Source organism: Nocardia sp. CWNU-33 (assembly GCF_046764895.1).
Classification (GTDB): domain Bacteria; phylum Actinomycetota; class Actinomycetes; order Mycobacteriales; family Mycobacteriaceae; genus Nocardia.
In genome coordinates this window covers 1-115038 of sequence record NZ_JBKOQN010000010.1, presented here as the reverse complement: position 1 = coordinate 115038, position 115038 = coordinate 1, and the positions used below count along the sequence as shown (strand labels likewise).

Sequence of the window (115038 nt, the reverse complement as noted above, 5' to 3'; positions counted from 1 at the left end):
GGGCCGCCCTTGATCCAGTCGGTCACGTGATGGGTGGCGCACAGGCTGGCGGGGGCATCGCAGCCGGGGCGGGTGCAGCCGCGCACCGATGCGATCAATGCCATCCGCTGTGCCGCGGTGGCGAGTCGTTTGGCGCGCCCGAAATGTAGTGGCAGTCCGTTGTGGTCGAACACTGCAAGGAAAGGCTGTGACTGTTCGGCGAGCTGCAACGCTTCAGTGAGGGGGACGGTGCCGCCCGTTGCGGTGGTCGCGACTCCGGCCGCGCGTTCGACGTCGGCGATGCTCATCGTCAGGATGGTGGAGACCGGCAGCCCGCGATGTGCGCCGAGCTTGTCGGCCGACATCCCGGGTTGCAGCAGCGCTACCAGGGCATCGTGATTGCGCTGCGCGGCGGTGCGGGTGTCGCGTGCGGCTGCGGCAACCATCGCTTCGCGGTCCACGTATTCGCAATCGCCGGAAGGGCTTTCCGGATCGTCGGGGTTGTTCATGCCGGGCCGGGCCAACTTGGCGACCACGGGATCCAGCAAGGCGCGCAGAGTGGGGGTGAGCTCGCCGCGGAGGGGGGACATGCCATCGGCGCGCTGGCGTCCGATCATGATCCCGCGCATCCGCTTGCGATCCTGGTCGTCGGTGAGCTTTCCGTACGGGTCCAGGTAGGCGAGGATCGCATCGCCGACCTTGGCGATATCGTCGGGTGAACCGGTGCGGGCGTGCTCGGCCAGAACCTCTTCGGCCGCTTCGAATTCCGGGTCCGCGGTCGAACCGGGGACTCGCTTCAATATCGCAGCGATCCGGTTGGCATGGTCGGCGGAGATGTCCCCATCTGCCAGGGCGGCAGCGGTCCGAGGGTGTCGTGGCTCATGCGTTTCCCCCGACATGTCGCGCCAGGTGCCGAGGCAGTGCGCTGCGGCGATACGGCGGCCCGCTTCCTGACTGGACAGGCGCAGGGTTTCCATCAGGAATCCCTTCGGTCCGTGTGCGCCTGCTCGGGCGGGAATGTGGCGTTCGACTACCTCGACGGTCAACCGATTGGTGAGGGCGGCCAGCATTCGGCCGCTGCGTTCGACATCGCGCAGCAGTTGGGTGACTTTGTCGTCGGATAGACCGGTGAGAGGTTGTTCGAGCAGGTCGGTGACGGCGCTGAGCAACGGGTCGGCGACCCGTTGCTCAGCGCCGTCACCGTTCGAACTCATGTTCTAATGATATCGAGCAGGACTGGCTTTTGCACTAGAAAACGCCATCTGATCTGCGCCTTTTCATAATATGGTCGTGATCCGGGCAGAGGAGACGTCGCCGGGAAGTGGTGCTGCGTGCTACGTGGTGTCTCACGGGCCATCTGGGCATAGGCCCGTTTGTTCGGCTACCCGACCGCCTGACACAGTGAGGGCATGTTTCGGCTGACACGTAACTATCGGGTAGTCATCGCCGCCGCGCTCGCGCTTCCACTGCTCGCCGCCTGCGGCACCGATTCGCAAGCGGCGCAAGAGCTTCCGAGCACGGCCGCGCCGGTGCGGGCCGCCGCACGGATCGCGGACCTGGAGATGCGATACGAATCCCAAATCGGTTTGTTCGCCGTGGACACCGCCACCGACAAAACCGTATCGAACAGCGCCAACCAGCGTTTCCCGTTGTTGTCCACGTTCAAGACCCTTGCCGTGGCGGCCTTGCTGAAGGCGCATCCGCTCGACACCGGATATTTCGACCGCGTCATCCAGTTCACCGAGGCCGACCTCGTCGCGAACTCACCCGTCACCAGCACGAAAGTCGCCACCGGAATGTCGGTCGCCGAGCTGTCCGAAGCGGCGATCACCCGCAGCGACAACACCGCCGCCAACCTGCTGCTGCGCGAACTCGGCGGCCCCGCGGAAGTGACGGCGTTCCTGCGCACACTCGGCGACCAGGTGAGCAGGCTGGACCGCTGGGAACCCGAACTCAACTCCACCGTCCCCGGCGATCCACAGGACACCACCACCCCCGCCGCGCTCGCTGCCGACTATCGCGCCTTGGTCCTCGGCGACGCGCTCGGCAGCCCGGAGCGTGACCGATTGATCTCCTGGTTGAAGGCAAATACCACCGGCAACAAGCGAATTCGCGCCGGCGTCCCCGCCAACTGGACAACCGGCGACAAGACCGGCACCGGAGCCTACGGCTGCCTGAACGACGTGGCGATCACCTGGCCCGACGGCGGCCGAGCCCCGATCGTCATCGCGGTACTCACCCGCAAAGGCACCGCGGACGCCACGGGAGATGACGTGGTAATCGCCGACGCCACCAAGCTCGCGACCGAATCCCTGCGCTGATCCTCGACAGCTCACCCTCGTCCTCGCGACCGGAACCAAGGTTGCTGTTCGAAATTGGAAACGGTCGATTTCGAGCGAGTCCGGTTCCCCGAGCAACCCGTGCGACGTAGCTTGACCCAGTGGCTGCCGACGACGACACCTCATCGCCGAACACTAGCCAGGAGCCTGTCGGTCCGCCCGAACCGCCGGCTCCGGAGGTGTCGTCGTCGGACCTGGCAGCCCTCCAGCGCCAACTGGAACTCGCGAAGCGCAGCGGGCGGTACGCGCTGATCACCGCGATTGTCTCGGCTGTGATCTCGGCCAGCGCGTCGGCGTGGTCGTCTATCCACGTGAGCAGCACGGCCATGGACCGGCAGCAGCGATTCGCGGCAGCGCAGGCCGTCCGGTCGAATCGCGAATCCGTCTACGTGGATTTCGTTACTGCTTACAGTGGCCTCGTAGGGCAGCTGGGTCGTCTGCGCGCCGCCTTGCAGCTCCATCCACCGGATTTCGTGTACCTGTCATCGGAATTCAACAAGCTCTTCGAACCGATGCAAATCCTGCTACGTGCCGAAACCGCAGTCCGTATCGTGGGCAGCGAGATGGGCTCAGCCCTCGCCCGCTGGGATAGGACACTGCGGGCACTCACCGTGGGCCCCGAGTCCTTGGAGGTTGTCCGGGACCATCTCGATCAATACCGGGGTCGGTTTACAGACGACGACCAATGGCGTCGAATCTCGACCGTGGGAATATCGGCGATCGAGAGATTCTCGACGGACACCGCCGTGGATGAGATCGCCGAGCGCGCCCGCGATGACCTGGGCTCCGGATGATCACATCGACGAAACCGGTCGCCGAAGCACGGGCTGATCAGTTCGGCGAGGTATCGCGGCCAGGGTTCGAACCGGCATCCGTCGACGCGGCCTGCGGTCCTCGCGGCCGCCGCGCTGTCGCTGGTGCGTGAACGCAAGTCCGATGCTGTGGACCTCGACCACACCGAGGCGGAGTTCGCCGAATCCATCGACTGACAGCCGCGCCGTAAACCGCTCCGCCCCTGACCGTTCCGGTCAAGGGCGGGCGGTTTCGATCGCTTGTCACAGGCTGCGGCTACACCGCACTACAGCAGGCCCCACCAATACAGCAGGGTAGCCAGTATCCACACGACCACGGTTTCCATCGCCGCTCCAATCTCCTTGGCGCCCTCATCTCCATCATCCGCCGATTCGGGCTCACATGGTGGTAACTCGACCGGTTCCCGCCGATATCGAGGGCTCTACCTGCGGTCTTGTGCCTACAAGATCTTCTTAAGGGCGTGCCAAGCTCCGGGCTGCATTGTTTGTGTCAACACCGGAACACACCGGAAAACAAACACCGGACCCGACAAGGACAGACGATGATCGGCAAGCTGACCACCGCCCTCGCTCTCACGACCACCGCAGGCGCTCTGGTGTTCGGCGCGGGCACCGCGATCGCGGACACCACCGGCCACCCTGGCGCCGCGCTCACCGGCCAGGCCATCTGCACTCACAAGAGCGATCGCATCGAGATCGAGATCGCCGCCCCCATCGTTTACGCGCAGGCAGGCTACCGGCCCGGCGAACACCAGTTGATCCGGTACCGCACCGTCGTCTACGACGCGGCCAAGGGCACCCTGGCCGTCGCGAGCGAGTGGGAGAAGGGCAAAGCCACCGACACCAAGGCTGCCGACATGGACGGCGCGGAGCTGAAGGTGCTTCGCAACGACCCGAACGCCTACAAGGTCATCCAGCAGGTCGAGTGGCTGGCGCCGGACGGGGAGAACCCCGTCGCCAGCACAGATCTCTACGCCACCGGCTACCAGATCAAGGACGGCCGCACCGTCCTCGGCACCTTCGAGCACTGCCAGTAGGCAGCGCCAGGGGAAACAAGCCACCACCGGGGGGTGGGAACCGGGCACGACCTGTCTTCGAGGGGTTGACAGGTCGCGCCCAGGGAAAAGGCCAGCCGGGCCGGTCCACGAGGGGTGACCGGTCCGGCCGGCTTTCGTTAGAGCGCAGACACTTTCGGATGGCTCTTCCAGGAGCTGACCGGCAACCGCCACTGCCGAAGGTAACCATTCGATGCACGCCGACGATCCCACCCAGGTATGGGTCGGGCCGGTTCACGAGGGGTGACCGGCCCGGCCGCTTTTCCACCGAACGTGGTCGGTGTCACCGGCTGTTCGTTTGCCGGACCTGATCAGGGGCTGACAGTCTGGAAAGGTGTCTCAGCCCGAAGCGTCCGACCCGACCGAAAGCTCAGCCACTCCGACCCCGTACCGTCTGCTGTCGCTCGATCATCAGACCGCCCTGGACAACGCCGAGTTCCGGCTGCGCGAAGAGTTCGCGACCATGTTCGATCAGGAGACGATCCACCGCTTCCTGTACGGCTCATACGAGGGTTTCGCCGCCCGCGCCACGGTGACGATCTACCTGCCACTGCTCGCCGAAAGATTCGGCAGGCAGCGTCTGCAGGCCCTGGCCAAGGTGGAAGGTAAGGTCCCGCAACCCCGTCCGACCGTGCTGTTCTTGTGCACGCACAACGCGGGCCGCTCCCAGATCGCCCTCGGCTACTTCACCCACCTCGCCAAGGGCCGCGCCGTCGCCTGGTCCGGCGGCTCGGACCCGAGTGGCGCCCTCAACCCGGCCGCGATCGAGTCCATGGCCGAGATCGGCATCGACATCGCCGACGAATACCCCAAGCCGTGGACCGACGAAATCATTCGCGCTGCCGATGTCATCGTCACCATGGGCTGCGGCGACACCTGCCCGCTCGTGCCCGGTCCCCGCTACGAGGATTGGATCATCGAAGACCCGGCCGGTCTCGACATCGAGCAGGTCCGCCCTATCCGCGACGACATCGGCTCTCGCATCGAGAAGTTGCTCGCCGAACTCGGCGTGTAGTTGTGACGTTGCGACCCAAGTCGCCGCCGATCGGCCAGGCGGTCACGGAATTACTTGCCCCGGTGTCCGTTTCGGAACCTGATCGCCGAACATTGTGCCGTGGCCGAATACGCATCAGCCCCCCGTTCTCCATGCCGCGAACACCGATGTCTCCGAGTGTGCGCCAACCCCGGTGAGCAGAGCAGCTGATCGGCGCCCGCCGGGACGCGGAAAGAGGCTAGCGCGCATGCTCGTCTTCTCGACCTCCGACAAGGGCGGCGCCGGCCGATCGGTGACCAGCTGCAACCTCGCCTACCGACTGTGCCTGAGCGGCAAGGACGCCGCATATCTCGACTTCACGTTCGGCTCGCCGACGGCGGGAGCATTGTTCGAGATCGACGACGTCGCACGTGGCGCGACTTCCGGCGGACTGCACTCGTATCTGCTCGGCGGTGTCGGATTCCCCGCCGGAGTCGATGTCCCTGCGATGACCGACCGGGCTGCCTTGCGCAGTTCGGCTTCTCGCTCGGCCAAGCTGGTGTTGTTTCCCGGCGACGAGGGCGGTGCCGAACTCCTGACCGTAAACGACGACATGGTGCATCGGTGCGCGGATCTGCTTTCGCAATTGGAGCGCACATTCGAGGTGGTTGTTGTCGACCTCAGTGCGGGGCGTTCGGCCGCATTGGAGTTGGCGCTGAGAGCCACTGCACTGCCGCAACTTCGAGCGCATACCGTGCGCTGGCTGGTGTTCCATCGTTGGAGCAGGCAGCACATTCTGGCGGCGGCCGGGCTGGTGCACGGCCCGAACGGGTTGCTGCGGGTCGGGCGGGAATGGGGGCACGATGCGGGTTGCCTGCTCGAATCGGTTCGGTATGTCCGAACGGCAGTCCCGTCGGTCGCCGCGCTGAGCATGATGAGCCACCCTGCTCAGGCGGCATGGTTGGCCGAGCAAGACGCAGTGCTCGAACGGCTCGCCTCGAGCAATCGGCTGGGCGCGAGCACACTGCTGGGCACAACACCGGTGGAGCCCGTGCTGCAATGGCGTGAACAGGTCATTCTCGATGTGGATGTCGACGCGCACATTGCCAACCCGGCGACAGCCGACGCGTTCGTCGAGCTGGCGCATCGGCTCCTCGACGATCGGACATGGGAATCGTTCTGACGCGGAGCACCAGATTCAGGACCTCCGGGACACGGTAGACAAAATGTTGAATCTGTCTTACCGTCACTACATGTTGCTCCAAGAGTATCGTGATGCTCCGAGGTTTGAACTGCGGTCGGGTGCGACGTGGAAGTCGCCGTGGGGGATGTATGCCGCGCTGCGCGAGCAGGATCCGGTGCATCATGTGGTGCCGGAGGGGCGGCCTGAGCGCGACTATTGGGTGCTCACTCGGCACGCGGATGTGTATGCGGCAGTGCGGGATACGGAGACGTTCTCCTCCAGCGAAGGGCTGACGGTGGAGTACGGGGAGCTCGAGCAGATCGGGCTGACCGACAATCCGCCGCTGGTGATGCAGGATCCGCCGGCGCACACCGAATTTCGGCGACTGGTTGCGCGCGGGTTTACGCCGCGGCAGGTCGTCGACGTCGAGCCGGTGGTGCGTGGCTTCGCCAGGCAACGCCTGGATCAGCTGACCGAGCAGGGTGGGGGCGACATCGTCGAGCAACTGTTCAAGCCGCTGCCGAGTATGGTTGTCGCGCACTATCTCGGGGTGCCGCCGGAGGATCGCGGGCGCTTCGACGGATGGACCGATGCGGTGGTTGCGGGGAGTATCGACGCGCGCAACACCCATGCGCAGCAGGCTTCGATGGAGATGCTCGGCTACTTCGCCGAACTGATCAAACGGCGTCGCACCGACCCGGGCGACGACACCGTGTCGCTATTGGTGCAGGCGGGCCTGGCCGCGGACGACGACGATGTGCGCGGCCTCGTCCAGATCCTTGCCTACACTTGGACGATGGTTGCGGGCGGCAATGACACGACAACCGGATTGCTCGGTGGCGCAGTGCAATTGCTGCAGCAGCACCCGGAGCAGCGCGCGGAGCTCGTGGCCGACAAGGACCGCATCGAGATCGCGATCGAGGAACTCGCCCGGCTGACCTCGCCTGTGCAGGGACTGGCCCGGACAACGACCCGAGAGGTCGAATTGCACGGCACGACGGTGCCCGCGGGACGCAAGGTGCTGCTGGTCTACGGCGCGGCCAACCGTGACGACCGGGCCTACGGTGCCGACGCCGAGGAACTGGACATCGACCGGAATCCCCAGCAGATCCTGACCTTCGGCCACGGCCCGCATCACTGTCTCGGTGCGGCGGCAGCGCGGATGCAGGCCCGAGTTGCCTTGGTAGAGTTGCTGGATCGCTTTCCCGACTACGTCGTCGACATCGATGCGGTCCAGTACGCATCGGGCCCGTACGTGCGCAGGCCGACCACGATCCCGTTCCGGTGCACGGCATGAACGGTGACTGGTTGGCCGACGGCCGGGCCGAACTGGCCTCCGAACGCATCCTCGACGCGGTGCGCACGCTGTTCTTGGAGAAGGGTGTCAGCGGGGTCGGTATGGCCGAAGTCGCCGATGCTGCAGGGTGTTCCAGGGCGACGCTCTACCGCTACTTCGACAATCGCCAGGCGCTGTATGTGGCCTTCGCGGGTCGCGAGGCACGGCAATTGGTCGAGCGGGTGTGGCGCGATCGGCCCGACGTTGCGAGCGCCGACCGTGCCGAGCAGCTGCTCGACGGCGTTGCCGCGGTGCTCGCCGAGGTGCGCAAGACGCCGCACCTCGCGGTGTGGTTCGAGCCTGCCAACTCCGGAATCGTTGCCCAGCTGTCGAATTCGTCGCACGCGATCGATGCGATCGGCACCGGTTTCGTCGCGGGCTATCGTCCCCGATTGTCCGCGGCCGCGGCGCGGATGCTCGGGCAGTGGGTGGTGCGGGTGGTCGTTTCTTTGCTGACGCTGCCCGGCGCGGGGGCGGACGAGGAGCGAGCGATGCTGCGAAACTTCCTGCTGCCCTTCCTGCTCGACGAGCGGACCGTCATCGAATGACCATGACCGGCGCCGTGGTGGACGGCGCCGGTCATGGTTGGTTCCTACGGCGGGCAATTACCCGACGGTCTGGGCCGAGTAGTCGGGCAGGTCGTAGGCGTCGGTCCCGCTGAGCATCTTCATCATCAGCGGCTTCATGATCTTGGCGGTCATCAGCTTGCTGACCATATGACCCGCGCGAATCCCGAAGCGGGTCTTCGGGGTCATCGCCTTCAGGCCGCCCGGCGGCAGCTCCTGAGCCTTGGCGACGAACGGCCGCAGCACCTCTTCGTAGCGGGTGAGCGCCTGCTGCGGATCACCGGCGTGCGCGACGATTTCGCCGGCCAGCACGTACGCGCCGACCAGGGCCATCGCGGTGCCCTGACCGGTGAGCGGCGAGCCGCAGTAGCCCGCGTCGCCGAGCAGCACGACGCGGCCCTTCGAGTAGGTCGGCATGTTGATGCGCGCCAGCTCGTCGAAGTAGAAGTCGCCCGCCTCTGCCATGGCATCGCTCACCGTGTTCGCAATGGTGCCGCCGCCTGCCAGCCGCTCGCGGATCAGCTGCTGCTGTGCGGGGATATCGCGGCGCAGTGCCGGATCGGCGTCGGTGCGCATCGTGATGATCGCCTTGCAGGTGGTCGGGTCGTAATCGGGACGGAGACCGACATTGGTCGCGCCGACCAGCGAGTTCATCGTGAACCAATTGTCTTCGGTGCCTGCGGGGGTCGGCAGCGTGAAGAAGGACATGTACCCGCCGAGGTAGGTCGAGAACTCCTCTTCCGGGCCGAACACCAGCCGCCGGGTGGCGGAGTGCAGCCCGTCCGCGCCGATCACGATGTCGAAGCGTTCGGTGCTGCCGGAGGCGAAGGTGACATCGACGCCGGTGTCGTCCTGGCTGATGTCGGTGATCCATGCGCCGTAGCGGTAGTCGACGCCGCCCGCTTCGGCGAGCGCGTCGAGCAGGACTTGATTGAGGTCACCGCGGGTGAGCTCGATTTCGGCCACGGCGCCCTTGCCGTCGAACATCTCGGCGGGCATGCGCAGCAGCTGCTTGCCTTCGCTGTCCACCATGACGATGCCGCGCTCGTCGAGCTGGACCTTCCGGATGCCGGGCATCAGGCCCATCCGCTCCGCGACCTCGCTGCTCGGCCCGCGCAGGTCGACGGCCTGACCGCCGGGGCGGGGCGCGTCGGCGCGCTCGACCACGGTGGCCCGGATGCCGGCTCGGAGCAGCTGCAGGGCAACGGCATTGCCGCCGATACCGCCGCCGGAAACGAGGACACGAGGCTGGTCGGTGGGGGTGGCGGAGTTGGCATTCATGTTCTGATCCCTTGCTTTGACTCGAATGTCTTAGACATATGTTTAACAGAGTCTTGCACATTTGTCTAGTACAAATGTGCAAGACGGACGTACAGTGAAGGCATGGGAAACAGAGAAGAGCTGCTCACGGCGGCGCGCACCTGCCTCTACCAGCGCGGATTCGCGGCGACCACGGCTCGCGACATCGCGGATTCCGCCGGGGTGAGCCTGGCGGCGATCGGGTACCACTTCGGATCGAAGGACCGATTGATCAGCGAGGCGATCACCGAGGCGATCGGCGACGGCATCGACGATGAACTGGAAAACCTGATCCGGACCGTGGGCGCGGGACGTTCGCTCGCCGAGTCGTTTGCCGCGACTTGGGCAGGCATCGGCGCGATCTTCCTTCGCAACAAGGAAGGCATTGTCGCGTCTGCAGAGAACATCATCCGGGTCCATAGATCGTCGGATGGGCAACGCTACATGGCAAAGGTCGGTGCGCAAGCCGTCAGTGAAATCGCGGCAATCCTCGGCAAGGTATACCCGGAGCTGTCACAGATGCAGGCCGATGCGGTCGGCCGGTTGTATTACACGCTGCTGAACGGTCTTTCGATCCAGTGGCTCAGCAATCCGGACGGCGCGCTGCCGACCGGTGACGACTTCGCTGTCGCCCTTGCCGCACTGGTCCCGCAACCGGCAGCGCCCGCGGGTGTCCCGGGCGCTGCCGGTGCGGAGCCGGCCTAGTTCTGGCGCTGGAGATAAGCCTTCCAGCCGCCGAACGAGGTGATATCCGTCGCCGCCTCGGCGGCGTCATACGTGCAGGCGAAGCCGATAACCGAACGCCCATTGGACAATTCGATGCTGGTCAGCGCCATCGGTGCGGGCAGCGCGGCAAGGAAGCGGCCGAGGCCGGCCTCCGAGACCCGGAACAGCTCGCCCAGGATCGGCGCACCGAGACCGTCGCCGTGCCGGACAAGTCCGGGCTTGGGCGGCGTGGTGTCCAGCGCAGTGAGCTGGTAGGCGGCGGTCGTCGTGATCTCGCCTGCGAACCTGGCCCCGATCTCCTCCAACTGCCAGTGCAGCGGTTGGCCACGCAGGTGCGCACCGAACACCGCGAGTTCGGTACCCCGATCGACCAGCGCGGGGGGCGGGTCGGCGCCGACGATGCGGGCGGCGATATCGACCGCGACCTGGTCGGCGAAGGCAGGGACGACGACCATCACCCCGAATGGCAAGCCCGCCGCGGTGGGCAGCCCGGGGACGGCCACCGCCGCCATATCCAGCAGGTTGCAGAAGTTGGTGTAGGTGCCCATCCGCCGATTGATGCCCACTGGGTCCGCCTGTACCGCGGCGATACTCGGGTGCTCGGTGGTCGTCGGCAACAGCAGTCCGTGGAAGTCGGCGATCAGCGCGGTGGCCGTGGCTCGCACCCGGGCAAGGGTGTCGAGATCGTCCGCGAATCCGGGACCGGTTGTCGCGCGTGCGGCGTCGATGATGGCCGTCACCGTCGGATCCGCGCCCGCAGGCGCGGTGTCGAGGAACTTGCCGACCGCCGCATAGCGTTCGGCAACGATCGCGCCGTCGTAGAGCAGTCGGGCCGCGTCGAGCAGCGCCGAGATATCGACTGCTTGCGTGGCGATTCCGGAATCGGTGACAGCGACGACGGTTCGGACGAATGCATCGCGGTAGGGCTCGCTCAGGGCCGCGAGATCCTCGGCGCGTGGAACGGCAAGGCGCAGTTGGTCCGGCGCGGCGAGACGGACGTCCGCGGGCCAGCTCCGGCTGCGTGGATCACGGATCTCCGGCCCGGCCATCACGGCCGCGGCGACGACGGCCCGATCGAGGTCGGTGGCGAAGACCGTGACGGCGTCATAGTCGGCGCACGCCGGAATGACGCCGTGGGTCGGGATGACGCCGAGCGTCGCCTTGATGCCGACGATGCCGTGCAGTGCCGCGGGCACCCGGCCGGACCCCGCGGTGTCGGTGCCGATGCCGATATCCGCGATTCCCAGCGCGACCGCGACCGCCGACCCCGAACTCGAACCGCCGGAGATCAGCTCCGGATGATGCGCATTGCGTACCGCGCCGTACGGGCTGCGGGTGCCGACGAGGCCGGTGGCGAACTGGTCCAGGTTGGTCTTGCCGAGCACGATCGCGCCCGCCGCGACCAACCGCTGCACGGCCGCCGCGGTGACCGTCGCGGGGTAGGCGAATTCGGGGCAGGCCGCGGTGGTCGGCAGCCCGGCCACATCGATGTTGTCCTTGACCGCCACCAAGATCCCGGCCAGCGGCAGCGCCGCACCCTCGGCGAGCCGCTGTTCGACGGCGGCCGCGTCGGCGGCGACGTCGCCTTCCTCGCGCAGCGTGATCCATACCTCTTGTCGATCCACCTCGGCGATGCGCCGATAGGCGGCGGCGACTCGCTCGGTGGGCGAACGCTGCGGCTGCGCTGCGATGTTGCCTAGGACGCCTGCGGTCATTCAGTCGACTCCGATCACGGCTAGAGGGGTGCCCGGTTCCACTTTGGCGCCGGGGGTCGCCAATACCTTCAGCACCGTGCCCGGGCCCGGGCTGTGCACCGGTAGTTCCAGTTTCATGGCTTCGAGGATCGCGACCGGCGCGCCCGCGGCCAGCCGCTGACCGACCTCGATCTCGACCCGCCAGACATTGCCGATCATCGGTGCGGTCACCACCGTCGCGTTCGGCGGCAGCCCAGCCAGCGGGTCGACGGCGGGTTCGATCGGGGTTTCGACCGTCGAGCCGCGTTCGAACTCGCCGGCAGCCCGCCAGGCATTCTTCTCCGCTGCGAAGGCGATGGCCTGCCTGGTCTCGAATTCGGCGATGGAGTCGGCATTGTCGGCGAGCATGCGCAGATGATCGGTGAGGGCGAAGGTGCCCTCGCTCACCTCGGCGTCGAATCGGCCCGCCTGCGCGGCGGCGCGATATTCGAGCAGCTGCTCCGCGCTCACCTCTTCCCACACGATGCGGTCGAAGAACCGGAACAACCAGGGCGTGCCCGCCTCGAACGGCGCGGACTGCCGGTAGCTCGACCAGATCGGCACGGTCCGGCCGATCAACTGGTAGCCACCGGGGGAGGCCATGCCGTACACGCACAGGTACTTGCCGCCGATGCCGACCGCATCCGAGGGGGTCCAGGTGCGCGCCGGATTGTATTTGGTGGTGACGAGGCGGTGCCGCGGGTCGAGCGGAACGGCAAGCGGCGCACCGAGATACACATCACCGAGGCCGAGCACGAGATATTCCGCGTCGAAGACCGCCGAGCGGACGTCCTCGACACTGTCGAGTCCGTTGATGCGGCGAATGAATTCGGTATTCGAGGGCAGCCAGGGCGCGGTGTCGCGAACACCGCTGCGGTAGCGGTCGATCGCCGCGGCAATGGACGGGTCGTCGAACGACAGCGGGAGCCGGATCGTGCGGCTCGGCACGACGAGTTCGTGGGTGGCGGGCAGTTCACGCTCGAGGTCGATCAGCGTGCCGAGCAGCCGATGCTGCGGCAGTACATCGGGATCGAAGTGGATGTGCAGCGAACGGACGCCCGGCGTGACATCGATGATGCCGGGTAGTCCGGAGCCCGCCAGCGCCTCGGCGAGGGCGTGTACCCGCATGCGCAGACCGAGATCGAGGACCATGTCGCCGTATTCGACCAGGATGTTGTCATCGCCGCCGCGGAGATAGGCAACTCGCGGCCGATCGGCATCCGCATCGAGCGCGCCGAGTATCCCGCGATCATGCAGTCCGACAAGAGGATTCGTGATGGTGTCGCGCGCGCGTGCGATGTTGGAGCCGGATTCCGACGGCCGAAGCGCGGCGGCCGCCGCGTCGCCGACGGGCACGAATCGGATGGTGTCGCCCGGGCGCAACTGGCCCAGCTTCCAGCGATGCGCAGAGACCACCGTCAGCGGGCAGGCGAATCCACCGAGGCTCGGGCCGTCCGGGCCGAGCAGGATCGGAGTGTCGCCCGAGACATTCAGTGTGCCGACGCTGTACGGGTTGTCGTGCAGATTGGACGGATGCAGCCCGGCGTCGCCGCCATCGGTGCGCGACCAGGCCGGCTTGGGTCCTTCGAGCCGGATGCCCGTGCGATTCGCGTGGCTGCCGACCTTCCACGGATGCGCGTAGAACTGGGCCATGTCCGTGTCGGTGAAATAGGCGGGGGAGGTCTGTGGGCCCTCGCCGACGGCCAGGTGCCAGACGTGTGTGAACTCCGGTCGTTCCTCGATCGGGACCTCGCGCGGTTCGGCGAGGTCGGTCCGCGGCGGCAGCACACCGAGAACATCGCCTGCGACAACGGCTTTTCCGGTGACGCCGCCGAAGCCGCCGAGGGTGAAGGTGGCCGCACTGCCGTGATAGAGCGGCGCATCGATGCCGCCGCGCACCGCGAGGTAGGTGCGCAGTCCGGTTTCGGTCGGTGCGCCGACATCCAGAATCGAGCCCGCCGCAACGGAGATCGGCCGCCACATGTCCGCAGGCCGTCCGTCGACGGTGATCTCGACCTGGGCGCCGGTGACACACACGACGCTGGGTTCGCAGAAGCGTAGTTGTGGTCCCTGCAGGGTGCATTCCAGCGCGGGCGCGCCCACCGGATTCCCGACGGCGGCGTTGGCCTGGGTGAACGACAGGTCGTCCATCGGGCCGGAGGGGGGAATTCCCACCTGCCACAGGCCGATTCGGCCCGGGTAGTCCTGGATGGTCGTCATGGTCCCGGCGCGCAGGACATCGATGCGACGGCCATGCGGGCGGATGTCGGCCAGCGTTGTCGTGACGTGCTGTGCGCTCAGCACCCGGGCATCGGCGCCGGCCGCGCGCAGCTGCGGGAGATTGGTCTGCACCCCGTAGATGCGGGTTGCGGCCAGCGCGTCGACCAATTCCGCGAAGGCCGCCGCACGGGTGGGCCCGGCCGCGATCACCTTCGCAAGCAGCGGGTCGTAGTAAGGGCTGACCTCGGTACCGGTGTCGATCCACGTGTCGATCCGGGTGCTGGTGCTTGGTTTGCGTCTCGATCGGGTGGCTTCGTCGACGGTTTTCGACATCGGATCGTTGTCCGTGCCGCCCACCGAGGTCTGCGCCGGGAACGTGGCGGCGGTGATCAGCCCGGCGCTCGGCCGGTAATCGTGTCCGGGGTCCTCGGCGTAGACCCGTGCTTCCACGGCCCAACCCTCGATGACGGGGCCGCTCTCGGGCAGCTCGTCCACCATCGAGGTGTCACCACCGGCCAAGCGCAGCATCCACTCCACCAGGTCGATGCCGGTGACCGCCTCGGTGACCGGATGCTCCACCTGCAGACGTGTATTCATCTCCAGGAACGACGCCGCGCCACGGTCGGTGTCGTAGACGAACTCGACGGTGCCCGCCGAGCGATACCCCACCGACCGCGCCAACTCACGCGAGGCTGCAAGCAATTGCTCCGACAGTTCCACACCGAGACCGGGCGCGGGAGCTTCTTCGATCACCTTCTGATTGCGCCGCTGCAGCGAGCAGTCGCGGGTGCCGAGGCTGACGACCCGGCCGTAGCCATCGCCGAACAACTGCACCTCGACATGCCTGGCCCGCGCGACGAAGCGTTCGAGGAACACGCCGGTCGAGGAGAAGTTCGTCGCGGCAAGTCGCTGCACCCGCTGAAACGCCGCGCGCAGCTCGTCGGCGGTGCTGCAGGCCTGCATGCCGATGCCGCCGCCACCACCGACCGCCTTGAGCATGACCGGGTGGCCGATCCGCTCGGCCTCGGCAACGGCGTGATCGGCCGAATCGAGCAGGCCGCTGCCCGGGATGAGCGGCACTCCCACCGACCGGGCGGCCTCGCGTGCGGTGTGCTTGTCACCGAAGATGCGCAGTTGCTCGGGTGTCGGACCGACGAACGCAATGCCCGCGGCCGCTACGTCACCGGCGAAATCGGCGTTCTCCGAAAGGAATCCGTAGCCCGGGTGCACCGCGCCTGCGCCTGCCGACAGGGCGGCCTCGATCACCCGATCGGCGCGCAGATACGACTCGGCGGCGGCGCTCGGCCCCAGATGTATTGCCACGTCGGCGATTTCGACATGGGCAGCGCCCACGTCGGCATCCGAGTAGACCGCGACCGTCTTCAGCCCGAGCGCGCGTGCCGTCCGCATCACCCGGCACGCGATCTCGCCGCGATTGGCGACGAGCACTGTATCGAAGTCCAGTGTCACCGTTACTCCCTATTCAGTTGCGAGGGACATCGCGGCGATGGCCCGTGTCACCCGATCGAGCACCACATCCAACGAGCCGCCGATGTGGGTGTGCAGCAGGCGATACGCCAGCGAAAGATCTTCTGCCAGAACCGCATCCAAGATGCCGAGATGCTCGGATATGGTGGTCTCGATCCGGTTGTTGACCATGAAGTCGTACATCCGCACATGCCGGATTCGTGAGTTCACCGACTTCAACGACCGGACCAGTTCGGCGTTGCCCGCCGCGGTCAGCAAGGTGACATGGAATTCCTCGTCACGGACCACGAAACCCGGCTCCTGCTCCGGCGGGTCGGCGCGCAACTCCAGCCAGCCGGCGCGCTCGGCCTCCAGTAACGCGTGGTCATGGCGGACCGCGGGATTGTCGATCGCTCGCTGAATTCCGCCCAGCTCCAACGTGAGTCGCAACTCGTACAGGTCACGAATCAGCGGAATGCTCGGCCGGACCGGTGTGAAACCGTACTCTTCGCGCTGTAGCAACCCATCCGAGCACAGCACCGTCAGCGCCTCGCGGATCGGTGTCCGCGAAATACCGAACCGCGCCGCGAGCTTGGGTTCGGTCAGCCGCTCGCCGAACCTGATGTCACCGTTCATCAATTCGCCGCGCAGCGCCGTATAAACCACGTCCCGCAACGGCCGCCCGGCCGCATCGGCCAGTGTGGCCACCCTTGTCGACATGCATGTATACGCTATGGACCTCGCGTTTCGCCGAGATGTCCGCAAGTTAGCAAGAGGTAAGCGTCTCCTCACCGCCGTGTGGTCGCCGGACCCCGGGTGGCGCGAGTATTCCGCGCCGGCACATGCGTCGGCCGGCCCGCCATGGGATTTTCGAGCGAACGCCGGGTGGACAAATGTTCACAGTGTCGACCGTGTGACCGGGAGGACAAGGCAACACCTGGCAACACCAATGCGCTATCGCAGGACACATTGGCGCAGAAGGCTATTGGATAGCCCCGGCGCCGGGTCGACGCCGCGCCCTCGGCGGCACACCGACCGACTCCAGTCGCCGGCCGGTGGCAACAGCCCCGGCGCCGGGCGCCACGAAAGAGAAGTCTCGTGGAGGTAACGGTGGACGGGTTCGTGCTCTTCGGACTGTTGGCTCTGGTGTCCGGGCTGTTGGCGGTCATCGCCGCGGCGGTGTGGTGGCCTGCCCCCTCCCGAGACCGCCTCGGTGTCCGCGATGGATACCCGCGGATCGAACGCGAGCGGCTGATCGGGGAGGGCTGGTCTGCCGGTTGGCTGCACGAAACGCCGGAAGTTCCGTTCACCGTCATCGAAGCCGGCCGGGTACTCCAGCGCCATCGCCAATGCCATATCGACCGGTGCGCCAGAAAGTCTGCCGCGTTCCGGATTCTGCTTGCCGCCGGACTGCTCGAGGCCGATGCGTTCCGCAGGCTTTGAGTGTGCCTCATATGGCTCGACGCAACGCCTCCTGCGCCGGTCAGGCGCGCTTCGGCTCCAGGTGCAATGCGGTGATCCCGCACTCGAAGGGCGTGGCAGCGGCCATGCTGAACAGCTTGTTGGCGCCCGGGTTGCCGAAAACGGGCAAGCCCGCGCCGATCGCGGTCGGGTTGACGAACAGGTGCAGCTCGTCGATCAGGCTCGCGGCAATCAGGTTCGAGACGAGGGTGCCGCCGCCGTAGACGATGATGTCGCCACCGGGCTGCGACTTCAGCTTGTTGATGATCTCGGCGAGGTCACCGCCCGCGACGACGGTGTTGTCCCACAGTGACTCGGCGAGGCTGTTGGAGATGACGACCTTCGGCGTGTTGTTCATCTGGTCGATGGCCACCTGGGGCTCGCTCTCGGGGTTGGAAGCCCAGTGCGGGATGAACCCTTCGGCGAGCTTGCGGCCGAGCACGATGGTGTCGACCTGAGCGGTGAGCGCACCGATGTAGGCGCCGAGGTCGTCGGTCCACGGGAACGTCATCCAGTCCATCTCGCCGTTCGGGCCGGACATGTAGCCGTCGACGGTCATCTGGACCTGGAGCTTCAGCTTGCGCATGGGTGCTTTCCTTCGGTTGAGCGGGTCCGTCCGGCCCGCTGTGTTCTGTGCCTTCAGCTTGGACGAACCGGTTTACGGATTGTTTACGGTTTTCCGCCGTCGGCATTGCACCACAGCAGCAGGGCACCCATACACGAGTAAGGCCCCCGACCGCCGAAGCGGTCAGGGGCCTGACTGTCGTCTCAACCAACGAGTCGGGGTGACAGGATTTGAACCTGCGACCTCTTCGTCCCGAACGAAGCGCGCTACCAAGCTGCGCCACACCCCGTTGTTGAACCTGAGGTAGCTTACAACAGCAAGGGTCTAGACGTTAAACCGGCAGGTCAATCAGCCTTCGTGCGCGCGGACGCTGGAGAAGATCTGCATAGCGGTCGCGACGTCGACAGCCTTGGGTACACCGGTGTCGGCGGCGATCACCATGACGAAGCTGCCGTTCTCGGTCGGTGTTGCGAAGGTGTAGACCGAGTATTCGGTGGCGCAGCCCGGTTTGGCCTGGGGAATGGTGCCCTTTGTCTCGACGAACATGCCGTGCTGGCTGCCGTCGAGCGAGCTGAGCGGTTGGCCGCCGCTGGGCGTCGCCGGCGCGTCGTGGTAGGCCAGCTTCGCGGTCTTGGTACCGACTTCCGTTGCGGCACTTGCCGAATCGGAATCCTTGGAGCCGGTCAGGAACGAGACGGTGCGGGTGGACCCTGGGCAGTAGCTCTTGCCTTCGCTGGCGTACCCCTTGCCGACGACGGCATTCGGTGGTTCGCCGAACCCGCCGATGGTGCCCTCGGAGGCGACGGTCCAGTCGGCGGGCACGTCATAGGCCGCGCCGCGGTCCGGCGAGACGACCACCTGGTAGCCGGGCACGACCGATGGTTCGTTGCGGGTGCCGGTCCCGGTCGGGGCCGGCTTGGCGCCGGTCGGCTTCGTCGCCGACGGCTGCGCGCCCGCCGTGGGCGTCAGCGCACTGACCATCGACGGTGACGTGTCCTGCGCGCGAGTGTCGTCCGACCCGCGATCGGCGACGACCACCGCGGCGATCGCACCACCGGCGACCACGATCGCCGCCGCTGCGGCAGCGAGCCACGCCTTGCCGTGACCGCCGCTCGGCCGGCCGTGCGGACCGTAGCCGGGCGGAAAGTGCTGGACCGGCGCACCGTAGGCCTGCGGCGCAGCACCGTACTGGTTCGCGGGGAACTGCTCGATCGGGGGAACCTCGCCGTACTGGGCGGGTTGTGCCGGTGCGGCGGGCTGCCATTGAAGAGTGGGTTCCGGCTGCGCTTGCGCTCCGGAGCTCGGTTGCCACTGCAGCGTTGGTTCCGGTTGCGGCGGCGCTGCGGGCTGCCATTGAAGGGTGGGTTCGGGTTGGGCCGATCCGGTCGAGCTCGGGGCCCATTGCGGGCTCTGCGGCGTCTGCTGGCCCGCGCTGGATCCCCACTGCTGGTTCTGCGCGCCGGGCGCGGGCTGCCACTGATAGGTCGGCTCGGGTTGGGCCGACCCGCTCGGAGTGGGAGTCCATTGCGGGTTCTGTGGTGTGTGTTCGCCCGCGCCAGGACCGAATTGCTGGTTCTGTGGTGTTTGTGCACCGGGCGCGGGCTGTCGTAGGAGGGTGGGTTCGAACTGCGCCGACCCGCCGGGAGCCCAGTGGGCCGGTGGCGTCGGCCCATCCGGGACGGGTTGCCATTGCCGGTCCGGCGGCGGCTGTTGGTCGCTGCCGGACCCCCACTGCTGATTCAGCGGCGGCTGCCCGCCGGGCTGCCACTGCAGCGTGGGGTCGGGTTGCGGCGGCGCTGCGGGCTGCCATTGGAGTGTCGGCTCGGGGTGCGCCGCGCTCGGCGGGGGAGCCCACTGTTGGTTCGGTGGTGTCTGCCCACCGTCGTCACCTTCGGGGCCGAATTGCCCTGGCCCATACGGCTGTTGCTGATGCGCCGCACTTGGCTGTCCCAGAACCGTCGGGTCATTGCGCCGGTCGTCGAATCCATTCACCGCTGTCCCCTGCCTGACATCCAAGTCTCGGCAAGCGACCCTAGCGGGCGATGGCCTCCGAGGCCGAAACGCCCTGCCCGCTATCGGTAAGCGGCCGCCTCGGTGGTGCGGCGACCAGTGTCACCAGTGTCGCCTCCGGTCGGCAGCAGAAGCGGTACGGCGCCCACGGTGAGGTGCCGAGCCCGGCGGAGACGTACAGCTGGGTGTGGTCGCCCCACTTCGACGCGCCCTTCACCCGGGAGCGATCGATGCCGCAATTGGTCACCAGCGCACCGTATCCGGGCAGGCATAGCTGACCACCGTGCGTGTGCCCGGCCATCACCAGGTCGTAGCCATCCTCGGCGAAACGATCCAGCACCCGCGGCTCCGGCGAGTGGGTCAGACCGATGCTCAGCTGGGCCAGGGGATTCGGGGCGCCTGCGACGGTGTTGTAGCGGTCGCGCTGCAGATGCGGATCGTCGACACCCGCGGTGGCGATGCGGATGCCCGCCACCTCGACATCGCGGCGCACATGGGTCAGATCCAGCCAGCCACGTTCGGTGAACGCCGCGCGCAGGTCCTTCCACGGCAGCGGCGCGCCGTATACGCGGCGGTGGTCCTTCTTGAAGTACTTCATCGGGTTCTTGGGCACCGGCGCGAAGTAGTCATTGCTGCCGAAAACGAAAAGACCTGGGCGGGAAAGCAATCCGCCGAGGGCCTGGATCACCGCGGGCACCGACTTCTGGTGCGACAGGTTGTCGCCGGTATTGACGACCAGGTCCGGCTCCAGCCGATCGAGCTCGCGCAGCCACTGCTGCTTGAGCTTCTGACCGGGCATCATGTGCAGATCGCTGATGTGCAGCACCCGTAGGGATGCCGAACCCGGCTGCAGCACCGGCATGGTCGCCTCGCGCAGCACGAAGGCGTTTCGTTCGATCAACGAGGCGTAGCCGACACCGGCCACCGCGGCCCCGGCGGCTCCCAACGCGGTTCGTCGGATGGCGGAGGTCGAGATTACGGGCATTTGCCCAGCATAGGTGACCCCGCTGAGGATCGCTGAGTGTGTTTACGCACAAGCGTCCGGATGCGGGGCCCGAAACCGGACCGCACGGCAAATGTAGTGGGCCGGACCCGAGCGAGCGGCTACCGTGTGGCACATGTCGGAACTCAAATCGCAGCTGCGTGCGGACATGACCGCCGCGATGAAAGCAAAGGACAAGCTGCGCCTCGCCACCTTGCGGATGCTGCTGGCCGCCGTCCAGAACGCCGAGGTCGCGGGCTCGGAGGCGCGCGAGCTGTCCGATGCCGAGGTCATTGCCGTGCTGCAGAAAGAGGCGAAGAAGCGCAGCGAGTCGGCCGAGGTCTACACCCAGGCGGGTCGCGGCGAGCTGGCCGCCAACGAACACGCCGAGGCGCGGATCATCGACGAGTACCTGCCGACCCAACTGTCCGACGCGGAGGTCGCGGATGTCGCCGACACCGCGATCGCGCAGGTTGCCGAGCAGCTGGGGGAGCGGCCCGGAATGCGTCAGATGGGCCAGGTGATGAAGGCCGCGACCGCGATCGCCAAGGGCAAGGCCGACGGTTCGCGTCTCTCCGCCGCCGTCAAAGCACGCCTGTAGCCATATCCTTCCGAAAACACCGCCGACCCGGCGCAATGTGTCCGGGTCGGCGGTGTTCTGCTATCTCGGGAAGCCGGGGATCGGGATCGGAATCGGGATGGGTGGCAACCGCGGTGGCGGCGGCAGCCCGGGGACGCCCGGCGGCGGCCCCGGTGGTGGTGCGGCCCGCTCGGTGCCGTCACTGATGTAGATGGTGATCACCGAGCCGGGAATCGCCGAACCGTTCGGTGCGGTACCCATTACGGTGCCCTTGGGCTGCGATCCGACTCCGTTCACCGGCGAAACCTGGAAGCCCGCCGCCACCAGCTTCGCGGTCGCCTCGCCCTGCGACATGTTTGCGACATCGGGGACCTGCGCGCCGTTCGACCCGCGGACGTACTTGTCGTCCAGCGGCGGCAGCGCCGGCGGCGGGAAGTTCTGCACTACCGGCCTGATCGCGTTGAACCAGGTGCGCGCCGGTTCGTTACCACCGAACAGGTTGCCGTCGCCGCAGCCGCGCAGTGGGAACGAGCAGATCTCGCCGGGTGTCGGGCTGTCGCCGTAGACGTAGGCCGCCGCGGCGAGGGAGTTGGTGAAGCCGACGAAGGCCGAGGACCGGTGGCTTTCGGTAGTTCCCGTCTTGGCGGACAGCGGGAGCTTCCAGCCGGTCGACTGGGCCGCGGCCGCCGCGGTGCCGCTGGTGTCGTCCTTGCTCATGGCGTTGGCGAGGGTGTTGGCCAGGCCGGGCTCGACGACCTGCTCGCAGGCCTGCTGGGTCAGCGGCACTACCTTGCCGGAGCGGTCGATCACTTCCTTGATCGGCGAGGCGGGGCACCACCGGCCGCCGGAGCCGAGCGTCGCGGCGACATTCGATAGCTCCAGCGGGTTGATCGCGACCGGGCCGAGGGTGAACGAGCCGAGGTTCTGGTCCTTGATCATGTCCGCGAGGCTCTGGTTGCCGTGCCCGGAGCTGCCCGGTTCGGTGTAGGAGCGCATGCCGAGCCGCACCGCCATATCGACGGTCGGGGTGACGCCGACGGCCTGGATCAGCTTGACGAACGCGGTGTTCGGCGAGGTGGCCAGCGCCTCGGTCACCGACATCGGCGACTTGTACCGGCCCGCGTTTTCGACGCAGTAGGTGGCGGCCGGGCAGCCGCGCGCGCCACCGTTACCCATGCCTCGTGCCTCGAACCGGCCCGGCACGTCGAGCTGGGCGTCGATGCCGAGGCCCTTCTCCATGGCCGCGGCGGTGGTGAAGAGTTTGAAAATCGAGCCCGCACCGTCACCGACCATCGAATACGGCTGCGGCTGCACGGTTTCGTTGGCGTCCCGGTTCAGGCCGTAGGTGCGACTGCTCGCCATCGCCAGCAGCGGATGCGAATCCTGGCCGGGCCCGACCACCGACATGACCTGGGCGATGTCGTCGAGGTTCGGGTTGGCGGCCTCGGACACCGACCGCTTCACCGAGTCCTGCAATGCGGGATCGAGGGTGGTTTTGATCAGGTAACCGCCCTTATCGATCTGCTCGCGGCTGATGCCCGCGTTGGCCAGATACTGCAGCGCGTAGTCGCAGAAGAAGCCGCGATCGTTGGCCGAGATGCAGCCGCGCGGCAGGCCCATGGGCTCCGGCTGCACACCGAGAGGTTCTTCTTTGGCTTTGCGGAATTCGTCGGCGCGACTGGGGATGTTCTGGATCATCGTGTCCAGCACGGTGTTGCGCCGAGCGGTCACGCCGTCGGGATTGGTGTAGGGGTTCAGCTTCGAGCTGCTCTGCACCATGCCTGCGAGCATCGCTGACTGCGGCACGTTCAGGTCGGCGGCGTCGATGCCGAAATAGGTGTGCGCCGCGTCCTGGATGCCGTAGGAGGCGTTACCGAACGGGACCAGGTTCAGATACCTGGTGAGGATCTCGTCCTTGGTCAGCTCCGAGTCGAGAGTGAGCGCCATCCGGATCTCGCGAATCTTGCGCGCGGGAGAGGTCTCGATAGCGGCGCGGCGCTCGGCGTCGGTCTTGGCGACGACGAGCAGCTGGAAGTTCTTCACGTACTGCTGGTCGAGCGTCGACGCGCCCTGCTGGACCTCGCCGCTGGTCGTATTGGTGAGGAAGGCGCGCATCGTGCCCTGCCAGTCCACCCCCGCATGCTCGGCGAAGCGCCGGTCCTCGATGGAGACGATCGCCAACTTCATGTTGTTGGAGATCTTGTCGCTGGGAACCTCGAAGCGGCGCTGCTCGTAGAGCCAGGCGATCGGTGCTCCGTTCGCGTCGACCATGGTGGAGACGGCGGGGACGGTGCCCTCGACCAACTCCGCTGACACGTTGTCGACTGCGTCGGCGGCACGGTTGGACACGAACCCGAAGCCGCCTGCGAGGGGGAACAGCATCCCTGCAATGAGCACCGCGGCCAGCGCGCAGCTGCCGGCCAGCCTCGCGAGCGTTTGTGTGATCGGCACGATCCTCAGCCTACGGGGTGGTGTTCTGACCGGATCTTGCGGTTCGCGAGGCCGTACGGGCGTGTCGTCAGGAGGGGTTCGGCGTGTCGCAAGAGGGCCAACTGCGTGTCGAGTCGACCGCCCGGTTCTCTATCACGTTTGGAGGGACGGACGTACCAAAAAGTCTCAGAACGGTCTTGCGCTCGGGGCATACCTTTACCTAGATTGAGAACCCAGTGTGATAGAGCTAACACTCAAATGTGGAATGTGGTGCAGTTCGCAGCGGGGATTGGGTTGCTGCGAGGCTGACACGCGATTCTGGAGCGCCGTTCAACCGGTGTTCGGACTGCAAAGGGGCACACCAAATGCACATGACAACCCCCATCGCTCGATTGGACGTAGAGCAGGCCGAAGCAAGGATCGCCTGGGTGGCCCAGGCGCGATGCAAGGAAGTAGATCCCGATCAACTGTTCGTCCGTGGCGCTGCCCAGCGCAAAGCTGCGACTATCTGCAGGCACTGCCCGGTGCTGATGCAGTGTGGGGCCGATGCACTCGACAATCGAGTCGAGTTCGGTGTGTGGGGAGGAATGACCGAGCGGCAGCGGCGTGCGCTGCTCAAGCAACACCCCGAGGTGACTTCCTGGTCGGACTTCTTCCAGGCGCAGCGTCAGCATCAGGTCGCGATCTAGTCCCTAGCCGAAACACCACCGAGCCCGTGAAAGCGGGCTCGGTCGGCGTTGAGCGGCCTATATCAATCAGATATCACGACCGGCTCGGGAGCAGGGGTCCCGGTGAGCTGATCTCCGACCGCTTGCAGCGCTTCCAGATCGGAAACTTCGAACGGCAGCGCCGTCACCGAGACGATCGGAACCCGCGGATGCGCGCCCGTGAAACGGTGCAGCAGATGCTGTTCGCGCTTCGCGGTGGCAACCCGCTGAGCATGGATGCGCAGCACCGACGAGGTAATCGGGTCGGTCTCGGCCAATTGGTCGGCGGCGGTCAGCGCATGATCGGCCGACAGCGTGCTCAGCACTGGATGCGTCCGGTTCAGCACCAGACCAGCCAACGGCATGCGTTCGGTGGAGAGCCGGTCGACGAAGAACGAAGCCTCGCGCAGCGCATCGGGCTCGGCGGCCGCGACCACCAGGAAGTGCGTGCCCGGCTTGGACAACATCGCGTAGGTCCGGTCGGCGCGATCCTGGAATCCGCCGAACAGCGATTCCAGTGACTGCAGGAAATTCGACGCGTCCTTGAGCATCTGGCCGCCGACGATGGTGGACACACCGCGCACCGCCAGGCTCATCGCGCCGGTCACCAGTCGGGTGACGCCGCGGCCAGGGGCCATGATGACCCGGATCATCCTGCCGTTGAGGAAGTTTCCGAGCCGCTTGGGCGCGTCGAGGAAGTCGAGGGCGTTGCGCGACGGTGGCGTGTCGACCACGATCAGGTCCCACTCCTTGCGCCCCGCCAACTGCCCGAGCTTCTCCATCGCCATGTATTCCTGCGTGCCGCCGAAGGAGGAGGCGACCGTTTGGTAGAAGGGATTGGCGAAAATCTGCTCGGCCTTGTCCGGGCTGGTGTGCTCGAGCACCATGTCGTCGAAGGTGCGGCGCATATTGAGCATCATCGCGTGCAGTTCGCCCTTGGCATCGGGGCCCAGCGGCACCCGCTGCGGGGCGTTGTCCAGATCGGCGACGCCGAGTGACTGGGCCAGTCGGCGGGCCGGGTCGATGGTCAACACCACAACCTTGCGGCCCAGCTCGGCCGCGCGCAGCGCGATCGCCGCCGCGGTGGTGGTCTTGCCGACGCCTCCAGAACCGCAGCAGACGACGACCCGAGCGGTCCGGTCTGCAATTATTTTCGAAATATCCAGTGGCACAGCCACATTCGAGCTCGGCGTGCTCATCGGACTCCCTGCGCGCTCAGATGTTCGGCCAATTCGTACAGGCCGCCGAGGTCGATACCGTCCGCGAGGGCCGGCAGATACAGGCGCGACACGTCGACCTTGGCGAGTTCGGCAGCGCTGTCGTCCTGCGCCTGCAGAGTGGCCGAATGCTCGACGGTTTCGGTGATCAGACCCTGGAAGTCCTGGTCGGACAATGAGATACCGGCTTTGGCGAGTGTGGCCCCGATGGCGTCGCCGTCGATATCACCCTGCGCGACTTTGCCGCGCACCTCGGTGGGCAAAAGACCTTTGCTCGCCCGGTTCACGATCACCGCGCCGATCCGCAGATCGGCGGCGGTGAGCTCGGCGATCGCGTCGGCGGTCTCCTGCACCGGCAGTGCTTCGAGCAGGGTGACCAGGTGAATCATCGTCTGATCGGAGTGCAGCAGCTTCGAAACACCCTCGGACTGCGAGGCGATCGGCCCGCCCTTGGCCACCTCGGCCATGGCCTGGGTGACATCGAGGAAGCTGGCGATCCGGCCGGTCGGCGGTGCGTCCACCACGATTTCGTCGTAGGCGAGCCGGCCCGCCTTGTCCTTGCGGACCACGCACTCCTTGATCTTGCCGGTCAGGATGACGTCACGCAGGCCGGGTGCGATCGTGGTGACGAACTCGATGGCGCCCATGCGGCGCATCGCCCGTCCGGCGAACCCGAGGTTGTAGAACATATCCAGGTATTCGAGGAAGGCATGCTCGATATCGAGAGCGAGCGCAACCACCTCGCCGCCGCCGTCGGCGGTGGCAATCCTGGTTTCGGTCGGCGGCAGCGGGGGCAGATCGAACAGCTGGGCAATGGACTGCCTGCTCTCCACCTCGACAAGCAGTACCCGCCGCCCACCCGCGGCGAGGGCCAGCGCGAGTGCCGCGGCGACCGTGGACTTCCCGGTTCCCCCTTTTCCCGACACGTAGTGCAAGCGGGCTTTTTCCGCGCGCGCCGGCCAACCCGTTTCTAGCCCCGGCTCCGCCGAAATAGGCACTGCTGTTGGTACTCCCACGATCGCGAGCCTATAACCCGCTCTGAGATCGCGCCCGAGGGATAGGGTTACTGGCCGGTTTGACGCTCGTTCTGTACCAGACAGTGAGACAGCGCGGTCTGCGAGGCTGGTGCAGACACCGTGCCGCGGGCGCGGCGAATCCCGCGCATCTATACGCTCACCGCTATGAGTGATGTGACCGTGTGGGAGTACGCAACCGTTCCGCTTTTGACGCACGCGACCAAGCAGATCCTCGACCAGTGGGGTGAAACGGGCTGGGAGCTTGTCACCGTGCTGCCCGGCCCGACCGGCGAGCAGCATGTCGCCTACCTCAAGCGCCCGAAGTAGAGAAGGGACCAGACCAGTGACCCAGTGGGAGAAGAACCTCGCCCGACTCGGACTGACCCTGCCCCCGGTGGCGGCGCCGGTTGCGGCCTATATACCGGCGATCCGCACCGGTTCGCTCGTCTACACCTCGGGTCAGCTGCCGTTCGTCGACGGGAAACTGTCGATAACCGGCAAGGTCGGGGCTGAGGTTTCGGTCGAGGATGCCAAGGCTGCTGCGCAGCAGTGTGCACTGAACGCACTCGCGGCGGTGCACGACCTGGTCGGTTTGGACGCGGTAGTGCGGGTTGTCAAGGTAGTCGGATTCGTGGCCTCCGCGCCCGGATTCGGGGGCCAGCCTGCGGTGATCAACGGCGCCTCGGAGCTTTTCGGCGAGGTGTTCGGTGACGCGGGCGTGCACGCACGTTCTGCCGTGGGCGTGTCCGATCTGCCCATGGACACCCCGGTCGAGGTCGAGATAATCGTCGAGGTGCGTTAAACAGGTTCTCGGAACACCAATTTCGATCGACTGGGGTAATCCGATGACGACGCTGACTCATCCCGCATACGGGCAGCTGCGGCAGGTCACGCCGAGCGCGGCGGTCCTGCTCGCGGACAATCCTGGGCAGATGACCCTGGAGGGCACCAACACCTGGATTCTGCGCGCACCGGGTGAGTCGGGCTATGTGGTGGTCGACCCGGGGCCGAAGGACAAAGCGCACAGCGAGGCCATCGCCCGGGTCACCGAGGGCAATATCGTCCTCACGCTGATCACCCATCGCCATCACGATCACACCGGTGGCATCGACCGTCTGGTCGAGCTCACCGGTACTCCGGTGCGGGCCAGGACGGCCGAGTTCCTGCACGACTCCGAGGCAACGCTGGTCGACGGCGAGGTGATCGAGGCGGCCGGACTGCGCATCACCGTCCTCGGCACCCCGGGGCACACCCTCGATTCGGTGAGTTTCGTGCTCGACGATGCGGTGCTGACGGGTGACACCATTCTCGGCAGCGGCACCACGGTGCTCGATTCCAGCGACGGCACCCTGGCCGACTATCTGAACTCGCTGGATCGGCTGGTAGCGGTGGGCGCCGGGCGCGCACTGCTGCCCGCGCACGGACCGGATCATCCGGATCTGGAGCCGGTTGCCAGGTACTACATCGCGCATCGGCACGAACGCCTCGAGCAGGTGCGCGAAGCGCTGCGCGTGCTCGGACCGGACGCGGGTGCGATGGCGGTGGTGCGGAAGGTGTACGCCGACGTCGACAAGCGACTGTGGCTGGCCGCCCGCAGCTCAGTGCAGGCGCAGCTGGAGTATTTGCGTAGTCAGCACGCCTGAGAGCGGAACGTCACCCGGGCGAACGCCAGGATCCAGTCGCAACAGCAGAGCGTGCGTTACGACTCGATCCCGGCGTTCGCCGGGACGACGTATGGAGCTGCCCGAGGGGCGGCTCAGCGCGCGCGCCGGGCCAGTCGCTCGGAGTCGGAGATGAGCACGCTCTTACCCTCCAGCCGCAGCCAACCACGGTGCGCGAAGTCGGCGAGCGCCTTGTTCACGGTTTCGCGGGAAGCGCCGACCAGCTGGGCGATCTCCTCCTGGGTGAGGTCATGGGTGACCCGCAGCGCGCCCGCCTCCTGGGTGCCGAAGCGCTGAGCCAGCTGCAGCAGCGCCTTGGCAACCCGGCCGGGAACATCGGTGAAGATGAGGTCGGCGAGGTTGTTGTTGGTGCGACGCAGACGCCGAGCGAGAACCCGAAGCAGCTGCTCGGCGATCTCCGGCCGCTGGTCGATCCAGGACTTGAGTGCGTCACGGTCCATGGTGACCGCGCGGACCTCGGTCACGGTGGTTGCGGTCGAGGTGCGCGGGCCGGGGTCGAAGATCGACAGCTCACCGAACATGTCGGACGGACCCATGATGGTCAGCAGGTTTTCCCTGCCGTCCGGGGAACGTCGTCCGATCTTCACCTTGCCGGACGTGATGATGTACAACCGGTCGCCGGGTTCGCCCTCGTTGAAAATTACGTGGCCGCGCGGAAAATCCACGGGCTGCAGTTGTTTGGCGAGAGCCGCTACCGCGGTGGGCTCTACGCCTTGGAAGATGCCTGCTCTGGCGAGGGCCTCGTCCACGAATGTGCTCCTTATGGGAAATGGCTCTGTCCTGGACCGAAGCGATTCGGCCAACAGCGCAGTCTACGCGGCATTGGGGCAGCGCAGTGACAGACACCACGTAACGAGTGGATTGCGCGGCGCGCCGATACGGGGTTCGGCCCCTTGTTCAGCTAGCGCGAGCGATGTCCAGTTCTTCTCCACGGGACCGGCGCTTGCGCATCCGTGCCACCGCAGTCGGCAGTCCGAGCTTCGTCAGCTCCTTCACCTCAGGGTTGCTGGCCTTATCCAGGTACTGCTGAACCTCTTCGTCGGGTTCGAGAAGTTTTCGGAGCCGATTCTCGACCCGCTCCATGCCCAGTGCGAACAGCATCAACAGCACTGGGAAGAGCACCACAGCGAGTCCTTGCATATCGAGCAGTAAACACGGCTGAGGTCTCAGATGGAACACGGCAGCTGATCTGAACGGGCACCGTTGTGGGGTGGTTCCGTATGGTGGACGGGTGCGTGTCTCCCCCTCCACCGCTGCCATGAGCGGGCCTTCGCCTGCTGCCGCGGCAACCGATACGCAGCCGGTGACGGTCGCGGTTCCGAAACGGAAAAACCGGGCCCGACAAGCGGAAACTCAGCTCGGCCTGGTCCGAAGGGCCCGTCGGATGTACCGCACTCTCACGGTCGCATTTCCTGATGCGCATTGTGAGCTGGACTTCACAACCCCCCTCGAATTGGCCGTCGCCACAATACTTTCCGCGCAGTGCACCGATGAGCGCGTGAACCTGACCACACCCGCACTGTTCGCGAAGTACCGGGACGCGCGCGCTTATGCCGAGGCAAACCGCGCCGAGCTGGAGGAATACATCCGCCCGACCGGGTTCTTCCGTAACAAGACGAGCTCGCTGATCGGCCTCGGGCAGGCGCTCGTCGAACGGTACGACGGTGAATTACCTCACACTCTCGACGAACTGGTGAAGTTGCCCGGCATCGGCCGTAAGACTGCGAACGTCATTCTCGGCAATGCTTTCGACGTGCCGGGGATCACGGTCGACACTCATTTCGGCCGTTTGGTGCGGCGCTGGGGATGGACCGCCGAGGAAGATCCGGTGAAGGTCGAGCACATCGTCGGTGCGCTGATCGAGCGCAAGGATTGGACGATGCTGTCGCACCGGGTGATCTTCCACGGACGCCGGGTGTGCCATGCCCGCAAGCCGGCCTGCGGTGTGTGCGTCCTCGCGAAGGATTGCCCCGCGTTCGGGGCCGGCCCGACCGACCCGGAGACCGCGGCGAAGCTCGTGAAAGGTCCGGAGGCGGAGCACTTGCTCGAGCTGGTGGGCAGGTGAGGCAGGTTCCTGTCGCGGCACGCTTGGCATTGGCCGGATTGATCACCGCGGTGGCACTCGCTGTCGCGCTGTGGCCGCGCGGCGACGACACTTCGGTCGACGGCGCACAGATCCATCCGAGCGCACCGGTGCCCGAGCAGTTGCGGTCCGCCGCCGGACTGGCACCGTGCCCACGGCCGGCGGCGGACGCGGTCGGGCACGGCCCGCTCGCCGGAATTACGCTGAGCTGCCTTGCCGACGGCAAACCCGTCGACGTGGCCGCCGCACTGGCCGGCAAGCCCGCACTGTTGAATCTGTGGGCGTATTGGTGTGGGCCGTGCGCTGAAGAGTTGCCGTATCTGCAGGAGTACGCCCAACGAGCGGGGAACGCGATTACCGTGCTGACCGTGCACAGCGATCCGGATGAGGCAAGGGGGCTTGCACTGTTGGCCGACCTGAAGGTGACACTGCCGGGAGTGCTCGACGCGAGCACCAGGGTGCGTAACGCCGTCGGAGTGCCCGCGGTGTTACCGGTGTCGGTGCTGCTACGCGCCGATGGGTCGGTCGCGAAGACGATCGTGCGCCCGTTCGATGGTGTCGAGGACATCGCCGACACCGTCGCGAACGAACTGGGAGTCGCGGCATGACAACTCCCACACCGGAAAACATTCCGACCTGGCTGCGCAAGGCGACCGAGCCGACCACCGATGCCACCGACACGCTGTTGCTGGCGCGTGCGATGCGCCGGGCCATGACCATTACCAGCGCGCCGCGTCAGGCGGCGGTGCTCGTGTTGTTCAGCGGCTCACCGGAACCGGATCCCATTGCACCGGGCGGGTTGCCCGCCGATGCGGACGTGTTGCTCACCCAGCGCGCGTCCACCATGCGCCAGCATCGCGGCCAGGTCGCCTTTCCCGGCGGCGAGGTCGAGGCAGCCGACGCCGGACCGATCGACACCGCCCTGCGCGAGGCATGTGAAGAGACCGGGCTGGAGCGCGAAGGCGTGGAACCCCTTGCGGTGCTACCGAAGTTGTTCGTGCCGCCGTCCCGATTCGATGTGACCCCGGTTGTCGCCTACTGGCGCACGCCGCGCGCGGTCGGTGTGGTGAACGAAACCGAGACCGAACGGGTGGTTCGGGTGCCGCTTGCCGAGCTGCTCGATCCGGCGAACCGCTTTCTGGTGCGCGGCAGTCTCGGTTACCAGAGTCCTGCGTTCCAGGTGGACGGGATGCTGGTGTGGGGGCTGACCGGCGGTATTCTGGCCGGCCTGTTCAAAGCCGCAGGCTGGGAACGGGATTGGGATCGAAACGATGTACGTGACCTCGAAACTTCGCTGGCTGCAGTGGGGATGACCTTATGAGTTCATCGGCCTGGCTCGACATCGCCGTCGTGCTGCTCGCACTGTTGTGCGCATCGTCGGGCTGGCGATCGGGCGCGGTCGCGTCTGCGCTCGCCTTCCTCGGCGTCGTGCTCGGCGCGGTTGCGGGCATTCTGATCGCGCCGCACATCCTGATCCACGTCGACGAGGGCCGCGCCAGAGTGCTCACCGGCGTGCTGTTGATCGTGGTGCTGGTGATCGTCGGCGAGGTCGCGGGCATGGTGCTCGGCCGGGCCGCGCGCGGCGGCATGCGGCATTCGCTGACCCGCAGCGTGGACAGTGCGGTGGGCGCGGTGCTGCAGGCGGTGGCCGTGCTCGTCACCGCATGGCTGCTCGCGCTGCCGCTGGCCTCCTCCTCGCAACCGGCCATCGCCACCGCGATCAATGGGTCCCGGGTGCTCGCCGATGTCAACGAGGTCGCCCCCAACTGGCTGCGCAGGCTGCCCAACGAATTTTCCAAGCTGCTCAATACCTCCGGGCTGCCGGACGTCATCGGTCCGTTCGGGCGCGCGCCGATCGCGGCGGTCGAACCGCCCGACCCGAGTGTGCTCACCAGCCCGGTCGCGGCCTCGCTGCAGCAGAGCGTGCTGCGCATCCGCGGTGTCGCGCCGAGCTGCCAACGGGCGCTCGAAGGTTCCGGCTTCGTCATCGCGCCGGAGCGGGTCATGACCAACGCGCACGTGGTCGCGGGCACCACCAGTGTTCAGGTGGACACCGCACGCGGTCCGCTGGACGCGACCGTCGTGCTGTTCGATCCGTCGAAGGACGTTGCGGTGCTGGCGGTGCCCAACCTCACCGCACCGGTGGTAGAGCAGGCCCCTGCGCCCGCGCGCTCCGGCGACAGCGCCATCGTGCTCGGTTACCCGGGTGGCGGGCCCTACACGGCCAGCGCGGCCAGAGTCCGCGAGACCTTGGATCTGACCGGCCCGACGATCTACCGCAACGGCACCGTGGAACGCGAGGTCTACACCGTCCGCGGACAGGTCCGGGCAGGCAATTCCGGCGGTCCGCTGGTAGATGCCGACGGTCAGGTGCTCGGTGTCGTGTTCGGCGCCGCGGTCACCGACGACGACACCGGCTATGTCCTGACCCTGGCCGAGGTCCGTGCCCAATTGGACATCGCACCGGCCGAGAACACGGCGGTCGGCACCGGGGCGTGTGTGCTGAGTTGATCCGGCTGCGCGGGCGCGTTCGCGCCCGACAGCCGGTCAGGCGAGCAGCTTGGCCAGTTCCACGGTGACGGCTTCCGGGCTTTCCTGATGGGCGAAGTGTCCGGCGGCCGGGATGGTCACCGAGCGTCGCTGCGGTGACCACCGCAGGCCGCGCTGGACGGTGCCGTGCAGCAGGTAATTGTCCAGTTCGCCGTGCATGGCCAACACCGGGATGTCGATGGGCACGCGCATGGTTGCCATGAAGCGCCTGCCGTCGGGACGCCACTGGCTACGGAAGGCCCAGCGCTGGTATTCCAGCGCACAGTGCGCCGCACCGGGAATCTGGATGGCCGAGCGCATCCGCTGTGCGGTGTCGACGAATTCGGCGGTGCTCGACCATGATCCGCTGACGCGCTGGCGCAGCAGCCGCTCGACCTCGAAGCCGTCCCGAGCGGTCAATAGGCCCTCGGGGTATCTGGGCAGCTGATAGCGCAGGAAGTTCGGCAGCCAGGCCCTGCGCTGGCGGCCGTCCCGCAGCACCGCGCTCTTGAGCGCCGCCGGATGCGGCGAGCTCACCAGTGCGATCGAACGCACCAGCCGCGGGTGCAGCACCGCGGTCGTCCAGCACACCAGCCCGCCCTCGGCATGGCCGACGAGGGTGGCCTCGGTGTAGCCGAGCGCACGGATGAGCCCGGCGACATCACCCGCGAGTGTCCAGCCGTCATAGCCGCGCGGTGGTTTATCGCTGTCGCCGTAGCCGCGCAGGTCCACCGCCACCGCCCGATAGCCGAGTTCGGTGAGTCCGGTCAGCTGGTGCCGCCAGGACCACCAGAAGTCCGCGAAGCCGTGCAGCAGCACAACCAACGGCGCATCAGCACGGTCGGGAGCGGCCTCCACGACATGGAATCGAATGCCGTTGGCATGAACGTCCCGATGCGTCCATGGTCCGTCGAAACGGACGCTGGACGGATCCGGAAATGAGTTCGACGACACGCCGATCGAGCCTAGTGGTCGGCGTGCGGTACCGCCTAGTCGGCGCGGCCGGACGGAGTCCGCGGTGGTCGCCTCAGTCGCGCGGCTTGTCGAGGGAGAGCTGTTCCTCGTGCGCGCTGGAGCCGAAGCCGCTCGGCAAAACCGTGCGGGCCTGTTTCAGCGAATCGATCGTCTTTTCCGGTGCGCGCAGCTTCTTCACTCGCAGATAGCCGAGTCCGGCCAGCGCCACAGTCGCGGCGACCATCAGCAGGAACACGATCAGGAATGCCGCCCACCGTGCCAGCCAGACATCGAGCAGCTCGCCGAGGAAGAAGAAAAAGAAGAACGTGCTGAACAGCAGCACGGTGAGCGCGAGGATGAAGTAGACGCTGCCCTGCAGCCCCTTCTTGATCTCGCCGGTGACCTCGGCCTTGGCCAGCGCTACCTCGGCGCGCACCAGTGTCGACATCTGTTCGGTCGCGTCGCGGACCAGGCTGCCGAAGGTGGCCGACCCGTTGGGGTTGGCGTCGGTGAGCGGAATCGATGTGACCGTGTGGTCACGCCTTGCGCCGGTTCCGTTACCGCCGTCTGTGAAACTCACTTGGTCGACCCTTCTCCCTGTCCCGACACTGCTTCGGCCTCACTCTTCTGGTTGTAGCGCACGTGCGTCACGACGCGCCTGGTGGACACGCCCACGCCGCAACAGTAGCGCCGAACCGGCGAGCGACGCCGCCATTGATGTCACCAACACCGCTGCCTTCGCCAATTCGATGGCGGAGCCGTCTCCGACGTCGGCCAGCGCGAGTTCTGCCACAAGAAGGCTAACCGTGAAGCCGATCGCGCCGAGCACCGACAGTGCGAACATGTCGCGGTAACCGAGTTCGGCCGGGCGTTTGGCGACGCCGAACCGGATTGCCAGGCAGCTGATCCCGAAGATGCCGATGGTCTTGCCGAGCAGTAGCCCGAGAATGATGGCAAGAGACAGCCTGTCGGTGAACAACTGCCCGAAGACCTTCCCGTCCAACGGAACTCCGGCGGCGAACAGTGCGAACAGCGGCACGCACAGTCCGGCCGAGATCGGCTGGATCAGGTGCTCGAGCCGGGTGGCAGGCGCTTCGTGTTCGCCTTCGTCGAGCCGGACGCGGGTCAGCAGGCCGAGCCCGACGCCGGCCAGGGTCGGATGGATGCCCGCCTCGTGCAGGGCATACCACGCGATCAGCGCCAGCGGCAGATAGACCAGCGGCGAACTGATCCGCCGGTGCTGGGCCAGCGCCCAGCCGCCGAAACAGGCCGCGGCCGCCAGTAGCCACAGGATCGCGACCGAGCTGGTGAACAGCACCGCGATCAACAGGATCGCGAGCAGATCGTCGACCACCGCGAGGCTGAGCAGGAACACCCGGGCGCTGGCCGGAATGCGGGAACCGGTCATGGCGAGCACGGCCAGCGCGAAGGCGATATCGGTGGCCACCGGAATGGCCCAGCCACGATCCATACCCTCGGTGCCGAAGCCGACCAAGAACGCGATCAGCGCGGGGGTGGCAACGCCGCCGACCGCTGCGACGATCGGCAGCGCGGCGCGTTTGGGATCGGCGAGCTCACCGACGACGAGCTCGCGTTTGAGCTCCAGTCCCGCGACGAAGAAGAACACGGTGAGCAGACCGTCTTTGGTCCAGTCGGCCAGGGTCAGATCCAGGTGCAGCGGGGGGATGGGCAACACCGTCTCGGTCATCGTCACGTAGCCCTCGCCCCACGGCGAGTTCACCCACAGCAATGCGGTTGCGGCCGCGATCAGGAGTATTGCGCCGCCGACGGTTTCGGTGCGCAGATACCGGGTCAATTCCGAGCGCACTTGGGTGATCACGGGAAACCTTCCGGCCGGCTGGTCAAGGCTGCGGACGCACAATCCCACCGAATCGGCTTTCAGATACGCGACCGCATGCCGACCAGACTTCCCGGCACACCTTACGCAATCCTAACGGATAGGGCCGGTGACGAATATCGTCACCGGCCCTATGATGTGCCAATTATCCGCAACGGATCAGGTGCGACTGGACCGGATCGCCTCGAAAACATTCGGATCGACCAGGGTCGAGGTGTCGCCGAGTTCGCGGCCCTCCGCGACGTCGCGCAGCAGTCGGCGCATGATCTTGCCACTGCGCGTCTTGGGCAACTCGGGCACGACGTGGATCTCTCGCGGTCGCGCGATCGGACTGATCTCGCGTGACACTTCCGCCTTGAGCTCGTCGACCAGCGCGGCTCCGGTGTCCTCGGCCTCGGCGGTCAGGATGACGAACGCGACGATGCCCTGACCGGTGGTGTCGTCGCTGGCGCCGACGACAGCGGCCTCGGCAACACCCGAGTGCCCAACCAATGCGGACTCCACCTCGGCGGTGGAGATGCGGTGGCCGGACACGTTCATTACGTCGTCGACCCGGCCGAGCACCCACAGGTCGCCGTCGGCGTCGAGCTTGGCGCCGTCACCGGCGAAATACCAGCCCTGCTCGGCGTAGCGCTCCCAGTAGGTGGCCCGGTACCGCTCCATATCGCCCCAGATACCGCGCAGCATCGACGGCCACGGCTGGTCGAGCACCAGGTAGCCGTTGGCCTCGGTCTCCCCGAGTTGCACCGGCTTACCTTCTTCGTCGACGACGGTCGCCGAAATGCCGGGTAGCGGTGTCATGGCTGCGCCCGGTTTGGCGGCGGTGACGCCGGGCAGCGGAGAGATCATGATGGCGCCGGTCTCGGTCTGCCACCAGGTGTCCACGATCGGAGCCGAGCCCGCGCCGATCACCTCGCGGTACCAGCGCCATGCCTCCGGGTTGATCGGCTCACCCACCGAACCGAGCAGCCGGATGCTCGACAGATCATGCGCGGCCGGAATCTCCTTACCCCACTTCATGAAGGTCCGGACCAGTGTCGGGGCCGTGTAATAGATGCTGACACCGTACTTTTCGACGATCTGCCAGTGCCGGTGCTCGTCCGGGAAGTTCGGCGTGCCCTCGTAGACGACCTGGGTGGTCCGGTTGGCGAGCGGGCCGTAGACGATGTAGCTGTGTCCGGTGACCCAGCCGATGTCGGCGGTGCACCAGTAGACGTCGTGTCCGGGCTTGTGGTCGAAGACGTTGTGGTGGGTGTAGGCCGCCTGGGTCAGGTAGCCGCCGGAGGTGTGCAGGATGCCTTTGGGTTTTCCGGTGGTGCCGGAGGTGTAGAGGATGAACAGCGGATGCTCGGCGTCGAACGCTTGAGCCTGGTGGTCCGGGGAAGCCTGCGCGACCGTCTCGTGCCACCACAGGTCACGGCCCTCGGTCCACGGCACCTCGATGTTGGTGCGGCGCACGATGAGCACGTGCTCGACGCTGTGCGGCACATCGCCGTGGGCGTAGAGCGCTTCGTCGACGGCCTCCTTGAGCGGTGCGGACTTGCCGCGCCGCCACTGCCCGTCGGTGGTGATGATCAGGCGTGCGCTGGCGTCGTCGACGCGCTGGCGCAGCGCGGTGGGGGAGAAGCCGGCGAAGACGACCGAGTGGGTGAGGCCGAGGCGGGCGCAGGCCAGCATCGAGACGATGGCCTCGGGGACCATCGGCATATAGATGGCGACTCGATCACCTGCCTCAAGGCCGAGTTCGGTGAGGTAGTTGGCCGCCCTGCTGACCTCGGCGAGCAGGTCGCGGTAGGTGATGTCCTTGGAGTCGCCCGGCTCGCCTTCCCAGTGGATGGCGACCTGATCGCCGTGGCCGTCCAGTACGTGCCGGTCGACGCAGTTGTAGGCGACGTTGAGTTTGCCGTCGACGAACCACTTCGCGACGGGCGCGTCGCGCCAATCGAGGACCTGTGTCCAGGGCTGATCCCAGTGCAGCCGTCCGGCCTGTTCGGCCCAGAACGCGTCGCGATCCGCCGCGGCCCGCTGATACAACGAGGCGTCTGCATTTGCCGCCGTGGCGAATTCCGGGTTCGGTGGGTACGAGTCCGTGTGGTCGGCGGTGGTATCGGTCATCTCGTCTCTTCCTTCACGAAATCTGCAGCGCTCGATTCGACGCACCCGGTGTGGGCCAGTTCGACAGTAATCAACTGTGACCTAGGCCGCGTCCGGTGTGCCCACCGGGTTTCGATCCCGTCACCGCGGCGCGTATCCGGCCCGATCGCCTGACAAACCGACCCCGCGCTAGTTATCGTCTTCTTCAACCTCTTAGAACACCGGATGGCCCCAGCGTCGGCATAGTTCCGGTAGATCAGCGTTTTCATCGCCAAGTTTTGTGTGTTTCGGCCATGTTGCCGGATTGGTAACAAGTGGAATGAACCTTGGTCAATCCGATGACAACGGTCGTCCGAATAGCTACTGTCCCAGGCATTCCAAGGCGATCGAGTCGAGGCGCGCTGGGAAGGACTCACGCGTGCATCGCGGATCCCCTTCGCCTGTCTCGAAATCGGGAGAACGCGTTGAGATTCAACAGAGCTACAGCGTTGATCGCGGCAGTACTGCTGGCCACAAGCCTCGGGCTGTCCGCATGTTCGTCGAGCGATAGTGCCGACGCGGACATTGTCACGACGAACGGTGGTGAACCACAGAATCCGTTGGTGCCCACCAATACCAACGAGAATATGGGTGGCCGCGTAGTCGACCGGCTGTTCGCCGGGCTGAAATATTACGACGGCAAGGGCGTGGCCCACGACGAGCTGGCGGAGTCGATCAAGACCACCGATCGGAAGAATTACACGATCACCATCAAGCCGAATTGGAAGTTCACCGACGGCAGCACGGTGACGGCCAAGTCGTTCGTCGATGCCTGGAACTACGGTGCGCTCGGCACCAACGCCCAGCTGCAGAGCTACGTGTTCACCCCGATCGTCGGATTCGACGAGGTGTCGGCGGAAAAGCCAACGGCACAGACGATGTCGGGCCTGAAGGTGGTCGACGATCGCACATTCACCGTCGAGTTGAAGCAGCCGTCCATCGACTTCGAGACCGAACTCGGCTACGCACCGTTCTATCCGCTGCCCGAGGCAGCGTTCAAGGACATGAAGGCCTTCGGCGAGAACCCGATCGGCAACGGCCCGTACAAGTTCGCCCGCACGGGCGCGTGGGAGCACAACGTCAAGATCGACTTGGTGCCCAACCCGGATTACCAGGGCGGCCGCCCGGCCAAGAACAAGGGCCTGCGGTTCGTCATGTACCAGTCGTTCGACACGGCCTATTCGGATCTGCAGGCGGGCAATCTCGATTCCCTCGACACCATCCCGGACAGCGCGCTGACCTCCTACAAGAAGGACCTCGGTGATCGCGCGATTCTCGCGCCGACCGCGCAGAACCAGCACATCGGTGTCCAGGCCAATGTCGCGCACTTCGGCGGCGAGGAAGGGCTGCTGCGGCGCAGGGCGATCTCGATGGCGATCAACCGCCAGCAGATCTGCGACACCATCTTCAACGGCACCAAGACTCCGGCGCGTGACTTCACCGCAAGCACCCTGCCCGGGTTCGACGGGAACCTGCCCGGCTCCGAGGTGCTGAAGTACAACCCGGAGGAGGCCAAGAAGCTGTGGGCGCAGGCCGATGCCATGTCACCGTGGTCGGGTCGTTACGAGATCGCCTACAACTCCGACGGCGGCCACCAGGCCTGGATCGAAGCCGTTGCCAACAGTGTGAAGAACACCCTCGGTATCGACGCGGTCGGCACCCCGTTCCCGACCTTCAAGAACATTCGGGATCTGGTGAACGCCAAGACGATCGGTAAGGCGTTCCGCTACGGCTGGCAGGGCGACTACCCGACCATGCTGCAGTTCCTGACCTCGCAGTACTACAGCTACTCCGATACCAACAACGTCGACTACAAGAGCGCCGAATTCGACGGCCTGCTCGACGCCGCGCTCGCGGCGCCGACGCTCGAGGAGTCCTACAAGATCGTGGCGAAGGCCCAGGCTCTGCTGATCAAGGAGATGGCGGATATCCCGGTGCTCGACTACCTCGCCGCGGCGGGACGGTCGGACAAGGTGACGAAGGCCGAACTCGCGTGGAACGGCCTGTTCGACTTCGAGAACATCGAGAAGTAGCCGCTCGGCTCGGTCGTGCCGCCAACCCGGCGGCACGACCGTGCCGCTCACCCAGGAGACGAAATGGCCTGGTATGTCGTGCGGCGTCTGCTCCAGATGATCCCCGTGTTCCTCGGGGCGACGCTGCTCATCTACGCACTGGTCTTCCTAGTTCCGGGCGATCCGATCCACGCGCTGGCAGGCGATAAGCCGATGACGCCTGCGGTGGAAGCCCAACTTCGCGCCCGCTATCACCTCGACCGCCCGTTCTTCGTGCAGTACCTGCTGTACCTCAAGGGCATCTTCACGCTCGATTTCGGCACGGCCTTCTCCGGCAGGCCGGTACGCGACGAGCTCGCGCGGGCCTTCCCGATCACGATCAAGCTGTCGCTCATGGCGGTCCTCATCGAGGGCATCTTCGGCGTCATCTTCGGACTGATCGCGGGTCTGCGCAAAGGCAGGCTCTTCGACTCGACCCTGCTGGTGGTCAGTCTGGTCATCATCGCGGTGCCGATCTTCGTGATCGGCTTTCTCGCCCAGTTCCTGCTCGGCGTGAAATGGGGCATCGCGCCGGTGACCGTCACCGGCAAGGCGAGTATCGGCGAACTGCTCGTCCCGGCGATCGTGCTCGGCTCGCTGTCGTTCGCCTATGTGCTCCGGCTCACTCGAAACTCGGTGGCGGAGAACATGTCCGCCGACTACGTGCGGACCGCGACCGCCAAGGGGCTGAGTAGACCACGGGTCGTCACCGTGCATATTCTGCGCAATTCGATGATCCCGGTCATCACCTTCCTCGGCGCCGACCTCGGCGCCCTGATCGGCGGCGCCGTCGTCACCGAGGGCATCTTCAACATCCCGGGCGTGGGAGGCACGCTCTACCAAGCGATTACGCGCGGTGAACCACCGACCGTGGTGTCCTTCGTGACGGTCCTCATCGTGATCTTCCTGATCTCGAATCTGCTCATCGACCTGCTCTACGCCATGCTCGACCCGAGGATTCGATATGCCTGACCTCGATAAACACGTCCCGGACAGGCAGCAGCACTTCGTCGCACCGCCCGACGAGGTGCAGGTTCTCGCCACCGACCAGGTCGACGAATCCGGTTCGCCGACCAGCATCTGGCAAGACGCATGGCGGCAGCTGCGCCGAAATCCGATCTTCATCATCGCCGCGCTGCTGATTGTCTTCATCGCGGTTGTCGTGCTCTGGCCGGGACTGTTCAGCGATCAGGACCCGCGCTATTGCAACGGCGATTTCAGTATGGATCCGCGTGGGCCGGGCCATCCGTTCGGCTTCGACAAACAGGGCTGTGACGTCTACACCCGAACCGTCTACGGCGCACGGGCTTCGGTGATGGCCGGTCTCGGCGCGACAACGCTGTTCCTGTTCATCGGTGGCACGCTCGGGGCGCTCTCCGGCTTCTACGGCGGGCTGCTCGATTCGGTGGTGTCACGGATCGCGGAGATCTTCTACGCGATTCCGCTGATGCTCGCCGCGATCGTCATCATGCAGCTGCTGGATTCACGGACCATCTGGACGGTCATCCTGATTCTGTCCGCGTTCACCTGGCCGCAGGCGGCACGCATCGCGCGTAGTGCGGTGATCGAGGCCAAGAACAGCGAGTACGTCACGGCGGCAAAAGCATTGGGCGTCTCTCGAATACGGACCCTGCTGCGCCATGTGTTGCCGAATGCGGCGGGACCGCTGATCGTGGTCACCACGATCTGGCTCGGCGCGTTCATCGTCACCGAGGCGACCCTGTCCTACCTCGGGGTCGGGCTGCCGCGCACGATCGTGTCCTGGGGTTCCGACATCAACACCAATCAGCACGAGCTGCGCGGTGGTTCGCCGATCTTGTTCTATCCCGCGACAGCATTGGCGCTCACCGTGCTGAGCTTCATCCTGCTCGGCGACGCGGTGCGGGACGCGCTCGATCCGAAGGCCAGGAAGAGGTGACCGCGGCGATGTCCGATAAACCACTGCTCGAGATCGAAGATCTCAACGTCTGCTTCAGTTCCGAGGGCAAGCAGATTCCGGCGGTCCGCGACGTCAGTCTGTCGGTCTATCCAGGTCAGACGGTCGCGATCGTCGGTGAATCCGGCTCCGGGAAAACCACCACCGCACACAGCATCATCGATCTGCTGCCCGGCACCGGACAGATCACCTCCGGCTCGATCCTGTTCGACGGAAAAGATCTCGCGAAGGCGTCGAAGAAGGATATCGTCGCCGTGCGCGGCAGCGGCATCGGTCTGGTCCCGCAGGACCCGATGTCGAACCTCAACCCGGTGTGGAAGGTCGGGTTCCAGATCAGGGAAACGTTGGCGGCCAACGGAATAGCCAAAGGTAAGGCCGCCGCGAAGCGGGCGATCGAACTGCTGGAGGAAGCGGGGATGTCGGACGCGCAACGCCGGGTCAACCAGTATCCGCACGAATTCTCCGGCGGCATGCGCCAGCGTGCGCTCATCGCGATCGGACTGGCGTGCCGGCCCAAACTGCTGATCGCCGACGAGCCGACCTCGGCGCTCGACGTCACCGTGCAGCGGCAGATCCTCGATCATCTCGACGGTCTGACCAGCGAACTCGGCACGGCGGTTTTGTTGATCACCCACGATCTCGGTCTCGCCGCCGAGCGCGCCGAGCACCTGGTGGTGATGTATCGCGGTCGGGTGGTGGAATCCGGTCCCGCACTCCAGATTCTGCGTGAGCCACAGCATTTGTACACCAAGCGGCTGGTGAACTCGGCACCCTCGCTGGCCTCGCAGCGGCTGTCCTCGGTGCGTGAGCGCGTCGAGATACGCAAACAGGCCGTTCAGGTCGCGGAAGAGGCGGCCGCGGCCGACACGGAGTCGGCAGCGGTCTCCGATGGCGTGGTGGTTGCGGAGAATTTGACCAAGGCATTCAAGATGCGCGGCAATGCGCCGTGGAAGTCGTCGGACTTCATTGCGGTCGACGAAGTGTCGTTCCGGCTCGAGCGCGGCACCACCACGGCCATTGTCGGTGAGTCCGGATCCGGCAAATCCACTGTCGCGCAGATGGTTCTCGGCTTGCTGGAGCCGACGGCCGGGAAGGTGACCTTCGACGGCAAGGAGGTCGCGAAGCTGGACCGCAAGGGCGCCTTTGCGTTCCGCCGCCGGGTGCAGCCGATCTTCCAGGATCCCTACGGCTCACTGGACCCGATGTACTCGATCTACCGCACCATCGAGGAACCGTTGCGCACGCACCGGATCGGCACCTCCAAGGAACGCGAAGCGACGGTGCGGGAACTGCTGGACAAAGTTTCGCTGCCCTCGACGGTGATGCGCCGCTATCCGAATGAGCTGTCCGGTGGTCAGCGTCAGCGCGTGGCCGTGGCCCGCGCGCTGGCACTTTCTCCGGAGGTGGTGGTCTGCGATGAAGCGGTCTCCGCACTGGATGTGCTGGTGCAGGCCCAGATTCTGAAGCTACTCAACGATTTACAAGCGGAGCTCGGGCTGTCCTACCTGTTCATCACCCACGACCTCGCCGTGGTCCGGCAGATCGCCGACGATGTGCTCGTGATGCAGAACGGCAAAGTCGTCGAGGCCGCCACCACCAACGAGGTCTTCGACAATCCACGAGAGGAGTACACCCGGCGGCTGCTGGACGCGATTCCGGGACGCGATCTGTTGGCGGGGTAGGCGTTGCCGTCACCCCGCTCAGCTGGACGGCACGCCGATCAGCGCGGTGGCCACTGCGGCTCGCCGAAGGATCAGGCCGTGTGCGCGAGGATGGCGGCGACAACCGAATCCCATTGTGCCCGTGGCGCGATCTCGTGCCCGGTGTGCTCCATCGCGAGTAAACGGGCGCCGGGAATCTCCGCGGCGAGGGCTCGACCGTGCCCGATCGGGAAGAGTGGATCCTCGGTGCCGTGTAGTACCAGGGTCGGCGCGACGATCTTTCCGAGCCGATCCCGCCACGGCGCACCGGGATCGATCATGAACGGATTGGTCAGTTGGGCCGCAATGTCGTTCGCGCGGTCGATGATTCGCTCGGCCTTGGCCCGCCGGGCCGCGGTGTCGAACGGCAGACTTGCCGCGGCGAAAGGGCGATCGGCCTCGACGAGGTATTCGACAACGGCGGTTCGGTCCGACCAGTCCGGTTCGGCGCCCTCGCCCGCGAAGAAGGCTCGGAGTTCGGGGGTCATCTCCGGGAGGTCGGGGTATTGGTGGCCGGGACCGCCGGGTGTCGAGGAGGCGAGGGTCAGGGTGGCGACCCGATCGGGGTGATCGAGTGCGGCGAGTTGCGCGACCGCCGCACCCTGCGACATGCCGATCAGGTGCGCCTGCCGCAGGCCGAAGACGTCGAGCAGGCCGACGGCGTCGGCGACCAGATCTCGCAGCCCATATGGCGGCGCGCCCACCGGATACGTGGCGGACCGGCCCGCGTCCCTGCTGTCGTAGCGGATCACGCTGCGGCCGCCTGCCACCAGGCGCTCGATGAATTCTTCCTCCCATGCCAGGAGTGATTCGCCTGCGCCGTGGATGAGCAGGATTGCGGGCTGCTGCTCCGGGGCACCGAAAGTCTCTGTGCACAACTGGGTTTCGTTGACATCGCGGGTGTTCTGGTAGCCGGTCACGTGCACCGCCTTTCAATTCCGTTACATGTAACGGATACCATATCGGCAACTTCGTTACATGTAAACAAGAACCGGTAGGCTGGTTATATGCCCAAGACATCGAACCGTCGCGCGGCCGGTGATGCGCGGACCGCCTGGGCGGCCTACCGGCGGCTGCCGCTGCTCGTGGACACCGAGATCGCCCGCGATTTGGAGTCCCGCACCGGGCTGTCGATGCCGGACTATGACGTGCTCACCGCCGTGACGGAGATGGCGGCCGAGCAGGAATGCGTGCGGGTGAGCGGCCTTGCGGCGCGGATGCACTGGCCGCACAGCCGCCTGTCCCGCCAGCTCGGGCGGATGGAGCGGCGCGGCCTGATCGCGCGTGAGCCGTGTGAACGTGATGGGCGCGGTGACGACGTCGTGCTTGCCGAACCGGGGCGGCAGGCGCTGGCAGCGGCAGGGCCTGTCCACCTCGCGTCCGTGCATCGGCACTTCCTCGACCTGCTGACTCCCGAGCAGCTCGCGGCGCTGACCGGGATCGAGGAGACCATCGCCCGGCACCGAGCGGCACTGAGCGGCTGAACTAGCCTCGTATCCCGTGACCGATCCGCTACAGCCTCTCGTCGATCTGCCCGGTGTGCGCGACAGCGCCGATCGTGCCCGCGACGCGCTCGCCGACGTGCATCGGCACAAGGCGAACCGGCGCGGCTGGCCGACCACGGCCGCCGAGGCCGCGGTGCGTGCGGCCCGGTCGTCCGCCGCGATCGACGGCGGTTCGACCGAACTGCCCGCCGACGGCCGGGTCGGCGATCCGATCCTGGCCGGGTCGCTGCGGGTGGGGCAGGCGCTCGACGGCGATGCCCTGCGCAATCTCGCCGGCACCTGGCGGCGTGCCCCCTTGCAGGCGCTGGCTCGGCTGCACCTGCTGGCCGCCGCCGATCTGGTGACCGACGAGGCGCTGCTCGGTCGGCCGCGTTCCGACGCAGGCGTTGCCGAACGGCTCGACCTGCTGGTGCAGACGGTGCTCGGGTCCACCGCGCCTGCACCGGTTGTCGCCGCGGTGGTGCATGGCGAGCTGTTGGCGTTGCGGCCGTTCGGCACGGCCGACGGCATCGTCGCGCGGGCGGCGTCCCGACTTGTCGCGGTGTCCAGTGGGCTCGACCCGCACAGCCTCGGCGTGCCCGAGGTGTTCTGGCTGCGTCGGCGGCAGGCGTATCTGGATACCGCAGCCGGGTTCGGCACGGGAGAGGCGACTGCCGTCGGCAGCTGGGTGATCCTGTGCTGTGGTGCCTTCGAGGACGGTGCTCGTGAGGCGAGGTCGATCGCCGATTCGGCGTCGGGATAGGCGCGCCTGCGCTCGGCCAGTGGGCCCCTACACGTCAAAGCGGGCGGCGTTGTCGTTGAACGACCTCACCGCCCGCTAGCACGGAAACCCGGTTACCAAGCGTGCTAGGTGGGTTGTGGTCTTTCGGCCTCGGCGACAATTCGAACTCCGCCGGTTCATCCCCGCAACCTGTGCGAGGCCCTCGCCGTCGACAATCCGAATCTCGCAGGCCCACAACGCTTTTGCCCTTGTCGCGGCGCGCTCCGCGTGGGTACCTGGCATCCGTGCTGGGAAGGGTGGACGGGAGACTGAACCTTCTCTTCCGGCTCTGCCTTGGCCTTCCGACCTTCCGTAGTTACCTTTTTACACTGTGACAGCCCTCACATCAAGGCTTCGGAAAACATTCAATAATCGGTGTGTTCATCGGCGTTTCGTGGTTGAATCCCTGGTCGCGACATCGCGAACGCCATGTCGGCAAACGCTTCGGCAAGTACCCCGCTGGCTCCCTAGCAGCCAGTGTGGCAGGCAAGCTTGTATCAGTTAAGCCTCAGCGGCGGCGGCGCAGTAACCGGTAGCTGAGTGCGCCCGCCACCACCGCGCTCAATCCGACCACCGCGGTCGCGGCAAGGGTGGTAGACGACGGGGTCTGGAAGCGAGACCACAGCGAAACCGGGTTGGAGAACGTCAGGGTCGGCCAGCCCTTGGCCAGCGCCTCGCGCCGCAGGTTGCGATCGGGGTTCACCGCCGTCGGATGGCCGACCGCGTCGAGCATCGGCAGATCGGTCACCGAATCGGAGTAGGCATAGCACCGCAAAAGGTCGTAACCCTCACTGGCGGCCAGCTTTTCGATCGCGGCGACCTTGCCTTCGCCGTAGCAGTAGAACTCGACCTCGCCGGTGTATCGACCGTCCGCGACGACCATTCGCGTTGCGGCGGTGTGCGAGGCGCCGAGCGCCTCGGCGATCGGGCCGACGATCTCTTCGCCGGAAGCGGACACGATCACCACGTCGTGACCGCGGATCTTGTGATCGGCGATGAGATCGGCCGCTTCGGCATAGATCAGCGGGTCGACCAGCTCGTGCAGCGTCTCGGCCACAATGGATTTCACTTGTTCGACGTCCCAGCCCGCACACATGCTCGTCAGGTGGGCGCGCATCCGCTCCATCTGATCGTGGTCCGCGCCCGACAGCAGGAACAGGAAGTGTGCGTAGCTGCTCTCGAGCACCGCGCGGCGGTTCAACAGACCCTGTGCATAGAACGGCTTGCTGAACACGAACGTGCTCGATTTCGCGATCACTGTCTTGTCGAGATCGAAGAAGGCAGCGACACGTCCGCCGCCGGTGGTTTGTTGGTCCGGAAGCCCGGTTCGGTCACCCTCGGCAGTCACCCGTTCAGAATAGGCGGTGACTGCGCCTCCGCTCCGTCAAGCGCAGGCGACGGACGAACTGCGTCCGGCTGTGTCATTTCGGGCGGTGACTGCGCCTCCGCTCCGTCAAGCGCAGGCGACGGACGAACTGCGTCCGGCTGTGTCATTTCGGGCGGTGACTGCGCCTCCGCTCCGTCAAGCGCAGGCGACGGACGAACTGCGTCCGGCTGTGTCATTTCGGGCGGTGACTGCGGACTGCAAACCGGGTCTGTCGAGCGCGTTTTGGAGACGAGTTCGGGCGGGTAGCGGGTCGTGTTCCGGGGCCTCGCGGTGGGTTTGCCCTGGAGACGCCGGGCCGGTGACAGCCATAAAGTTCTCCGACGACAGACTTGCGTTGTGGCCGGGGCTTGGGTGTAGTATTGCTGGCACCTGGACATGGTCCAGGCGCGTTCAGCCCGACCCCCCGGGGCTGAACCCGACGGCCCCAGCCTCCTCCCCCCCCGGCTGGGGCCGTCCTCTATTCAGGGGACGGTTCGACTTCTCTCTCTCACTCCGGATCTATCCACATCCCCGGAGTTATCCACATTCGGCATACTGCCTCTATTGCACTGCTTCGGCTTCGACCACGCTGACCTGCATGGATTTCGAAGCTGCGCCACCGGTCACGACGCCGCCGGCACTCGTGCTCATCAGCGATACCCGCCTTCGGGACGAAGTGCGGCGTGTCGCGGCCGCTGCGGAACGCGGGCTCGACGAACGCGAGCTGCCGATGGGCAGGCACGCCTGGACCGGTGCCCCGCTGGTGATCCTCGACACAGCCATGGCGGGGGAGTGTGCGGCGGTCGGATGTCTGCGGCGTGTCGGGGTCGTTCTGGTGACCGACGGCGAGCCGGACCTGTGCGATTGGCAGGCCGCCGCAGCGGTCGGAGCCGAGCGGGTGATCGCGCTCCCCGGCGCCGCTGTCGGGCTTATCGAGAAGTTTGCTGAGTACGGTGAAAATCGGATGGGGGACGGTGTGGTTGTCGCGATTGCCGGGGCCGGCGGCGGTGCGGGCGCATCCGTTCTCGCCGCGGCCACCGCTCTGCGCGCCGCTGCCGAACGGTTCCGGCGAGACACCGTGCTCGTCGATGGCGCACCGCTCGGCGGCGGCCTCGACCTGCTGCTCGGCATCGAGATGACCGCAGGGCTGCGCTGGCCCGATCTGATGATCGAGGATGGCCGGGTGTCTGCGTCGGCACTGCACAGTGCACTGCCCGCAGCGGCCCCCGGGCTCGCCGTGCTGTCCTGTGGACGCGGTGGTGCCGGACGCTTGCCGAGCGAGATCGGCCCCACCGCGGTGCACGCTGTCGTCGAAGCAAGCCGTGCCGCAGGCGATTTGGTGGTTTGCGACATATCCGGCGAGCGCGGCCCGCACGCCGACCAAATGCTCGACTCGGCGGACCTCGTGGTGCTGGTTGTTCCGGCCAGGCTGCGCGCGATGGCCGCGGCAGAATCCGTCGCCGCCTACATCGGCAGACGAAACCCCAACCAGGGCTTGGTAGTACGTGGCCCAGCACCCGGCGGGCTACGCGGAAACGAGGTTGCGGAGGTACTCGACCTGCCGCTGCTCGCCGCTGTCCGAGCCCAAGCGGGCCTCGCCGCCCGCCTCGAACGCGGCGGCCTGACCGTCCGTCGCCGGGGCCCACTCCGCGACGCGGCAGACGCGGTGCTGTCGGTGCTGAGCGCCCCCGCAGGGCGAGGCCTGCGATGAGCGCCTTGGTGACGTCCGAGCTGCTGGATCGGGTGCGGGAACGCCTTGCGGGCGGGGCGGGGGATCCAGATCCGGCGCAGGTGGCAGCCGCTATTCGGGCCGAGGCAGGCGGGGTCCTAGGTGACACGGATCTGCTGCGCGCACTCCGGTTGTTGCAGACGGAGATGACCGGTGCCGGGGTACTGGAGCCGCTGCTGCAAGATCCGCAGGTTGCTGACGTTCTGGTCACCGCGCCGGATGCCGTCTGGATCGACCGGGGTCACGGGTTGCGAAAGACGTCGGTCACGTTTCCGGATGAGGCCGCCGTGCGCAGGCTGGCACAGCGGCTTGCCCTTTCGGCAGGGCGACGGCTCGACGATGCGCTGCCGTGGGTCGACGGCAGACTTTCGGGAAGGGAAGGAGCGCTGGGGGATTCCTTCGGTGTCCGGCTTCATGCGGTCTTGGCGCCGGTGGCGCACGGCGGTACCTGTGTTTCACTGCGTGTGCTGCGTCCCGCCACACAGGGGCTGGATGCGCTCGCGGCCTCCGGCGCGGTGGCGCCGGAGGCGAAACTGCTGTTGGAGCGGATCATTCGAGCCCGGCTTGCCTTCCTGGTCGTCGGCGGCACCGGTGCGGGGAAGACCACCTTGTTGTCCAGCCTGCTGGCCGAGGTCGGGCCCGAGGAACGAATCATCTGTGTGGAGGACGCGGCGGAGCTCGCGCCCCCGCATCCCCATGTCGTACGGCTGGTCGCGCGCACCGCGAATGTCGAAGGCGTCGGCGAGGTGACGGTGCGCGACCTGGTACGCCAGGCACTGCGGATGCGACCGGACCGGATCGTGGTCGGTGAGGTGCGCGGCGCGGAGGTGGTCGACCTGCTCACTGCGCTCAACACGGGACATGACGGGGGAGCGGGGACCGTGCATGCGAACTCGCCCCAGGAAGTTCCCGCGCGCCTGGAAGCCCTTGCGGCACTGGGAGGTATGGACCGGGCTGCACTGCACAGTCAGCTCGCCGCCGCGGTACAGGTGGTGATGCACGTGCATCGAAGGGCGGATGGTTCTCGCGGACTGCGCGAAATCGGCGTCGTCCGGCGCGACGACTCCGGACATGTCCGCATCGCGGCGGCCTGGCGAGCCGACCACGGCCCGGCTGTGGCTGCTACCGAACTGGCCGGCCTCCTCGACGAACGGCTCGACCGATGATCGTGGCACTGACGTGTCTGGTACTTGCGCTGTTGAGCGCTCCGGCGCCGAGGGCACGTCGCCGCTTCATCGACCTGTTCGTTCCCTCCGGTGTCAGGCGGAAACCACAGCGCAGCAGCCTGTTCAGCGTGGGTATCGGGATCGGCATCGCCGCGACAGCGGTCGCCGGATTCGGCCCGCTGATCGCTGCGGCGCTGGTGACGGGCACAGTTGGTATCCGGCTTCGTCGTGCTCGGCACGACCGCTTACACAATGTCGAATGCGCGTACCTGCTCGACGCGGTCGAAGCCGTCATCGGGGAGCTGCGGGTAGGTGCGCACCCGAGCGCGGCCGCCGCGGTCGCGGCACACGAATCCGGCGGCGCGGCGGCGCGTGCATTCGCCGTCAGCGCGGCCCGCAGCCGACTGGGCGGTTCGAGCGCAGACGGTCTGCGCCACCCGGACTCCGTGGTGGCCCCCGAGCTGGCCGGGATAGCCGACGCCTGGCGGGTCGCCGAACACCACGGCCTCGCCCTCGCCGAACTACTGTCCGCGGCCCGGGCAGATCTCCAGGGTCGCATCCGTTTTCGTGGCCGAACCGCGGCCGCACTGGCAGGTGCCCGCGCCACCGCCGCTGTCCTGGCCTGCCTCCCTTTGCTCGGCCTCGCCCTCGGCCAACTGATGGGCGCCGCACCGCTGAACATCCTGTTCGCCTCCGCCGCAGGCGCCGTCCTGCTTCCGCTCGGCACCGGCCTCGCGTGCGCGGGCCTGCTGTGGACGGATGCGATCACTCGAAAGGTGCTGGCATGAAACGACTTGTGGTCGAGCTTGCGGTGGCAGGTCAGCCGAGTCACCGCTGCGTGGGCGGCCGCCGGAATGGCCTCTCACCAGGGTCGGTGATCGTGCGAACGATCGGCTCGACAAGCGCGGTACAGCTCGATTGCCGGGCGCGGCGGCAGTCGAATGAAGGGAGGGGGAGTGATGGGGATTTCCGGTGGGGTGGTGTTGCTGCCGGCGCTAGCGCTCGTGGTGTTGCCTGGGCGGGTGGCGGTGACCCGGCGACTACGGTCGCTGCGCGGCGGTGGTTCGGAACCACTGGTCAGGGTGCCGGGGCGCAGGGGTAGCGATGATCCGCTTGCGGTCGCTTCGGTGTTCGATCTGCTCGCCGCATGCCTGCGAGCGGGGCTGCCGATGGCGGGTGCGGCGCGGGTGGTGGCGCCGGGCGCGCCGGCGGTGCTCGGTGCTGCGCTGGTCCGAGCCGCCGATCTGCTGGCGCTGGGGGCGGACGCGGCGACAGCATGGGAGCGAGCGGCCGCAGACGCTGTGGGCAGGCCGGGAGCGGCCGAGGTCGAGTCGCTCGCACGGATGGCGCGGCGTTCGGCGCGGTCGGGAGCGTCGCTGGCGGTGGCCATCGGCGAGCTGGCCGAACAGCACCGTGGCGCGGTCGAGGACATGGCGGCCGCACGCGCCGAACGGGCCGGAGTGATGATCAGTGGCCCACTCGGACTGTGTTTTCTGCCCGCGTTCATCTGCCTGGGCATCGTGCCGGTGGTGATCGGTCTCGCGGGCCGAGTCCTCGAGGGCGGGCTGCTGTGAGCGCGCGAATCACGAAACCAGGACACCGGACCGATGTTGCTGCGGCAGGTCGGCGAGGCGCGATCGTGGCCGAGCATGCTGCCACGCCGGGGAGGGCTTGCCCGCGCGGATCGGCCGCGCGGGCCGGAGGGAGAGGGGAAGACGGTGCGAATCGAGCGGATGACGGACCGGGCGCTGCATCGGCTGGGCGTTGTATATATGGAGCTGAGATCGCGACTGGTGCACGCGGTCGTCGCGGACGAGGGCATGAGTACCGCGGAGTATGCGATCGGGACGATCGCGGCAGCTGCCTTCGGGGCCGTCCTGTATGGGGTGGTGACCGGCGACAGCATCGTGAATGCCTTGACGAAGATCATCGATCGGGCGCTCAACACCGCGGTGTAGCGAGTCCGGTAACACACTGCGGTGCAATGGTTCTCGGTGACGAGCAGGGTTCGGTGACGGTCGAGGCTGCCATCGCGTTGGCCGCGGTCGTCGTTGCCGTGGTGCTGTGTCTCGGTGCGATTCTCGCGGCATCGGCACAGGTGCGCTGTGTCGATGCCGCTCGCGAGGCGGCGCGGCTGGCGGCCAGGGGTGACCAGTCGAACGCGGTGTCGGCGGCCGAGCGGGTTGCTCCGCCCACGGCCGATATCACGGTGCGCAGCGAGGGTGACCGCGTCATCGCGGTCGTTTCCGCCCGTTCTCCGCTGTTGCCGCTGTTGGTGCTGCGTGCGGACGCTGTCGCGGTACGCGAGCCGGGAGTCGTGCGGTGATCGAACAGCCGGCCAGGGGCACTGTGTGTTCGGCCGCACAGTGGCTGCGTGCAGTGCGGTACGGGACGGCGAACGGTCTGCTCTCGGATGGTCAGGTGTTGAACAGGCGGCGGGCGGAGCAAGGCGGCGCGACGGTGTTGGCCTGCCTGGCGCTGGTGGGGCTGATCGGGGCGACGCTGCTGGTCGGTCAGGTCGGTGTTGTGGTGGTGAGTCGGCATCGCGCGCAGGCCGCCGCGGATCTCGCGGCATTGGCTGCGGCCGGTGCGTTGGAGCAAGGGGCGGAGGCGGGATGTGCGCAGGCATTGGAGATCGCGCGGCGCATGCGAGTGCGGATTCACGAGTGTGAAGTCACGCACTGGGATGTGACCGTCACTGTCGTGCGGAATGTACCAATAGGTCTGTATGGAAACTGGACTGTTCGAGCAGTCGCTCGTGCGGGTCCTGTCGAAGATGGAGTGTGACCCGCGCGTACCCACACTCGTCAGCGGTAGGCGCGAGGCCGTGCAATTCGGTAATTGGAATGATCAAATAATTGCGGTCTCACGTCAATTCCCGCGAGTAGCCGGACAAAGCAATGAATAAATGCGCATGTCGAGACGGAAAGTCTGTGGCAATACTCCAGTTAACATGAATCTATTCCTTTTTATTCGACCGCGTGCCGGGCCCGGCGCGACCGTGCCCGCCCGCCGGTTCGTGCTGGTGATCCTCCGGCCATCGGACGTCGGGTCACGCAGCGGGGTCGGCACGGTCACGGATCGAGCTCGGTGGCTCGACCTGGGGCGGGACGCTCAGGGGGCAGCGTTCAATTCGGTAAGGACGGCTGCGAGCAGACGCCCTGCGCCCGCCTTGTCCAGCGGGTGGTTGCCGTTGCCGCACTTGGGCGACTGCACGCAGGACGGGCAGCCCGCCGCGCACGCACAGGATTCGATCACCGCGAGAGTCGCCGACAACCAGCGCCGCAGCTGCGCGAAACCGCGCTCGGCGAAGCCTGCACCCCCAGGCTGTCCGTCGTAGACGAACACGGTCGGCAGACCTGTATCCGGGTGTTCGGCGGTGGACACGCCGCCGATATCCCAGCGGTCGCAGGTCGCCACCAGCGGTAATAGGCCGATTGCCGCGTGCTCGGCGGCATGCAGCGCGCCTGGGGCCCGCTGTGGATCGATGCCGGCAAGGGCGAGCAGCTCGGGCGTCACGGTGTAGAGGACCGCACGGGTGGACAGGGTCTGGGCGGGCAGATCCAGCTCGACCAGGTCGAGTACTTCACCGCTGAGCAGCGTGCGTAGATAGCCGATGACCTGGCTGGTCACCCGCACCTGCGTCAATGCGGTGGTCACCCGGCCGTGGCGATGCTGTGCCGTCGTCGCGTCGACCACGATGGAGGTAACCGACCTGGCGCTGGTGGTCCAGCCGGGATCGGCGGCGTGCACGAACGCGACGCCCTCGTTCAAGTCCAGCTCGTCGACGACGTAGGTATCGCCTTGATGCAGGTGAACCGCGCCTTCGTGCAGCGTGGCAGTGGCGCGTCCGGCGTCGGCCGTCCCGAGCAGCCTGCCGGTCTCGCCGTCGACGATGGCGACCGGCGTGCCGATGCCACCGCGCACGTCGACGGCGTCGTGCGGCTGGGTTTCCGCGGTGACATACCAGCGTGCGTCCCCCTTCGCCCCGGCGCTGACCCGGCGCCGAATCAGCCCCTGAACTGCGAGGTCGGTAAGCAATTCGCGGGCGTCGAGTGCATCGACTTCGGCATCAGTGAGCGGAAGTTCCAATGCCGCGCACAGCAGCTGCGGGCCGAGCACGTAGGGGTTGTGCGGGTCGGTGATGGTGGCCTCGACCGGCTTGTCCAGCAGGGCCTCCGGGTGGTGCACGAGGAAGGTATCGAGTGGATCGTCCCTGGCCACGAGCAGGACCAGGGAGCCTTGGGTGCGGCGTCCCGCGCGGCCGGCCTGCTGCCAGAACGAGGCGACGGTGCCGGGGAACCCGGAGATCACCACGGCATCGAGCCCTGCGATGTCGACGCCGAGCTCGAGCGCATTCGTGGTGGCCGCGCCGAGTAATGCCCCGGTGGACAGCGCGGTCTCCAGGTCCCGCCGGTCCTCCGCCAAATAGCCCCCGCGATAGGCGGCCACCCGCTCGGCGAGACTCGGATCGGTCTCGGCCAGCAGCCTGCGTGTCTCCATGGCGGTCAGTTCGGCCGCCCGGCGGGACCGGACGAAGGTCAAGGTTCGAGCGCCTTCGACCACCAGATCTGCCATGATCCTGGCCGCCTCCGAGGTGGCCGAACGGCGAATAGGAGCGCCATTTTCACCGGTCACCGCGGTGAGCAGGGGTGGCTCCCACAGTGCGACAGTGCGCGGTCCCTGTGGCGAGCCGTCCTCGGTCACCGCGACGCAAGGCGCGCCGATCAGCCGGGATGCGGCGGCCGCGGGTTCTGCCGTCGTGGCCGAGCACAGCACGAATATCGGGTCCGCGCCGTAGTGTGCGGCGATTCGCTGCAACCTGCGCAGCACCAGCGCGACGTGCGAGCCGAAGACGCCTCGATAGGCGTGGCATTCGTCCACCACCACATAGCGCAGCCTGCGCAGCACCCTGGCCCAGCGCTGGTGCGAGCGCAGGATGCCGATGTGCAGCATGTCGGGATTGGTGAAAATCCAGCGGCCGTTCGCCCGCACCCACTGCCGGATCTCGGCGGGGGTATCGCCGTCGTAGCCGGTCGGATGAATATCCCGGAGCGCGCCTTGGTGCGTCAGATCGTTCACCGCACGCAGTTGATCGGCGCCCAGTGCCTTGGTCGGAGCGAGATAAAGGGCGGTGGCCCGTGGGTCCTCGCCCAGCGCCGTCAGGACGGGCAGCTGGTATCCCAGCGATTTACCGGATGCTGTACCGGTGCTGACCACGACGTGCGTGCCGCCCGCTGCCAGGTCGGCGGTCCTGGTCTGGTGCGTCCACGGCGCCGCGATGCCGGTGGCGCGGAACGCCTCGACCACCTCGGGCGCCGCCCAATCGGGCCAGTTGGTGGTGGCCGGCGCCCGGGCGGGCAGCTCGACGACGTGCGTCAGCCGAGGGTCGCCGTCGGGGACTCCACTCAGGACACGATTCAGCAACGATCGCCCGTAGCCGAGATGGTTGCTGGCACGCAACCGGGTTGTCGGTTCGGTCGGATTCATGACTCGGGCATCGCGACACGCACAGAAAGTGTGAAACGTGTGCGCTTTGGAAGCTTCACCTGCCATTTCGATACCCAATAGCGACCTGGGTCACAGCCGGATTGCCAGACGCTCACTCGGTTATCAGGAAGCAAACGAACCTCAAGTCCGGATTCCAGCATTGTGTCCCTCACCTGCGCATTCGCAAGATCAACTTTTTTGCAAATTGTCGGTAACTCGACTGTTGAATTGCTCGGAGACATGGTTCACTGGTTCCTGGTCGCAAGCTTCTGTGTTCGAGGGACGGATCCAAAGTCCAAACCGTCAGCAGGATCGATGTTGCGAACGGTGTGCTTGGTGCTTTCCTGCAGGGGGAACCAACAGTACAACGATCGGAACGGACCCGGTGGGCGAACCTACTTGTCCACCGTTCCGGTAAGAAAAGAGAAGGAACAGAATGGCACAGGGAACTGTGAAGTGGTTCAACGCGGAGAAGGGGTTCGGCTTCATCGCGCCCGAGGACGGCTCCGCTGACGTCTTCGTCCACTACTCGGAGATCCAGGGGTCCGGCTTCCGTACCCTCGAGGAAAACCAGAAGGTCGAGTTCGAGGTTGGCCAGGGCACCAAGGGCCCGCAGGCCACCGGAGTTCGCGCGCTCAGCTGAGCACGCAACGATCCACAGCGCGTCCCTCACCACCGGCAACGGAGGTGAGGGACGAGCTATATCTGGGGCAGATACAACGGACACGCGCACAACCCAAGCGCGCCAATGCCATTCGGCCTGTCGACCCGATCGACGCACGTCGGAGCCCTGGTGGCGACAGTCGAAACGCCAGGCCGCGAACACGCCGCGCGGTAGGTGCCGCTACAAAACAGGGCATACTGGTCGGCAATGACGCGCGTACGCTCTGTGGTCGGGTCGCAAGCACCCGACCACACACAGCGTCAAGGTATAAACGTGTCTGGTGGCGCTAGAAGGCTGTCGCCGCCGCTTGCCTCAGCCGCGCAGTGCATGAACAGCGTCGCGCGGGTCGACAGGAAAGGTGTATTCGCCGGTGGCAACACGAGACCGCGGTGCAGCCGACCAGGGCCGTCCCCTGCGTCGTCTCGTGATCGTCGAGTCCCCGACCAAGGCCCGCAAAATTGCGCCCTATCTGGGTCGCAATTACACGGTCGAAGCCTCGGTCGGTCATATCCGAGACCTCCCACGCGGTGCGGCAGATGTCCCTGCCAAGTACAAGGGACAGTCCTGGGCCCGTCTCGGCGTCGACGTCGACAACGACTTCGAGCCGATCTATGTGGTGAGCCCGGATAAGAAGGCCAAGGTATCCGAGCTCAAGAGCCTGCTGCAGGATGCCGACGAGCTCTATCTGGCCACCGACCCCGACCGCGAGGGCGAGGCCATCGCCTGGCATCTGCTGGAGACCCTCAAGCCGAAGGTCCCGGTTCGGCGCATGGTGTTCCATGAGATCACCGAGCCCGCCATTCTCGCCGCCGCGGCCGACACCAGAGACCTCGACAACGATCTCGTCGACGCGCAGGAGACCCGCCGCATCCTCGACCGTTTGTACGGCTACGAGGTCAGCCCGGTGCTGTGGAAGAAGGTCATGCCGCGGTTGTCGGCAGGCCGGGTGCAGTCGGTCGCCACCAGGGTGATCGTGCAGCGCGAACGTGAGCGGATGGCATTCCGCTCCGCCGAGTACTGGGATATCGCGGCGAAGCTCGATGCAGGCGGGGAAAACGGCGATGCCACCAACCCGCGGACTTTCGGGGCGCGGCTGGTCAACGTCGCGGGAGCCCGAGTGGCCAGCGGCCGGGATTTCGGTCCGGACGGGCAGCTCAAGGGCAACGGCGTCGTCGTTCTGGACGAGGCGCACGCGCGGCGGCTCGCCGCGGCCCTCGACGGCGCCGACATGGTGGTGTCTTCCGCGGAGGCCAAGCCCTACACCCGTAAGCCGTATCCGCCGTTCATGACGTCGACGTTGCAGCAGGAGGCGGGCCGCAAGCTGCGGTTCACCTCCGATCGGACCATGCGGGTCGCGCAGCGGTTGTACGAAAACGGCTACATCACCTACATGCGTACCGACTCGACCACCCTGTCGGAGTCGGCGATCGCTGCGGCCAGGTCGCAGGCGACCCAGCTCTACGGCGCGGAGTACGTGCACCCGACACCGCGTCAGTACACCCGCAAGGTGAAGAACGCACAGGAAGCACACGAGGCGATCCGCCCGTCCGGCGACACCTTCGCCACCCCCGGCCAGCTGCACGCGCGACTGGACAATGACGAGTTCCGGCTCTACGAGCTGATCTGGCAGCGGACCGTCGCCTCGCAGATGGCCGATGCCAGGGGCACTACGCTCACGCTGCGGATCACCGGCGTCGCGAGCAGCGGCGAGGAGTGCGTGTTCTCGGCCTCGGGTCGCACCATCACCTTCCCCGGCTTCCTGAAGGCCTACGTCGAGAGCGTGGACGAAGAGGCGGGCGGTCAGTCCGACGATGCCGAGTCCAGGCTGCCTGCCCTCGACGAGGGCCAGAGCGTCACCGCGGTGGAGCTGAATCCCGATGGGCACAGCACCAATCCGCCCGCGAGATACACCGAAGCATCGCTGATCAAGACGCTCGAAGAGCTCGGCATCGGACGTCCGTCGACCTATTCGTCGATCATCAAGACGATTCTGGACCGCGGCTATGTCTACAAGCGCGGTAGCGCGCTGGTGCCGTCATGGGTGGCGTTTGCGGTGATCGGCCTGCTGGAGTCGTATTTCGGCAGACTGGTCGACTTCGACTTCACCGCAGGCATGGAAGACGACCTCGATGCCATCGCCGGTGGGCGCGAGCAGCGCGGAAACTGGTTGTCCGGCTTCTACTTCGGCGGAGATCACGGTGTCGAGGGTTCGGTCGCGCGTTCCGGCGGACTGAAGAAGATGGTCGGAGAGCGGCTCGACGAGATCGACGCCCGCGAGGTCAACTCGATCAAGCTCTTCGTCGACGAGGACGGCCGCGATGTCGTCGTCCGGGTCGGCCGGTTCGGGCCTTACCTGGAGCGGATGGTCACCAATCCCGATGACCCCGAGGGCGATTCGATTTCCCAGCGGGCCAACCTGCCCGACGATCTGCCGCCGGACGAGCTGACCTCCGAGGTTGCCGAGAAGCTGTTCTCCACCCCGCAGGAGGGGCGTTCGCTCGGCACCGATCCGGTGACCGGACACGAAATCGTCGCCAAGGAAGGCCGTTTCGGTCCGTACGTCACGGAGGTGTTGCCGGAGCCGCCCGCCGAGGAGACGCCCGCGAAGAAGACCGCCAAGAAGGCGGCGGCGCCGAAGCCTCGAACCGGATCGTTGTTCAAGACAATGGATCTGGCCACGATCACCCTCGACGACGCGCTGAAACTGTTGTCGCTGCCGCGCGTTGTCGGTGTCGATCCTGCCAACAACGAGGAAATCACCGCGCAGAACGGGCGCTATGGCCCATATCTGAAGAAGGGCACTGATTCTCGTTCGCTCGAGAATGAGGATCAGCTGTTCACGGTGTCGCTCGAGGAGGCGTTGCGGATCTACGCCGAGCCCAAGCGACGTGGCAGGCAGGCCGCAAGCGCGGCGTCGTTGCGCGAGCTCGGCAATGACGCGGCCACCGGTAAGCCGATGGTGATCAAGGACGGGCGGTTCGGCCCGTATGTCACCGACGGTGAGACCAACGCCAGCCTGCGCAAGGGCGACGAGGTCGAGTCGATCACCGACGAGCGGGCCTCGGAACTGCTTGCCGATCGGCGGGCCCGCGGGCCGGTGAAGAAGAAGGCCGTGGCCAAGAAGGCGCCTGCCAAGAAGACCGCGGCCAAGAAGACCACCGCGGCCAAGAAGGCCACCGCCACGAAGACCGTCGCGAAGAAGGCCGCTGCGAAGACCACCGCCAAGAAGTCCTGAGCACACCTCGGCGCCCGATCATCCGGGCGCCGAGGGCTCGGATGTGGTGTTGTAGCGTGCGAATCGTTTGATGCGAAAGGACCCCGATGACAGCCGAACAGGAACGTGAGGATCTCATCGCCGCACTGGCCGGTCAGCGCGAGCTGTTCCGGATCACGCTGCGGGGCATCGACGAGGACCAGGCAAGGCAGCGCACTACGGCCAGCGAGTTGACCCTCGGTGGGTTGCTGCACCATCTGGTCAGCTGCGAGCGGCACTGGGCGACGGTCATCGAGGAACGCGACGAGACCGCCGAACTCGATGTCTCGAAGTTCGACGGCGAATATGCGATGGGCCCCGAGGAAACGGTGGCGGGTTTGCTCGCCGAATGGGATGCGGTGGCAGCGGGAATCGCGAACCTGATCCGCGCCGAAGCGAGCCTGGACACCTCTATCCCCACCCCGACCACCCCGTGGACGCCCGACCGGGTGTGGTGGACGGTGCGTTTCACGGTGCTGCACATCCTGCGCGAGATCACCCACCACAGCGGGCATGCCGACATCATCCGCGAGGCGCTCGACGGCGCGAACACCACGTATCAACGGGCCTGATTCCGCACGGCCGGGGCAACATGGATGTCGTGAGCACTGAAATCCCTGAATGGATCGTCATCGAGGGCTACGAGAATCTTCCTGGCCGCCCGCATCCGAGGTCGGCCATCCACGCTTGACTGCGTGAGCGAGGCATCCACTGGATGCCCTTCTTCGACAACGAAATTCGCTTCGACCTGGCCTGCGGAAAGGGCCGGGACGGCCGTTGGCGTGGTTCGGTCATGATCTACGTCTCCGGGGAGGCGCTGTGGCGGCTCGGACTACATCCCGACCAGCCGACGGCGCAGGCGACCGGACAGTACCGACCCCCTGGTGGCATGCCGCAGCGGATCGCAACGCTGGGTGGTGGTAGGCCGCCGTGGGCGGCGCGGATAACGGTGTCGGTGGGGACAGCTAGGGTGTACCGCGTGGCGGGTGTCTTCGATCGGCTGGTCGGCCAGGATGTGGTCGAGTCCGAACTGACTGCTGCCGCTATCGATGCCCGCGGGGGCAGTATTTCCGGCGCGATGACGCACTCCTGGCTGTTCACCGGGCCGCCAGGATCGGGTAGATCCGTTGCGGCGCTGTGCTTTGCGGCCGCATTGCAGTGCACCGACGAGGGCACGCCAGGGTGTGGGCGCTGCCACGCGTGCACGACGACGATGGCGGGGACCCACGGTGATGTGCGTCGGGTGATCCCCGAAGGACTGAGTATCAGCACCAAGGAAATGCGCGAGATCGTGCAGATCGCGTCGCGGCGGCCGAGTACCGGCCGCTGGCAGGTGGTGGTCATCGAAGATGCGGACCGGCTGACCGAGGCGGCGGGCAATGTGCTGCTGAAGGTTGTCGAAGAGCCGCCGGACCGCACGGTCTTCCTGCTCTGCGCGCCATCGGTGGACCCCGAGGACATCTCGGTGACGCTGCGCTCCAGGTGCAGGCATGTACATCTGGTGACGCCGTCGGTGCCCGCCATCGCGCAGGTCCTGCAGGACCGCGACAAGCTCGACGCGAAGACGGCCACCTGGGCGGCCTCGATCAGCGGCGGGCACGTCGGTCGGGCGCGGCGTCTTGCCACCGACGAGCAGGCGCGCGGGCGTCGACAGCGCGCGTTGGCCTTGGTGTCCGCGGTGGCGCGGCCGGGCGCGGCGTACGCGGCGGCCGACGAGTTGGTGAAGTCCGCCGACGACGAGGCCAAGCAGATGAGCGCGGCCCGCGACGAACGCGAACGGGAGGAACTCGCGACTGCGCTCGGTGCGGGTGGCACCGGCAAGGGCGCGGCAGGAGCGACCCGCGGCTCGGCCGGAGTGTTGAAGGATCTGGAGCGCAGGCAGAAGTCCCGCGCCACCCGAACCGGCCGCGACGCACTCGACCGCGCCCTGATCGACGTCGCCGGCGTATACCGCGACGCGCTCGCGGTCCGGTTCGGCGCCGCGCGCAACGGTTCCGGTGTCGCACTCACCCACCCGGACATCTCCGACCAGATTCACGATCTCGCCGACCGCGTCCGCCCCGAGGGCCTGCTCCGCTCGATCGAGGCCGTCCTCGCCTGCCGCGAGGCCCTCGACCTCAACGTCAAGCCCCGCTTCGCCCTGGCCGCCATGGTCGCCACCCTCATGTCTGCCCAATCCGCATGACGATATCCGGCCACTTGGTCCCGCCGTCGTAACGACGATGACCACCCGTTTTCGCGATCCGGCCACCGAGGCGATAGACTCGCGACGCCGAAAGGCACGCCGCCTTAGCTCAGTCGGTAGAGCGCTTCACTCGTAATGAAAAGGTCGCGAGTTCGATTCTCGCAGGCGGCTCCAGCTTTTTCTTCATCCACGAACCCTTCGACGACAGTCAGGCTTCGTCGAGGACCTGCGTAGGCGCCGGCCGACCCCGTCGATTCCGTGGTTCGTGCCGGCGCTGGTTCCGGTGTATGCACACCGGTTTCTACCGGCCGGACGTGGAAGCTCTGGACACCCTGTCCTGTCAGTGTGGCAGCTGGGGGACATTATTTGTCACGGCGGTGACCTGAATACCTGGGTCTGTCTGGAGTTCGCCGATGTCGATGATGACGACTGGCACAGCGAGCAATGGAAGTCTCGGGTGACCGTGCCGTTTTGGCGCCACTACATGTTGTGAGGCACGCCTGACGCGCCGATGGCCGCGCTGCGGTTCACGAGAAACACTTGTCTCCGCTCCATTCCGAACAGGATGTTCGGCCGCAGGGCGTGGTGTCGAGCAGTAGGGGCATCGGCCAGCGAGCCGGGAGTTGTTGTCTGACAGTATGGTTGGAATTCATCTGGTGCAACCTGAGGAGTCAATACTCGATGAGAAGTCTTCGGAACTCTGTTTCGGTCGCGATCGCGTTGGCCGCGGCTGGTTTGGCCTTGAACGCGCCGCAGGCGTCGGCCGAGATCGGGGTTCAAGTCATGATCGCGGGGGGTGGGCTCAGCAATGGGTTCGGGACGGGCTGTAGCTACGAGGTGGTCGCGAACGGCGCCACGGGTGTGGGTATGGAGTTCTATGACAACGGCGTCTTGTTCGCCGCGACGGAGGGGAGTCCGACCCCGAAGACGCACGTGGCCAGATGGGCTCCGGCGACGGCTGGGACGCACACCATCCTGGTCAATCAGAACGGGGATGCCAAAACTGTCGTCCTTACGGTCGGTACCGGGATCAACGCGGGAAGTTCTTGCCTTGTGATCTAGCCAGTCGACCACCGCGCCGTGGCCAGTTGGGTCGGCGCGGTATACGGCTACTCGAGACCGGCGGCTGGACCGGGGCTCGGCCGAGCCCCGGTCCAGGTGGTCAGCCGGTTCAGCGGCGCCAGAAGAAGTGGTGGACAACGCCACTCGGGCTCGGGATCTTCTCCAGGTGGAAGCGGTCTTGCAGGTGATCGGGACTGTCCCAGAGTCGTTCGCCGTGGGCGAGTTCGACGGGCGCGACAGCGAAGTGCATGGTGTCGATGAGGTCGGCGTCCAGGAATGCACGCACCGTGGCGACCCCGCCGCCGATCCGCACGTCCTTCCCGTCGGCGGCCGCCTTCGCCTGCTTCAAGGCGTCCTGCGGCGATGCGTTCAGGAAATGAAACGTTGTTTCTCCCAAGGTGAACGAGGGTCGTTCATGATGGGTGAGAACGAATACTGGTGTGCGGAACGGCGGTTCCTCGCCCCACCAGCCCTGCCATTCGTAATTCTCCCACGGGCCGCGCTGCGGTCCGAACTTGTTGCGCCCCATGATCTCGGCCCCGATGTTGCGTGCGAACTCGCGCGTGCAGTAGTCGTCGAGGCCGCGTGTCCCGCCGGGCTCGGTGCGGTTGACCCAACTAGCGGTCGCCCCGGCCCACGAGAACATAGCCTCGGGGTCGGCGTGCCCGAAAGGACGCTCGAGGCTTTGCCCGGTCCCGGCGCCGTACCCGTCGCTGGAGACGTTGAAGTTATGGACACGCACGAGCTGTGGCATCAATACACCCTTTCTGATTGCAATATGCAATCAGTTTGCCCGGGGTGCTTGTAAAGCGCAAGCGGTCGATGCGGGAGGTTTCATGTCCGACGTGCCGCGCTCGGCTGCCCGATCAACGGCGCGATCGAGGTGATCGGCGACCGCCGGACGCTGCTCGCGCCGCGGACGTGATGTTCGGTGACCGCCGCCATTTCCGCCGGCTTCAGTCACGGGCGGAGCAAGGCATCTCCTCCAACGTCCTGGTCGACCGGTTGCACACGTTGACCGATACGGGACCGCTCACCCGCGACAACGCCGGACGGCGTGCCGCCGACCGCCGCGCCGAGCCCGCGATTTGAGAACTTCTGACTGGCCACCTGCGACCGAGTAGCGGGCGATACTCGATCCATGACCGCCGAACGTGAGATGGCCGAGGACCCTTCGGCTGTTCCTGTGCAAGGTGATTCAGGCTCGATCATCTATGACGAGATGCTCGACACTCATGTCGAGATCCAAGACGTCATCAGTGCTTCACGACTAATGGGCCTCGAATCCATGTCGTTCGATCAGTTGATGACCTACATCACGGCGAAGCGCGAGTACCAGGCATCGGCGTATTCCGATACGGAGGCTGTCGACCGGGCTCGGCGCGACCATGAGCTGCAGGCGGAGTCGAGGCGCACCGAGCTCGTGAAGGAAGAGGCAGAAGCAAGGAACAAGATCCTGGAGGCTCGCTTCCGTGCAGGACTCGCCGCCACGCTCGTGGCCGGCACCGTCGCCGGGGTTATTTTCGGCATTTTCAAAGGTCTTCCAGCACCGGAGTTGACGCAATACCTTGCGCCGGTGTCGGGACTGGCCGGAATTGTCGTTGGTTACTTCTTCGGGCGTGAAGCGAGATGAGATGAGAGATGATCGCCTCGTGCGCTCGAGCGAGTACTGATACGCGGGAACGTGGGTATTGCTCCTGGGCCGGGCGACGTTGGCCGGCCCAGGAGAACAGTTGGCGTCAGCCTGCGACAGCGGTAGGGTTCGCGCGCTGGATGACGTGTTCGAGTTCGGTATTGAAGCGATCGGTGGCTTCGATGTTCCCGAGGTGGCCGGTCGGCCAGATCTGGTAGTCGGCGAGATAGCCGGTGCGGGAGAGTGTTTCGACGATCGGACGGGACATGCTCTCGGGGAGCAGATGGTCGTTGCTGCCCGCGATGACGGTGGTCGGGACGGTCAGATGCTGTGCGGCGTCACCGAGTTGGACATCGACCAGTGCCGCGGCGTGGCGGCCGCGGGTCAGTGGGCGGCAGGAGCGGACGACGCCGAAGGCGAAGTCCACCTGGTCGTCGGTGGCGTCCTCGGTCATCACGCGGGCCTTGAAGATCGCGCTCGCCGGCCAGCCGCCGGGCAGCGGAACAGGTGTGGTCAGCACTGTTTCGGCAACGAAGTCGGGCAGACGCACGGTGGAGCCGAAGAGTGTGACGGGCTTGTTCGCGATCGTCAGCGGCCTGTTGAGTAGCGGAAGCACCTGGCTGTCGGCCCGGACATTGCCCGAGGTGGTATTCAACAGTACGACGGCCGACGCACGGCGCTGCACCTGTTCGGGGTAGCGAGCCGCCCACGCCTGCAACGTCATTCCGCCCATGCTGTGCCCGACGAGCACGGCGCGCTGACCGCGGCGCAGGGTGGCGTCGAGGACGGTGGACAGGTCGTCGGCCAGCGATTCCGCGCCGATGTCGACGGTGCCGAGTTGGCTCTCGCCATGGCCGCGCTGGTCGTAGCAGACCACGCGGTACCGGTCGGCGAAGGCATTGATCTGGGGATTCCAGTACTCGATGCTGCAGCTCCAGCCGTGGATCAGCACGATCACCTCGCCGTCGGCGGGGCCGTAGGCATGCACTCGAAGGCGGGCGCCGTCCACGGTGGTGACGGGGATGGCCTCGGGTGGGACGGTGGGCGCGTTCAACGATGTGGTCCGGTAGGTACGCGATCGCAGTCCGGCACGGTAGGCGGCGGTCAGGGCGCCATTTCGCGCCTCCGCCAGCGTCCTCATCGACTTCACCAGCATTAGAGCACTCCTTTGTGTCTGCCGACACAGTACCGTGCAAGCAAGGTGCTTGCTAGTGCAAGCGCTCGCTTCCGGTAAACCTGGCCCATTCACGTGGATACCCGATAATCGGACGGGCGAAGGCCTCCTCCGGAAGAAACATCGGGCACGAGTGAGCTCTTCCCGATATCCCGAACGACGCCGAATCGTCACCCGTAGGGTTATCGAGACCTGGGGGAGCGCTGTTATCCGGCGGCGGTGGCCGGTCAGCTGATGGAGTAGAGGGCGGCGATGGCCTCCGGTATGACCAGGCAGACCTGATCGTCGGGATGGAAATCGCCGGGGATGTCGCGCCGATTGGGTGCCCGAACGAAAACCACCACGGAGGAACCGTCGCCGGGATCTATTTCCACCGCGACCGAGCCCGGGTAGTCACTGTCCGGAGGTACCTGCCAGTGACCCACATGCCCGAATTCGAGCTTGCGAGCCGCACTGACCCCGAATCCGTCGAGCCGGGTAACACCAGCGGCATCCACGTCGAGAAATTGTACTCTAGCTGCGGAAACGCCGGAGTTCTTTGATCATGAGCGGACAAGTTCTTCGATAAGCGGTGGACGACATCAACGCGCTGCACGCGGAGTTGGCCGCGAAGAGCTACCGCTATGCCGAGCCGGGCTGCCCGGAGGACGGACCCGGCGGGCCGGGATTCGACCTGGTCGACCCGTCGGGCAACAGCTTGCGCTTCGCCCAACCCCACTAGCGCCTTGCCGAGCGGGATTTCAGCGGGTGGCGGCGGCGGGTCCGGCACGGTTACCGTTGGTGCTTGTGGAGACCACGCACGTAGCATCCGGCCCGGCGGCGCACCCGGACCCGGAGGGTGCGAATCGCTCTGGGTGGCGCGCCCTCGGGGTGCCGCTGCTGGTAGCGGGTGTTGGTATCGGAGCCGCGGTGCTCCTGCACTTCCGGGATCCGCACAGCGAGGGCTCCTACGGGATTTGCCCCGTCTACGGGCTGACGGGGTACTACTGCCCGGGCTGCGGCGGGCTGCGCGCCATGCACAACCTCACCGACGGCCACCTCATCGATTCGCTGCACAGCAATGTGCTCGCCGTGCCGCTGGTCCTCGCTTTCGTCCTGCTGGTGAGTGATTGGGCGGTGCGCGCCTGGCGTGGTCAGCGCATGCGCTTGCCGCGGATCGGTCGCAGCACGATGTGGGTGATATTCGGTCTGTTCGCGGTGTACTCGGTACTGCGCAACACTCCATGGGGAAGTTGGCTGACGCCGGTATGACCGGCGCGCGACGTGGCACCCGCGAGTTTTTCTGCGCGAACCGGGCAGGCTTCGATCATGCGTGACTCTTTGAAGGACCGCGTCCGCGCGAAGCTGCTGCGCCAGCTGGCCGAAGACGGCACTCCGGACGCGGAGCAGGACGATCCGCGGCAGATCGCGGTGGAAGCAGATCTCGATGCGTTGAACGGCGTCGCCGAAGACGACCCATTGATCGAAGAGCTGGCCATCCGCTATCTCGTTTTCTGAGACCACCGCCGAGCCGGAGTCAGGCTCCGGCCGATACACCGTTGTAGGGCGGCAGTTGCGGCAGCGGCTCGCTGAGCAGCCAGGCATCCCAGAGCGGGCGCAGTGGGACGAGGCTGTAATGGCCTGCCAGGTCGGTGAATTCCTCGGTGGTGACCGAGGCGTGCCGGTAGCGGACGGTCCATTCCCGGAGCAGATCGAAGAACGACAGGTCACCGAGTTCCAGCCGCAATGCGTGCAGGGCGAGCGCGCCTCGCTTGTAGACCCGATCGTCGAACATGCGCTGCGGGCTGGGGTCGCCGACGGCGATGTCCTGCGGCAGCCGCGCCAGGTTGTGCCTGGCGGCCCGGGCCAGCTGGTCGGCGGTGGGCCCGCCTGCGGCCTCGGACCAGATCCATTCGGCATAACAGGCAAAGCCCTCGTGCAGCCAAATGTCGCGCCACTGCCGGATGGTGAGGCTGTTGCCGAACCACTGGTGCGCCAGTTCGTGTGCGACGAGCCGTTCGGCGCCGCGCCGGCCGTCGCAGTGATTGGCGCCGAAGATCGAAATGCCCTGGGCCTCGATGGGGATTTCCAGCTCGTCGTCGGTAACGACCACCGTGTATCCCTCGAAGGGGTAGGGGCCGAAAAGCTCGGTGAACAGGTCCATCATCTGCGGCTGGCGGCCGAAATCGTGGTCGAAGGCGGCGCGCAGCCGGGCGGGCACGATGGCCTGCATCGGCACCGAGCTGTGCGCGGAACCGATCCGATGTTTCTGGTACGGGCCGATCTGGATGGTGGCCAGGTAGCTCGACATCGGCTCCGGCTGTTCGTACACCCAGGTGGTCTGACTCGCCTTGGTCTGTTTGCGCATCAGGGTGCCGTTGGCCAGCGCGTAGTAGGGGGTGTCGGTGGTGATCGAAATCCGGTAGCTGGCTTTGGAACTCGGGTGGTCGTCGCAGGGGAACCAGGACGCGGCGCCATTGGGCTGGCTGGCCACCAGCGCACCCTCGGTCAGTTCCTCCCAGCCCACCTCGCCCCACGGGCCGCGCACCGGTCTCGGAATCCCGCCGTACTGGACGACCAGCGACAACACCCCACCCGCCGGGATGCCATGCTGCGGCGTGACGACCAGCTTGCCGTGCTGGTGCACATATTTCGCGGGCTTGGCCCCGTTCACGAACACCTTGGAGACGGTGAGCGATTGGGAAAGATCCAGCGCGAACCGGGGCCGGACGGCGGTGGTCACCGCGGTGATCTCGGCGCGGCCTGCCAGCCGGTTGCCGGCTACCTTGTAGGCGAGGTCGAGCTCGTACCGTGATACCCGATAGCCGCGATTTCCGTTCTGCGGCAGGTACTCGTCGATGGGCTCTTCGTAGAACTTGCCCGGCATCAGCGTGCTGTCCCGGCCTCGCTCGGCCTCGGCGCCGGACTCGACCACGGTGCGATCGGATTGCCCCACCAACGGGTGGACGGCGGCACCGTGTCACCGCGCATGACCAGCGAGGCAGGGCCGATCGTCGCGCCGTCGCCGATGGTCGCGGCAGGCAATGCGACGCAATGCGGGCCGAGGGTGGCGCCCGCGCCGAGGGTGACGGTGTCCATGGCCATGATTCGATCGTGGAAGAGGTGGGTCTGCACCACGCAGCCGCGCTCCACGGTTGCGCCATCGCCGAGAGTCACCAGGTCCGCCTCCGGTAGCCAGTAGGACTCGCACCATACCCCGCGGCCGATGCGCGCGCCGAGTCCTCGCAGCCAGAGATTGAGCACCGGCGTGCCGGTTGCGGCGCGCGCGAACCAGGGTGCGGCAACGGTTTCGACGAAGGTGTCGGCCACCTCGTTGCGCCACACGAACGAACTCCACAGCGGATGTTCCTCGGCCCGAATGCGGCCGACCAGCAACCACTTTGCGGTGATCGCGCTCGCGCAGGCCACCGCGCCCGCGGCCATCAGCACCAGGCCGCTGAGCACTGCGGCGGCCAGATAACCGACCGATTGCGCCGTCCATGCCAGGGTGAACAGCACGCCGAGTCCGATGGCGAAGGTCACCAGCACCGGGAACAGCCTGCACGTTTCGACGACGGCGCGGGCCAGTTTGAGGCGCAGCGGCGGATGGAAGGTGCGCTCGGCATCGCCGGTCTCGGAGGCGCGGCGCAGGCGAACAGGTGGGCTGCCGAGCCAGGAGGAGCCTGCCTTGGACTTGGACGGTGCGGCGGAAAGCACCGCGACAAGACCGTTTTTCGGCACCCGCCGTCCGGGCGCCGTCATCCCGGAGTTGCCGAGGAACGCACGTTTGCCGATCTTCGCGTCGCCGATGCGCAGCCAGCCGCCGCCGAGTTCGTAGCTGGCGATCATGGTGTCGTCGGCGAGGAAAGCGCCGTCGGCGACGGTAGTGAATTTCGGCAGCAGCAGCACCGTCGACGCCTCGACGCTCTTGCCGACCTTCGCACCGAGCAGGCGCAGCCACACCGGGGTGAGCAGGCTGGCATACAGCGGGAACAGGAAGTTGCGCGCCGAATCCAGCAGTCGCTCGGTGGCCCAGGCCTGCCAGCCGACGCGGCTGCGCACGGGGTGATGGCCTTCGACGAGCCCGATGCTGAGCAGCCGCACCGCGACCAGCGTTGTCACCGCGTACACGATGAGGCTCAGTAGCGTGGCGACGGGCAGGATCGCGAAGCCGCGGCCGAGCGCGCCTGCCAGGGTGCGGGCGTCGCGGATGAACCAGGCGATGAACGCGCCGCCGGCGCCAACTCCGAGAATCGGCATGGCGGCCAGCGCCATCGAGGTCACGCCGAAGATCGCGATCCAGTGCGCGGCCCGTGCGGGGGTGTGGTCGGGCCAGCGGTGCTGGGCCTTGCCGACCTTCGTCGCGGGCGAGCCCGCCCACTCCTGTTCTGCCTTGACCTTGCCCGATACCGCGGAGCCCGGTGCGATCTCGGCATTCTTGCCGATCTTGCTGCCGGGCAGCAGGATCGACCGCGCACCGATCACCGCGCCCGGACCGATGACGATCGGTCCGATGCGCACCACATCACCGTCGATCCAGTATCCGGACAGGTCGACCTCGGGTTCCACACTGCAGCCGTCGCCGAGTGCGAGCATTCCGGTCACCGGGGGCAGTGTGTGCAGGTCGACGCCTTTGCCGATCTTCGCGCCGAGTGCGCGTGCGAAGGGCACCATCCATGGTGCGCCGGAGAGGCTTTCGGCCCCACTGGCCTCCGACAACCGGACCGCGGCCCACAGGCGCAGGTGCGCCGATCCGCCGCGCGGGTAACTGCCGGGCGATACTCCGCGCAGCAGCACGCGGGCCCCGGTCGCACAAATGACCATGCGACCGGGCGGGGAGATGAAGAGCAGGAATGCGGCAAGGGTCCACCACCAGGACAGGTGCGGCAACCACGGCAGTGAGCCGGACCAGCCCGCGATATTCCCGACGATCGCCAGCCAGGTGAGCCACTGCATGCCGGTAAGGGTCGAGAGCGGAACGGTCGCGAGCACCTGGATCCATTGGGCGCGCAGCGGAGTCGGACGCACGACACGCGTTTCGGTGGCGGCCGTCGGTGCGGTTTCGTCCAGCAATTCGGCGAGCGCGCCGAGGCGGGGATGGTCGTAGAGATCGGCGACCGCGATGCGCGGATAGCGTTCGCGCAGCGCGGTGACCAGCTGTGCGGCCGCGAGTGAGCCGCCGCCGACGTCGAAGAAATCGGTATCGGGGCTGGTTACCTCGGCGCCGAGGATCGCATCCCACAGGCCGGCAACCCATTGCTCGGTGGCGGTGAGATCGTGGCTCGGGGTGTCGGTGTCGTTCGGCAGCGGCCAGGGCAGCGCGTCGCGGTCGACCTTGCCCGAAGTGCGGGTGGGCAGTTCGGGGACCACGGCGAGGCGTGGCACCAGTGGTGCCGGGAGTTGTTCTGCGAGTACAGCTCTGGCGGCGGAGAGGTCGAAGTCGGCTCCGGTACCGGTCAGGTAGCCGACCAGGATCTTGTTGCCCGCCTTGGTGGTTCGGATCGCTGCGGCGGCGCCGGTCACGCCGGGCAGGTGTTGCAGCGCGTTGTCGATCTCACCGAGCTCGATGCGGCGGCCGCCCAGTTTGATCTGGTCGTCGGCGCGGCCGAGGAAGACCAAGCCGGCGCGGTCGTTGCGGACCAGGTCACCGCTGCGGTAGGCGCGGTCCCACCCGACCGACGGAAGCGGGGCGTATTTCTCGGCGTCCTTCACCGGATCGAGGTAGCGGGCCAAACCGACTCCGCCGATCACCAGTTCGCCGGATTCGCCCTCGCCCACCGGATTTCCCTCTCCGTCGACGACGGTGAGATCCCAGCCGTCCAGCGGGAGCCCGATCCGAACGGGGAAGCTTCCGTCCAGCAGCGCCGCGCAGGCGACGACCGTTGCTTCGGTGGGGCCGTAGGTATTCCACACCTCACGGTCGGAATCTTCGTTTCCGGCAAGGCGTTCGGCGAGTTCGGGTGGCACCGCTTCGCCGCCGAAGATCAGCAGCCGGACGGGGTCGAGTGCCTCGGCGGGCCAGGTCGCGGCCAGGGTGGGAACCGTGGAGACGATGCTGATCTCCCGGCGCACCAGCCAGGGGCCGAGGTCGGCTCCGGTGCGAACCAGGGCGCGGGGCGCAGGCACGAGGCAGGCGCCGTTGCGCCAGGCCAGCCACATTTCCTCGCAGGAGGCGTCGAACGCGACCGAGAGCCCGGCGAGCACCCGGTCACCCGGTCCGATCGGGGCGTCCTGCAGGAACAGTCGCGCCTCGGCGTCGACGAACGCGGCGGCGTTGTGGTGGGTTACCGCGACACCTTTCGGGGTGCCGGTGGAACCGGAGGTGAAGATGATCCAGGCGTCGTCACCGGGGGTGGGGCGCAGGGGCGAGTCATCGGTGGTGTCGGCGACGGTCGAGTCGGCTCCCGCCGCGATCCGTGCGGCGCCTTCCGCGGTCGTCTTGATGCCCGCCCCGGTCACGATCGCGGTGACCTTCGCCTCGCCGAAGACCAGCCTGGCACGTTCGTCGGGGTCGTCGGCATCGACCGGCACGTACGCGGCGCCCGCGTGCAGGATGGCCAGGATAGTGACGTAAAGCTCATGTGTGCCGGACGGCATCCGCACGCCGACTCGGTCGCCCGGCCGCACGCCCGCCGCGATCAGGCGGGCGACTCCGGTCTCGATCTCGGCGCGCAGCTCGGTGTAGCTGAGCACCATGGTGCCGTCGTCGATGGCGGCGGCGTTGGGGTAGGCGGCGGTGGTGCTGGTAAGGATGTCGACAAGGGTCCTGACCTGCGGAGCGAGCCCGGCGCGCAGCAGCGGATCCGATGCGATCGGGTCCTCGTCCGCAACGGCGTCGACCTGCGACTGCAGCATCACGTCCTGCCCACCTCTCATAGACCTGCCTAGCGCTTCACGAGTGTTGTTTCACAAGAGGGTTACCAATCGGCAAACGCCATGGTGACCAACAGTCCACGGTACCTGCGGTACCGGGCTTTAGTCGGTCAACGAACCGGGTGGTCGGTCCGCTCAGTCGTCGTATCCGAGGGCTTTCAGCGCCAGGCGATGCAGGGTCTTGCGTTCCTCGTCGTCGAGGCGGCGCAGCACCTCGGTGGTGGCCTGTTCGATCAGCTCGTCGGTGCGGCGCCGCTCGGCTCTTCCGGCTTGGGTGATGGATAGGCGGTATTTGCGGCGATCGCCCGGATCGCGCGTGCGGACCACGAACCCCGCCTGCTCCAGTCCGTCGATCATCCGGACGACCTCGCTGCGATCGATGTGCAGCGCGTCCGACACCTGCTGCTGGCTGAGCTCGTCGTTGTCTTCCAGGTGAACCAGCACCCACTGATCGCGCAGTGACGAGCCGACCTCGGCTTTGAGTGCCTGATTCAGCTTGCCGAACACATACGTCGGGAAACGCAGCAGGCCGGGCGGGTGCGCGGAGTCGGCGGACATCCCGGAATTCTACCCATTGTTGACTGGCAAGATTGTTGATAATCTCCGCAATCTACATTCTCAACAGATTTTGGGAGAGGTCCATGACGGACACTCGGAACGCGGTCACCGCAGGTCGAACCACACTGGAACCGATCACCGCGCAGGTGTGGCGGGTAGCCGGCGTCGTCGTCTTCGGCGCGGTGATGAGCATGTTGGACACCTCGCTGGTGAATATCGGGCTCAACGTGATCGCGCGCGATCACGGCGCATCGCTGGACAGTGCGCAGTGGATCGCCAGCGCCTACCTGCTCGCTCTCGCGGTCACGTTGCCGCTGTGCGGGTGGCTCGGTCGGCGATTCGGGACGGACCGGGTGTGGCTCGGTGCGTTGGTTGCTTTCACGGTTGTCTCCGGCCTCTGCGCGCTTGCTCCGAATATCGGCTGGCTCATCGCGCTGCGCGTCGCGCAGGGATTGGCCGCCGGGCTGCTGGTGCCCGCCGGGCAGACATTGATCGGCCGGGTCGCGGGCCCGCAACGGCTGGGGCGGGTGATGAGCGTGGTCGGGATCGCGGTGGTTGCCGCGCCCGCGATCGGGCCGACCATCGGCGGCGTGCTGCTTGCCCAGCTGTCGTGGGAATGGCTGTTCCTGATCAATATTCCGTTCGGCGCGGTGGCATTCGTCCTCGCACGGCGCGTGCTGCCGCGCGAGGACGTGCGCGGCAGCGGCGAGCCGTTCGACGTCGCGGGGTTCGTGCTGATCGGGGCCGGGCTGTCGCTGCTGGTCTACGGACTCGGCGAATTCGGCAGTAGGGGCAGGTCTTCCGCGGTGTCGGTGTGGGTTCCCGTGCTGGTCGGTGTGGTGGCGCTCGGTGGCTTCGTGCTGCGCTCGGTGCGCAAGCATGGGCCGAAGGTCCTCGATGTCGGCTTGTTCCGCAATCCGATTTTTGCGACCGCGAACGTGGCCAACTTCTTCGCCGGCGTGGTGATGTTCGGGTCGATGCTGTTGCTGCCCTTGTACTTCCAGCTACTGCATGGCAAAGGGCTGATAGCCACCGGACTGTTGCTGCTCGCATTCGGTCTCGGCGGCATCGTCGCGATGCCGGTCGCGGGACGGCTGACCGACCGCTACGGCGGTGGTGTCGTCGCGGTGACAGGCAATGCGTTGATCGTCGCGACCACCGTGCCGTTCGCGCTGTCGGACGCCTCGCTGAATTCTGTGCTGGTGCAAGCGTTATTGCTGGTCAGGGGTGTGGCGGCGGGACTGACCGGAATGCCCGTCGTGGCGGCAGCCTATGCGGCGGTGGGTCGCGAGCAGCTCCCGGATGCCGCATCGTTCGTCAATATCTTGCAGCGGGTGGGTGGCGCTGTCGGTGCGGCATTGATGGCGGTCGTCCTCTACCGCGCGGCCGCGGCGGGTGCGTCCGTCGATGTGGGCTTCCAGCGGTCGTTCTGGTGGCTCACCGGAGCGGGAGCTGTCGCGCTCGTTGCCTCGATCCTGTTGTGGCGCAAGGAAAAAGGGTGACCTAGGCGGCGGAGGCCGCGGTGCCGATGCCGAGCGCCGCGAGGACGGCCGCGCTCGCCTGCTCCAGGCGAGCGCGGACCTTCGGCTTGCGCAGCATCGCTACGGCACGCGAGGCGGCGATCGCGAGCAGCACCATCTCCACCGCGGCGATGCTCGATTCGACCGCGCCGAGGGCGAGGGTGTTGGCGAAGGTGACGTCGGTGAGGAACTGGGGTAGCACCGCCAGGTAGAACAGGCCGACCTTCGGGTTGAACATGCACGACACCAGCCCGGCGGCGAATGCCGAGCGAATCGAGGTGGGAGCTCCGGAATTCGCCTGCGTGGTAACCGCTTCGGCCGGGTCGCAGGTAGCACGTCGCTGTCGCCGGTGATCGATCAGCGCCCGAACTCCCAAGTACACCAAGTAGATTCCGCCGACGATCTTGAGCGCGCGATAGGCCGTTGCCGACTGCTCCAGCACCGCGGCGACGCCCGCCGCGACCACAAACGCCCACACGATGCCGCCGAGCGCCGATCCGATCGCCGCCGCGATTCCGGGTCGCGCGTCCACGATCGAGAAGCGCAGCACCAGGAACGAATCGGGGCCGGGCGTGATCGACAGCAGTACACACAGGCCGACGAAACTGAGCAGCAGGGAAAGCGTCACCCACCGATGGGACCGCAGATCACGACATTGCGCAACCGGTTTCGACGTGCCGAAACCATGCTCGCCGGGCCTTGGCCGCGGCCGCCGTTTTTCCGATTCCGGTTGACAGCCGCCGGTGCGGTCTGCCAGTCTCGGTGCAGGTCATGAGTACCAGCATCAAGCCCTGGCTAGCTGGTCGGCAACCCTCCTCCGCGGTGGGGTGCTCCAGGTGACGACCTGGCCGCCGCCCGACCGGGCGCGGCAAGCGCGGACTCGTAAACCCCCTTGGTTCCGGGTCCCATAACCGACGGGATTTCGTGATGACTGCTGTTGTGGACCAGACCTGTGTCGCCCTCGCCCGGGTCTCCGGCGACGACCTCCGGGTGCCGCTCGTCCAGGGCGGAACGACCACCTACGCGAACTTCGACTACGCCGCGAGCGCACCGGCATTGGCGCAGGTCACCGACCGGGTGCAGCAGCTGTTGCCGTTCTACGCGAGCGTGCACCGCGGTGCGGGCTACGCCTCGCGGATCTCCACCGAGTGCTACGAGGCGGCTCGTGGTTCGGTGGCCAGGTTCCTCGATGCCGACGACGACCAGGTGGTGGTGTTCACCCGCAACACCACCGACTCGCTGAACCTGCTCGCCGCGTGCGTGCCCGGCGACACCGTGGTGCTGGATATTGAGCACCACGCCAACTTCCTGGCGTGGACACGCAAGGGTCGTCGCGTAGTCCGCGCCGCCGATACCGTGGCCGAGACCATCCGGCTGCTGGTCGCCGAACTGTGCAGCAAGCCCGCCGCGCTGCTCGCGGTCACCGGTGCCTCCAACGTCACCGGCGAGGTGCTGCCGTTGGAGCGGCTGGCCACCATCGCGCACCAATGCGGCGCGCGCATCCTGGTCGATGCCGCGCAGCTGGCTCCGCATCGCCGAATCAGCCTGCGCGACAGCGGCATCGACTACCTCGCTTGCTCCGGGCACAAGCTGTACGCGCCGTACGGCGCGGGTGTGCTCGTCGGGCGCCGCGATTGGCTGGATGCCGCCGATCCGTATCTGGCAGGCGGCGGCGCGGTTCGCGAGGTCAGCACCACCGGTGCCGACTGGGCACCCGCGCCGCAGCGCCACGAGGCAGGCTCGCCGAACGTCCTCGGCGCGGCCGCGCTCGCCGCCGCCTGCGACGCGCTCTGTGCGATCGATCCCGAAACCCTCGCCACCCATGAACGCCTGCTCGCCGACCGACTCCGCGCGGGCCTTTCCGCCATCCCCGGCGTCAACCTGCTGCGTATCTGGGACGACAGCCCCGACACCGTCGGCATCGTCGCCTTCACCCTGGACGGCTTCGTCCCCGGCCACGTAGCCGCCTATCTCTCCGCCGAACACGGCATCGGCATCCGCGACGGCCGCTTCTGCGCCCACCCGCTGCTGGCTCGCCTCGGTCTCGACGGCGCACTGCGCGCCAGCATCGGCCTCGGCACCAGCTCCACCGACGTCGACCGCCTCGTAGATGCCATCGCCACCCTCGTCGAATCCGGCGCCGGCTGGAACTACGCCGCCACCGACGGCCTCTGGAACCCCACCCCGGAAACCCGCCCCTTCACCAGCCCCGACACCACAGTCGGCGCCGCACCCTGCCGCATCGGCTGACCGGTCTGGGATACCGATCTATCTGGTCGTGCACTTGGACGCCGAACGGCGGGTCGAGATCATCCAGGAGTATCGCCTCGACTGGGCCAGCCAAAGTTATCGGCTCGCGGAGACACACCAGGATGTGCTGCGACTCAGCGAGCTCTTCCCGGTCGAGATCTTCTTCAGCGCGCTGGACGTCGGGTAATCGGGCTCATTCGCCGAGGGCGCTCGGGCGGTGGTAGCGGCCGTTGTAATAGAGCAGCGGCGCGGCGGCCGGTTTTTCATCGGTGTTGTCGTGGACACGGGTGACCAGGCCGACGGCGAGGGTGTGGTCACCGATGGGGATGAGCTGTTGGATGACGGCGCGGACCCAGATGGGGGTGCCGTGCAGGACCGGCTCACCGGTGTCGAGGGTGGTCCACAGTGAGCGGTCGGTGAAACGTTCCTCCGCGGCGCGCGCGAAGCGCTGGGCCAGGTGGTGCTGGTGTTCACCGAGGAAGTGGATGACCACCGAGTCGGCTTTCAACAGAGCGGCGATGCTCGAGGAGGTGTGCGCGATATTGAAGGAGACCAGCGGGGGTTGCAGCGACAATGACGCGAAGGATGTCGCGGTGAAGCCGACCGGGCCGTTCTCGGAGCAGAGCGTGACGACCGTGACGCCCGCGGGATAGTGGCGCATGGAGGCGCGGTATTGCTCGGCGGTGATGCCGCTCAGATCGTCGGGAATCCGGAAATTCGAGGCGGGCCGTTGTGCTTCGGTCACAGGTCGAAGCTACGCCCGGTTCGAGGGTGATGGGAGCCGGCGTCGTTGTTCGATTGCTGTTCGCGCCGGCTGCTGCGCTGCTCGCATGGAGTAATCGCAACCGGTCCAGATTCAATCCACGTCGATCGGAAGTCCGGCGGTGATGCGCACCAGTTCGCGAAAAGACGTGCGGAACACGGTGTCCGGATGCCCGCCTGCGGCCCACAGCTCGCGATGCTCGGAGAGTGCGGTATCGACCCAGGTCGGCAGGTTGGTGGGATGGCCGACCGGAGCGACGCCGCCGATCGGCTGGCCGGTGACCTCCCGCACCATCGCGGCGGGGGCGTGGGTCAGGGTTCCCTCGAGCCGCTCACCGGTGTTGCGCAGATCGACCTGATGCGCACCGGAAACCAGCAGGAGCACCGGGTCCTCGTCGAGCAGGAACACGAGTGATTTCGTGATTGCCCCCACATCGACGCCGAGTGCCCGCGCGGCATCGGCGGCGGTGGGTGTCGGTGGCTGCGTGACGATGACACCGTGATGGCCGCGCGCGATCAACGTGTCCGCGACCCGGCATGCGACCGGTGGTAGGGACCTGCGCATGAAACAAGGGTAGAGCGATTGCGGGCGATACGCCGGGCAAGTGAATCGGTCAGTAATCCGGGTAGCCGTCGGAGGGCCCGAGCATGGTGTCGATGTGCGCCCGGGTGATACGTGCGAGCTCGGTGACGACGCGCTGCGAGAACTGTTCGTGCACAACCGCATCGAAGGCGCGATTCAGATCGGGCTGGGAGAGCGCGAGTAGTTCGACATCGACCTTGGCCAGCAGTGCATCCCGGTCCGGGAACGGACGAGCGTCGGCGATCGTGGTTGCCCAGGTGACATTGCAGCAGCATTCGTACAGGGCATGAACGGCTCGGCCGCGACTGATCGTATTGAAGCTGTCGAGACCGATTCCTTGATGCATCAGCACGATGACCTCCGAGCCCGGTGAGCAAGTTTGCTGATTCGTTCCATCATGGAGCCGGCGTCGGACGAGGACCAGCGCGCCGCACCGTTCTTTGCACAGCATTTACATGCGGCGTTCCCTGTGCAGTGCCGGCTGGTGCCGGCATTTCCGGGATCCCGAGTCTTGGTCTCCGTTCGGCTGGATACGCTGTACAAATGACTGATTGGCAGGCCTTCACCGTCGAAACCAAGGACCACGTCGCCCAGGTGACGCTGATCGGTCCGGGCAAGGGCAATGCGATGGGCCCGGATTTCTGGCGTGAGCTGCCGGAGATCTTCCGTGGCCTGGACGCTGACCCCGAGGTGCGCGCGATCGTGCTCACCGGTTCCGGCAAGCACTTCTCCTATGGTCTCGACCTGGGCGCGATGGCGGGCACGTTCGGTTCGTTGTTGGCCGATAAGGCGTTCGCCGCGCCGCGCACCGATTTCCTGTACGAGGTGCGCCGGATGCAAGCCGCGGTGACCGCGGTGGCGGACTGCCGCAAGCCGGTCATCGCCGCAGTGTCGGGTTGGTGCATCGGCGGCGGGCTCGACCTGATCGCTGCCGTCGATATCCGCTACGCGAGCGCGGAGGCGAAGTTCAGCCTGCGTGAGGCGAAGGTGGCGATCGTCGCCGATATCGGGTCGTTGCACCGGCTGCCCGGCATCATCGGTGAGGGGCAGCTGCGCGAGCTCGCCTTCACCGGCAAGGACATCGACGCCGCGCGTGCCGAGAAGATCGGCCTCGTCAACGACGTGTTCGCCGATCAGGAGGCGGTGCTCGACGCGGCACACGCCACGGCACGCGAGATTGCGGCGAACCCGCCGCTGGTGGTGCAGGGCGCGAAGGATGTGCTCGAGCAGCGGACCAAGGATCAGGTGGCCGCTGGGTTGCGCTATGTGTCCGCGTGGAATTCCGCATTCCTGCCCTCGGAGGACCTCACCGAGGCCGTTCAGGCGGTGTTCGAGAAGCGGGCACCGGAGTTCAAGGGCCGGTAAAGGCCGGTAAAACGTTTGCCCTGGCCGCAGGCCCATCTACATACTTGCATCACACAACTAATTGATTCACGCAAGTAAAGGTAGGCCGAGTGGACGCTGAAGATGAGTCGGTCGAGACGATCGCGATCCAGCTCACGCGGCTACAGCGGCACCGCGACCGGGTCGCGGCGCAGTTGCGCACCAGCGACGGCGTGGATCCCGCGGCATTCGCGATCCTGTTCCGGCTGCTCTGCGACGGACCGATGCGCTCGGGTGCACTTGCCGAGGCGGTGCATTCGGACGCCTCGACGGTCAGTCGACAGGTCGCGCAGCTGGTGGAGCGGCAGCTGGTCGAGCGGCAGGCCGATCGATCCGACGGCCGTGCCACCGTGCTGGTCGTCACCGAGCGCGGCCGCGCTGTCGCGGAGCAGATCCGCAGGCGCAGGCACGAAAACCTGACCAGGGTGATGGCGGCTTGGACGCCGCAGGACCGGGCCCTCTTCGCCGGGCTGCTCCGGCAGTTCGTCGACGATTTCGAGCAGGCCAAGCCCGCCATGCTCGCGGCCATTCGCAGCAACCAGGACTTGTACAACAGTGAGACGGAGAACGATTCGTGACCGCACCGGCAACCGTGGAGGAGTCCACCGGTTTCACCCACAGGCAGATCTTGACCATCCTCAGCGGCCTGATGCTCGGCATGCTGCTCGCGGCGCTGGACCAGACCATTGTGTCCACCGCGATCCGCACCATTGCCGATGATCTCAACGGCTACTCGATGCAGGCCTGGGCGACCACGGCCTACCTGATCACCGCGACGCTGGCGACGCCGCTGTACGGCAAGCTGTCCGACATGTTCGGCCGCAAGCCGTTCTTCATGGCCGCGATCACCATCTTCGTGGTCGGTTCGCTGCTGTGCACAATGGCGCAGTCGATGTACCAGCTCGCGGCGTTCCGCGCCTTCCAGGGACTCGGCGCGGGTGGCTTGATGTCGCTGGCGCTGACCATCCTCGGTGACATCGTCGGTCCGCGTGAACGCGCCAAGTACCAGGGGTATTTCCTCGCGGTGTTCGGCACCTCCAGCGTGGTCGGCCCGGTGCTCGGTGGCGTGCTCGCAGGTCAGGACACGATTCTCGGGGTCAGCGGCTGGCGCTGGGTCTTCCTGGTCAACGTGCCGGTCGGGCTGATCGCGCTCGGCGTCGTATCCAAGGTGCTCAAGCTGCCCAAGCGCCCGAAATCCACGGACCGGGTCGACTGGTGGGGCGCGTTCGTGCTCGCCGTCGGGTTGGTGCCGCTGCTCATCGTCGCCGAACAGGGCCGCGAATGGGGTTGGGGCAGTGGGCGTTCGGTGCTCTGCTACCTGATCGGCGGGCTCGGCATCGTCGGGTTCGTGCTGGTCGAGAAGGTGTTGAAGGACAAGGCGCTGATCCCGCTGCGGATGTTCTCCAACCGCACCTTCGCGCTGGGCGTTGTCATTTCCTTCGTTGTCGGCGCCGCGATGTTCGGCGGTATTTCGCTGCTGCCGCAGTACCTGCAGGTGGTGCGTGGTGCGAGCCCGACGCTGGCAGGTCTGCAGATGTTGCCGATGGTGCTCGGGCTGATGACGGGTTCGGTCGTATCCGGACAGCTGATTTCGCGTACCGGCCGCTACCGGGCCTTCCCGCTGATCGGTGCGTCGATGCTGACGCTCGGTCTGTTCCTACTGCACTTCCTCGACGCCGACAGCCCGCTGTGGCTGGTCATGATCTTCATGGCCTGCACCGGTTTCGGCCTCGGCAACCTGATGCAGCCGCTGACCCTGGCGGTGCAGAATGCGTTGCCGCCCAAGGACATGGGCGTGTCCACCGCTGCCGCCACCTTCTTCCGGCAGATCGGCGGCACGCTGGGTGTCGCGGTGTTCCTCTCGATTCTGTTCGCACAATTGACCCCGAACATCTCCACCGAGATGAAGTCCGCGGCCACCGATCCGACCTTCCAGCACGCGGTCGTCCAGGGCGCGCAGAGCAGCAACCCCGCCGATGCCGCACTCGCGAAGGGCCTGCTCGCACAGGACACGTCGGCGGCGAGTGATGTGCTGAAGGACAGTTCGATAATCCAGCAGCTGAACCCCGATCTGGCGCGGCCGTTCAAGGTCGGGTTCGCCGAATCGATGTCGACGGTGTTCCTGACGGCGACCGCGGTCGCGCTGCTCGCGCTGATCCTGGTGCTGTTCTGGAAGGAGGTGCCGCTGCGGATGATGAGCGGAATCCAGGCGGCCAAGGGCGACGCAGCGGAATCGGCGAACGGTGCGGGACCGGATGCCGTGGAACGCACGGGACTGCCACTCGCGGGTGGCGAGGTGTTGAATCCGTCGGAAGAGGCCGTCGAGGCCGTGGCGACGTCGGCCAACGGCGCGGCGAGTTCGAACGGTGCCGCCAGTTCGAACGGTGTCGGAACGAAATCGGTAGGTAGCGCTGATTCGGCGTGAACAACCGACCCTGTCGCCGCCCGGTTCCGCCAGTCTCGGCGGTGTCGGGCGGCGGCAGTTCCCGGTGGGGCGGTCCGGCGGTGCGGGCATCGGCGCGAGCAGCGTGGGCTACGGTCGCGTCGTGACGATGTCGTGGGTGCGCTGACCATGCACTACCTCCGGGACCGGCTGCGGCGGCTGCCGTCGGCGATCGGTTACCTGGTCATCGGTGGCGTCACCTCGGTCCTGTCCCTCTTCGCCGTGATCGGACTGTTGCTGGTGGTCGCGCTGAGCCTGGTCGGTGTCGGGATTCCGGCGATACCCGAGGCGCTGCGGGTACTGCGACCCCTGATCGGAGTCGAACGTCGCAGGGCGGCTCGGCGGCTCGGCGAGCCCATCGAAGCGGTCTATCGGCCGATGGAAGGCGACCTGCGCAGGCAGCTTGCCACCGCATTCACCGATCCGGCCAATCGCCGCGATATCGGGTGGCTGCTGCTGCACGCGGTGACCGGAATCTATGTCGGGGTGCTGGCCGTCGCGCTGCCGCTGAGCGCGCTCAATCAGCTGGTGATTCCGGCGTATTGGCGGTTGGTTCCCGCCGGCTCGATCGCCAACTTCGGTATCGTGGTCGACTCGTGGCCGACGGCATTGCTGAGCATACTGATCTCGGTGCCGGTCGGAGCCGTGGCCTTACAACTGCCCGTGATCGCGGGATGGCAGGCCACGGCGGCCAAGATACTGCTCTGCCCACCGGAGGATGTCCTACTGGCCGACCGGGTGGCGGCGCTGACCGCGACACGGGCGGCCGCGCTGGATGCGCACGGCGCGGAGTTGCGTCGGATCGAACGCGATCTGCACGACGGTGCACAGGCCAGGATCGCCGCGGTGATCATGCAGCTCGGCCTGGCCGACCAACTGCGCGAACAGGATCCGGCGGCGGCACAGGGATTGGTGCGCAAAGCGCAGGACACCGCGACGGCGGCGTTGGCCGAGCTGCGCGATGTGGTGCGCAGCGTGTACCCGCCGGTGCTCTCGGACCGCGGTCTGGCGAGTGCGATCTCGGCGCTTGCCGCCCGCAGCGCCATCCCGGTCGTGCTCGACCTGAGCCACGTGGGCAGGCGGCCCGCCGCTGTCGAGGCAGCCGCCTATTTCGTCATTGCCGAGGCGCTCACGAATGCCACCAAACACTCTGGCGCCGAATCCATTTCGATCGTGCTCGGTGGTGCGCCGGAGGTGCTGGCGATCGAGGTCTGCGATGACGGCGTCGGCGGCGCCGGGGAGGCCTACGGCGGCGGGCTCGCAGGCATCCGGCGGCGGGCCGAAGCGCTCGACGGCCGGATGGAGCTGACCAGTCCGGACGGTGGCCCTACTGTGTTGCGGGTGGAGCTGCCGTGCGGGTCATGATTGCCGAGGACGATGCCCTGCTGCGCGAGGGTCTCGTGCTCCTGCTGAGCACCGCGGGCATCGAGGTGGTCGCGGCGGTCGACAATGCCGACGACTTCCTTGCCGCGGTGGCCGCCGATCGACCGGACGCCGTCGTCGTCGATGTCCGGCTGCCCCCGACCTTCACCGACGACGGGCTGCGTGCGGCGGTGCGTGCCCGCATCATCCACCCGGGCCTTCCGGTGCTCGTGCTGTCGTCGTATGTGGAGGACAGCTACGCCGCGGAACTGCTCGGCGACGGTGCGGGCGGCGTCGGCTATCTGCTCAAAGAGCGAGTCGGCAAGGTCGACCGCTTCCTGGATTCGCTGCGCCGGGTCGCCGACGGCGGCACCGCGATGGACCCCGAGGTGATTTCGCAATTACTGGTGCGCCGCACCGCCGATGACCCGCTCGGCGCGCTCACCGCCCGGGAGCGGGAGGTGCTCGCGCTGATGGCGGAGGGACACAACAACACGACGATCGCCGAGCGGCTGGTGGTCAGCGAAGGTGCTGTGCACAAGCACATTCGCAGTATTTTCGCGAAGCTCGGGCTGTCGGCCGATGAGGTGGGCCACCGGCGGGTGCTCGCCGTGCTCGCGTATCTGAACGCGTGATCGTGACAGGCCGGGCGCGCCGAATCGCCTGAACCTCGGTGCGGCTCAGGCGATTATCTCTCCGCTGTTCCGGCAAACGGCGCAGTCATGGCGCACCCGGGTCCCGAGATTGCCGGGACGATGGTGCGGCGGTGTCAGTCGGCTCGGCAGGTGAGGTCGGCGGCGGGCAGGGTGCCGTCGCGGAGGTAGGTGTTCACCACGTCGTAGGTGCAGATGTTCGGGTAGTTCCCGAAGATCCAGTGGATCGGGACATCCTGCAACGTGACCATGCGGGACGCCGACAGGTCGCGGTGCATGGCGACCGCCCCCTGGTGGGCGGTGCGGGTGTCGCCGGTGGACTGGACGATCAGGGCGGGGACCGCATTGCGCACCTGGGTCGGCGGTTCGGCGGGCGGCGCCCAGAAGGCGCACGGGGTGATGTTGTTGACGAACGCGCCGAAGACCGGTTGGGTCGCGCGACCGGCTTCGATATTGCGCCAGTACAGGGTTGGGTCACGAGGCGTTGCGACGTCACCGCACATGATGGCCATCTGGGCCGAATTGTCGCGCGGCTTCGCGTCGAGCATGAACGAGAACATGGCGTCGAGTTCCGGTGCGATCTCGACCGGTTTGCCTTCGGCAGCGTCGGCGACCTGACGGATCTGCCCGGCCAGCTTTTCATAGTTGCGCGGGTCGTCCAGTCCGATGAACAGCATCATCGGCAGTGTGTGGTCGTCGATGGCGAACTCGCCCAGCCGGATCGGGTCCGCGGCCGCGCGCCGGATCAGGTCGACGATCTTGCCGCGGACCTGTTCGCGGGTGGCGCCGAAGTGGTACTTGCCGTCGTCGGCCGCCATGAAGTCTGCCCACAGGTCCAGCGCGGCCTCGTTGGTCGGGCCCATGTCCTGCATCATGCCGACCGTGCCGTACCGGTCCGGATCGACGCTGCTGTCCAACACGATCCGGTCGCTGCGCTCCGGAAACATCTGGGTGAAAACCGCGCCGAGGTAGGTGCCGTAGGAGGTGCCGAAGTAGCTGGCTTTCTCGGCGCCGAGCGCGCCGCGGATCACATCCATGTCCCGCGCGGTGTTGCGAGTGGTGAAGTATCGCAGGCGCTCGCCTTCGGTGGCGGCACAGCGGGCGGCCAGATCACCTTGCGTGGCAACGGATTCCGCGAAACCGACCGCATCGATCCCGGCGGATTGCAAGCCGAAGCCGCGCGGCCAATGGCAGTCTCGCGGCGACGAGCGCCCGACACCGCGCGGATCCATGCCGATCAGGTCGTATCGGGCCCGCACGTCGGGGGTCATGCCCGCACTGACCTCGACCATGAAATCGAGTCCGGGGCCACCGGGGCCGCCGGAATTGGACAGCATTACTCCATGCCGCTGCGCCGGATCGGTAGCGGCCATCCGCGAAATCGCCACCGTGATCGTTTCGCCCTGTGGTTCGGAGTAATTCAGCGGCACCGAGATATCGGCGCATTGCGCGCCCGCCGGGTCGAGGCGTGGGTCGTCGCACGATTTCCATTGCAGCTGTTGGCTGTAGAAGCGATCCAGCGTCGGACCGTGGGCATCGGCGGGGGCGGCGCAGGCCAGACCGGTGCCCGCGAGGAGAGCGGCGAAGGTGGTCCGGACGGCCATCGTCGCCTTATGGCGTTTCACTGTCGATTCTCCGATGCTCGATCGAATACGAAGGTGGGGGCGTGGGTTTCGTGGGTCAGTCGCCGCAGATGGCGACCTTGAAGACGTTCTCGACCGCGTCGAACTCCGCTTGGTTGGTCGGCAGTTGATTCGTGGACACCACGACCGCGGTGCCGTCGGCGGCGACGCCGGTGCGGACCTCGAAGCCGGGGATGCTGCCGCCGTGTCCCCAGACCTCTTTGCCGCAGGGCACGGGGCGATGGATCAGCCCGAGTCCATAGCCGGCTCCCGGCTCGCGGTCGAAGGGCACGGTCCGCTGCATTTCGGCCAATTGCGCCGCGGGCAAAAGCTTTCCGCCGAGTAGCGCGCTGAAGAACCGATTTACCTCCGCGCCGGTCGAGATCATCGCGCCCGCTGCGCCGGCCCAGGAGGTTTCGGTGTTCGTGAAATCGACGCGCTTCCCCTCGACCGAGTGGTATCCGGCCGGATGCGGATCGCGGATTCCGGTGTCGCCGGGCGCGGGAAAGTAGGTCGCCCGCAGGCCGAGCGGTTCGATGATCCGGCGGGTGATCTCGGCGGCGGGCGATCGACCTGTCACCTTCTCGATCAGCATGCCGAGGACGATGTAGTTGGTGTTGGTGTACTCGGCGCGCGCGCCGGGTTCGTAATTCGGCGGCATGGCCATCGCCCTGCGGACCAGCTCCGCGGGCTCGAAGCGCTGCCACCGGATGGCTTCGGAGGTGGGGTCGAGCTGGGTGCCCCCGCTCGCCATGCCGCCGTCGACCGTGCCGTGACCGAGGTAGTCGGGGATGCCGCTGGTGTGCTGCATCAACTGCCGCACCGTGATTCGGTGGCCGTCGTTCCCATTGCCCTGCACCACGCCGGGCAGGTACTGCTCGATGGGGGCGTCGAGCTGCACCTTGTCTTCGGCCACCAACTGCAGGAGCACCGTTGTCACGAAGGTCTTGGTATTGCTGCCGATCCGGACCTGTGCGTCCGCGGCGAATGGAGTGCCGGTCTGCAGATCGCCGACTCCGGCGGTCAGGACTCGATGCCCGCCGGGGCCGTCGATGACCGCCTGAATGCCGGGGTAGCCGCTCGCGACGACCTGGTCCAATGCCCGCACGAGCGCCGGAGACGGCGCCGCCGTCGGGGTGGCGGGCGTCGAGGTGTCAGCACTGCATGCGGTCGCGGCGAAGATCGCCCCGACTGCGATTCCGGACAGCGCGACCCTGGTGGAATTTCGCCGAATGATGTTCATGAGCAGTGATTTCCTCCAGTTGAGCCCGGGAGTCGTCAGTGCTCCCTTTCGGATTCGAGCCTAGGAATTCCGGCGTACACCGCCCATGCCACGCGTACCCGAATTCGGGGTACCGGCTGCGGGGGTGGCGCGGTAGTGCCAGCACTACCACCGACGGTTTCGGCTTCGGGTGGCGAAGGTGAAACCTCCCGAGGGCTTGGTCGATCGAACCCTAGGGGTGGCTGTTCAGGGCACTCGAACTCCATAACGTGAGTGCGGTCAGAATCAACCTCGCTTTTCAGGAGAAATGAAATGCGTCTCAAATCCTTCTTTGCCGCGGGCCTGCTGGCCACCGCTGCCGTCGCCGGGGTGTCGACTGCAGCGAGTGCCTCGGCCGCACCGGAGTACCGCACGACCGCGACCGGTTACTACTACGGCACTTACGCGACCTACGGCGGCTGCCGTGCCGACGGTGAATCCCCCGTTACCGGCGGCTGGTACTGGGAATGCGTGGAAACCTGGAGCGGCTGGGATCTGTACATCTATTACTGATCGAATCCGCGGACCAGAGAGGGACATTCGGCCATGCCGGGTGTCCCTTTCGCCGTCATGAAAATCTCATCAATGCTCTGATTGAGTGTCATTTCGATGGTGCAGGGTCATCGATGCTCATTGGTGTGTCGCGGAGTGGTCGGAGATGGGAATACATGTTGAGGTTCGCTGTGCTCGGTGAGGTTCGTGCTTGGCGCGGCGAGACGGAAATCAACCTCGGATCCAGGCAGCGTCGGGCGCTGCTGGTCGCGCTGTTGCTGCGCCACGGGCGCGCGGCGACCGTCCATGAGCTGGTGGCGGGCGTGTGGGGCGAGCATCCGACACCGAGCGCGGTCGGTGCGGTGCGCAACCACATCCTGCACCTGCGCCGGGCCCTGGAACCCGATCGCCGGGCCGGCGCGCCACCCACCGTACTCGTCGGCGTCGGCGGCGGATACATGCTGCGGCTCGAGCCGGGCGCCGTCGATGTCGAGCTCGTCGAGGACTGCCTCGCGCAGCTCAGCGGGGCCGACACTCTCGACAGAGTGGAATCGGCAAGACAGCGACTGGATTCCGGGCTGCGCTTGTGGTCGGGCACGCCGCTGGCCGGCCTGCCCGGTCCCTACGCCGATCGGCAGCGTACCCACCTGATCGAACGCCGCGCCGCCCTGCTCGAACAACGCATCGAACTCGACCTGCGGCTCGGCCGCTACACCGAAGCCATCGCCGAACTGGCGCCGCTCAGCGTCGAACATCCGATGCGCGAACAGACCCGCGCACTGCTGATGACCGCGCTGTATCACGCGGGCCGCCGAGCGGAAGCGCTCGCCGTGTACGCCGACACTCGGCACATGCTCATCGAGCGGCTCGGCATCGAACCGGATAAACGGCTGGCTGATCTGCACCAGCGCATGCTGTGCGCCGAGCTGCCTGCACCGGGACTTGTCGAGGAGGCGCCGGCGTCACTGCCCGGCGCCCGTCGCGCACTGATGCGGGTCGCCCAGCTGCCCGCCGACATCGCCGACTTCACCGGCCGGGCCGAGACGATCCGGCGCATCACCGACCGGCTCACCCGCACCGACCGCAGTGCCGTCCCCGTCTGCGCGATCGGCGGCATGGGCGGGATCGGCAAGAGCGCGCTCGCTGTGCACATCGCCCACAGCATTCGAGACCGGTTCCCGGACGGGCAATTACATGTGGATCTGCATGGATTCGCGCACCCGCCGGGGCAGCACGGGACCGAGCGTTCCGGGACGCCTGCCATCGACACCCTCGGTGATTTCCTGCGCGCCCTCGGAGTACCCGAGGGCGAGATCGCCCCCACCCTTGCAGAGCGCTCGGCCCAATACCGCAGCTGTTTGGACGGCAGGCGCGTGCTCGTCGTGCTGGACAACGCGCGCGACGCCGAGCAGGTCGCCCCGCTGATTCCCGGCACGCCCGGTTCGGCGGTGCTGATCACCAGCCGATCGGCGATGGCCGAGCTACCCGGTGCACTCGACGTCCGCCTCGGTCTGCTCGGTCGGGACGAAGCGCGCGACCTGCTGGCCACCCTCGTCGGCGTCGATCGGGTCGCCGCCGAGCCCGCTGCGGTGGAAGATGTGATCACCGCGTGCGGTGGGCTGCCGCTCGCGGTGCGGATCATCGGGGCGCGGCTGGCCGCACGGCCGAGCTGGACCGTCGGCTGCCTGGCCGAACGGCTCATCGACGAGCAGCAGCGTCTCGGGCTGTTGCGCACCGGCGATCTGGCCGTGGAAGCGGCGTTCCAATTGAGCTACGACCAGCTGCATGCCGAACAGGCCACAGCATTTCGGATGCTGGCTGTGCCCGGCGTCGCCGAGATTTCGCTCGACGGTGCGGCCGCGATCCTGGGTGCGGACCGAGTGCTGATCGAGCAGGTGTGTGAATCCCTTGTCGATCTCAACCTGATGGAGTCCACCGCACCCGGCCGGTACAGCTATCACGATCTCTCGCGGTTGTTCGCGCGTGACCTACCGCCCTGCCCCGCCGCCGATCCCGCGTCCGGACCGCTGTCACGGCTGCTGGATCACTATCTCGCCACCGTGAAAAACGTAGTGACAGTGTGCAATCCGGGCACTCGACTGCCGGAGCATCTGCGCAGCACCGGCTCGAAGGGGATGTCCTTCGCCGACAGCACGGCCGCGCAGGCGTGGCTGAGCGCAGAACGCCCCAATCTGGTCTCGCTGTATGAACAGGCCGCGCAGGTGGGCGGGGCCGGGCTGCCGGTGGCCGCCGACATCGCATGGGCCACTGCGGAATTGATCGATGGCGGGCCCAACTGCCAGGAGTTGGCGCGGGCCCTGGAACTGCTGCTCGACGCGGCGCTGCTCGAGGGTGACCGCGCGGTCGAATGCCGGGTCAGGGTCGCGCTCGGCGCGATCTTCACCTACGCGCTCGGTGCGATACGCGCGGGTCGCGATCATCAGCGGATCGCGCTGTCCCTGGGCGGTGACTCGGGCACCGATGCCAGGCTGACGGCCTTTGCGGCGCAACTGCTCGCCTCGTCCACTCGAATGGGCGTCGAGGCCGCCGCGTCGCTCGCGCATGTCGACCGCGCGATCCGATTGGCGCGTCGCGTCGGCGATCCGGCGATCGAATGCACCTGCCTGGTGCACGCGGGCAAGACATTGTCCGACGCCGGTCGATTCGCCGAGGCCGAGGAACACGCCCGCAGCGCCATGGCGCTGGCCGCCGCGATCGGCAATCCTGCGCTGGAGGCGCTTGCCACGCATGAGCTGGGGGTGAGCCGCAGCTATCAGGGCGATCATCGCGGCGCAGTGGCGCTGTGCGGTGATGCGGTTCGGCTGGCCAGGGCCAGTGGCGTGCTGCTGCGGGAGGGTTGGGCGCTGGCCCGTCTTGCCCACGTGTACCTGATGGCGGGGAGGTTGACCGAGGCCGAGCCGGTCGTCGACGGCGCGGTGCGGGCGTTGACACGGGCGACCGGTCCGCTGCACCGCGCACGAGTGCTGGTGCTGCATGGTGTGATCCTGCAAGGGCTCGGACGGGCGGCGGACTCCGCTCGGGTGTTCCGGGCGGCCGCCGAGATCTTCGCACCGATGGAGGATGCGCATCTCACCCACGAGCGGCTCGACCACGAGCTGGAAGCGCCGATCGTGCTGCTGCTGCGCGAACATGTGGATCAGGTCATCGCCGAGCGTCGTCGATCCCGTCACTTGCGCGTCATGGAGCGCCCGTGACCTGGTGCACGGAGGGTCGGAAGGATCGAAACGACAAGAGCGGGAAGTCCGCTCGCGTTGGACTTCCCGCTCTTGTACGCCGGGGAATCAGTGGCCGCCGTTGTCCTGCAGCCGCTTGAAGGAGGCCTCCACCTCGGCCTCCGCCTCGGCGCGGCCGACCCACTCCGAGCCCTTGACGAACTTGCCCGGCTCGAGATCCTTGTAGCGCTCGAAGAAGTGCTTGATCGCCGCCAGCTCGAACTCCGGCACATCGGCCAGATCCTGGATGTGGTCCCAGCGCGGGTCGCCGGCGGGAACGCAGAGCACCTTGTCGTCGCCGCCCGCTTCGTCGGTCATCTTGTACATCGCGACCGGGCGCACCTCGATCAGCACGCCGGGAAACACCGAATCGGGGAGCAGGACCAGCGCGTCCAGCGGGTCACCGTCCTCACCGAGGGTGTTCTCGATGTAGCCGTAGTCGGCCGGGTAAACCATGGATGTGTAGAGGAACCGGTCGAGCCGGACCCGGCCGGTCTCGTGATCGACCTCGTACTTGTTACGGGAACCCTTGGGGATCTCGATGGTGACGTCGAACTCCACGCCATCTCCTTCTTTCGATGCATGTATGAGCCGAGCAGGCACGAACTGCCGACTTGTCAGGTTGTTCGGGGGAACGGTTGCGCAACGAGGATAGTGTGGTCGGCGAGCACATGGGTGCGGCAGGCGGCCGCGTTGAGGAGAGACGGCGGGACGTGGTTGGTCGGAGCAGTAAAAATATCGGTGGTCTGGCCGCCCGGCGGCGCCGCAACATGTGGGTCGGATTCTCGATTGCCCTGGTCGTGCTGCTGGTGGCGAGCGGAGCAGTGCTGCTTGCCCTGAAGCCGTGGACGGATGAATTCCGGCACGGCGGGCTGACGATCGCGGCCCCGCCCGCACCGGTCCGGCCGTTCCCGCAGGTTGCGCCCGCGCCGTCGAATGCGCCCGCGCCGACCCCCGCAGGCATCGCCGCTGCGCTCGCCGCCGTCGTCGGTAATCCGGATCTCGGCGCGTTCGCCGGATCGGTCAGCGATGCCGACAGTGCGACCGTGCTGTGGAGCGGTGACGCGAACAAGCCGATGATCCCGTCCTCCACCGCAAAGATCCTGACCACGGCCACCGCGCTGCTCACGCTGCCGCAGGACCATCGGGTGACCACTCGCGTGGTGGCGGGCTCGACGCCGAACGAGCTGGTGCTGGTCGGTGGCGGTGATCCGACGCTGACCGCGCAGCCCGACGGCAGGGGTTACTACCCGAACGGGCCGCGCCTTTCGGACCTGGTGGCCCAGATCCACGCGGCGGGCCGCGCGGTGGACACCATCGTGGTGGACATCTCCGCGTTCGCCGGGCCGACCATGGCGCCGGGCTGGGAACCCGTCGATATCCCCGAGGGTTCGATCGCGCCGATCGAACCGGTGATGATCGACGGCGGCAGGCTCGATCCCCTCGTCGAATACTCCCCGCGCACCGCGACCCCGGCGCTGGACGCCGGACGGCGACTCGCCACCGAACTCGGCCTCGACCCGGGCCGGGTCCGTATCGGCACGGCAGGGCCCGGTGCGCAGCAGATCGCGAGCGTGCAGTCCGCACCGCTGCGGGACCGCCTGCGCGACATGATGGTCCACTCCGACAACGTGCTCGCCGAGGCGATCGGCCGCGAGATCGCGGCCGCGACCGGAGCCGAGCCGTCGTTCACCGGGGCGGTCGCCGCGGTGACCGCCGCGCTGAGCCGGGCCGGATTCGATCTCACCGGAATGTCCATGCAGGACAACAGTGGACTCTCGACGGAGGATCGGGTGCCACCGCGGCTGCTCGACAAGATCCTGGCGACCGCGGCCAAGCCGAGCGGATCCAGCGCTGTGCGGCCGAGTAACACCATGGCCAGGCCCGAAACCGATCGGCTCGCGGTCACTTTGGCGCCGCTACTGGATGACCTGCCGGTGGCAGGTGCGACCGGCTCGTTGGCAGGCCGCTACGTCAGTCGGGACCGGGCGGGCGCGGGTTGGGTACGCGCCAAGACCGGAACTCTGTCGGTGGCCAGCACGTTGGTGGGTTATGTACTCGACCACGATGGACGGGTGCTGACGTTCGCGTTGATGTCCAACGAGCGGCCGCCGGAGGCCAGCAGGCCCGCGTTGGACGCGATAGCAGGCACGCTGCGCAATTGTGGATGCTCATGACGGGTGGATGACGATGTTCGAAGGCGCTGACAAAACAGCCGATGCCCGCTCGGGGCCAGATAACGGCGCCTCCGAGCGGCGTCGTTCCGGATTGTCCGGCGCCGTCGATTGGCAGCTGGCCGCGCGCACCGGTGCGGCTCTTGTCCCCGCTGGGCCGCGGACTTCGCGCTATTCCGCCGAACGGGTCGTCGCCGAACTGGCCGACGCGTCGATACGGGCCGAAGGGCCGGTCCGCGAGGTGAGCGGCTTGCTCGACGACCAGCAGGTCCCCGCGGCGAGGATCGTCGACCGGCCCGGCTGGATCGCGGCAGCCGCCGATTCCATGGGCCAGCTCACCGGCACCGGACTCGATTCCAACACCCAGCGTGGTGTGCTCGTGGGCAAGCCCGCGGGCGTGCAGGCCGGGGCAATGCTGGCCTTCCTGTCCACCGCGATACTCGGCCAGTACGACCCGTTCACCGGTCCCGACGGCACGCTGCTGCTCGTCGCTCCCAACATCATGGCGGTGGAACGCGCACTCGGTGTTTCGCCGTCCGACTTCCGCTTCTGGGTCTGCCTGCACGAGGTGACCCACCGGGTGCAGTTCTCCTCCGCTCCGTGGCTCGCGGAATACATGCGTGCCAATGTCGACACTCTCGGCGCGGTCGGCGACGAGCCGCTGGCGGAGATGCTGTACCGGCTGCTCGCCGAGGTACGGGACCGCCGCAGTGGCGCCACCACCGACGATCCGAGCGCGCGTGGCGTCGTCGGCCTGCTGCGCGCCACCCAGGCGCCGCCGCAGCGCGCGGCGCTGGATCGGCTGCTGATGCTGGGCACGCTGCTCGAGGGCCACGCCGACCATGTGATGGATGCGGTCGGACCGGCCGTCGTCCCGTCGGTCGAACAGATCCGCGCCGCTTTCGACAAGCGCCGCAAGCGTCCGACCAATCCGCTGCAGCGCCTGCTGCGGGCCCTGCTCGGCGTCGACGCGAAGGTGGCCCAGTACGTGCGCGGCAAGGCCTTCGTCGACCATGTCGTCGACCGGGTCGGCATGGCGGAGTTCAACACGGTGTGGACGGATGCGGACACCCTGCCGCGGTTGGACGAAATCGACGACCCGCAGCGGTGGATCACCCGGGTACTGGGTTAGGCCATTTCACTACCCTCGGTAGGCTCCTGATATGAGCGGTGCGGGACGAACGACGTCACGGAACCCGCAGGTGGGGGCCGGGAAAACGGTGCCTCGTCTCCCCGAGACCGAGGCGGTGCTCGAAGTACGCAGGGCAGTGCGGGGCTGGCTGGCGGAGTACGCGCCGGAGGTTTCGTCGGGAGTTGCGGTCGCATTGTCGGGCGGGGCCGACTCACTCGCGCTCGCTGCGGCAGCGGTGGTGGAGGCGGGGCACGTCGACGCACTGGTTGTCGACCACCGGTTGCAGCCGGGCTCGGGGGAGGTCGCGGCCGTCGCCGCGGCGGCCGCGCTGAAACTCGGTTGCCGGTCGGCTCGAGTGCTGGCGGTGCAGGTCGGCAGCGCGGGTGGGCTGGAGGCGGCGGCGCGGCAGGCTCGCTACGCAGCACTGGACGCGGCACGGGCCGGGGTGCCGGTCTTGCTCGGACACACCCTCGATGACCAGGCCGAGACGGTCTTGCTCGGCCTGGCGCGCGGGTCGGGCGGACGTTCGATCCAGGGGATGGCGGCTTTCGCCGATCCATGGGGCAGGCCGCTGCTCGGAGTTCGACGGTCAGCGACCAGACAGCTGTGCGCGGATCTCGGGTTGACGCCCCACGAGGATCCACACAACTCGGCGCCGGAGTTCACCAGGGTGCGGCTGCGTACCGAGGTGTTGCCGCTGCTGGAGGACGTACTCGGCGGCGGGGTGGCGGCCGCGCTCGCACGCACCGCCGAACAGTTGCGCGCCGACGGTGCGGTACTGGATGCGCTGGCGGGCGAACTGCTGCGGGCCGCGAGCGTCGACTCGAACAGCGAGCACTCTGAGGGCTCCGACAGTAATGGGGTGAGCCTGTCGATCGAGACCCTCGCCACTGCCCCTGCCGCGCTGCGCCGCCGGGCGATCCGGGCCTGGCTGCTCGCGGGTGGTGCGAAAGCCCTGACCGGCAAGCATTTACACGCCGTCGACGAATTGATCATCGCCTGGCGCGGTCAGGGCGGCGTCGCTGTCGGCGGCGGCGGGCCGGGCAGCAGGTTGGTCGCGGCGCGCGAACATGGCAGGCTGACTATGTGTCTGCGCTGATGACACATAAAGCACAGGCCGATGACACATAATGGATCGGTCGCTCGGGATCAACACCACGGAAGGACACAACTGACGTGTACGGGGATGACATCGCGTCGGTGCTGATCACCGAGGAACAGATCGCCGCCAAGACGCAGGAACTGGCCGAGCTGATCGCCAAGCGCTATCCCGCCGATGCCCCCGAAGGCGATCTGCTGCTGGTCGGCGTGCTCAAGGGCGCGATCTTTTTCATGACCGACCTGGCCAAGGCGCTGTCGATTCCGACCCAGATGGAATTCATGGCGGTGTCCTCCTATGGGTCGTCCACCTCGTCATCCGGCGTGGTGCGCATCATGAAGGATCTGGACAAAGACATCGCGGGCCGCAATGTGCTGATCGTCGAGGACATCATCGACTCCGGTCTCACGCTGTCCTGGCTCAAGCGCAATCTGTCCACCCGCAACCCGGCCTCGCTCGAGGTTGTCACCCTGCTGCGTAAGCCCGATGCGCTGCGCACCCACGTGGACGTCGCACACGTCGGGTTCGACATCCCGAACGAATTCGTCGTCGGTTACGGCCTCGACTACGCCGAGCGCTACCGCGACCTGCCCTACATCGGAACCCTCGACCCGAAGGTCTACGGGGGCGAGTAAAGAACACCGCTGCTCATTCCGGCGCCCGCCGGAATGCGCCCGGTATCGACGTTTCCACCGACCTATCGGTGATGAGCGCGAATATCGTTGCAGGCGAACCCGACCCGCCTCGATACAGCGCACCGCCGACGAGCACCCAGGCGCCGGTGACGGGCAGCGCGGCGAGATTGGCGAGGCATTCCAAGCTGATTCGGTGCTCCCGATACAGCAATTTCGACACCGCATAGGTGTCGTCGCTGCCGAGATCCGGTCCGAAGGTGTCGATACCGAGCGCGCCGCGGTGGCCGAGACGGCCGGTGCGCAATAGCCATTCCATGGTCTCGACCGCGAAACCCGGCTGCTGGTCCCCGGTTTCGGCGGTGCCGAGGAACTCCGGAGTGCCCCATTTCGCATCCCAGCCGGTCCAGGCGATCACCGCGGACCCGTCGGCGATGCGACCATGCCTGCTTTCCCATTCCTTGATGTCGGCAACGGTGATCGCGTAGCCGCGGTCGCGTTCGCACTGATCCCGCACATCGATCTTGACCGCAGGCAGCAGCAGGTCTTCGAGATCGAGCTCGTCGGCGGCCAGGCCGTCGGCGTGGAAATGAATCGGTGCGCCCCAATGGGTTCCGGTGTGCTCGCCCTGCTGGATATAGCGCAGGTAGTAGCCGTCGTTTGCCACTGTCGCCGCGATATCCGTGCGAAATTCCGGGTCGCCGGGAAACAGCGGTGTCGTCGCCGGATCGTGCACATGCGACAGACTGACCAGACGCCCGAACGGAGCATTCATCGCTGCTGATTCTCCATCGCTCACGGCGCGGACGCGGCGTCCGCGTTCTTGTGCAGATGTGGCGCGGTCACTCGTTCCAGCGCGCGCAGATCGTTCTCCAGTGCTCGGAACAGGATATACACCGCGATAAAGGCGATGATGCTGCCGATGCACAGCACCCGCACATTGACGATGATCTTGTCGAGATCCGACGGTGCGAGCAGGGTCGCGCCCGCGACGGCGAGCAGGGGAATCGACGCCGCGAGGCTCAGATAGAACCCGGCTCGGCGTCGCAGCCCGTGCAACCGCGCCGCGTTCCGCTCATGGATCTCGCCGTGGCTCAGGAACATCGGGTAAATGCACCGGATCCCGTAGAAGTTCACCAGAAAGAACGGATAGGTCAGTGCGATGGCGCCGCTCACCACATGTAAAGCCACGAAATGGGCGTAGTCGGCCGCTGCGACGCCGTCGGCGGTCTGGTGCAGGGCGACCGGGAACGAGATCCCCGACAGCAGCCACATCGAGATGATGACCAGGACCGCGCGGTCGCCGAGCAGCACCGCATCCGTGCGGGTACGGTGCAGCACCTCCGGGCTGTAGCGGACCCCGGTGCGCAGTCCGTGCGGCACCGAAATCAGGTATCTGCACAGGTAAACGAGCACTGCGGTGCCGACGGAGAAGGACACCACATTCACCACAGCGGTGAAGATCTCGAACTGGTGCTGGGCCAACTCGGTTTGGCGATAGTGCATCGTCTTGGCGTTGTGCTCGACGTTGTACACCGAGGCGAGGGCATTCGGTACCGCGATCGCGAGCGAAACCAGCAGGATCCGCCACGGCCGCAGGCGCCGTCGCCAGCTGCGTTCGGGCGGGTCGACGAGGTCGCGCGCGCGTGCATCCAGGCACAGATCCAACTGCTGCGCCAGCGTCGCGCCGTTCGGCCAGCGCTGTTCGGGTTCCGGCTCCAGGCAGGTAAGCAAAATCCGCCGCAATGCTGCCGGGCAATCCGCCGGAATGCGCTCCAGCGCAGCGCTTCGCACGCCGCGTTTGCGATGGTCGAGCGCGTGGTGCGGCTGGGTTGCCGCGGTGTCGCCGTCGTCGTCGAACGGGAGACTGCCGGTGAGCATTTCCCACAGCAGCACCCCGAGGGAAAAGATGTCGCTGCGCGTATCCGGTTCGGGCGCGGCCGGATCGAGGGCCGCTGCCAGCTCCTCGGGCGAGCGGTAGGCAGGCGAATCGTCTTGCGCGATGGGCCTGGTCGTGTCGGGTAATGCGAAATCGGCAAGCTTCGGGATGCCCTCGGCCGTGAACAGCACATTCGACGGTTTGATCGCGCGGTGTGCCACCTCGTTGCGGTCGGCGTAATCGAGTGCGTCCGCCAGTCGCCGACCGATCCATGCGACCGTCTCCGGCCAGCTGAGCTCGGCGATCTCGGCGCGCACACTCGAATCCGTCTGCCGGATCTCGCCTTTCGCCTCCATGGCCGCGTCCACCGTCCGCAACAGCAGCGCGCCGCCCGCTGACTCCGGGCCGCGCCGCCGCTCGGCGAGCAGGTCGAACGCAGTGCCGCCGGGCAGATACTGCATATACACCAGTCGCAGTGCCGCCGAGTCGACGGGCATGCGCTGATCGAAGACCCGGACGATGTGCGGATGGTCCAGCTGCGCCATGGTGCGCGGCGCGGCGCTGGCACCCGCGGAAAAACGCACGGCGACAAGGCGCTGCATGGAACGCTGCGTGGCGAGGAAGACGCGGCCGAGTGCGCCTGTCCCGAGATCGGTGCGCAGATCGAAGTCGTCCACGCGCTGTCCCGGCGCCAGATCGGCGACGAGCGCGGCGGCCTGTGCGCTGTCGAGTTCGGCAGGGGCACTGTGGTTTTCGGCATCCTCACCGTCGGCGTCGGCGCCAACCGCGGCGAGACGCTCGCGCACCTCGGTCGCCAGATCCGGATATTCGGCGAGGAAAGCCGCCGCCTCGACGGGGGCGTGCCTGCGCCGAATCAGGAACTCCTCGTAAACCAGATCGGCCAATATCGGACTGTGCTCGATCTCGGGAAATTCCTTGCAGTACTCCTTGATTCGCTTGCCGCGGCCGGGCCGGATCCAACGCTGTCGTAGATCGATGCGCACCAGGTCGGTGAGCACCGCCAGCCGCACCTGTGCGCCATCGGGCACATAATCCGTGAGCAACGGTGGGTCGGGCCTGCCATCGCGCAGGCAGCGTTGCCAATCGGCGTCGAACCTGGCGACGTGATCGAGGCCGGGTTCGATCACGCCTTGGTCTCCGCCCCGGCGGGAGCGGCGGGCTCCCGTCCGATCGCATCACTCGGCGCGACCACCCGCTCCAGCGCCCTCAAGTCGTCCTCCAAGGCGCGGAAAAGCAGGTAGGAGCCGATGAACGCGACAATGCCGCCCGCACACAGCACGCGGACCGCGAAGATCACCGCCGGAATATCGGTAGGCGGCAGGAACGTCACGCCCGCCACCGCGAGCAGCGGCACCGACGCGGCGACTGCGAGATAGCCATTGGCGCGGCGGTCGAGGCCGCGCAGCCACACCGCGTCGTCGGTGCTGATTTCGCCGTGCCGCAGGAACACCGGATATATGCAGCGGACCATGTAGAAGGCCACCAGGAAGAATGGATAGGCCACGGCGATCGCGCCGCACACCACGATCGAGGTGAGGAAATGCACGACCGCGCTCATCGCGATCGCGCCGGTGGACAATTTCAATGCGATCGGGAAGGTGATGCCCGCGAACACCCACAGCGAGAACACGATGACCACAGCTCGATCGGCGAACAGCAATGAGTCGGCTCTAGCTCGTCGGAGTGTGTCCGCGTCGTATCGTCGGCCTCTGCGCAGCCCGTATGGCACCGTCAGCACCAAGCGTGACAGATAAAGTATCAACGTCGCGCCGAGTGGGAACAGCACGACATTCACCACGCCGGTGATGACCAGGAAGGTTTCCTGGGCGTCCTCACTCATTCTGCTGACGATCAAGTGTTGGTTGTGCAGGATGTTGTAGATCGAGGCGAGCACATTCGGTATCCCGATGGCCAGCGCGACGATCAGCAATCGCCATGAGCGCAGCTTCAGCCGCCAGCTGCCGCTCGGTGGGTCGACCAGGTCCCGCGCGCGTGCGTCCATGCACAGGTCGAACTGCTTGGCCAGCACCGCGCCACCCGACCAGCGCCGGGAGCGGTCGGGTTCCAGACAGGTCAGCAGCACCCGCCGCAGTGCTGCGGGGCAGTTGGCGGGCAGCCGGGCCAGTGCGGCGGTATCCACACCCGACGTGCGCCGCTCCAGCATCGCCTCGAGTGTGGTGTCGTCGCCGTATTCATTTGCGCCCGCGGTGGTGTCATCGAACGGTTTTGCGCCGGTCAGCAATTCCCACAGCACCACGCCCAGCGAATAGATATCGGAGCGGGTGTCCAGGTCGGCTGCCGTGCGTTCACTGCCGGGGTGGCAGGCTTCCAGCTGCTCGGGTGACATGTAAGCCAGCGATCCACCGAAGTAGGCCACCGGGCTGGTATCGGCCACGTTGCGGCTGAAGCTGATGTTGAAGTCGGCCAGTTTCGGTACAGCCTCCGCGGTGAGCAGCACATTGGCAGGCTTCACATCGCGGTGCAGGACGCCGTGTGAGGAGGCGTACTCGAGTGCCTCCGCCAGTCTGCGTCCCAGCCACGCCACGGTTTCCGGCCAACTGAGCGCGGCGATTTCCGCGCGCACACTGGAATCGGTCGGGCGGATCTCGCCCTTCTCCTCCATGGCCGCGTCGACCGCATCCAGTAGCAGCCGTCCGGTGCGTTCGGCGGGCGGTGTGGCGCGGATCCAGCGCAGCACGCTGAGCAGCGTGCCGCCCGGCAAGAACTGCATGTAGAGCAAACGCAGCCGCCGCCCGCCGCTGTCGCGCATGTCCTCGGAGCCGAGCAGGCGTTGATCGAAGACGCGCACGATGTAGTCGTGGTCGAGCTGGGCAAGCGTCTGCGGCTCGGTGCCGTGGTCGGCGGAGATCTTCACCGCGACCAGCCGCTGCAATGAGCGCTGCCGAGCCAGGAAGACCCGTGCGAACGCACCGGTGCCCAGACCGGTCAGCAGATCGAAATCATCGATCCGCTGACCGACTTCGATCCGGTCGAGCGCGTCGTAGTGCCCGGGGCCGGTCCCGACCGTGGTCGGGGTCGCGGCCGCCGTCCCGGTCAGGTCGGAAGTTGCGCGGGTCACCTCCGTATTACGAGGAGACTGGGTGGTTTGGTTCACCTGCGCGGTTCTGGTCGCGGCAAGCGCGGTCACGGTCGGGTCTTCCACCACCGCCCGCCGCGTGCTCTGATCTATCTCGTCGGCATTGAGCAATGCCCCCAGCTCGGCCGCCTGCGCCGGGAATTCACGCAGGCATTCCCGCGGATCCACGCGCTCGCCGCTGTGCCTGCGGATGACGAACTCCTCGTACACCAAGCCGGCCGGGATGTCGTCGGGTTCGAGTTCGGGAAATTCCGCACAGTAATCGGCCAAGCGTTTGCGCGGTGCGGCGGACCCGGCCCGCCGCACCCACCGGTGACGCAGGTCGACGCGGATCAATTCGATCAGCGCCTCCTGCCGCAGTGTGTGCGCGTCGGGTAGATAATCGGCGATCTCAGGCGGTCGCTGTGGCGATTGCGTGGCAGCCGATTTCCACGCTGTGGCGAAGGCTTCCACGGCACTACCGTGACTCACTCCGGTCGTGGAACCCGAAGTGGATTCGGAACTTCTCTCGGAATTCGTACTCATTCTCGGACCTACTGGTTCCGCGGATACCGAAGAATCCGCACTGGTCGGTCTGTACGTGTGGCGGATAAATTCCGCCACACCCGACGACATCGTCCCCCGAGCAGTATCCGAAATGATAACTTGCGCCTCAACAGCGGATCACCCGATTTCGACAACGATGCGACGGGGGAGAACCAGCACATGCACAATGAGGCCACAGCGGTGGCGGACGGTACGGCCGTAGCGCAAGCAGCTCCGCAGACAGTAGCCGCCCAGCGGATCCCCGCGGGCGTGAACCAGGCAGCAGGTCCGAATTCTCCGATTGATCCCGGCGCGCCGCGCGGACCCGCCGTGGCGATCGCCGCCGGCGTGCGGGACGGTTCGACCAGCCCGACCGAGGTGCTCGATGCGGTGCTGGAGCGCATCGCTGCCGACACCCGGAAGCTGAACGCGTTCACCGTCGTTCGCTCGGCCAAGGCGAAGGCCGAGGCGCTCGCGCTGGAACAGCGCTCCGATCTGGATGTGCTCCCACTTGCCGGCGTGCCGATCGCGATCAAACACAACCTCGAGGTCGAGGGTGAGACGAACCTGTGCGGTTCGGCCGCCACCGATACGCATCCGGCGGCCGCCGACCATCCCGTGGTGCGCAGACTGCGCGCCGCGGGTGCGGTGATCGTCGGATTAACCGCGGTTCCCGAGCTGGGTTTGTGGGCGATGACCGACGGCGAGGGCCGCACCACCCGCAACCCGTGGAACACCGCACGCAGCGCCGGCGGCTCGTCCGGCGGATCGGCGGCGGCGGTCGCGGCCGGGCTGGTTCCGGTGGCGCACGGCAACGACGGACTCGGTTCGCTGCGTATCCCCGCGGCGTGCTGCGGGGTGTTCGGGATCAAGCCGGGCCGTCACACCGTGCCCGCGGAGGTCGGCGTCGACTCGTGGGGGGGCATGGTCGAAAACGGTGTGCTCGCAACAACCGTCGGAGATGCGGCGCTCGCGCTATCGGTGCTGGCGGCCAGGCCGGACCTAGCCGAGGTCGAGCCACCCGGCCGACTACGCATCGGGCTAGCCGTCGCGCCACCGTCCCGCTTCTTCCGGGTCGATCGGCACTGGACCGCGGCAGCCCGCGCCGCAGGATCGGCCGCCGCCGCGGCGGGACACCAGGTGGAACCGGCGACGCTGCCCTATGGCGAAACGATCAGTTCGGTCCTGTTGCGCTGGCTCGCCGTCGGGACACGGGACGCCGCGACGCTGGCCCATCCGGACCGGCTGCAACCGCGCACCCGCCGCCACCTCGCGCTCGGCAGGCTGGTGCAGCGACTTGGTTTGGTCCGCCCCGGTCAGGTCGACCGGGTAGAGGCACGACTCCTGGAATTCTTCGAGCGCTACGACGTCGTGATCACGCCGACGCTCGCCGCGGCGCCACCGAAAGCCCGAGCCTGGCACACCAGGGGCTGGCTGGCCAATGTTGTCGCCAGCTCCCGATTCTCACCATTCACCCCACTGTGGAACATGGTCGGCTGGCCTGCCGCGTCGGTGCCGATGGGGATGCATCCCCGCTCGGGCACGCCGGTAGCCGCGCAGCTTGCGGGACCGCCCGGCAGTGAATCGACCCTGCTGCGGCTGTCTGCACAACTGGAAGCGCTGCACCCCTGGGAGCGCACCGCGCCGTGACACTGGCGCGCCCGACGTCGTGACGGTGGCGCGCCGGACGGGCGTGACCGTGGCGCGCCCCGTGATCCGTCAGGCGACCGACGCCTGTGGTGCCTGCGCGGAGAATCCGCCGTCGGCGGCGCGGCCTGCGAACTCGAGAATGGTGGGGCGATTGTCGTCGGCCCGCCATGCCACGGCCAGTTCGCATGGCGCGAGCCCGGTCACCGGGCGCGCGGTCAGACCGGGCCACCGGTACATCGGGACATTGTTCTCGGCGAGTAGGCAGACGCCGAGGCCGAGACTCACGGCCTCCAGCTTGTCCTCGGCAGTCGCGGCTTCCGCGCCGATCTTCGGCTGACGTCCATTGCGGGCGTCGTTGCCGAGCCAGAAGTCGCGCACCGCACCGGCCTCGGTGGGCAATGCAATGAACGGCTCGTCGAGCAGATCGGCGAACTCGATGCTCTCCTGATCGGCGAGCGGATGGTTCTCCGGCAGTAGCACCCAGCGCGGCTCGGTGCGCAGCACTTGCCAGCGGTAGCGGTTCGGATCGGGCAGCGGCAGCCAGACCAGCGAAAGGTCGGCCTGCCGTCCGGCGAGGCCGCTGGACGGGTCGGTCCAGGACGCCGCGTGCAGGGCGAGTCGATGACCGCTCGCGCTTTCCAGATCGTTGATCAGACCGCGGCCGAGCGCGGATTGGATGCCGACGCGCAGCACCTCGCCCGCTTCCTGGAGCGAGACGTTGGTGACCTCCCAGAGTTCCAGGATCTTGCGGGCACCTTCGAGCAGTTCCTTGCCCGCGACGGTCAGCGCGACACTGCGCTGGTTGCGGTCGAACAGGACCACGTCGAGCTGGCGTTCCAGCTGACGAATCTGACGCGACAGGGTGGGTTGAGCGATGTGCAGCCGCTGCGCGGCGTTGGTGAAATGCAGTTCCTCAGCGACAGCGACGAAATACCGCAGGTCGCGCAAATGCGGGTCCATAGCCCCTTGCTATCAGAATCGGTCCTGAATTTCCAGCCAAATTAGGCCAGAAAGTTCGGATAGTGGTGCAGAAACAGTCGGTGGGTTTGTTAAACACAGCATATTGCCTGTCGTGGTCATTTGCACCATCGAGCCCGCGAACTTCTCGCATCCGCCGTGGGTATGGCTGCCGCAGGCGGTTATGGACGGTTGACCAGCGGCTATGGGAGTCGAAGTGTCCCTGCGTGGCTCAATAGGGACCGCCGGGAGATTGCCCGCCAACGCCGGGGAATCGACGTCGGGGCCCCTAGGGGCCGCTATCGGATTCTTATGTGATATTCGTCACAAATGAGTTTGCCGTGTGGATCGGACTGCCCACGTCCGGCCGTGGCGTGACGCCACCCTGGACAGCCGAAAGGCGCTGCGGTCGTGCATCCACGACCGCAGCGCCTCGATGCGTGCCCAGGGTCAGACGCTGCGCGCTCGGTCCTCGTAAGCCTTGCGCTTGTCGGCATCCACGGCGCCGAGGAACGCATCGCCGGAACCGAGCGCTCGTGCCAGGCCATCGGCAACGGATTCCGGAAGCAGGTTCACCAACTGCGAGATGAACCCGGCCATCGCCGTCACCCTGACCTTCGACTTCGGTGCAGCGATCAACCCGACGATGGCATCGGCGATCTCCTCGGGCTCCGCCGAACGCAGCAACTTCGGGCCGCTCACCCCGGAACCGAGCTCGGTATTGGTCAGCGTCGGCAACACCGAGGAGAACTCGACGCCCGACCCCCGATACTCCTCGCGCAGTGTGTCGGTGAACCCGAGCACCGCGTGCTTGCTCGCGTTGTAGGTGGCCAGACCCGGGATGTGGGTCTCGCCCGCCAGCGACGCGATATTGATGACGTGCCCGCGCTTGCGCGGCAGCATCCGCGCAAGGCCGAGCTTGGAGCCCAGAATTACGCCATAGACATTGATATCGAGGATGCGCCGGGTGATCTGATCCGGCTCGTCGACCAACTTGCCGGTGGGCATGATGCCCGCATTGTTGATCAGCACGTCGATGGGGCCGACGGTGCGTTCCACCGCATCGAGGAAGCTCTCGAACGAGGTGGAGTCGGTAACGTCGAGCTTGCCGTAGAACTCGAAGTCGCGTGCGGCCCCGGAGTCCTTGACGGTGGTCTCGTCGATATCGCCGATCGCGATCTTCGCGCCGAGTGTCTGCAGCGCGGTCGCGGTGGCCAGCCCGATGCCGCGCGCACCACCGGTGATGACGACGACCTTCCCCCGGATCTTTGCCGCATTTGTGTTGGATCGGCGGCCGTGGTTACGCGGCGCTGCCGCCTCCGGACCCGTCGCGCGCGCCGCGGTCACTTGGTGTCTCCCTTGAGCTTCAGTAGGGCCGGAATGTCGATGCGGCGCAGGCCGCGGGCGCCCGCGGCGCGCATCGCGCCGACCGCGAACAGCAGCTTGGGCATCTGGTACGGGAACCAGAGCAACTCCTTCTGCGGGGTCGGCAGGATCGGCTTGGTGATCGCCTGCTGGCGGCAGTACTTGCGGACGCCGTTCGCCCCGCCCCAGCGTGCCCCGACACCGGACTGCCCCCAGCCGCCCATCGGCAGGGCGAAGTTGAACAGGTTGGAGAAAACATCGTTGATATTGACCGCACCCGCATTCAGCCGGCGTGCAACGCGTTCGCCGCGATCCTTGTCGCCGGTCCATACCGAGGCGGACAAGCCGTAGACCGAGTCGTTGGCGAGCCGAACCGCCTCGGTCTCGTCGGCGACCTTCATCACCGGCAGCGTCGGACCGAAGGTCTCCTCGTTGATGCACGACATGGTGTGGTCGACATCGACGAGCACGGTCGGCTCGAAGAAGGTTCCGACGCCGGTGCGCTTGCCGCCGGTCAGCACCTTGGCGCCGGCTGCGACGGCCTCGTCGACGTGGCCCTGCACGATCCGCACCTGGTTCTCGTTGGCGAGCGCGCCGACATCATGCTGGGGCTCGCGGCCGTCGAGGCCCTGGCGCAGGCCCTGCACCGCGGCGGTCAGCTTGGCGACGAAGGTGTCGTAGACCGGCGCTTCCACATACACCCGCTCCACCGAGATGCACACCTGGCCGGCATTGAACATGCCGCCGAAGGCGATGCCGTGCGCGGCCCGATCCAGGTCGGCGTCGGCAAGCACGATGGCCGGATCCTTGCCGCCCAGTTCCAGGCTGTAGGGAATCAGCCGCTCGACGCAGGCCGCGGCGATCTTGCGGCCGGTGGCGGTCGAGCCGGTGAACTGGATGTAGTCGGCGTTATCGACCACCGCGGCGCCGGTCGCACCGGCCCCGGTGACCACGGCGAACACCGGCGGCGCACCGATCTCGGCCCAGCCGCGGGCCAGCTCGAGTGCGGAAAGTGGGGTCACCTCGGACGGCTTGAGGAGCACGGCGGCACCGGCCGCCAGCGCCGGAATCACGTCGATCACCGGCATGGCCAGCGGGAAGTTCCACGGCGTTATGACGCCGACGACCGGGTAGGGCTTGTACACCGTGGTGAGCTTCTTGACCCGGCCCAGCGGGCTGTGCGGCGAGGGGTGTTCGTCGGCGAGGAACTTCGCGGCGCGGCGCGCGTAATAGCCGGTCAGATCTACTGAGAACGCAGGATCGATGAGGGCGTCCACGCGCGGCTTGCTCGTCTCCGACTGCAACACATCGGCGAGGTGTTCGGTGTTGTCGAGCAGCCAGTCCTGCAACTTCAGCAGCCATTGTTTGCGGCCGTCGGGGCCGATGGCCTCCCATTCCGGCTGGTAGAGCCGAAGTTCGCGCACCTTGGCTGCGACCGCGTCCTTGTTCTGGTCGGGTACGGTGCCGACGACCTCGCCGGTACCGGGATTGCGCACCTCGATGACGGCCGGCTCGACCGCAGGCTCGACCTTCTTCGCGGGCGTCTTGCGTGCCGGGGCCTTCTTGGCCGCGCCGGTCGCGGATTCGGTGTTGGTCACTGCTGTTCTCCCACTGACGTTGTGCTGGGCACCGCTGGCGAACGAATACTGTGAATCAGTTCACTGACCTATGATCGTGGCACAAGTGTGCGGGACTTTCTTGGACCGATTTGTCAATGAATGCGGCTGAATTTGTTCTCGAGGCACAAATCGGAGGAAATCATGACGTACAGCGCGCGAGCCGAGCCCGACGCGGTCGGGCCGAGCAGCGAAGTAGTACGCGACTGGCTCGTCGAATACGTATACGAAACGATGCGCAGCGAGGCGCTCGAACAGGTCGTCGACCGACTCGACGGCGCGATCGTCGCGCGCATCCCGGAGCTATCCGATCGCGATGTCCGCCGCGACCTCGCGGCGAGCACCCGCGCACACGCCAGGGTGGTACTGAGCGGACTCACCAGCGACACTTTCGAATTCACCTTGCCCGAGGAGGCGCACGCATTCGCGCGCACGCTGGCCCGGCGCGGCTATGACCTGCGGCTGCTGCTGCGGACCTATCACGTGGGGCAGGAGGCGGTGCTCGAGTACATGACCGAGGCCATCGACAAGCGGACACCGCCACCAGAGATCGAGCGCGCGGTACTGCTGCGCCTGTTCGAGCGGTCGACCAGATGGGTGAGCACCTCGGTGGAGATGCTCACCGACACCTACATGGAGGAGCGGGAGCGGGTGCTGCGCGCCGCCCTCAATCGGTGCACCGAAACCGTGCACGCCCTGCTGGCTGGTGACGAACCGGATGTCGAGCAGGCCTCGCTGCGCCTGGGCTACCGGCTCGCCCAGCAGCACCTTGCCTTCGTACTGTGGACCGACGAGCCCGCGGGCGGTGACGGTGAGACGAGTGGTCTGCTGGACCGGGTCGCCGCGCGGCTCGCGGTGGCCCTCGGCAGCGGCCGAGTGCTCAGCATGCCGTCGGGTGCCAGCGGGATGTGGGCGTGGGTCGGCCTCGGCGATGAGCAGCACGCCGCGGAACTGGCCGCGCCGGCTCGGTTGGCGCGCATGACCGCCGGACTGGTGGAGCCGCCGGTGCGGGTCGCCTTCGGGGTGCCCGCCGCGCAGGTCGCGGGTTTTCGCCAGAGTCATCGTGAAGCGGTCGCGGCCAGACAGGTCGCCGAGCGCGGGCCGGTGGATGCCGATCGGGTCACGAGCTATCGCGAGGTGGAGATCGCCCACCTCGTAGGCGGCGACGACGCGGCCATGCGCGCGCTCATCGGCAGGGAGTTACGCGTGCTTGCCGGTCGTGACGCCAATGCCGCCCGGCTGCGCGAGACGCTACACGCTTACCTGAAGAGCCATCGCAGCCCGGAGGCCGCGGCGAAACTGCTTGGGGTGCACAAGAACACGATTCGCTACCGGATCCAGCGAATCGAGGAACTGCTCGGTCATCCGATCGAAGCGCGCAGTCTGCCGTTGGAACTCGCGCTGACCTGCGTCGCTACCTATGGTGTCGACGCGCTGCCGTGATCGGGTGGTCGACGCTGTGGCCGTTACTCTTCGCGGGGCGGCTCGACTCTGCCGTCGGGTAGATCGGCAAGCAGCTGGGTCGTTGCTGCGGCAATGGCCGCGACGGCCTTGTCGACGGCGGCCTTGGTGGTGGTGCTCAGGCCGGAAACGCCACCGACCGTGCGCACATACTGCAGTGCGGCAGCATAGATTTCCTGCTCGGTAGGGGCAGGTTCCAGGCCGCGCAGGAGGGTGATGTTTCCACTCATGGATGCACATTAGCCCTCTGTACCGTCTGCGGCAGGGCAAGAATCCCAGGACAGGGAAAAAACAGGAAAAAATCAGGTTTAAATTGCTGGGACGGCGAACGGCGCTTGTCAGACGCGCACTGTGGTGGTTGCTCGGGTCGCCACCGGCGGATCGAATTCCGCCTGCCTGACACCGGTCGATTCCCTTGGCGATTACTCAGGTTGTTTCAAGATCGATGGGGAACAATCGGGGGCATGCCTGCCCGCGGTGTGCCCACTCTGACCACTTTCCCCTACGAAGAGCTGGACAAGCGGGAGGAAGACCATTGGTCCGGCGCCGCGGTCTCCGAGAACGAACTGCGATCGTTGGCGCTCGGCGCCTTCTATTCGGCCCGATGGGACGCCTTCCACGACGCGCTGCTGCTCGGCCCCGAACGCGAACATCCGCTCGGTGACCGCCGCGAACTCGCCATCGACACGCTGACCGGCGCCTGGGGCATCACCGACGGCACCGAGGCGCAGGCGTCGATGGAACAGCTGCTCGACGGCATGCATGCGCCGCTGTACGCCATGGTGCATCCGCTGGTGATGGCCTCGATCAACGCGAGCGAGCGGGATCGGTTCGGCGAGCGGGCCGATCGGCACCGCGCCTTTCTGCGTCAGGTCGGCTCGTTTCGTGGCATGGACAATCCCGAGGCGCTCGTGCGCGATTACGACATCTGGTCGCAGGCGATCAAGATCGGTTTCACCGATCACCTTGCCCGGCCGCTGCCGAGTGATATCCACGCCTGGGACCTGGCCCGGGTTGTTGCGGTGGCTCGAATGGCTTTCACCGCAGGCTATCTCGACTCCGACGTCGCATGGGGCTACCTGGCGCGCGCCTTGCCGCTGGCGCAGCGCAAATATAAGAACTGGCGCCAGTTCGGCGATGCCTACCTCACCGGCTGGACCTACTGGCAGGCCTGCGAGGACCTGGCCGAACTCAAGAACGGCGGCGTCGACCGGCGCATGGAACTACTGCGTCTGTGGACCCGCCCGACCAGCCCGTGGCGGCGGATCGGTTTGCAGTCAGTTCCCGTCGGGGAGTGACCGCAGGATCCCGCGCCCGTAGCGCTGGAACTGCGTGTCGTCGACCATGCCGAGCGAATGCCGCTCGACCAGTAGCTCCCACTCGGAATACAGCTGCGAGACACCGGGATCGGCCGGGCCTGCCGCGCCGTCCGCGGAGTCACGCCGGACGGCGAAGTTCACCGCGCAGGTGACCCGCTCGGTGTCGGCCCGGTCGGTGCCGGTGAAATGCAGCGTCATATTGCCGTCGTGCACGTCGATGCCGGTCTCGCCGCGGATCGAGCCGATCTCACCCGGCGCAGGCGCTGTGCCCTCGGTGGTGCGAGCCCACAGCACGGCGGGGATGGGTAGCTCGTATGCGTAGCGCGGACCGGTGCCGATGGAGACGAACAGCACCCGTCCGGTGGTCGCCGCAAGCAGTCCCGGTCCGCTGCCCGCGGGCGGGTGCGCCACCGCGATCGCGGTCTCCAGCACGTATTCGTCCACTGTGACATAGCGATGCAGTGCGGCTATCGCCGACTTCGCTTCGCGCTTGGGTGCCATCCTGCGCACGGCCCGGTCCACGTCCGCGCGTGTCGGTCCGGCCTTGCCCCACGCAGGGGCGGGCGGGTTCAGATCGGGGGCGGCCACGTCGATGCGCTGCGAGCTCAAGATCTGATCGTTGATCCGATCGACGATCTCGGTCGCTGCGGGGACATCATGTTCTGCTATCAATACCGGTAGAGGGGTGCGGTCCGCCGGCACGCCTGTGAGCACCGGAGTGGGGTAACGAAGGTAGATCTCGATTACGACGGCGTCATCGGCGCGCCGGTTCAGTCGGACCTTCAGCAGGTCCGTGACCGGCACATCCAGTACGCGCTCGCCATCGGTGCCCGGTCGCAGGACGATCAGTCGCCCGCGCCCGTGCCGCACTATCGCTGTGGGTGTCCGTAGCTCGACTATGTCCATACCCCCTGCGCTCTTGTCTGATTTGCGGCGCTCGCGGTGCCCTGCGTGGTTACGCTGCGCTACCGCCTTCGGGCCCGTCGCTCACGCCGCAGTGTTGTGTCGTCGCTCACGATAGGCCGAACATGCCATGATTGTGACCACTTGGAGTAACCCGACCGGAGACCTCGGGAACCACCGTCGTTCCCCGGCCGTTTACCTGTCGAACTGCACCAACTGCCGAACTGCGCGATGTATCGAGTAGACCGTACGCGGTAACGTGGCATGTCCGCATCCGAACCCACCCGGAATCCGGCTGGGAGCAGGGTGAGAACTGGCACCGCCGACCCCGACGCTTCGCAGGCATGCACCGGAGAACCGGAAAGGACTGGCCGCCCGGCCTACGCTCTATGAACCGCAAGACTGTGTTTCGCACCCTGGCCATAGTCTCGGGCATCTTGCTCGTGATCTATGCGTTCAGCTATTTCGGCAATGACACGCGCGGCTGGAAGAGCGTCGACACCTCGGTGGCGTTGACTCAGCTGAACGACAAGAGCAACGTCAAGAACGTCCAGATCGACGACCGCGAGCAGCAGCTGCGTATCGAGCTGAACAACGGCAACGACGCAACCAGTGGCTCCAACAAGATCATCGCCAAGTATCCGGGCGGTGGCGAGGCGTCCGCGCAGATATTCGAAGCTCTGCAGAAATCCGGCGCGCCGTTCAACACCGTGGTCAAACAGGAGAGCTGGTTCACCCAGATCCTGCTGTTCGTGCTGCCGATGGTGATTCTGCTCGGCCTCTTCATTTTCGTGATGTCCCGGATGCAGGGCGGTGGTCGCGGCGGCATGATGGGCTTCGGTAAATCGAAGGCCAAACAGCTGTCCAAGGACATGCCCAAAACCACATTCGCGGATGTGGCAGGCGCCGACGAGGCTGTCGAAGAGCTGTACGAAATCAAGGACTTCCTGCAGAACCCGGTGCGCTACCAGGCGCTCGGCGCGAAGATTCCGAAGGGCGTGCTGCTCTACGGTCCGCCGGGAACCGGTAAGACCCTGCTGGCCCGTGCCGTCGCAGGTGAGGCGGGCGTGCCGTTCTTCACCATCTCCGGTTCGGACTTCGTCGAGATGTTCGTCGGTGTCGGCGCCTCCCGGGTGCGCGACCTGTTCGAGCAGGCCAAGCAGAACAGCCCGTGCATCATTTTCGTCGACGAGATCGACGCGGTCGGCCGCCAGCGCGGCGCCGGCCTCGGCGGCGGTCACGACGAGCGCGAGCAGACCCTCAACCAGTTGCTCGTCGAGATGGACGGCTTCGGCGACCGCACCGGTGTGATCCTGATCGCGGCCACCAACCGCCCCGACATCCTCGACCCGGCGCTGCTGCGTCCAGGCCGGTTCGACCGGCAGATCCCGGTCAGCAATCCCGACCTCGCCGGTCGTCGCGCCATCCTGCGGGTGCACTCGCAGGGCAAGCCGATCGCGCCCGAGGCCGATCTCGACGGTCTGGCCAAGCGCACCGTCGGCATGTCCGGCGCGGACCTCGCGAACGTGATCAACGAGGCCGCCCTGCTCACCGCGCGTGAGAACGGCGCGGTGATCACCGGCGAACAGCTCGAGGAATCGGTGGACCGCGTTGTCGGCGGTCCGCGCCGCAAGAGCCGGATCATCAGCGAGCACGAGAAGAAGATCACCGCCTACCACGAGGGTGGCCATACCCTTGCCGCGTGGGCGATGCCGGATATCGAGCCGGTCTACAAGGTCACCATCCTGGCCCGCGGTCGCACCGGCGGTCACGCCATGACGGTGCCCGAGGACGACAAGGGCCTGATGACCCGCTCGGAGATGATCGCCCGCCTGGTGATGGCGATGGGCGGCCGTGCGGCCGAGGAACTGGTATTCCACGAGCCGACCACCGGTGCGTCCTCGGATATCGACCAGGCGACCAAGATCGCGCGCGCGATGGTCACCGAATACGGCATGAGCGCTCGCCTCGGCGCGGTGCGCTACGGCCAGGAACAGGGTGACCCGTTCCTCGGTCGCTCGATGGGCATGGGTTCGGACTACTCGCATGAGGTCGCGGGCGCCATCGACGAGGAGGTGCGCAACCTGATCGAGGCCGCGCACACCGAGGCGTGGGCGATTCTCAACGAGTACCGCGACGTGCTCGATGTCCTCGCGACCGCGCTGCTGGAGCGAGAGACGTTGCACCGCAAGGATCTCGAGGAACTGCTCGCCACGGTGGAGAAGCGGCCGCGGATCACCGCGTTCAACGACTTCGGTGATCGACTGCCCTCGGACAAGCCGCCGGTGAAGACGCCGGGCGAGCTGGCCGCCGAGCGCGGCGAGCCGTGGCCGCCGCCGGAGTCGCCGGTGCCGCCGGTGCCCGCGGGTACCGCTGCCAACGGCTACCTCGAGTCGGGCTACCAGAACCCGCCGCAGTACGGCTACCCCACACCGCCCGCGACCGGTTATCCGCTGCCGCAGGCTCCGACGGCGGCCTACCCGCGCCAGGGTGGTGCGACGCACGGCTCGCGGCCGGACTACGGCGCTCCGGCCGGTTGGTCGGCGCCGGGCTGGCCGCCTCGGGACGAGCCGCAGCAGCCGCAGCAGCCCGGGCAACCGGGCTACGGCGGCGGCCGGCCGGGTCAGGGCGACCCGCAGACACGGCACGGCTATCAGCAGCCGTGGCATCAGCCACCGGGTGGCCAGCCGGGCCCCGGTCGCGGCGACCAGGGCGGCTACGACGAGCAGGGACGGGCCAACCCGGCCGACGAGGGCGACAATCGCGATTGGGATGGACCGAACGGTCGGCACTGAAACGGTGGCGGCAGTCTCGGGACCCGAGTGGTCCCGAACTGCCGCCTTCGGGCCCGTCGTTCGTGCCACGGCCAGCGACGATTAGGCTCGACCATCGGGGTGCCGAGTAATTGCCGGCACCCGAGATTTTGGAGGTGTCCTCGATTGTCGGCCAAGAATCATGTCGGCGGCCACGCGCTAGCGGAGTCGGGCGGTGGCCAGTCGGAGAACGGCCAGTCGGACAACCGCGAGCACCACGGTGCAGGCTCGGCTGTTGCCAAGCCGGAACTCGTCGCCCTGGAGACCGGTAGGCCGTTCGACCAGGACCGCGCCGAAGCTGCAATCCGAGAGTTGCTGCTCGCGGTCGGGGAGAACCCGGACCGTCCCGGCCTGCTCGACACCCCCTCCCGCGTTGCCCGCGCCTACCGAGAGATGTTCGCCGGTCTCTACATCGAGCCGGATTCGGTGCTGAACACCACCTTCGACGAGGGCCATCAGGAGCTCGTGCTGGTGCGCGACATCCCGATGTACTCGACCTGTGAGCACCACCTGGTCTCTTTTCACGGTGTCGCGCACGTCGGGTACATCCCCGGCCCGCACGGCCGGGTGACCGGACTATCGAAGCTGGCGCGGCTGGTCGATCTCTACGCCAAGCGCCCCCAGGTGCAGGAACGCCTGACCAGTCAGATCGCCGATGCTGTCATGCGCAAGCTGGACCCGCGCGGCGCGATCGTGGTGGTGGAGGCCGAGCATCTGTGCATGGCGATGCGCGGCATCCGCAAGCCGGGCGCAAGCACCACCACCTCAGCGGTGCGCGGCCTGCTGCAATCCAGTGCCGCCTCGCGGGCGGAGGCCCTTGATCTCATTCTGCGGAAGTGAGTGAGTTCGCGGTGTCCGGTCCCGGGAATGTCACTCCACGTGGGGGACGCTCCTGCGTGGTGATGGGTGTCGTCAATGTCACCAGTGACTCCTTCTCCGACGGCGGCAAGTACCTCGACCCCGGTCTGGCCATCGCACACGGCATCGAGTTGTTCGAGGCCGGCGCGGACATCGTCGATGTGGGAGGTGAATCGACTCGCCCCGGCGCCATCCGGATCGATCCGGAGACCGAGGCGGCTCGGGTGGTTCCCGTTATTCGCGGCCTGGTTGCCGCTGGCGTGCCGACCAGCGTCGACACCATGCGCGCCAGTGTGGCCGATGCGGCGCTCGCGGCCGGAGTCAGCGTGGTGAACGACGTCTCGGGTGGTCGCTCCGACCCGGACATGGTGAAAGTCGTCGCCGCGGCCGATGCGCCGTGGATTCTCATGCATTGGCGAGCGGGCGCCGACTATCGGCACACCGGACCCGCCAACCAGTACGACAATGTCGTCGCCGAGGTGCTCGCCGAGCTGTCCGCGCAGGTGGAGCTGGCCGTTGCGGCCGGTGTCGATCCGGGCAGGTTGATCCTGGATCCCGGCCTGGGTTTCGCCAAGAACGCCGAACACAATTGGGCACTGCTCGGTGCGCTCCCCGAATTGGTCGGCAACGGATTGCCGATTCTCATCGGAGCGTCGCGCAAACGTTTTCTCGGCGCGCTACTCGCCGATGCCGCGGGCCCCCGCCCACCGGATGGTCGCGAGACCGCCACCGCGACCATTTCGGCGCTGGCCGCCCAGCATGGCGCCTGGGGCGTGCGCGTGCACGATGTCCGCGCCTCCCTTGATGCCATTGCCGTCACCGACGCCTGGCAGCGCGCCGCCGGGCAGAATTCGCGAGGAGCCGACCGATGAGTTCCCTGAGTCAACCCCTATGCGGCAATCGCGTTCTGGCCGGGTTGTTTGAGGGCAGAGTCGTAGCCCGTTTTGTCGCGCCAGCAAGCCCAGATGATGCGCAACCAGGAGCGGCCGATGGT

The 115038-nt window shown here is 66.8% G+C and carries 101 protein-coding genes, 2 tRNA genes and 1 riboswitch (1 of these 104 only partly in view); of the genes, 61 read left to right on the top strand and 42 right to left on the bottom strand.

What is annotated here, in order from left to right:
- On the bottom strand, positions 1 to 1193 hold the 5' portion of the coding sequence (locus ACLMAL_RS16105; RefSeq protein ID WP_411999794.1) for a DUF222 domain-containing protein. It extends 298 nt beyond the left edge of the window; the window shows 1193 of its 1491 coding nt (coding positions 1-1193); it begins with the start codon at positions 1191 to 1193; its stop codon lies beyond the left edge, outside the window.
- 195 nt (positions 1194 to 1388) lie between these two features.
- Between ACLMAL_RS16105 and bla the strand changes: the two genes are divergently transcribed.
- The 7 genes from bla to ACLMAL_RS16070 all read left to right on the top strand — a co-directional run bounded on the left by bla (position 1389) and on the right by ACLMAL_RS16070 (position 8225).
- Positions 1389 to 2300: a class A beta-lactamase gene (bla, locus tag ACLMAL_RS16100; protein WP_411999793.1), complete on the top strand. Its 912-nt coding sequence runs from the start codon at positions 1389 to 1391 to the stop codon at positions 2298 to 2300.
- Positions 2301 to 2419: 119 nt separating this feature from the next.
- Entirely contained in the window at positions 2420 to 3112 is a 693-nt protein-coding gene (locus ACLMAL_RS16095; RefSeq protein WP_411999792.1) for a hypothetical protein, read from the top strand.
- A gap of 560 nt (positions 3113 to 3672) precedes the next feature.
- The gene (locus ACLMAL_RS16090; RefSeq protein WP_411999791.1) at positions 3673 to 4167 is read left to right on the top strand and encodes a hypothetical protein; all 495 of its coding nucleotides are present in this window, start codon (positions 3673 to 3675) and stop codon (positions 4165 to 4167) included.
- A 352-nt stretch (positions 4168 to 4519) separates the two neighbouring features.
- A complete protein-coding gene (locus ACLMAL_RS16085) occupies positions 4520 to 5200 on the top strand; it encodes an arsenate reductase ArsC (protein WP_411999790.1) in 681 nt (226 codons plus the stop codon).
- A 226-nt stretch (positions 5201 to 5426) separates the two neighbouring features.
- Positions 5427 to 6341: an SCO2523 family variant P-loop protein gene (locus ACLMAL_RS16080; protein WP_411999789.1), complete on the top strand. Its 915-nt coding sequence runs from the start codon at positions 5427 to 5429 to the stop codon at positions 6339 to 6341.
- 70 nt (positions 6342 to 6411) lie between these two features.
- On the top strand, positions 6412 to 7638 hold the full coding sequence (locus tag ACLMAL_RS16075) for a cytochrome P450 (RefSeq protein WP_411999788.1): 1227 nt from the start codon (positions 6412 to 6414) through the stop codon (positions 7636 to 7638).
- Positions 7635 to 8225 (top strand): TetR/AcrR family transcriptional regulator, encoded by a 591-nt coding sequence (locus ACLMAL_RS16070; protein ID WP_411999787.1) that lies wholly within the window; start codon positions 7635 to 7637, stop codon positions 8223 to 8225. Before ACLMAL_RS16075 ends, ACLMAL_RS16070 begins: the two co-directional genes overlap by 4 nt.
- A gap of 57 nt (positions 8226 to 8282) precedes the next feature.
- On the opposite strand, the gene ACLMAL_RS16065 is transcribed toward ACLMAL_RS16070, so the two are convergent.
- Positions 8283 to 9524, bottom strand: a complete 1242-nt coding sequence (locus ACLMAL_RS16065) for an FAD-dependent monooxygenase (protein WP_411999786.1) — start codon at positions 9522 to 9524, stop codon at positions 8283 to 8285.
- A 102-nt stretch (positions 9525 to 9626) separates the two neighbouring features.
- Between ACLMAL_RS16065 and ACLMAL_RS16060 the strand changes: the two genes are divergently transcribed.
- A complete protein-coding gene (locus ACLMAL_RS16060; protein WP_411999785.1) occupies positions 9627 to 10247 on the top strand; it encodes a TetR/AcrR family transcriptional regulator in 621 nt (206 codons plus the stop codon).
- Here ACLMAL_RS16060 and atzF read toward each other — a convergent pair.
- The 3 genes from atzF to ACLMAL_RS16045 are packed head-to-tail and all read right to left on the bottom strand — an operon-like array spanning position 10244 to position 16408.
- A complete protein-coding gene (gene atzF, locus ACLMAL_RS16055) occupies positions 10244 to 11983 on the bottom strand; it encodes an allophanate hydrolase (protein ID WP_411999784.1) in 1740 nt (579 codons plus the stop codon). The two genes, ACLMAL_RS16060 and atzF, sit on opposite strands and share 4 nt — an antisense overlap.
- Positions 11984 to 15691 (bottom strand): urea carboxylase, encoded by a 3708-nt coding sequence (gene uca, locus ACLMAL_RS16050; RefSeq protein WP_411999783.1) that lies wholly within the window; start codon positions 15689 to 15691, stop codon positions 11984 to 11986.
- Between the two features lie 9 nt (positions 15692 to 15700).
- On the bottom strand, positions 15701 to 16408 hold the full coding sequence (locus tag ACLMAL_RS16045) for a GntR family transcriptional regulator (RefSeq protein ID WP_406235533.1): 708 nt from the start codon (positions 16406 to 16408) through the stop codon (positions 15701 to 15703).
- A gap of 378 nt (positions 16409 to 16786) precedes the next feature.
- On the opposite strand from ACLMAL_RS16045, the gene ACLMAL_RS16040 reads away from it, so the two are divergent.
- Complete coding sequence (locus ACLMAL_RS16040; RefSeq protein ID WP_411999782.1) at positions 16787 to 17131, top strand: hypothetical protein; 345 nt, start codon at positions 16787 to 16789, stop codon at positions 17129 to 17131.
- A 40-nt stretch (positions 17132 to 17171) separates the two neighbouring features.
- Here ACLMAL_RS16040 and ACLMAL_RS16035 read toward each other — a convergent pair whose 3' ends face one another.
- The 4 genes from ACLMAL_RS16035 to ACLMAL_RS16020 all read right to left on the bottom strand — a co-directional run bounded on the left by ACLMAL_RS16035 (position 17172) and on the right by ACLMAL_RS16020 (position 20709).
- Complete coding sequence (locus ACLMAL_RS16035; protein ID WP_411999781.1) at positions 17172 to 17735, bottom strand: dihydrofolate reductase family protein; 564 nt, start codon at positions 17733 to 17735, stop codon at positions 17172 to 17174.
- 194 nt (positions 17736 to 17929) lie between these two features.
- Positions 17930 to 18003 (bottom strand) — tRNA-Pro (locus tag ACLMAL_RS16030).
- Between the two features lie 59 nt (positions 18004 to 18062).
- Positions 18063 to 19706: a hypothetical protein gene (locus ACLMAL_RS16025; RefSeq protein ID WP_411999780.1), complete on the bottom strand. Its 1644-nt coding sequence runs from the start codon at positions 19704 to 19706 to the stop codon at positions 18063 to 18065.
- A 40-nt stretch (positions 19707 to 19746) separates the two neighbouring features.
- A complete protein-coding gene (locus ACLMAL_RS16020) occupies positions 19747 to 20709 on the bottom strand; it encodes a metallophosphoesterase (protein WP_411999779.1) in 963 nt (320 codons plus the stop codon).
- A gap of 133 nt (positions 20710 to 20842) precedes the next feature.
- Here ACLMAL_RS16020 and ACLMAL_RS16015 point away from each other — a divergent pair, with 133 nt between their 5' ends.
- Positions 20843 to 21307: a GatB/YqeY domain-containing protein gene (locus tag ACLMAL_RS16015; RefSeq protein WP_328408360.1), complete on the top strand. Its 465-nt coding sequence runs from the start codon at positions 20843 to 20845 to the stop codon at positions 21305 to 21307.
- 60 nt (positions 21308 to 21367) lie between these two features.
- Here the strand turns inward: ACLMAL_RS16015 and ACLMAL_RS16010 are convergent, their stop codons facing one another.
- Complete coding sequence (locus ACLMAL_RS16010) at positions 21368 to 23737, bottom strand: penicillin-binding protein (protein ID WP_411999778.1); 2370 nt, start codon at positions 23735 to 23737, stop codon at positions 21368 to 21370.
- 344 nt (positions 23738 to 24081) lie between these two features.
- Between ACLMAL_RS16010 and ACLMAL_RS16005 the strand changes: the two genes are divergently transcribed.
- Positions 24082 to 24405: a WhiB family transcriptional regulator gene (locus ACLMAL_RS16005; RefSeq protein ID WP_305082794.1), complete on the top strand. Its 324-nt coding sequence runs from the start codon at positions 24082 to 24084 to the stop codon at positions 24403 to 24405.
- A gap of 62 nt (positions 24406 to 24467) precedes the next feature.
- Here ACLMAL_RS16005 and ACLMAL_RS16000 read toward each other — a convergent pair whose 3' ends face one another.
- Both ACLMAL_RS16000 and ACLMAL_RS15995 read right to left on the bottom strand, forming a co-directional pair.
- Positions 24468 to 25622 carry an ArsA family ATPase gene (locus ACLMAL_RS16000; protein WP_411999777.1) on the bottom strand — a complete coding sequence of 385 codons (1155 nt, stop codon included), beginning with the start codon at positions 25620 to 25622 and terminating at the stop codon, positions 24468 to 24470.
- Positions 25619 to 26638: an ArsA-related P-loop ATPase gene (locus ACLMAL_RS15995; RefSeq protein WP_411999916.1), complete on the bottom strand. Its 1020-nt coding sequence runs from the start codon at positions 26636 to 26638 to the stop codon at positions 25619 to 25621. The genes ACLMAL_RS16000 and ACLMAL_RS15995 overlap by 4 nt, the downstream gene beginning before the upstream one ends.
- A 183-nt stretch (positions 26639 to 26821) precedes the next feature.
- On the opposite strand from ACLMAL_RS15995, the gene ACLMAL_RS15990 reads away from it, so the two are divergent.
- Genes ACLMAL_RS15990 through ACLMAL_RS15980 form a run of 3 tightly spaced genes read left to right on the top strand, consistent with a single transcriptional unit; the run spans position 26822 to position 28299 of the window.
- Positions 26822 to 26983, top strand: a complete 162-nt coding sequence (locus ACLMAL_RS15990) for a hypothetical protein (RefSeq protein WP_411999776.1) — start codon at positions 26822 to 26824, stop codon at positions 26981 to 26983.
- Positions 26955 to 27458: a RidA family protein gene (locus tag ACLMAL_RS15985; protein WP_411999775.1), complete on the top strand. Its 504-nt coding sequence runs from the start codon at positions 26955 to 26957 to the stop codon at positions 27456 to 27458. The genes ACLMAL_RS15990 and ACLMAL_RS15985 overlap by 29 nt, the downstream gene beginning before the upstream one ends.
- Positions 27459 to 27501: 43 nt before the next feature.
- Positions 27502 to 28299 (top strand): MBL fold metallo-hydrolase, encoded by a 798-nt coding sequence (locus ACLMAL_RS15980; RefSeq protein WP_411999774.1) that lies wholly within the window; start codon positions 27502 to 27504, stop codon positions 28297 to 28299.
- A gap of 113 nt (positions 28300 to 28412) precedes the next feature.
- Here the strand turns inward: ACLMAL_RS15980 and ACLMAL_RS15975 are convergent, their stop codons facing one another.
- Together ACLMAL_RS15975 and ACLMAL_RS15970 are read right to left on the bottom strand one after the other, a co-directional pair.
- A complete protein-coding gene (locus ACLMAL_RS15975; RefSeq protein ID WP_011206875.1) occupies positions 28413 to 29087 on the bottom strand; it encodes a Crp/Fnr family transcriptional regulator in 675 nt (224 codons plus the stop codon).
- A 148-nt stretch (positions 29088 to 29235) separates the two neighbouring features.
- Positions 29236 to 29478, bottom strand: coding sequence for a hypothetical protein (locus ACLMAL_RS15970; protein ID WP_411999773.1), 243 nt, complete (start codon positions 29476 to 29478; stop codon positions 29236 to 29238).
- Positions 29479 to 29722: 244 nt separating this feature from the next.
- Here ACLMAL_RS15970 and nth point away from each other — a divergent pair, with 244 nt between their 5' ends.
- From nth to ACLMAL_RS15950, 4 genes are read left to right on the top strand one after another with little or no spacing between them, the layout of a single operon-like run.
- Positions 29723 to 30403 (top strand): endonuclease III, encoded by a 681-nt coding sequence (gene nth / locus ACLMAL_RS15965; protein WP_411999915.1) that lies wholly within the window; start codon positions 29723 to 29725, stop codon positions 30401 to 30403.
- Positions 30400 to 31029: a TlpA family protein disulfide reductase gene (locus ACLMAL_RS15960; RefSeq protein WP_411999772.1), complete on the top strand. Its 630-nt coding sequence runs from the start codon at positions 30400 to 30402 to the stop codon at positions 31027 to 31029. Before nth ends, ACLMAL_RS15960 begins: the two co-directional genes overlap by 4 nt.
- Positions 31026 to 31742, top strand: a complete 717-nt coding sequence (locus ACLMAL_RS15955) for an NUDIX hydrolase (protein ID WP_411999771.1) — start codon at positions 31026 to 31028, stop codon at positions 31740 to 31742. Before ACLMAL_RS15960 ends, ACLMAL_RS15955 begins: the two co-directional genes overlap by 4 nt.
- Complete coding sequence (locus tag ACLMAL_RS15950; RefSeq protein WP_411999770.1) at positions 31739 to 32932, top strand: MarP family serine protease; 1194 nt, start codon at positions 31739 to 31741, stop codon at positions 32930 to 32932. Before ACLMAL_RS15955 ends, ACLMAL_RS15950 begins: the two co-directional genes overlap by 4 nt.
- A gap of 36 nt (positions 32933 to 32968) precedes the next feature.
- On the opposite strand, the gene ACLMAL_RS15945 is transcribed toward ACLMAL_RS15950, so the two are convergent.
- From ACLMAL_RS15945 to acs, 4 genes are all read right to left on the bottom strand, one after another.
- Positions 32969 to 33904: an alpha/beta fold hydrolase gene (locus ACLMAL_RS15945; protein WP_411999769.1), complete on the bottom strand. Its 936-nt coding sequence runs from the start codon at positions 33902 to 33904 to the stop codon at positions 32969 to 32971.
- A gap of 73 nt (positions 33905 to 33977) precedes the next feature.
- A complete protein-coding gene (locus ACLMAL_RS15940; RefSeq protein ID WP_411999768.1) occupies positions 33978 to 34484 on the bottom strand; it encodes a phage holin family protein in 507 nt (168 codons plus the stop codon).
- Between the two features lie 39 nt (positions 34485 to 34523).
- A complete protein-coding gene (nhaA, locus tag ACLMAL_RS15935; protein WP_328412640.1) occupies positions 34524 to 35741 on the bottom strand; it encodes a Na+/H+ antiporter NhaA in 1218 nt (405 codons plus the stop codon).
- Between the two features lie 180 nt (positions 35742 to 35921).
- Positions 35922 to 37877: an acetate--CoA ligase gene (gene acs, locus ACLMAL_RS15930; RefSeq protein WP_411999767.1), complete on the bottom strand. Its 1956-nt coding sequence runs from the start codon at positions 37875 to 37877 to the stop codon at positions 35922 to 35924.
- A gap of 581 nt (positions 37878 to 38458) precedes the next feature.
- Between acs and ACLMAL_RS15925 the strand changes: the two genes are divergently transcribed.
- From ACLMAL_RS15925 to ACLMAL_RS15910, 4 genes are all read left to right on the top strand, one after another.
- The gene (locus tag ACLMAL_RS15925; protein ID WP_411999766.1) at positions 38459 to 39928 is read left to right on the top strand and encodes a peptide ABC transporter substrate-binding protein; all 1470 of its coding nucleotides are present in this window, start codon (positions 38459 to 38461) and stop codon (positions 39926 to 39928) included.
- A gap of 63 nt (positions 39929 to 39991) precedes the next feature.
- Positions 39992 to 40918, top strand: a complete 927-nt coding sequence (locus ACLMAL_RS15920) for an ABC transporter permease (protein ID WP_406235561.1) — start codon at positions 39992 to 39994, stop codon at positions 40916 to 40918.
- A complete protein-coding gene (locus ACLMAL_RS15915) occupies positions 40911 to 41864 on the top strand; it encodes an ABC transporter permease (RefSeq protein WP_411999765.1) in 954 nt (317 codons plus the stop codon). The genes ACLMAL_RS15920 and ACLMAL_RS15915 overlap by 8 nt, the downstream gene beginning before the upstream one ends.
- 8 nt (positions 41865 to 41872) lie before the next feature.
- On the top strand, positions 41873 to 43564 hold the full coding sequence (locus tag ACLMAL_RS15910) for a dipeptide ABC transporter ATP-binding protein (RefSeq protein WP_411999764.1): 1692 nt from the start codon (positions 41873 to 41875) through the stop codon (positions 43562 to 43564).
- Positions 43565 to 43635: 71 nt separating this feature from the next.
- Here ACLMAL_RS15910 and ACLMAL_RS15905 read toward each other — a convergent pair whose 3' ends face one another.
- Entirely contained in the window at positions 43636 to 44502 is an 867-nt protein-coding gene (locus tag ACLMAL_RS15905) for an alpha/beta fold hydrolase (protein ID WP_411999763.1), read from the bottom strand.
- An 87-nt stretch (positions 44503 to 44589) separates the two neighbouring features.
- Here ACLMAL_RS15905 and ACLMAL_RS15900 point away from each other — a divergent pair, with 87 nt between their 5' ends.
- Both ACLMAL_RS15900 and ACLMAL_RS15895 read left to right on the top strand, forming a co-directional pair.
- Positions 44590 to 45066: a MarR family winged helix-turn-helix transcriptional regulator gene (locus ACLMAL_RS15900; protein WP_411999762.1), complete on the top strand. Its 477-nt coding sequence runs from the start codon at positions 44590 to 44592 to the stop codon at positions 45064 to 45066.
- Positions 45067 to 45082: 16 nt separating this feature from the next.
- The gene (locus tag ACLMAL_RS15895) at positions 45083 to 45829 is read left to right on the top strand and encodes an oxidoreductase (RefSeq protein ID WP_411999761.1); all 747 of its coding nucleotides are present in this window, start codon (positions 45083 to 45085) and stop codon (positions 45827 to 45829) included.
- A 526-nt stretch (positions 45830 to 46355) separates the two neighbouring features.
- Here the strand turns inward: ACLMAL_RS15895 and ACLMAL_RS15890 are convergent.
- Complete coding sequence (locus tag ACLMAL_RS15890; protein WP_411999760.1) at positions 46356 to 47195, bottom strand: HAD-IB family hydrolase; 840 nt, start codon at positions 47193 to 47195, stop codon at positions 46356 to 46358.
- Between the two features lie 616 nt (positions 47196 to 47811).
- On the opposite strand from ACLMAL_RS15890, the gene ssd reads away from it, so the two are divergent.
- From ssd to ACLMAL_RS15855, 7 genes are all read left to right on the top strand, one after another.
- Positions 47812 to 48924 (top strand): septum site-determining protein Ssd, encoded by a 1113-nt coding sequence (gene ssd / locus ACLMAL_RS15885; RefSeq protein ID WP_411999759.1) that lies wholly within the window; start codon positions 47812 to 47814, stop codon positions 48922 to 48924.
- Positions 48921 to 50108: a TadA family conjugal transfer-associated ATPase gene (locus ACLMAL_RS15880; RefSeq protein ID WP_411999758.1), complete on the top strand. Its 1188-nt coding sequence runs from the start codon at positions 48921 to 48923 to the stop codon at positions 50106 to 50108. Before ssd ends, ACLMAL_RS15880 begins: the two co-directional genes overlap by 4 nt.
- Positions 50105 to 50896 (top strand): type II secretion system F family protein, encoded by a 792-nt coding sequence (locus ACLMAL_RS15875; protein WP_411999757.1) that lies wholly within the window; start codon positions 50105 to 50107, stop codon positions 50894 to 50896. Before ACLMAL_RS15880 ends, ACLMAL_RS15875 begins: the two co-directional genes overlap by 4 nt.
- Positions 50897 to 51067: 171 nt before the next feature.
- The gene (locus tag ACLMAL_RS15870; RefSeq protein WP_328408411.1) at positions 51068 to 51682 is read left to right on the top strand and encodes a type II secretion system F family protein; all 615 of its coding nucleotides are present in this window, start codon (positions 51068 to 51070) and stop codon (positions 51680 to 51682) included.
- A 198-nt stretch (positions 51683 to 51880) separates the two neighbouring features.
- Positions 51881 to 52066 (top strand): DUF4244 domain-containing protein, encoded by a 186-nt coding sequence (locus ACLMAL_RS15865; protein WP_328412642.1) that lies wholly within the window; start codon positions 51881 to 51883, stop codon positions 52064 to 52066.
- Between the two features lie 26 nt (positions 52067 to 52092).
- Positions 52093 to 52434 carry a TadE family type IV pilus minor pilin gene (locus ACLMAL_RS15860; protein WP_411999756.1) on the top strand — a complete coding sequence of 114 codons (342 nt, stop codon included), beginning with the start codon at positions 52093 to 52095 and terminating at the stop codon, positions 52432 to 52434.
- A complete protein-coding gene (locus ACLMAL_RS15855) occupies positions 52431 to 52895 on the top strand; it encodes an Rv3654c family TadE-like protein (protein WP_411999755.1) in 465 nt (154 codons plus the stop codon). Before ACLMAL_RS15860 ends, ACLMAL_RS15855 begins: the two co-directional genes overlap by 4 nt.
- A 327-nt stretch (positions 52896 to 53222) precedes the next feature.
- Here ACLMAL_RS15855 and ACLMAL_RS15850 read toward each other — a convergent pair whose 3' ends face one another.
- Positions 53223 to 55598: a DEAD/DEAH box helicase gene (locus ACLMAL_RS15850; protein WP_411999754.1), complete on the bottom strand. Its 2376-nt coding sequence runs from the start codon at positions 55596 to 55598 to the stop codon at positions 53223 to 53225.
- A gap of 436 nt (positions 55599 to 56034) precedes the next feature.
- On the opposite strand from ACLMAL_RS15850, the gene ACLMAL_RS15845 reads away from it, so the two are divergent.
- The 6 genes from ACLMAL_RS15845 (at position 56035) to ACLMAL_RS15820 (ending at position 62762) form a co-directional block, all read left to right on the top strand.
- A complete protein-coding gene (locus ACLMAL_RS15845) occupies positions 56035 to 56241 on the top strand; it encodes a cold-shock protein (protein WP_011206895.1) in 207 nt (68 codons plus the stop codon).
- Between the two features lie 445 nt (positions 56242 to 56686).
- Positions 56687 to 59497, top strand: coding sequence for a type I DNA topoisomerase (topA, locus tag ACLMAL_RS15840; protein ID WP_411999914.1), 2811 nt, complete (start codon positions 56687 to 56689; stop codon positions 59495 to 59497).
- 86 nt (positions 59498 to 59583) lie between these two features.
- Complete coding sequence (locus ACLMAL_RS15835; protein WP_328408418.1) at positions 59584 to 60087, top strand: DinB family protein; 504 nt, start codon at positions 59584 to 59586, stop codon at positions 60085 to 60087.
- Between the two features lie 407 nt (positions 60088 to 60494).
- Positions 60495 to 61700, top strand: a complete 1206-nt coding sequence (locus ACLMAL_RS15830) for a DNA polymerase III subunit delta' (RefSeq protein ID WP_411999913.1) — start codon at positions 60495 to 60497, stop codon at positions 61698 to 61700.
- A 98-nt stretch (positions 61701 to 61798) separates the two neighbouring features.
- Positions 61799 to 61874: transfer RNA gene (locus ACLMAL_RS15825), tRNA-Thr, on the top strand.
- Between the two features lie 507 nt (positions 61875 to 62381).
- Positions 62382 to 62762 carry a hypothetical protein gene (locus ACLMAL_RS15820; RefSeq protein WP_328408422.1) on the top strand — a complete coding sequence of 127 codons (381 nt, stop codon included), beginning with the start codon at positions 62382 to 62384 and terminating at the stop codon, positions 62760 to 62762.
- A 109-nt stretch (positions 62763 to 62871) separates the two neighbouring features.
- Here ACLMAL_RS15820 and ACLMAL_RS15815 read toward each other — a convergent pair whose 3' ends face one another.
- Positions 62872 to 63516 carry a dihydrofolate reductase family protein gene (locus ACLMAL_RS15815; protein WP_411999753.1) on the bottom strand — a complete coding sequence of 215 codons (645 nt, stop codon included), beginning with the start codon at positions 63514 to 63516 and terminating at the stop codon, positions 62872 to 62874.
- Between the two features lie 387 nt (positions 63517 to 63903).
- Between ACLMAL_RS15815 and ACLMAL_RS15810 the strand changes: the two genes are divergently transcribed.
- Positions 63904 to 64395 (top strand): hypothetical protein, encoded by a 492-nt coding sequence (locus tag ACLMAL_RS15810; protein WP_411999752.1) that lies wholly within the window; start codon positions 63904 to 63906, stop codon positions 64393 to 64395.
- 106 nt (positions 64396 to 64501) lie between these two features.
- On the opposite strand, the gene ACLMAL_RS15805 is transcribed toward ACLMAL_RS15810, so the two are convergent.
- Complete coding sequence (locus tag ACLMAL_RS15805) at positions 64502 to 65551, bottom strand: alpha/beta fold hydrolase (RefSeq protein WP_411999751.1); 1050 nt, start codon at positions 65549 to 65551, stop codon at positions 64502 to 64504.
- A gap of 245 nt (positions 65552 to 65796) precedes the next feature.
- On the bottom strand, positions 65797 to 66066 hold the full coding sequence (locus ACLMAL_RS15800) for a hypothetical protein (RefSeq protein ID WP_411999750.1): 270 nt from the start codon (positions 66064 to 66066) through the stop codon (positions 65797 to 65799).
- Between the two features lie 74 nt (positions 66067 to 66140).
- Between ACLMAL_RS15800 and ACLMAL_RS15795 the strand changes: the two genes are divergently transcribed.
- The 3 genes from ACLMAL_RS15795 (at position 66141) to ACLMAL_RS15785 (ending at position 67066) form a co-directional block, all read left to right on the top strand.
- Positions 66141 to 66290 (top strand): glyoxalase superfamily protein, encoded by a 150-nt coding sequence (locus ACLMAL_RS15795; protein WP_411999749.1) that lies wholly within the window; start codon positions 66141 to 66143, stop codon positions 66288 to 66290.
- A gap of 65 nt (positions 66291 to 66355) precedes the next feature.
- Positions 66356 to 66820, top strand: a complete 465-nt coding sequence (locus tag ACLMAL_RS15790; RefSeq protein WP_411999748.1) for a DUF2752 domain-containing protein — start codon at positions 66356 to 66358, stop codon at positions 66818 to 66820.
- Positions 66821 to 66877: 57 nt separating this feature from the next.
- Positions 66878 to 67066 carry a hypothetical protein gene (locus tag ACLMAL_RS15785; protein WP_411999747.1) on the top strand — a complete coding sequence of 63 codons (189 nt, stop codon included), beginning with the start codon at positions 66878 to 66880 and terminating at the stop codon, positions 67064 to 67066.
- A 19-nt stretch (positions 67067 to 67085) separates the two neighbouring features.
- Here the strand turns inward: ACLMAL_RS15785 and ACLMAL_RS15780 are convergent, their stop codons facing one another.
- From ACLMAL_RS15780 to ACLMAL_RS15770, 3 genes are all read right to left on the bottom strand, one after another.
- Positions 67086 to 68435, bottom strand: a complete 1350-nt coding sequence (locus tag ACLMAL_RS15780) for a M1 family metallopeptidase (RefSeq protein ID WP_411999912.1) — start codon at positions 68433 to 68435, stop codon at positions 67086 to 67088.
- Entirely contained in the window at positions 68435 to 72406 is a 3972-nt protein-coding gene (locus tag ACLMAL_RS15775; protein WP_411999746.1) for a Pls/PosA family non-ribosomal peptide synthetase, read from the bottom strand. The genes ACLMAL_RS15780 and ACLMAL_RS15775 overlap by 1 nt, the downstream gene beginning before the upstream one ends.
- Positions 72407 to 72556: 150 nt before the next feature.
- Positions 72557 to 72979 carry a MarR family winged helix-turn-helix transcriptional regulator gene (locus ACLMAL_RS15770; protein WP_411999745.1) on the bottom strand — a complete coding sequence of 141 codons (423 nt, stop codon included), beginning with the start codon at positions 72977 to 72979 and terminating at the stop codon, positions 72557 to 72559.
- Positions 72980 to 73062: 83 nt separating this feature from the next.
- Here ACLMAL_RS15770 and ACLMAL_RS15765 point away from each other — a divergent pair, with 83 nt between their 5' ends.
- Positions 73063 to 74481 carry a DHA2 family efflux MFS transporter permease subunit gene (locus ACLMAL_RS15765; RefSeq protein WP_411999744.1) on the top strand — a complete coding sequence of 473 codons (1419 nt, stop codon included), beginning with the start codon at positions 73063 to 73065 and terminating at the stop codon, positions 74479 to 74481.
- Between the two features lies 1 nt (position 74482).
- Here the strand turns inward: ACLMAL_RS15765 and ACLMAL_RS15760 are convergent, their stop codons facing one another.
- Positions 74483 to 75127: a LysE family translocator gene (locus tag ACLMAL_RS15760; protein ID WP_411999743.1), complete on the bottom strand. Its 645-nt coding sequence runs from the start codon at positions 75125 to 75127 to the stop codon at positions 74483 to 74485.
- A 139-nt stretch (positions 75128 to 75266) separates the two neighbouring features.
- Positions 75267 to 75380, top strand: a riboswitch (SAM riboswitch).
- 46 nt (positions 75381 to 75426) lie between these two features.
- On the opposite strand from ACLMAL_RS15760, the gene ACLMAL_RS15755 reads away from it, so the two are divergent.
- The gene (locus tag ACLMAL_RS15755) at positions 75427 to 76749 is read left to right on the top strand and encodes an aminotransferase class V-fold PLP-dependent enzyme (protein ID WP_411999742.1); all 1323 of its coding nucleotides are present in this window, start codon (positions 75427 to 75429) and stop codon (positions 76747 to 76749) included.
- Between the two features lie 34 nt (positions 76750 to 76783).
- Positions 76784 to 76936, top strand: a complete 153-nt coding sequence (locus ACLMAL_RS15750; protein WP_411999741.1) for a hypothetical protein — start codon at positions 76784 to 76786, stop codon at positions 76934 to 76936.
- A 6-nt stretch (positions 76937 to 76942) separates the two neighbouring features.
- Here ACLMAL_RS15750 and ACLMAL_RS15745 read toward each other — a convergent pair whose 3' ends face one another.
- The 3 genes from ACLMAL_RS15745 to ACLMAL_RS15735 form a co-directional block, all read right to left on the bottom strand.
- Positions 76943 to 77494: a flavin reductase family protein gene (locus ACLMAL_RS15745; protein ID WP_411999740.1), complete on the bottom strand. Its 552-nt coding sequence runs from the start codon at positions 77492 to 77494 to the stop codon at positions 76943 to 76945.
- A gap of 111 nt (positions 77495 to 77605) precedes the next feature.
- The gene (locus ACLMAL_RS15740; RefSeq protein WP_411999739.1) at positions 77606 to 78076 is read right to left on the bottom strand and encodes a YbaK/EbsC family protein; all 471 of its coding nucleotides are present in this window, start codon (positions 78074 to 78076) and stop codon (positions 77606 to 77608) included.
- Positions 78077 to 78125: 49 nt separating this feature from the next.
- Positions 78126 to 78440 carry a 2-oxo-4-hydroxy-4-carboxy-5-ureidoimidazoline decarboxylase gene (locus tag ACLMAL_RS15735; RefSeq protein WP_411999911.1) on the bottom strand — a complete coding sequence of 105 codons (315 nt, stop codon included), beginning with the start codon at positions 78438 to 78440 and terminating at the stop codon, positions 78126 to 78128.
- 197 nt (positions 78441 to 78637) lie between these two features.
- On the opposite strand from ACLMAL_RS15735, the gene ACLMAL_RS15730 reads away from it, so the two are divergent.
- The 5 genes from ACLMAL_RS15730 (at position 78638) to ACLMAL_RS15710 (ending at position 83917) form a co-directional block, all read left to right on the top strand.
- Complete coding sequence (locus ACLMAL_RS15730) at positions 78638 to 79459, top strand: crotonase/enoyl-CoA hydratase family protein (RefSeq protein WP_411999738.1); 822 nt, start codon at positions 78638 to 78640, stop codon at positions 79457 to 79459.
- An 89-nt stretch (positions 79460 to 79548) separates the two neighbouring features.
- Positions 79549 to 80055, top strand: a complete 507-nt coding sequence (locus ACLMAL_RS15725) for a MarR family winged helix-turn-helix transcriptional regulator (protein ID WP_411999737.1) — start codon at positions 79549 to 79551, stop codon at positions 80053 to 80055.
- Positions 80052 to 81902, top strand: coding sequence for an MDR family MFS transporter (locus ACLMAL_RS15720; protein ID WP_411999736.1), 1851 nt, complete (start codon positions 80052 to 80054; stop codon positions 81900 to 81902). The genes ACLMAL_RS15725 and ACLMAL_RS15720 overlap by 4 nt, the downstream gene beginning before the upstream one ends.
- Positions 81903 to 82034: 132 nt before the next feature.
- Complete coding sequence (locus tag ACLMAL_RS15715; protein WP_411999735.1) at positions 82035 to 83285, top strand: sensor histidine kinase; 1251 nt, start codon at positions 82035 to 82037, stop codon at positions 83283 to 83285.
- Positions 83273 to 83917 carry a response regulator gene (locus ACLMAL_RS15710; protein ID WP_411999734.1) on the top strand — a complete coding sequence of 215 codons (645 nt, stop codon included), beginning with the start codon at positions 83273 to 83275 and terminating at the stop codon, positions 83915 to 83917. Before ACLMAL_RS15715 ends, ACLMAL_RS15710 begins: the two co-directional genes overlap by 13 nt.
- Positions 83918 to 84051: 134 nt before the next feature.
- On the opposite strand, the gene ACLMAL_RS15705 is transcribed toward ACLMAL_RS15710, so the two are convergent.
- Positions 84052 to 85560, bottom strand: a complete 1509-nt coding sequence (locus ACLMAL_RS15705) for an alpha/beta fold hydrolase (RefSeq protein WP_411999733.1) — start codon at positions 85558 to 85560, stop codon at positions 84052 to 84054.
- Between the two features lie 55 nt (positions 85561 to 85615).
- Positions 85616 to 86800 carry a serine hydrolase domain-containing protein gene (locus ACLMAL_RS15700; protein WP_411999732.1) on the bottom strand — a complete coding sequence of 395 codons (1185 nt, stop codon included), beginning with the start codon at positions 86798 to 86800 and terminating at the stop codon, positions 85616 to 85618.
- Positions 86801 to 87091: 291 nt separating this feature from the next.
- On the opposite strand from ACLMAL_RS15700, the gene ACLMAL_RS15695 reads away from it, so the two are divergent.
- Positions 87092 to 87331 (top strand): hypothetical protein, encoded by a 240-nt coding sequence (locus ACLMAL_RS15695; RefSeq protein ID WP_411999731.1) that lies wholly within the window; start codon positions 87092 to 87094, stop codon positions 87329 to 87331.
- 155 nt (positions 87332 to 87486) lie between these two features.
- Positions 87487 to 90525 (top strand): AfsR/SARP family transcriptional regulator, encoded by a 3039-nt coding sequence (locus tag ACLMAL_RS15690; protein WP_411999730.1) that lies wholly within the window; start codon positions 87487 to 87489, stop codon positions 90523 to 90525.
- Between the two features lie 87 nt (positions 90526 to 90612).
- On the opposite strand, the gene ACLMAL_RS15685 is transcribed toward ACLMAL_RS15690, so the two are convergent.
- Positions 90613 to 91104, bottom strand: a complete 492-nt coding sequence (locus tag ACLMAL_RS15685; protein WP_328408466.1) for an inorganic diphosphatase — start codon at positions 91102 to 91104, stop codon at positions 90613 to 90615.
- A 209-nt stretch (positions 91105 to 91313) separates the two neighbouring features.
- On the opposite strand from ACLMAL_RS15685, the gene dacB reads away from it, so the two are divergent.
- The 4 genes from dacB to hpt all read left to right on the top strand — a co-directional run bounded on the left by dacB (position 91314) and on the right by hpt (position 95583).
- Entirely contained in the window at positions 91314 to 92720 is a 1407-nt protein-coding gene (gene dacB / locus ACLMAL_RS15680) for a D-alanyl-D-alanine carboxypeptidase/D-alanyl-D-alanine-endopeptidase (protein ID WP_411999910.1), read from the top strand.
- A gap of 13 nt (positions 92721 to 92733) precedes the next feature.
- Positions 92734 to 93849, top strand: a complete 1116-nt coding sequence (locus ACLMAL_RS15675) for a zinc-dependent metalloprotease (protein WP_411999909.1) — start codon at positions 92734 to 92736, stop codon at positions 93847 to 93849.
- A gap of 31 nt (positions 93850 to 93880) precedes the next feature.
- Positions 93881 to 94948: a tRNA lysidine(34) synthetase TilS gene (gene tilS, locus ACLMAL_RS15670; RefSeq protein ID WP_411999729.1), complete on the top strand. Its 1068-nt coding sequence runs from the start codon at positions 93881 to 93883 to the stop codon at positions 94946 to 94948.
- 77 nt (positions 94949 to 95025) lie between these two features.
- The gene (gene hpt / locus ACLMAL_RS15665; RefSeq protein WP_328408469.1) at positions 95026 to 95583 is read left to right on the top strand and encodes a hypoxanthine phosphoribosyltransferase; all 558 of its coding nucleotides are present in this window, start codon (positions 95026 to 95028) and stop codon (positions 95581 to 95583) included.
- A 13-nt stretch (positions 95584 to 95596) separates the two neighbouring features.
- Here the strand turns inward: hpt and ACLMAL_RS15660 are convergent, their stop codons facing one another.
- From ACLMAL_RS15660 to ACLMAL_RS15650, 3 genes are read right to left on the bottom strand one after another with little or no spacing between them, the layout of a single operon-like run.
- On the bottom strand, positions 95597 to 96355 hold the full coding sequence (locus ACLMAL_RS15660) for a cyclase family protein (protein ID WP_411999728.1): 759 nt from the start codon (positions 96353 to 96355) through the stop codon (positions 95597 to 95599).
- Between the two features lie 20 nt (positions 96356 to 96375).
- The gene (locus ACLMAL_RS15655) at positions 96376 to 98607 is read right to left on the bottom strand and encodes a serine/threonine-protein kinase (protein ID WP_411999727.1); all 2232 of its coding nucleotides are present in this window, start codon (positions 98605 to 98607) and stop codon (positions 96376 to 96378) included.
- Positions 98604 to 101030 (bottom strand): protein kinase domain-containing protein, encoded by a 2427-nt coding sequence (locus ACLMAL_RS15650; protein WP_411999726.1) that lies wholly within the window; start codon positions 101028 to 101030, stop codon positions 98604 to 98606. Before ACLMAL_RS15650 ends, ACLMAL_RS15655 begins: the two co-directional genes overlap by 4 nt.
- A 252-nt stretch (positions 101031 to 101282) precedes the next feature.
- Between ACLMAL_RS15650 and ACLMAL_RS15645 the strand changes: the two genes are divergently transcribed.
- Positions 101283 to 102752: an amidase gene (locus ACLMAL_RS15645; RefSeq protein ID WP_411999725.1), complete on the top strand. Its 1470-nt coding sequence runs from the start codon at positions 101283 to 101285 to the stop codon at positions 102750 to 102752.
- A gap of 69 nt (positions 102753 to 102821) precedes the next feature.
- Here the strand turns inward: ACLMAL_RS15645 and ACLMAL_RS15640 are convergent, their stop codons facing one another.
- The 3 genes from ACLMAL_RS15640 to ACLMAL_RS15630 form a co-directional block, all read right to left on the bottom strand.
- Positions 102822 to 103712 carry a LysR family transcriptional regulator gene (locus ACLMAL_RS15640; protein ID WP_406235642.1) on the bottom strand — a complete coding sequence of 297 codons (891 nt, stop codon included), beginning with the start codon at positions 103710 to 103712 and terminating at the stop codon, positions 102822 to 102824.
- Between the two features lie 447 nt (positions 103713 to 104159).
- Entirely contained in the window at positions 104160 to 104975 is an 816-nt protein-coding gene (locus tag ACLMAL_RS15635; protein WP_411999908.1) for an SDR family oxidoreductase, read from the bottom strand.
- 77 nt (positions 104976 to 105052) lie between these two features.
- On the bottom strand, positions 105053 to 106672 hold the full coding sequence (locus ACLMAL_RS15630) for an aldehyde dehydrogenase family protein (RefSeq protein ID WP_411999724.1): 1620 nt from the start codon (positions 106670 to 106672) through the stop codon (positions 105053 to 105055).
- Between the two features lie 162 nt (positions 106673 to 106834).
- Here ACLMAL_RS15630 and ACLMAL_RS15625 point away from each other — a divergent pair, with 162 nt between their 5' ends.
- Positions 106835 to 108133 carry a PucR family transcriptional regulator gene (locus tag ACLMAL_RS15625; protein WP_411999723.1) on the top strand — a complete coding sequence of 433 codons (1299 nt, stop codon included), beginning with the start codon at positions 106835 to 106837 and terminating at the stop codon, positions 108131 to 108133.
- A 23-nt stretch (positions 108134 to 108156) separates the two neighbouring features.
- Here ACLMAL_RS15625 and ACLMAL_RS15620 read toward each other — a convergent pair whose 3' ends face one another.
- A complete protein-coding gene (locus ACLMAL_RS15620; RefSeq protein ID WP_406235648.1) occupies positions 108157 to 108381 on the bottom strand; it encodes a DUF2277 family protein in 225 nt (74 codons plus the stop codon).
- A 234-nt stretch (positions 108382 to 108615) separates the two neighbouring features.
- On the opposite strand from ACLMAL_RS15620, the gene ACLMAL_RS15615 reads away from it, so the two are divergent.
- Positions 108616 to 109449, top strand: coding sequence for a DUF1266 domain-containing protein (locus ACLMAL_RS15615; RefSeq protein ID WP_328408487.1), 834 nt, complete (start codon positions 108616 to 108618; stop codon positions 109447 to 109449).
- Here ACLMAL_RS15615 and ACLMAL_RS15610 read toward each other — a convergent pair.
- Positions 109429 to 110376: a hypothetical protein gene (locus ACLMAL_RS15610; RefSeq protein ID WP_411999722.1), complete on the bottom strand. Its 948-nt coding sequence runs from the start codon at positions 110374 to 110376 to the stop codon at positions 109429 to 109431. The two genes, ACLMAL_RS15615 and ACLMAL_RS15610, sit on opposite strands and share 21 nt — an antisense overlap.
- A gap of 386 nt (positions 110377 to 110762) precedes the next feature.
- Here ACLMAL_RS15610 and ftsH point away from each other — a divergent pair, with 386 nt between their 5' ends.
- The 3 genes from ftsH (at position 110763) to folP (ending at position 114916) form a co-directional block, all read left to right on the top strand.
- Positions 110763 to 113168 carry an ATP-dependent zinc metalloprotease FtsH gene (gene ftsH / locus ACLMAL_RS15605; RefSeq protein ID WP_411999721.1) on the top strand — a complete coding sequence of 802 codons (2406 nt, stop codon included), beginning with the start codon at positions 110763 to 110765 and terminating at the stop codon, positions 113166 to 113168.
- A gap of 276 nt (positions 113169 to 113444) precedes the next feature.
- Positions 113445 to 114026, top strand: a complete 582-nt coding sequence (folE, locus tag ACLMAL_RS15600; protein ID WP_328412658.1) for a GTP cyclohydrolase I FolE — start codon at positions 113445 to 113447, stop codon at positions 114024 to 114026.
- 62 nt (positions 114027 to 114088) lie between these two features.
- Complete coding sequence (gene folP, locus ACLMAL_RS15595) at positions 114089 to 114916, top strand: dihydropteroate synthase (RefSeq protein WP_411999907.1); 828 nt, start codon at positions 114089 to 114091, stop codon at positions 114914 to 114916.
- Positions 114917 to 115038 lie beyond the last annotated feature (122 nt).

What these genes read in the sequence shown, in the direction of transcription:
- bla (WP_411999793.1), top strand. Translation starts at nt 1,389, where the DNA reads ATGTTTCGGCTGACACGTAACTATCGGGTAGTCATCGCCGCCGCGCTC.
- ACLMAL_RS16090 (WP_411999791.1), top strand. Translation starts at nt 3,673, where the DNA reads ATGATCGGCAAGCTGACCACCGCCCTCGCTCTCACGACCACCGCAGGC.
- ACLMAL_RS16080 (WP_411999789.1), top strand. Translation starts at nt 5,427, where the DNA reads ATGCTCGTCTTCTCGACCTCCGACAAGGGCGGCGCCGGCCGATCGGTG.
- ACLMAL_RS16075 (WP_411999788.1), top strand. Translation starts at nt 6,412, where the DNA reads ATGTTGCTCCAAGAGTATCGTGATGCTCCGAGGTTTGAACTGCGGTCG.
- ACLMAL_RS16070 (WP_411999787.1), top strand. Translation starts at nt 7,635, where the DNA reads ATGAACGGTGACTGGTTGGCCGACGGCCGGGCCGAACTGGCCTCCGAA.
- ACLMAL_RS16065 (WP_411999786.1), bottom strand. Translation starts at nt 9,524, where the DNA reads ATGAATGCCAACTCCGCCACCCCCACCGACCAGCCTCGTGTCCTCGTT.
- ACLMAL_RS16060 (WP_411999785.1), top strand. Translation starts at nt 9,627, where the DNA reads ATGGGAAACAGAGAAGAGCTGCTCACGGCGGCGCGCACCTGCCTCTAC.
- atzF (WP_411999784.1), bottom strand. Translation starts at nt 11,983, where the DNA reads ATGACCGCAGGCGTCCTAGGCAACATCGCAGCGCAGCCGCAGCGTTCG.
- ACLMAL_RS16045 (WP_406235533.1), bottom strand. Translation starts at nt 16,408, where the DNA reads ATGTCGACAAGGGTGGCCACACTGGCCGATGCGGCCGGGCGGCCGTTG.
- ACLMAL_RS16035 (WP_411999781.1), bottom strand. Translation starts at nt 17,735, where the DNA reads ATGCGCAAGCTGAAGCTCCAGGTCCAGATGACCGTCGACGGCTACATG.
- ACLMAL_RS16020 (WP_411999779.1), bottom strand. Translation starts at nt 20,709, where the DNA reads ATGCCCGTAATCTCGACCTCCGCCATCCGACGAACCGCGTTGGGAGCC.
- ACLMAL_RS16015 (WP_328408360.1), top strand. Translation starts at nt 20,843, where the DNA reads ATGTCGGAACTCAAATCGCAGCTGCGTGCGGACATGACCGCCGCGATG.
- ACLMAL_RS16005 (WP_305082794.1), top strand. Translation starts at nt 24,082, where the DNA reads ATGCACATGACAACCCCCATCGCTCGATTGGACGTAGAGCAGGCCGAA.
- ACLMAL_RS16000 (WP_411999777.1), bottom strand. Translation starts at nt 25,622, where the DNA reads ATGAGCACGCCGAGCTCGAATGTGGCTGTGCCACTGGATATTTCGAAA.
- ACLMAL_RS15990 (WP_411999776.1), top strand. Translation starts at nt 26,822, where the DNA reads ATGAGTGATGTGACCGTGTGGGAGTACGCAACCGTTCCGCTTTTGACG.
- ACLMAL_RS15985 (WP_411999775.1), top strand. Translation starts at nt 26,955, where the DNA reads ATGTCGCCTACCTCAAGCGCCCGAAGTAGAGAAGGGACCAGACCAGTG.
- ACLMAL_RS15980 (WP_411999774.1), top strand. Translation starts at nt 27,502, where the DNA reads ATGACGACGCTGACTCATCCCGCATACGGGCAGCTGCGGCAGGTCACG.
- ACLMAL_RS15970 (WP_411999773.1), bottom strand. Translation starts at nt 29,478, where the DNA reads ATGCAAGGACTCGCTGTGGTGCTCTTCCCAGTGCTGTTGATGCTGTTC.
- nth (WP_411999915.1), top strand. Translation starts at nt 29,723, where the DNA reads ATGTACCGCACTCTCACGGTCGCATTTCCTGATGCGCATTGTGAGCTG.
- ACLMAL_RS15955 (WP_411999771.1), top strand. Translation starts at nt 31,026, where the DNA reads ATGACAACTCCCACACCGGAAAACATTCCGACCTGGCTGCGCAAGGCG.
- ACLMAL_RS15950 (WP_411999770.1), top strand. Translation starts at nt 31,739, where the DNA reads ATGAGTTCATCGGCCTGGCTCGACATCGCCGTCGTGCTGCTCGCACTG.
- acs (WP_411999767.1), bottom strand. Translation starts at nt 37,877, where the DNA reads ATGACCGATACCACCGCCGACCACACGGACTCGTACCCACCGAACCCG.
- ACLMAL_RS15920 (WP_406235561.1), top strand. Translation starts at nt 39,992, where the DNA reads ATGGCCTGGTATGTCGTGCGGCGTCTGCTCCAGATGATCCCCGTGTTC.
- ACLMAL_RS15915 (WP_411999765.1), top strand. Translation starts at nt 40,911, where the DNA reads ATGCCTGACCTCGATAAACACGTCCCGGACAGGCAGCAGCACTTCGTC.
- ACLMAL_RS15910 (WP_411999764.1), top strand. Translation starts at nt 41,873, where the DNA reads ATGTCCGATAAACCACTGCTCGAGATCGAAGATCTCAACGTCTGCTTC.
- ACLMAL_RS15900 (WP_411999762.1), top strand. Translation starts at nt 44,590, where the DNA reads ATGCCCAAGACATCGAACCGTCGCGCGGCCGGTGATGCGCGGACCGCC.
- ssd (WP_411999759.1), top strand. Translation starts at nt 47,812, where the DNA reads ATGGATTTCGAAGCTGCGCCACCGGTCACGACGCCGCCGGCACTCGTG.
- ACLMAL_RS15880 (WP_411999758.1), top strand. Translation starts at nt 48,921, where the DNA reads ATGAGCGCCTTGGTGACGTCCGAGCTGCTGGATCGGGTGCGGGAACGC.
- ACLMAL_RS15875 (WP_411999757.1), top strand. Translation starts at nt 50,105, where the DNA reads ATGATCGTGGCACTGACGTGTCTGGTACTTGCGCTGTTGAGCGCTCCG.
- ACLMAL_RS15870 (WP_328408411.1), top strand. Translation starts at nt 51,068, where the DNA reads ATGGGGATTTCCGGTGGGGTGGTGTTGCTGCCGGCGCTAGCGCTCGTG.
- ACLMAL_RS15865 (WP_328412642.1), top strand. Translation starts at nt 51,881, where the DNA reads ATGGAGCTGAGATCGCGACTGGTGCACGCGGTCGTCGCGGACGAGGGC.
- ACLMAL_RS15860 (WP_411999756.1), top strand. Translation starts at nt 52,093, where the DNA reads ATGGTTCTCGGTGACGAGCAGGGTTCGGTGACGGTCGAGGCTGCCATC.
- ACLMAL_RS15850 (WP_411999754.1), bottom strand. Translation starts at nt 55,598, where the DNA reads ATGAATCCGACCGAACCGACAACCCGGTTGCGTGCCAGCAACCATCTC.
- ACLMAL_RS15845 (WP_011206895.1), top strand. Translation starts at nt 56,035, where the DNA reads ATGGCACAGGGAACTGTGAAGTGGTTCAACGCGGAGAAGGGGTTCGGC.
- ACLMAL_RS15835 (WP_328408418.1), top strand. Translation starts at nt 59,584, where the DNA reads ATGACAGCCGAACAGGAACGTGAGGATCTCATCGCCGCACTGGCCGGT.
- ACLMAL_RS15820 (WP_328408422.1), top strand. Translation starts at nt 62,382, where the DNA reads ATGAGAAGTCTTCGGAACTCTGTTTCGGTCGCGATCGCGTTGGCCGCG.
- ACLMAL_RS15815 (WP_411999753.1), bottom strand. Translation starts at nt 63,516, where the DNA reads ATGCCACAGCTCGTGCGTGTCCATAACTTCAACGTCTCCAGCGACGGG.
- ACLMAL_RS15810 (WP_411999752.1), top strand. Translation starts at nt 63,904, where the DNA reads ATGACCGCCGAACGTGAGATGGCCGAGGACCCTTCGGCTGTTCCTGTG.
- ACLMAL_RS15805 (WP_411999751.1), bottom strand. Translation starts at nt 65,551, where the DNA reads ATGCTGGTGAAGTCGATGAGGACGCTGGCGGAGGCGCGAAATGGCGCC.
- ACLMAL_RS15785 (WP_411999747.1), top strand. Translation starts at nt 66,878, where the DNA reads ATGCGTGACTCTTTGAAGGACCGCGTCCGCGCGAAGCTGCTGCGCCAG.
- ACLMAL_RS15780 (WP_411999912.1), bottom strand. Translation starts at nt 68,435, where the DNA reads ATGCCGGGCAAGTTCTACGAAGAGCCCATCGACGAGTACCTGCCGCAG.
- ACLMAL_RS15770 (WP_411999745.1), bottom strand. Translation starts at nt 72,979, where the DNA reads ATGTCCGCCGACTCCGCGCACCCGCCCGGCCTGCTGCGTTTCCCGACG.
- ACLMAL_RS15765 (WP_411999744.1), top strand. Translation starts at nt 73,063, where the DNA reads ATGACGGACACTCGGAACGCGGTCACCGCAGGTCGAACCACACTGGAA.
- ACLMAL_RS15755 (WP_411999742.1), top strand. Translation starts at nt 75,427, where the DNA reads ATGACTGCTGTTGTGGACCAGACCTGTGTCGCCCTCGCCCGGGTCTCC.
- ACLMAL_RS15740 (WP_411999739.1), bottom strand. Translation starts at nt 78,076, where the DNA reads ATGCGCAGGTCCCTACCACCGGTCGCATGCCGGGTCGCGGACACGTTG.
- ACLMAL_RS15735 (WP_411999911.1), bottom strand. Translation starts at nt 78,440, where the DNA reads ATGCATCAAGGAATCGGTCTCGACAGCTTCAATACGATCAGTCGCGGC.
- ACLMAL_RS15730 (WP_411999738.1), top strand. Translation starts at nt 78,638, where the DNA reads ATGACTGATTGGCAGGCCTTCACCGTCGAAACCAAGGACCACGTCGCC.
- ACLMAL_RS15700 (WP_411999732.1), bottom strand. Translation starts at nt 86,800, where the DNA reads ATGAACATCATTCGGCGAAATTCCACCAGGGTCGCGCTGTCCGGAATC.
- ACLMAL_RS15695 (WP_411999731.1), top strand. Translation starts at nt 87,092, where the DNA reads ATGCGTCTCAAATCCTTCTTTGCCGCGGGCCTGCTGGCCACCGCTGCC.
- ACLMAL_RS15690 (WP_411999730.1), top strand. Translation starts at nt 87,487, where the DNA reads ATGTTGAGGTTCGCTGTGCTCGGTGAGGTTCGTGCTTGGCGCGGCGAG.
- dacB (WP_411999910.1), top strand. Translation starts at nt 91,314, where the DNA reads ATGTGGGTCGGATTCTCGATTGCCCTGGTCGTGCTGCTGGTGGCGAGC.
- ACLMAL_RS15675 (WP_411999909.1), top strand. Translation starts at nt 92,734, where the DNA reads ATGTTCGAAGGCGCTGACAAAACAGCCGATGCCCGCTCGGGGCCAGAT.
- tilS (WP_411999729.1), top strand. Translation starts at nt 93,881, where the DNA reads ATGAGCGGTGCGGGACGAACGACGTCACGGAACCCGCAGGTGGGGGCC.
- ACLMAL_RS15660 (WP_411999728.1), bottom strand. Translation starts at nt 96,355, where the DNA reads ATGAATGCTCCGTTCGGGCGTCTGGTCAGTCTGTCGCATGTGCACGAT.
- ACLMAL_RS15645 (WP_411999725.1), top strand. Translation starts at nt 101,283, where the DNA reads ATGCACAATGAGGCCACAGCGGTGGCGGACGGTACGGCCGTAGCGCAA.
- ACLMAL_RS15640 (WP_406235642.1), bottom strand. Translation starts at nt 103,712, where the DNA reads ATGGACCCGCATTTGCGCGACCTGCGGTATTTCGTCGCTGTCGCTGAG.
- ACLMAL_RS15625 (WP_411999723.1), top strand. Translation starts at nt 106,835, where the DNA reads ATGACGTACAGCGCGCGAGCCGAGCCCGACGCGGTCGGGCCGAGCAGC.
- ACLMAL_RS15620 (WP_406235648.1), bottom strand. Translation starts at nt 108,381, where the DNA reads ATGAGTGGAAACATCACCCTCCTGCGCGGCCTGGAACCTGCCCCTACC.
- ACLMAL_RS15615 (WP_328408487.1), top strand. Translation starts at nt 108,616, where the DNA reads ATGCCTGCCCGCGGTGTGCCCACTCTGACCACTTTCCCCTACGAAGAG.
- ACLMAL_RS15610 (WP_411999722.1), bottom strand. Translation starts at nt 110,376, where the DNA reads ATGGACATAGTCGAGCTACGGACACCCACAGCGATAGTGCGGCACGGG.
- ftsH (WP_411999721.1), top strand. Translation starts at nt 110,763, where the DNA reads ATGAACCGCAAGACTGTGTTTCGCACCCTGGCCATAGTCTCGGGCATC.
- folP (WP_411999907.1), top strand. Translation starts at nt 114,089, where the DNA reads ATGGGTGTCGTCAATGTCACCAGTGACTCCTTCTCCGACGGCGGCAAG.